The following is a 114,161-nucleotide window of genomic DNA, read 5'->3' on the forward strand; positions in this document are numbered from 1 at the left end:
CGGTCAGGCCGGTGTAGTCGCCGAGGCGGGGGTCGCCGGGGTCGGTGATCCGGACGGCGGTGCTCACCCGACGGTCACCACGTCACCCACCACCACGACGGCGGGCGGGCGGACGCCCTCCTCGGCGATCCGGGAGGCGACCGTGCCGAGCGTGGCGTCGACGCGGCGCTGCGCCGCCGTGGTGCCCTCCTGCACGACGGCGACCGGTGTCGCGGCGGGCCTGCCGTGGCGGATCAGGGCCTCGGCGATATCCGGCATGCGTTCCACCGCCATCAGCAGCACGAGCGTGCCGCGCAGCGCGGCCAGCGCCGCCCAGTCGACGAGGGAACGGGGGTCGTCGGGCGCGACGTGCCCGCTGACCACGGTGAACTCGTGCGCCACGCCCCGGTGGGTCACCGGGACGCCCACGGCGGAGGGCACGCTGATGGCGCTGGTGACGCCGGGCACCACCGTGACCGGGATGCCGGCCGCCGCCAGCGCCTCCGCCTCCTCCTTGCCGCGGCCGAACACGTAGGGGTCGCCGCCCTTGAGCCGCACCACGAACTTCCCGGCCCTGGCGTGCGCGACGAGCGCCTCGTTGATGGCCTGCTGGGCCATGCCGCGGCCGTACGGGATCTTGGCCGCGTCGATGACCTCGACATGCGGCGGGAGTTCGTCCAGCAGGTCGCGGGGGCCGAGCCGGTCGGCGATGACGACGTCCGCCTCGGCGAGCAGCCGCCGGCCGCGCACCGTGATGAGGTCCGGATCGCCGGGACCGCCGCCGACCAGGGCGACGCCCGGCGTGCGCCCGCGGTGGCGCGGCGCGGTCAGCGTGCCGTCGCGCAGCCCCTCGACCACGGCGTCGCGGACGGCTGCGGAACGGCGCGGGTCGCGGCCGGTGAGCACGGCCACCGTGACGCCGTCGCCGCGCCCGGTGGCGGGCGTCCAGGCGGTCGCCGCCCCGGCGTCGTCGCTGCGGACGCACCACACGCGCCGTTCCTCCGCCTCGGCCGAGGCCGCGGCGTTGACGCCCGGGTCGTCGGTGGCGATCAGCACGTACCAGGCGCCTTCGACGTCACCTGGCCGGTACCCCCTGGCCTCCCAGGCCAGTTCGCCCGCGTCGGCCATGGCCTGGACGGAAGGGGTGACCGCGGGCGCGACCAGCAGCACGTCGGCGCCCGCGGCGAGCAGCGCGGGCAGGCGGCGCTGCGCCACCGTTCCGCCGCCGAGCACGAGGACACGGCGGCCGGTCAGGCGCAGGCCGAGGGGATAGGCGGGGTTCTCTGGCATGGGTGGTGCGGGCTCCTCGCGCGGGCGGAACGGTGGGCCGGCCGCCTCGGGGACCGGCCGCCCTCACCCTAATTCTTGTCCGTCACCCCGGCCGAGTCGAAGGTGGCCACCTCCCGCACCGCCCGGGCCGCGCTCTGCACGACGGGCAGGGCGAGCAGGGCACCGGTGCCCTCGCCGAGCCGCAGGTCCAGGTCGACCAGCGGGCGCAGGCCGAGCGCGGTGAGCGCGGCCTGGTGCCCGGGCTCGGCGCTGCGGTGCCCCGCGATGCACACGGACACGGCCTCCGGGGCGATGGCGCGCGCGGCCAGGGCCGCCGCTCCCGCGGTGACCCCGTCGAGGATCACCGGCACCCGCAGCGAGGCGCCGCCGAGGATCAGCCCGGTGAGCGCGGCGTGTTCGAGCCCGCCGACGGCCGCCAGCACGCCGAGCGGGTCGGTGGCCTCCGGCTCGTGCCGGTGCAGGGCGCGGCGGACCACGTCGACTTTCCTGGCGTGCGTCTCGTCGTCGATGCCGGTGCCGCGGCCGGTGACCTCGGCGGGGTCGGCGTCGGTGAAGACGGCCACGAGGGCGGCGGAGACGGTGGTGTTGGCGACGCCCATCTCGCCGGTGAGCAGGGCGCGGTTGCCCGCGGCCACGAGGTCGCGGGCGGTCTCGATGCCCACCTCGACGGCGCGCAGCGCCTCTTCGCGGGTCATCGCGGGGCCCGCGGTGATGTCGCCGGTGCCCGCCCTGACCTTGCGCGGCAGCAGCCCCTGGGTGGCGGGCAGCTCGGACCTGACTCCGACGTCGATCACGCACACCTCGGCGCCGACCTGGGCGGCGAACGCGTTGCACACCGCTCCCCCGGCCAGGAAGTTGGCCACCATCTGCATGGTGACCTCCTGCGCCCAGGGAGTGACGCCCTGGGCGTGCACGCCGTGGTCCCCGGCGAACACGGCGACGGCCGCCGGCTCGGGCACCGGCGGCGGGCAGCTGCGCGAAAGCCCGCAGAGCTGGGCGGAGATGACTTCCAGGGCACCGAGGGCACCGGCGGGCTTCGTCATCCGCTTCTGCCGCTCCCACGCCTCGCCGAGGGCCTGGGCGTCCAGCGGGCGGATCTCGGCCAGGGTCTCGCTCAGCAGGTCGTGCGGCTCGGCGCCCGGCAGCGCGCGGCGGCCGTACGCCTCGTCGTGCACGACCCAGGACAGCGGGCGGCGCTGGGACCAGCCGTGCTGCGACAGCTCCGGCTCGCCGGGGAACTCGTCGACGTACCCGACGCACAGGTAGGCGACGATCTCCAGGTGCTCGGGCAGGTCGAGGGCGCGGACCAGCTCCCGTTCGTCGAAGAAGCTGACCCAGCCGACGCCAAGCCCCTCGGCGCGGGCGGCGAGCCACAGGTTCTCCACGGCGAGGGCGGAGGAGTACGGGGCCATCTGCGGCTGGCTGAACCGCCCGAGGGTGTGCCGGCCGCCGCGGGTGGGATCGGCGGTGACCACGATGTTGACCGGGGTGTCGAGGATGGCCTCGACCTTCAGCTCCTTGAACTGCTTGGCGCGGCCCTTCGGCAGGGACTTGGCGTACGCCTGCCGCTGCCGGACGGCCAGCTCCTGAACGGCCGTGCGGGTCTCGGGCGAGCGGATGATGACGAAGTCCCAGGGCTGGGACAGGCCCACGCTCGGTGCGGTGTGCGCGGCTTCCAGGACCCGCAGCAACACGTCGTGCGGGATGGGGTCGGGGCGGAACCCGTTGCGGATGTCGCGGCGCTCGCGCATCAGCCGGTGCACGGTGTCGCGCTCCGGCTCGGGGTAGCCGGGCGCGGGCGGGCGGGGCGGCTCCTGCTGTTGCGGTGCCTCCGGTGCGGCGGGGGGCGCCGCCGCCTCGGCGGCCGGTTCCTCGGCGGCCGGTTCCTCCGCGGCCGGTTCCTCCGCGGCCGCGGGACGGGGCTGCGGCTGGAGTGCGGGCGGCCCCGCGACGGCGGGCCCAGGACCCGGCGCGGTGCGGGGACCCGGCACGGCGGGCGCGGCGGGCGCGGCCGACTGCTCGGGCTGCTCCCGCGGCTGTTCCCTGGCCTCGGCCCCGGCCGGCTCCTGGGGGGCGGCGGCCTGCGGCTCTGGCACCTCGGGCCGCTCCCGCTGCTCGGGTACGGGGTCGGGCTCCGGCCGGGCCGCGGGCGCGGGCGCGGCCGGCTCCGCCTCCCGCACCGCCTCGGCCGCGGGCTCGGGGGCCGCTTCGGTGACGGGCTCGGGCTCGGCATCGTTCGCGGGCACGGCATCGTTCGCGGGCTCGGGCTCGGGCTCGGGCACGGCCTCCTGCCGGGGTTCCGGTTCCGGCTCGGGCACCGGCTCCGGCTCCGCGGCCGGCTCCGCGGCCGGGGCCTGCGGCGCGACGGCCTGTGGCGGCACCGGCTCCCAGGCACCGGGCGGCGTGGGCAGCGGCCCGGGGGCCTTGGCCCCGGGGGCGGCCTGCGGCACGGGGGCCGCGGCGGCGACGGGGTGCGGCGGCCCGGGAACGGCCTGCGGCGCCGGGGCGGGAACGGCGGCCGCGGGCACGTCCAGGTACTCCGGCTCGGTCGGGTGCGGGCCGCGCGGCGCGAGCGGCGCGGGACGGTGCGTGAGGGGCAGGGGGTGCCCCTGCTGGTCCTGCGGCTGCGCAACGCCGGCGGCGGCCTGCCGCGGCGCGACCGCGGCCTCGCCCCAGGCACCGTTCGCGCCGGGCATCAGCAGCTCCTCCTCGTCACCGTCGCCGGCCTCGTCCGGCGGGGCGGGGAACGGGTAGGCGGCAGGGACCGGCGCACCCGGCGGCACCGGCTGGTCCGGCTGCGCTCCCGCGAGCTCCGGCTGTCCCTCCTCCGGAATGCGGCCGGCGTCCGTCATGCGTCCACCTCGCCCATCGCACGTGCTCCTTCCAACCCCGGACATTGATGGACGAATCATCACGTCCAGCTGACGGCACAACGGTCAATCAGCCTACCCGGGATGACACCCGGTCCTGTTCACGGGTGCGCGAGTGGCCCCGGATGATCCGCATTTGTCACCGGAGGGCCGGCAACCGGCGGCCCACCAGCAGGAACACGACCGTGCGACCGCGTTCCGACCAGGTGCTGGTCTCCAGTTCGACGGATTGCAGCAGGGTGCATTCGACGTCATACCCCGCGCCCGCGAGGACCCGGCCCGCGGTTTCCGCCTGATCCCGCGTCATGGCGTGTGTGACGAGGCGCTGGGCCCGGCGGTCGGCGCAGGCGACGAGGGTCCGCGGGCCGCCGCCGCCGATCCGGATGACGTCGGGCTCCGGCAGGTCCTCCAGCGCCTGCGGGGCGACGCCGTGCACCGTGTGGAGTTGCACGCCGAGGCGGCGCGCGGTCGCCTCGGCCAGGGCGCACGCCCGCGCGTCGCGGTCGACGGCGATCACCGCCGAGCCGAGCCGGGCGGCCTCGACCGCGGCGAGTCCGTTCCCCGTGCCGACGTCCCACATCAGGTCGCCCACGCCGGGACCGAGGGCGGCCAGTTGCAGGGCGCGCAGCCGCCGGCCGCGGCCCGGCTCCTGTCCGGCGTCCGGGTCGGCCTCCTGCCGCCCGGGGTCGTACGCGGCGGCGGCGAGGCCGAAGCCGCGCGGCTGGTCGGCGCCGCCCGGATCGAGGCCGGCCAGCCAACTGCTGCCGCCCGGCTGGGAGGTGCTGCCGCCGCCGATCACGATGACCAGGTTGGGGTCGGTCCAGCGGTGCTGCGAGACGGTGTCGGAGGTGAGGACGGAGACGCGTTCGCGGTCGGTGCCGAGCGACTCGCAGATGACGAACGTGCGGTGCACCTGGCCGAGCAGCAGCGCGATCTCGGTGGGGCCCGCGCCGGGCGAGGTCAGCACGGCGACCTTGGGGTGGGCCCGGCACACGTTGACGGCGCGGCGCAGGGTGCGGCGGTTGGCGACGACGATGCGCGCGTCGTCCCACGGCATCCCCGCGCGGGCGAAGGCGGCGGCGACGGCCGACACGGCGGGTACGACCTCAACTTCGAGGCCGTGCTCGGGGTCGCGCAGGGCGCGGACCACGCCGAAGAAGCCGGGGTCGCCGTCGGCGAGCACGACGGCGGTGCCGCGGTGGGCCGCGATGCGGCGGGCGGCGAGCGGGACGCTGCCGAGCTGCACGCGCTCGGCGTGTGCGGGGACTTCGGGGAGGGCCAGGTGCCGCGGGGCACCGGCCACGAGGGTGGCCGCCTGGAGTGCCGCCCGGGCGGGCGGGTCCAGCGGGGAGCCGTCCCAGCCGATCACGGTGACGCGGTCGGCCATGGTCGGGGCGCTCCTGGACTCGTCGCAGGTCGGGGACGGCGGTTAGGTCGTCCTAGCCTACCCTGCGCGGTAGTCGGGTTCCGGGGCGTCCTCCAGGTCCTCGGGCAGCAGGCCCCAGACGATGAGATCGGTGCGGATGTCGGTCCAGCCGCCGTCCTCGGTTCTGGAGCGGACTATGGAGGCGTTGCGGAGGACACCCTCGCTGACGCAGCCGATCTTCTGGGCCACCTGCTGGGAGGCGGTGTTCCCCGCGGCGGTGCGCAGTTCCAGCCGTTCGAACTTCTGGTCGCGGAACAGCCACTGCGCGATGGCCAGCACGGATTCGGCGGCGTAGCCCTCCCCTCTGGCCCAGGGCGCCACGACGTAGCCGACCTCGGTGGCCAGGGTGCGCCAGTTGGTGTGCATGAGGCTGATGCTGCCGACCAGGCGGTGGGTGAGGTACTCGGTGACGGCCAGCACGATGCCCTGGCCCCCGGTGCGTTCCAGGGGCGCGCGACGGTGAATCCAGTCGCGCGCCTCCAGCGTGGTGTACGGGGCGGGAACGGAGGTCCAGGCGGCGGTGAGCTCGTCGTTCATCATGGCGGTGAGCTCGGGGATGTCCGCTTCCTCGTACGGGCGCAGCACGAGCCGGTCCGTGCTGATGGTGATGTCGGGGAAGGTGGATGTCATGCGCCGCTCCCTGCCTCAAGTCTGAGATGACAGCATGCAATACGGATGGTCCGGGCATGGCGCCGGGCCCCGGCGGACGACCGGGGCCCGGCGGTGGTGGCGCGGGTCAGGAGGCGGGCGCGCCGAAGGCGGGAACGACGGCGCCGTCGTAGGTGTCCTCGATGAACTGCTCGACCTCGTCGGAGTTGAGAAGCTCGGCCAGGGTCCTGACGCGCGGGTCGTCCTCGTTGCCCGCCTTGACCGCGAGGAAGTTGGCGTACGGGTTGTTCTCGGCCTCTTCCAGCAGGAGGGAGTCGTCGGCGGGCGAGAGGTCGGCCTCGATGGCGTAGTTGCCGTTGATGACCGCGGCGTCGAAGTCCTCCAGGGCGCGGGGCAGCGTCGCGGCCTCCAGCTCCTCGAACGACAGGCCGCGGTCGTCGGTGATGTCGCCGACGGTCGCCTCGGCACCGGCGCCCTCGGCCAGTTCGATGACGCCGTTGTCGGCCAGCAGCTTCAGGGCGCGGCCCGCGTTGGTGGCGTCGTTGGGGATGGCCACGGTGTCGCCCTCGGCGAGTGCGTCGGCGTTGTCGAGCGCGTTGGAGTACAGGCCGAGCGGTTCGAGGTGGACGTTGACGACGGGGACGATGTCGGTGCCCTGATTCTCGTTGAAGTCGTCCAGGTAGGGCCGGTGCTGGAAGTAGTTGGCGTCCACCTCGCCGCTGTCCACGGCGGTGTTGGGCAGCACGTAGTCCGTGAACTCGCGGATGTCCAGCTCCAGGCCGGCCTCCTCGGCCAGGTTCTCCTCGACGAACGTGAGAACGGCGGCGTGCGGGACGGGGCTGGCGGCGACGCTCAGCGGTCCCGTGGGCGTTTCCCGCCCTTCGCCTCCTTCGCCGTTGCCGCCGCCGTTGCCGCCGGTATCCGGGTCGGAGTCGGTGCCGCAGGCGGCCAGGGAGAGGGTGAGGGCGGCGGTGGCCGCGAGGAGGGTTCCGGTCTTCAGGGGAGTACGCACGAAAAGTGCCTTTCGTTCCGATGGTGCGAGGTGCTTCCGGTGACCCGGCCGACCGGCCGACCGGCCGGGTCCGCCAGAAGTCGGGGACGGCTCAGCCGGCGGCGCGTTCGCGGCGGCGGATCAGCCGCACGGCGAGGTCGCCGAGCAGTTGGACGGCGGTCACGATGACGATGAGCACGGCGACGGTGACGATCATGAAGGTGTCCTCGAAGCGCTGGTAGCCGTAGGTGAGGGCCAGGGTGCCGAGCCCGCCGCCGCCGACCGCGCCGGCCATCGCCGAGTAGCCGATGACGGCGATGACGGTGGTGGTGAGGCCGGCGATCAGGGACGGCAAAGCCTGGGGCAGCAGGACCTTCAGCACGACCGTCCAGGTGCCGCCGCCCATGGCCCAGGCCGCCTCGACCAGGCCGTGGTCCACCTCGCGCACGGCGGTCTCCACCAGCCGGGCGAAGAACGGGATGGCGCCGATGGCCAGCGGCACCACCGCGGCCGTCGGGCCGACGGCGGTCCCCACGACGAAGCGGGTGAACGGGATCAGCGCGACCATCATGATGATGAACGGCAGCGAACGGCCGATGTTCACGACGACGCCGAGGACCTTGTTGACGATCACGTTGGCCAACGGGCCGCCGCGGTCGGTGAGCACGAGCAGCACGCCGATGGGCAGGCCGCCGAGGATGGCGTAGAACGTCGACCATCCGACCATGTACAGCGTGTCGATCGTGCCCTGCTCCAGCAGCGGCCGCATCTCGTCCCAGGTCATCAGGCGCCCTCCTCCGTGAGTTCCCGCTCCACCGCGACCGGCCCGGGCGTTCCCCGGCCGGGCAGCTCGACGGTGAGGCCCTGCTCGCGCAGGAAGCCGATGGCCGCGTCGTTCTCCTCGGGACGGCCAGGCAGCTCGATGCGCATGCGGCCCACCTGACGGCCGCCGGCGGTGTCCATGGCGGCGCCCAGGATGGAGACGTCGACGTCGTGCGTGCGGGAGAGGCGGGAGATGACCGGGCGGTCGGCGCTCTCGCCGTGGAAGGTGATGTCGACGACCGTGCGGTCCGCGCCGGAGGCGCCGCCGCCGACGGGGAACAGCTCGCGGGCCAGCCGCGAGCCCGGGGTGGCCAGCAGGTCCGAGACGACGCCGGACTCGACGACGCGTCCCTTCTCCATCAGCGCGGCCGAGTCGCACACGGACTTGACCACGTCCATCTCGTGGGTGATCAGCAGAACGGTGAGGCCGAGCTGCCGGTTGAGGTCGCGCAGCAGCCGCAGCACCGAGCGGGTGGTCTCGGGGTCGAGGGCGGACGTCGCCTCGTCCGAGAGCAGGACCTTCGGGTCGCCCGCGAGGGCGCGGGCGATGCCGACGCGCTGCTTCTGCCCGCCGGAGAGGCGGGAGGGGTAGGCGCGGGCGTGGTCGGCGAGGCCGACGAGGTCGAGCAGGTCGAGGGCCTTGCGGGCCCGTTCGCGGCGGCCGAGGCCGAGTATCTCCAGCGGGAGTTCCACGTTGCCCTGCACGGTGCGCGAGGAGAGCAGGTTGAAGTGCTGGAAGATCATGCCGATGCCGCCGCGGGCCAGCCGCAGCGGGCGGGCGGCGCGGTTGCCGCGGCCGGCCAGGGCGGTGAGGTCCTGCCCGTCCACGGTCACGGTGCCTGAGGTGGGGCGTTCCAGCAGGTTGATACAGCGGATCAGCGTGGACTTGCCCGCGCCGCTGCGGCCGATGACGCCGTAGACCTCGCCGGGCCTGACGTGGATGCCGACGCCGTCGAGCGCCGTGACCTCGCGGCCGCGCGAGCGGTAGACCTTGGTGAGGCCCGTGGTGGTGATCACTGAGTTTCCGTCACTGTCGGGTGCCCGGCGGCGCGGGGTTGGGCGCCACCGCGGCACGGGGCACGTCCTGGTGGCGTGGCACGAACGGGTGAGGAGCGCGGCGCGCGGGCCGTCGTGGACCGCGGCTCAAGAATCGCTTCGGGGCGCGAGGCTGCTCGGGCGGGGGCCCTCAGATGTCGCGCATTCGACGGCAACAGCGACAGCCGACACCGGGCATCAGGGCTGCCTCGGTCGTCTGGGAACGGCTGCTCGTCGCGGTCATGAGCACAAGTAAAACAGATGTTCCCCAGGTGTAACGAGCTGGTCAGGCGTCGTGTGGTCAACGCCACGGCCGGCCGCGCCCCGGGGGCCACGGCGCCCGGCGGCGTGCGGCCGGTCCGGCGTGCGAGGGGGGTGCGCAAGGCGCGCGCGGGCGCCCCGTTAGAGTCGGCGCATGTTCACGCCGCTGACGGTGGCGGTCGCCGTGACCGCGTTGCTGCTGGCCGCCTGGTGCGGGTACGCGGCCCTCCGGGACCAGCCGGTCAAGGACTGGCACTACCTCGGCATGGCCGCGGTGATGCTGCTCACGGTGGCGCAGCTGGTCGTCGGCCTGGTGCAGCTCGGGGGCGGCGAGCGGCCCGCGGCCGGGGGTACCGGCACCTTCGTGTCCTACCTGTTCTCGGTCCTGCTGTGCCTGCCGGTGGTGGGCATCGTCTCGCTGAGCGAACGTTCCCGGTGGGGCTCGGCGACCGTGGCCGCGGGCGCCGTGGTGCTCGCGGCACTCCAACTGCGGCTGGCCGACGTGTGGGCGGGGGGAACCGGTGGCTGAGGACAGGGCGGACGCGCGGGCCGGGCTGCGGCAGGGCCCCGGCCGGCTGCTGGTCACGCTGTACGGGATCTTCACCGTCGGCGCGACATCGCGCTCGGTGTACCAGCTGACGACCCGCTTCGACGAGGCGCCGCTCGCCTACGTGCTGTCCGCGGTGGCCGCGCTGGTCTACGCGTTCATCACCGTCTCCCTGATCCGCGGCGGGGAGAACGCGCGCCGTGGCGCGCTGGTGGCCTGCGCGGCGGAGCTGGCCGGCGTGCTGACCGTGGGCACCTGGTCGCTCGCCGCCCCGGACGCCTTCCCCGACGCCACCGTGTGGTCCGACTACGGCCAGGGGTATCTGTACCTGCCGGTGGTCCTGCCCGTCGCCGGGCTGATTTGGCTGCGCAGGGCGCGGCGGGCGGAGAGCCCGGCCGCGCTGCCCTGAGACCGCACTCCTGGTACGGCCCGCCCCGCGCGCCGTCCGCGCGCGGGGCCCGGCCCGCCCGGGCTCAGACGCCGGCGGCGAGGGAGGCGGAGACCTCCTTCTCCAGGGTGACCAGGCTCAGATGCCGGGAGACCTCCTCGGTCGCGACGGGCGCGTAGCCGAGCCTGCGGTACAGGCGCAGGTTGCCCTCGCTGCGGTGGCCGGTGAACAGCCGGTACCTCGCGGCGTCCCGCTCGGCGGCGAGGCGCGCCTCGATCGCGACGAGCAGCCGGCCGCCGAGGCCGTGCCGCTGCATCCGGGGGTGCACGATGAGCCGGCCGATGCAGGCGGTGCCGTCGGCGTCGACCCGGCCCCTGACCGCGCCGACGACCTCCGTGCCGAGGCGGGCCACGAGGACGCAGGTCTCGGCGATTTCCGTGCGCAGGTCGGCGAGGGTCTCGGTCAGGGGCTCGATGGAGTAGTCCCCGTACAGCTCCGCCTCCGACTGGTAGCAGAGGTACTGCAACTTCAGGATCTGCTCGGCGTCCTGCGCGGTCGCCGGGTCGATCGTGACACTCATGCCCATGTGCACACGCCTCCGATGAGGTCTGGGCCGGCCGCGCGTGGGGTGAGGGTCGCGCACCGGCCGGCGGTTGCCCTGACGGCGCAGGATGTGACCTGCGCCGTCAGCATTGTGCTAAACAGCCATGGGACGGGGGAATGTGCTGGAGCCAACTGGCTTGTGAGATTTCCGACTCGGCGGTACCCGGACGGGTGGATTACGGGCGGAAATCAGCGCCGGTGATCGTCGGCGGCCAGCAGCGCGGTATCGGGGTGGTCGGCGAACACGCCGTCAATGCCGGTATCGAAGTAGGCGTTCAGGGCGCCGAAGACGTCGCCGTACGCGTGCGGGTCGTCGCCCCGGCGGAACTCGGCGGGCAGGTAACGGTTTTCGTTCCGCATCGTGTACGGGTGCACCAGCAGTCCCGCGCGGTGGGCGTCGGCGACCAGACTCGTGGGGCGGCCCAGGGAGCCGTCGGACGTGCGGGGGATGACCAGGTCGAGCGTGGGCCCCGTGCCCTGCGCGTAGCCGGCGATCTCGCGCAGCCCGCGGCGGGTGACCAGATCGGCGACGGTGCGCGGGTCGCCCGACTCCACGAAGTCCCACGGCCGGGAGTCGGCCGAGGACAGCAGCACGACGCGGGGGGTGTCCACCAGCCGGGCCATGCGTTCCATGCTGGAGGGCTCGAACGACTGGAGGATCAGCCGGGAGTTGGCGCGGTGCAGCCGGTGGCGGCGCAGGACGCGGGCCAGCGGCTCCTCAAGGCCGAGGCCGAGTGAACGGAAGTAGGTGGGGTGCTTCAGCTCGGTGTACAGCCACACCGGGCGGTCCCGCCTGCGGCCCTGCTCGGCGGCCCAGCGCAGCACCTCCTCGAAGGTGGGGACGGCCCAGCGCCCGTCGTAGAGGGTGTTGTGGGGACGCTGCTCCGGTATGCGCTCGGTCGCGCGCAGGGTCTTCAGCTCCCTGAGCGTGAAGTCCTCGGTGAACCAGCCGGTCAGCTCCTGCCCGTCCACGGTCTTGGTGGTCCTGCGGTCGGCGAACTCGGGGTGGTCGGCCACGTCGGTGGTGCCGCTGATGTCGTTCTCGTGGCGGCAGACGAGGTGGCCGTCCTTCGTGGGCACCAGGTCCTGCTCGATGATGTGGGCCCCCAGGTCGAGACCGAGCTGGTAGGCGCCGAGGGTGTGCTCGGGGCGGTAGCCGCAGGCGCCGCGGTGGGCGACGACCGTGGGTACGGGCAGCTCCGCCGCGATGTCGCGGGAGCCGGTCCTGGCGCCCGCGGCGGCGGGGGACGCGGCGCCGAACAGGGCGGCGGCGCCCGCGGCGCCCGCCGTCGCGCCGAGCACGGCCCGCCGGCCCGGATGTCTCGACTCGGCGCCTGCCGCCTGCTGAGCTGCCATGGTCACTCCGTAGGGCTCGTGGTCTTTCGGACCGCGGCTTGCTTCCGGCCCGCTGATCGCGCCCGATGGTAGGGACGCGGCGCTGTCCTGACGGGGACGGGCGAGGAAACGGCCGGCGAAGGCGCATGAAACCTGAGTATCCGCGGTGACCACCCAGTGCGCGATGTATGCCCGCGCGCGGGTATGGTCCCTAGGCATGCGGAGGCACGCATGCCCATGACCGACCGGAGGGGAAGTTGTCCCGTTTCGTGCTGCTGAAGGTGCTGCTCGGCCCGCTGCTGAAGCTGTTCTTCCGCCCGCAGGTCGAGGGGATCGGGCAGATCCCCGCCGACGGACCGGTGATCCTGGCCGGCAACCACCTCACCTTCATCGACTCGATCATCCTGCCGCTGGTCATGGAGCGGCAGGTCTTCTTCATCGGCAAGGACGAGTACGTCAAGGGCCGCTCGCCCAGGGGGCGCCTCATGGCGTGGTTCTTCACGGCCGTCGGCATGATCCCCGTGGACCGGGACGGCGGGCACGGCGGAGTCGCCGCCCTGATGACGGGCCGGCGCGTCCTGGAGGAGGGCAGGGTCTTCGGGATCTACCCCGAGGGCACCCGTTCACCCGACGGACGTCTGTACCGCGGGCGCACGGGGATCGCCCGGCTCACGCTGATGACGGGCGCCCCCGTGGTGCCGTTCGCCATGATCGGCACGGACCGGGTACAGCCGGGCGGGCGGGGGCTGCCGCGGGTCGGCCGCGGGCGGCGGATCACGGTGCGGTTCGGCCGGCCGCTGGACTTCTCGCGGTACGAGGGCATGGACCGCGACCGGTACGTTCTGCGGGCCGTCACCGACGAGGTGATGACCGAGGTGATGCGGCTGTCCGGGCAGGAGTACGTGGACATGTACGCCACCAAGGTCAAGGCGGCCTGAGCCCTCAGGCCCAGGGCAGCTCGGCGCGCTGCCGCCAGTAGGCGGCGGGCGGTTCCGCCAGTCGGGTGAGTGCGGACAGCCGCGAACCGTCCGGCTCGATCCCGGCCGCCGCGAGGTTGGTGGCCAGCTGCGCGGCCGTAGCCGCCCCGGAGAGCACGATCCCCGCCCACGGCCGGCCGAGCACGGCCGCGAGGGCCACGGCGTCCGGGCTCGTGCCGCACGCGTCGGCGATCTCGCGCAGCTCGGGCGGCGCCGCCGCCCCCGCGAGCCGGCCGTTGGCCATCGCCTCTTTGACGATCACGGTGAGGCCGGCCTCGTGCGCCTCCGCCAGCGCGGGCCCCGCGGACTGTTCGAGCACGTTGAACGTCGACTGCACCGTGCTGAACAGCGGTTCGCCGTCGACCGTGACCTCCAGGGCCGCGCGGACGGCGTCGGCCTGGCCAGGACCGCTGGTGGACAGCCCCACGCTGACCCCGTCCGCGGCCAGCCGCGCCAGCCGGCCGAGCACGGCCGGGTCGGTGAGGGCCGGGCTGTCCGGGGTGACCGAGTGGATCTGGTACAGGTCGAGCCGGTCGCCGAGCAGGTGGCGGGTCTGCGCGTACTGGCGGTCGAACGTGGCGGCGCCGTGGTCCTTCACCTCGTGCACGTCGGCGTCGGCGCGCCAGTCCGCGGTGTAGGTGTAGCCCCATTTGCTGCCGACGACGACGTCGGTGACGCCGGGCCGGGCGGCGAGCCAGTCGGCGAGGAACTCCTCGGCCCGGCCGTAGGAACGGGCCGCGTCGAGGTAGCGGACGCCGGCCGCGTAGGCGGCGTCGAGCAGCTGGTGGCTGCGCATCCGCAGCGCCTCAGGAGTGCGCTCGGCGGGCAGGTCACGGTCCCTGCCGAGGTTGATGTACCCGGGGCGGCCGACGGCGGCCAGCCCGAGTCCGATACGGGCGGCCGGAGTTGCGGAGGGGGTGTAGCGGGAGAACGCCATGCGGTCACCTTCGGGCGGATGCCGCCTCGGCGGCGGCCTCGGACGGGGGGCGGCCTTCACCGTAACCACCGGCCGGTGGCCCCGCGCGGCCGGGCGCGGCGCGGGGCGGGCCGGGTGTCGCGCGGTGTCCTCACAAGGCGGCCAGGAACTCCGCGACGGCGCCGGCGAATCCGGCCGGATCGTCGTCATGCACCCAGTGACCGCAGCCGGGGAACTCCCGCAGCGTGGTGCCGGGCCGCCGCTCGGCCATGGCTCGGGCCATCGCGGTGGGCAGCACGAAGCTGTCGGTGCCGTGGACGAGGAGCGCGGGGCAGGTCGAGCCGAGCCAGTCGGGCCACCAGTCGCCGACCAGCCGGCGCTGCGACTCCATCAGCTCGTCCAGGTCGAACAGGAAGCCCCAGCCGTCCGGGTACTCGGTGGCGCTCTCCAGGAAGTAGCTCGCGTCGGGGATGCCGCGCGACTCGACGGCCCGCCGCAGCTCGGCGAGCGAGCCGGCGCGCCGCGGCCAGTCGCTGATGTCCAGGACGGGGTGGGGGATGTCGGGCTGCCGGTTGAGCGCCCCGTGGTCCTCGACGATCAGGGCGTCGACCAGCTCGGGGTAACGGGCGGCCAGGCGGAACGCCGTGACGCCGCCCGAGGAGTGGCCGAGGACGACGGCCGGTCCGGCGTCGAGGCCGCGCAGGAACGCGGCGGCGTCCTCCAGATAGGCGTCGGGGTGGACGTTCCCGTCCCGGCCGCTGCGCCCGTGCGCGCGCTGTTCGAGCGCGATCACGCGGTGGCCGGGGGCGAGGGCGGCGGCCAGCGGCGCGAACATCCTGGCCCGCCCGAAGTGCCCGTGCAGGGCGAGCACCGGCCGGCCGCTCCCGCCGAAGTCGGCGTAGGCCAGCGGCAGACCGCGGACGTCGGTGTGCTCCAGGGTGACGGCGTTCATGATTTTCCCCATCCATGACGAAGTCCCGGCCGGGAGGGCCGGGACGCGAAGGGCCGAGAATACCCACCGCCGCCCGCCCCAAGATCACCGGGGTCGCGGCCGCCTGCGCCTCTCCCCAGCGGCCCCGATTACGATGAGCACATCTTTCAGAGCGGCTGCTGACAGCGCGTCACGGTGCCGGAACGAGGAGTGCGAATGGCGGAGCGCCCGGTGCGATGGGGAATTCTGGCGACCGGCGGCATCGCCGCCAAGCTGGCCGGTGATCTCGCGGAGGTGCCCGGCGCCTCGGTGGTGGCGGTGGCCTCCCGGGCGCCGGGTCCTGCGGCGGAGTTCGCCCGGCGTTTCGGCATCCCGCGCGCGTACGGCAGTTGGGCGGAGCTCGCCGCCGACCCCGAGGTCGACGTGGTGTACGTGGCGACCCCGCACAGCGCGCACTACGCGGCGGCGCGGCTGTGCCTGGAGGCGGGCAAGGCGGTGCTGTGCGAGAAGCCGTTCACGCTGAGCGGGGCCGAGGCGAAGGCCCTGGTGGACCTGGCCAGGGAGCGCGGCGTCTTCCTGATGGAAGCCATGTGGATGTTCTGCAACCCGGTCATCCGGCGGATGACCGAGCTGGTGGCGGACGGGGCCATCGGCGAGATCCGCGCCGTGCACGCGGACTTCGGCATCGGCGGCCCGCTCGACCCGGGACACCGGCTGCTCGACCCGGCGCTCGGCGGCGGCGCGCTGCTCGATCTGGGGGTGTACCCGGTCTCCTTCGCCCAGCTGCTGCTGGGGGAGCCGACCGAGGTGGCGGCGTGGGCCCGGCTGCGCGGCGGGGTGGACGAGAACACCGGGATGCTGCTCGGCCACGCCTCGGGGGCGGTGGCGGCGCTGACGTGCTCGCTGGTCGCGGACACCGCCAGGACGGCGGCGGTGACCGGCTCGGCGGGCCGCATCGAGTTCCCGCGGGGCTTCTTCCACCCCGAGCGGTTCGTGCTGCACCGCCAGGGTCAGGAGCCCGAGGAGTTCTCCGGTCCTGGACCCGCCGGGTCGTTCGCGCACCAGGCCGCCGAGGTGATGCGCTGCCTGCGGGCCGGTGAGACGGAGTCGCCGCTGGTGCCACTGGAGGGCAGCCTGGCCGTGATGCGCACGCTGGATGCCGTGCGCGACCGCATCGGGCTGCGCTACCCCGGCGAGTAGCGGACGGCGTACCGCGAGCCCTTCGGCACGGTGGTGCCGGCGGGCTCGCGGTGCGCCGCCTCAGGAATCGCCGGGCGGCGCGGCCCAGGCGCGCTGCCGGTCCAGGTCACCCTTGGCGTCGCGGAGCTGAACGGCCACGGCGGCGGGCGCGGTGCCGCCGCGGGCGTCGCGGGCGGCCAGGGCGCCCTCGACGGTCAGCACGGTGCGCACCTCGGGAGTGAGGTGGGGCGAGATCTTCGCGAACTGCTCGTCGGTGAGCTGGTCGAGATCGATGCCCTCCGCCTCGCAGACCTTGACGCACTCCCCCGCGACCTCGTGCGCCACGCGGAACGGCACGCCGCGCTTGACCAGCCACTCGGCGATGTCCGTGGCGAGCGAGAAGCCGGCCGGGGCCAGCTCCGCCATCCGCTCCCCGTTGACGGTGAGGGTGGCGAGCATGCCGGTGAACGCCGGGAGCAGGATTTCCAGTTGGTCGCAGGAGTCGAAGACCGGCTCCTTGTCCTCCTGGAGGTCGCGGTTGTAGGCGAGCGGCAGTGCCTTGAGGGTGGCGAGCAGCCCGGTCAGGTTGCCGATGAGGCGGCCCGACTTGCCGCGGGCCAGCTCGGCGATGTCCGGGTTCTTCTTCTGCGGCATGATCGAGCTGCCGGTGGAGAACGCGTCGTGCAGGGTCACGAAGGAGAATTCCTTGGTGTTCCACACGATGATCTCCTCGGCGATCCGGGAGACGTCCACGCCGATCATGGCGGTGATGAACGCGAACTCGGCGACGAAGTCGCGGGCGGCCGTGCCGTCGATCGAGTTGGCCGAGGAGCCGCCCTCGAAGCCGAGGTCCCGGGCGACGGCCTCCGGGTCGAGCCCGAGGGACGAGCCGGCCAGCGCGCCCGAACCGTAGGGGGAGACGGCGGTGCGCGCGTCCCACTGCCGCAGCCGCTCGGCGTCCCGGGACAGGGCCTGGACGTGGGCCAGGACGTGGTGGGCGAAGAGGACGGGCTGCGCGTGCTGGAAGTGGGTGCGGCCGGGCATCGCGACGCCCGGGTGGGCGTCGGCGAGACCGATCAGCGCCTCCTGGAGATCCGCGACCAGGCCGCCGATGATCCGCGCGTGGTCCCGCAGATACATGCGGAAGAGCGTGGCGACCTGGTCGTTGCGCGACCGGCCGGCGCGCAGCTTGCCGCCCAGGTCGGGCCCCACCCGTTCGAGCAGGCCGCGCTCCAGGGCGCTGTGCACGTCCTCGTCGGCGATGGTGCCGGTGAACGAGCCGTCCTCGACGTCGGCGGCGAGCCGGTCCAGGCCCGCGAGCATACGGTCCAGCTCATCCGCGGTGAGCAGGCCGGCCCGGTGCAGCACGCGGGCGTGCGCGCGGGAGCCCTCGATGTCGTAGGGCGCGAGCCGCCAGTCGAAGTGGACGGAGGCGCTCAGCTTCTCCAGGGCCTCGGCCGGTCCATGCGCGAACCGGCCGCCCCACAGCCTGACCTCGGGCTGTTCCCCGCTCACTGGGCGAGGTCCCGCCGGGCCGCGATCTTGCTCGACAGACCGAAGATGTCGATGAATCCCTTGGCCAGCGACTGGTCGAAGGTGTCGCCTGTGTCGTAGGTCGCCAGGCTGAAGTCGTACAGCGACTCCCCGGACCGACGGCCCGTGACGACGGCCCTGCCGCCGTGCAGCGTCATCCGGATGTCGCCGCTGACGTGCTCGTTCGCCTCGTTCACGAAGCCGTCGAGCGCGCGCTTGAGCGGGGAGAACCACTGGCCGTCGTAGACCAGCTCGGACCACCGCTGTTCGACCTGCCGTTTGTAGCGGGCCAGCTCGCGCTCGACCGTGACGCTCTCCAGCTCCTGGTGGGCGGTGATCAGCGCCATGGCGCCCGGCGCCTCGTAGACCTCGCGGGACTTGATGCCCACCAGCCGGTCCTCGACCATGTCGATGCGGCCCACGCCCTGCGCACCGGCCCGCTCGTTCAGCTCCTGAACGGCCTGGAGCACGCTGACCGACCTGCCGTCGATGGCCACGGGAACGCCGCGCTCGAAGGTGACGACCACCTCGTCGGCGTCCCTGGGGGTCGCCGGATTCTGCGTGTACTCGTAGATGTCCTCGATCGGCCCGTTCCAGATGTCCTCAAGGAAGCCGGTCTCGATGGCACGGCCGAAGACATTGGCGTCGATGGAGTACGGGGACTTCTTGGTGGTGGCGATCGGCAGGCCCTTGGCCTCGGCGAAGGCGATGGCCTTGTCCCGCGTCATCGCGTAGTCCCGGACGGGGGCGATGCACTTCAGGTCGGGGGCGAGGGAGGCGATGCCCGCCTCGAACCTCACCTGGTCGTTGCCCTTGCCGGTGCAGCCGTGCGCCACGGTGTCGGCGCCGTGCTTGCGGGCGGCGGCGACCAGGTGCTTGACGATGACGGGCCTGGACAGCGACGAGACCAGCGGGTAGCGGTCCATGTAGAGGCCGTTGGCCTTGATCGCCGGGAGGCAGTACTCCTGGGCGAACTCGTCCTTGGCGTCCACCACCTCGGCCTCGACCGCGCCGCAGGCGAGTGCGCGCTTGCGGATGACATCCAGGCTTTCGCCGCCCTGGCCGACATCGACGGCGACGGCGACGACCTCCGCCCCGGTCGCCTCGGCGATCCAGCCGATGCAGACAGAGGTGTCCAGGCCGCCGGAATAGGCGAGCACGACGCGCTGGGTCACGGTGTCTCCTTATGATGCATGCGCTGACTGGAATAAGTATGCAGGACTCCGCATGGTTCGTCAATTCGTCCGGTGCCGGCCGCCCCCGGCGGGGATACTCGCCCCATGGGTAAGTCGTACGCACGCATAGCCGGCCGCCTGAAAACGTTCATCGAGGAACAGCACATCTTCTTCACCGCGACCGCCCCACTCTCGGGCGACGGCACCGTCAACCTCTCGCCGAAGGGCCTGACCGGCTCCCTCGTGGTCCTCGACGAGCAGACCGTCGCCTACCTCGACTTCGCGGGAAGCAACGCCGAGACCATCGCCCACCTGCGGGAGAACGGCCGCATCACGCTCATGTGGTGCGCCTTCGACGGGCCGCCGAACATCGTGCGGGTGCACGGGCGCGGCGAGCCGGTCTTCCGCGACGACCCGCGCTTCCCCGCCCTGGTGGCGCGCTTCTCCGCCGTCGATCCGGCGGACCACGGACTGCGGGCCGTGGTCGTCGTCACCGCGGAGCTGATCCGGGACACCTGCGGCTACGCCGTGCCGTTCATGGCCTATGAGGGGGACCGCGGCCTGCACGCCTCCCGGTTCGCCCGCGAGACGGACGAGACGCTCGACGCGTACTTCCACAAGAAGGACCACATCGGCACGAGCATGGACGGGCTGCCGGGACTGCCCCTGCCGCTGCCCCCGACCCCACCCGCGCCCCTCGCCGACTGACCGCGCCACGCCCGGCAGCCGCGCGCCGCCCCGCTACTGTGACGTGCGTCATATCGCTGGTGAAAGGGGGCCCGCATGGCGGGCGAGGTTGCGTTCATCGAGTTCGGCGTGGCGGACACCGTCCGCGCGCGGACCTTCTACTCGGCGCTGTTCGGCTGGACCTTCACCCCCGGCCCCGCCGAGGGCGGCCTGCTGATCTCCGGGCTCGGTACCCCCGGTGGTGTCCACGGCGCCGACCCGGGCGCGGTGCCCTACGTCTTCTTCCGGGTCGAGGACATGGACGCAGCCCTGGAAAAGGTTCGCGCGCTCGGGGGTTCCGCGGAGAACATGGACGTCGAGGGCGATGCCGCGGAGCAGGCAAGATTCGGCCGGTTCGTCCTGTGCCGCGACGACCAGGGGTCCAGGTTCGGGCTGCACCAGCCGCCGCCGTCCGCGGCCGGGGACGGGTCCGCCGGGCCGTGAGACGGCGGCGCGCGGCCCGCCCGCGGGGTTCGCGGGGTCCGCGGGGTCCGCGGGGTCCGCGGGGTCCGCGGCAGCCTGCCGGTGAAGGGAACGGGGGAAGGGGTAAGAGGTGAGCGCACGACTGCGTGCCATCGCGAAGGAAACGGAACAGATCGTCGACGCCGGGTGGTATCCGGCGCCGGGCGGCGGGCGGGTGGAAATCGCCGCGGCCGTGGCGCGGGCCGCGGCGGGCACCGAGCTGTTCGGCCCCGGCCCGGCGGCCCTGCCGGACGGCGCGGCCCCGGCGGGGCCGCCCCGCGTCGAGGTGACGGGCGAGAGCAGTCTGGACGCCGCCAGGCGGCTGACCGCGGCCGGCGGCGGCCCGGTCGCCGTGCTCAACTTCGCCTCGGCCCGCAACCCGGGCGGCGGATTCCTCAACGGCGCACAGGCGCAGGAGGAGGCGCTGTGCCGTTCGTCCGCGCTGTACGCCTGTCTGCTGCGCGCCCCCGAGTTCTATGCGGCCCACCGTGCGGACCGCGACCCGTTCTACAGCGACCGCGTGATCCACTCCCCCGCCGTACCGGTCTTCCGCGACGACCGCGGAACGCTGCTCGCCGCCCCGTACGAGGTGGGCTTCCTGACCTCGGCCGCGCCCAACGCCGGGGTCGTGGCGCGGCGTTCGCCGGAGCGAACGGTCGAGCTGCCGGCGGTGCTGCACCGGCGGGCCGAACGGGTCCTCCGGGTCGCCTCCGCGGCGGGCTGCCGGCGCCTGGTGCTCGGCGCCTGGGGATGCGGCGTGTTCCGCAACGATCCGGCCCAGGTCGCCGCGGCGTTCCGCGCCCTCCTCGGGCCCGGCGGCCCGTTCGCCCGGCGGGTGGACGAGGTGGTCTTCGGCGTGCTCGACCGGCAGGACCCCTCCCCGACCAGAAACGCCTTCGCCTCGGAGTTCGCTTCCCTCTAGGGTGATCGCCTCGTCCGGCCGACGGCGGCCGTGCCGAGCGCACCGAAACGGAGGATGCGCACTGTGCTCACCACTTCCCTCGGGCCGGAAGCCGAACTGTGCCCGCTCGAACCCTGGCAGGCGGCCGAGTTCTTCGCCTACACCGACCGGGCGCGGGCGCACCTGGCGCCGTGGCTGCCCTGGACCGGGGCGGTCACGGACACCGCGTCGGCCCGGCGGTTCCTCCAGCGCTTCGCCGACAGCCAGGCGGCCGACGGCCCGCGGATCTACGGGATACGGCTGTCGGGCGAGCTGGTCGGCGGCATGATCTTCCGGCTCTTCGACGCCGCCCAGGGCTCCTGCGAACTGGGCGCCTGGCTGGCGCCCGAGGCACAGGGCCGCGGGCTCGTGACCAGGGCGGCCGCGGCCATGATCGACTGGGCGGTCGGCCCGCGTGGCCTGTCGCGGGTCGAATGGCTGGTCAGCCCGGCCAACGGGCCGAGCATCGCGGTGGCCAAGCGGCTCGGCATGACGCACGAGGGCACGCTGCGCAGCGTGTTCGAGATGGACGGCAAGCGGCACGATCTGGAGTTGTGGGCCGTGCTGGACGAGGAATGGCGGCAGCGCGCGGGCTCTCACCCACACGAGTGATTACGCCGGGGCCCCGCACAGCAGCGGGGCCTTTGGCCTGAGCGGAACTCCTGGTCAGCATGGCTGACCCACCGAAAGGAGGCGCGCGGTTGGCACAACGGGGCGTGCGGAGATTTCCCGATACGCCTTCCTGCGCTCCTCCCCACCGGCCAAGCTGACCACATGATCAGGGATCGGTACGAGGGAGGGAGCGACCGAGGCGGGCCCGTTCCCACAGGGAACCGTCAAGTCCGCTGTCGCGTTTGGGCAGTTACTCGGGCAGGGCATCGGGGACACAATCCGGATCTCCCTGCCCGTCCCGCCCGTCGAGGAGGTAAAGGTCGCCATCCAGATCCTGGAGTCCCTCGGCCCGCGGCCCCGCGGGTCCGAGATCGTCTCCCGCCCCTTGCACGTCGCCGTCACGGACCGTGTCGTCAACGGCCCTGGCCGGGCGCGGGAATCCGACCTCGGCGTCTCCTCGGGCAAGGCCGTCCCGAAGGCCCCGGCCGAGGAGGCCCAGCCCTCACCGAGCAAGCCCAAGCACCCGAGTCAGCGGAGGCCCTGCCATGACCACCGTCCCCGAGACCACGGGGGAGCACCACACCGCCCTCGGCACCCTGCGCCAAGCGCGTGAGCTGCTCGACCCGGCGCTGCGCACATGGGTGCACCGCCTGCCCGCCCCCGTCGCCCGGGTCGCGTCCTACCACTTCGGGTGGACGGACAGCTCGGGCCGGCCGGACAGCGCGCCCGCGGGCAAGGCCCTGCGGCCGGCGCTGGTGTTCGGCTGCGCCGAGGCGGTGGGCGCCCGCCCGGAGGAGGCGGTCGCGCCCGCCGTCGCCGTCGAGCTGGTGCACAATTTCTCGCTCCTGCACGACGACATCCTCGACGGCGACACCACGCGCCGTCACCGGGCCACGGCCTGGACGGTCTTCGGCAACTCGGCCGCGCTCCTGGCCGGGGACGCCCTCCTCATCCACGCGGGCCGCGTGCTGACCGAGCAGCCCGCGGGCCTGGCCACCGTCACCGGCATCCGCTGGCTCAGCGAGGCCACCACGCAGCTGATCGAGGGCGAGCACACCGACATCAGCTTCGAGGAGCGGTCCCACGTGTCGCTCGCCGAATGCCTGGCCATGACGGAGCGCAAGACGGCCGCGCTGCTGGCCTGTTCGTGCGCACTCGGCGCGCTGTGGGGCGGCGGGGCACCCGAGCGGACGGAGGCGCTGCGCCGCTTCGGCACGCACCTGGGCATGGCCTTTCAGCTCACCGACGACCTGCTCGGCATCTGGGGCGATCCGGCGGTCACCGGCAAGCCGGCCGGCGCCGACCTGGCCAGCCGGAAGAAGTCGCTGCCCGTGGTGGCCGCCCTCGATTCGGGCACCCCCGCGGCGCGGCGGCTCGCCGAGCTGTACCTGCCGGACGCCGGCGCGCCCGCGGCCGCGCGGACGGCGGGGGCCGCGGTGGAGGACCCGGAGCTGACGGCGCGCATCGCGGCCCTGGTGGAGGAGGCGGGCGGCCGGTCCTGGGCGGAGAAGGCGGCCGAGGAGGAGCTGCGCCTCGCCCTCGGCTGCCTCGACCTCGCCCGCCCGGAGGGCGGCGCGGGCGAGCGGCTCGCGGCGCTCGCCCGGCTGGCCTGCCACCGGGACCGCTGAGAGGACGGAGACACGAGGGGGAAGGCGCTCCACGCGGCGCCGCACGGCTCCGCGCCCGGATCGAGCGGGCCGCCCGGCCGGTCGAGCAGGTGCTGGACCGGCACGGGCCGCCGGTGTCCGTGCGGCGGCAGCCGCGAACGTGCCGGAGGACCCGGTCGCCGTCCCGTCCCGGCCGACACCGTCGTGCACGCGCTCTGCCCCCTGCTGGCGACGGCGGAACGGTTCGCCAGCGCGGGGTACGACACCGCGTTCGTCGGCAGGCCCGGTCGGCCGCGTTCCGTGCGTCCCCCGGACCCGGCCGGGGGCGAACCAGTGTCCCGTCCGGCCGATGCCCGTCCGCACCTCGTCGAGGACGAGCAGGCTGCCGGCGGACAAGACCACCACGACGTTCTCGCCCTGGACGGGCTCGACGATGACCAGCGCGGTCCGCTCGGTGACCGCGGCGCGCAGCGCCGCGGCGTCGTTGCCCGGCTTCCGCGGACCGCCCCCGGCCCCGTCGGCGAGGTCGCGGGGACGGCCGGGCGCGGGCTGACAGCGGTGACCGGCCCGGTCAACCCCTCGGCGCCGCCCGTTCGGAGCCGCCTCCCGCGCCGGAGCCCGGGACGCCCGGCTGAATCGACCGGGCGGCGGTGGCCGCGTCCGCCCCGGCGGCCCGCCGGGGTCAGTCCTCCGGCTGCTCCTTCTGCTTCTGTGCCAGCCGCAGCAGGTGGTCCGCCAGGGACTGGCCGCCCACCGGGTCGCGGCTGATCAGCAGCAGGGTGTCGTCCCCGGCGATCGTGCCGAGGATGTCGTGAACCTCCGCCTGGTCGATCGCCGAGGCGAGAAACTGGGCGGCGCCGGGCGGGGTCCGCAGCACGACCAGGTTGGCCGATGCCTCGGCCGAGATCAGCAGTTCCCCGGCGAGCCTGGCCATCCGTTCCTCCTTGGCCGACTCCCCCAGCGGCACGCGGGGGGTGCGGTAGCCGCCCTCGCTGGGCACGGCGTAGATCAGCTCGCCGCCGGTGTTGCGGATCTTCACCGCGCCCAGTTCGTCGAGGTCACGGCTGAGCGTCGCCTGGGTGACGGTCAGTCCGTCGTCGGCGAGCAGCTTGGCCAGCTGGCTCTGGGACCTCACCGGCTGCCGGTTGAGGATGTCGACGATGCGGCGGTGCCTGGCCGCGCGGGTCTGGGGCACGGCGGGCCCCGGCCCTGGGGCGGCGGGGGCCGCCGACGACCCCGTGATCTGCGGCTCCTGGCTCATGCGCTCTCTCCGGTGGTCATCGCTCTCCGGTTGACGTGTCCACGATGTCGAGAACGCCGGGCAGAGCCGTGAGGAACGCGTCCACCTCCGCGTCACCGATGATCAGCGGCGGCGCGAGCCGCAGTACGTCGGGAGCGACGGCGTTCACCAGGAGACCGGCGTCCTGAGCCGCCTGCTGCACCTGCGGTGCACGTGGCTCGGTGAGCACGATACCGAGGAGCAGCCCGGCCCCCCTGACGCGGTCGACCAGCGGGTGGCCGAGGCCCCAAATGCCGTCGCGCAGCCGCTCCCCCGCGTCCTTGACGCGCTGGAGCAGGTTCTCCGACTCGATGGTGTCCAGCACGGCGAGCGCCGCCGCGCAGGAGACCGGGTTGCCGCCGAAGGTGGAGCCGTGCCCGCCCGGCGCGAGCAGGTCGGCGGCCGGGCCGAACGCGAGGGTCGCGCCGATGGGCAGGCCGGCCGCGAGGCCCTTGGCGAGGGTCACCACGTCGGGCTCGACGCCCGCCGCCTGCCCGGCGAACCAGTGTCCCGTCCGGCCGATGCCCGTCTGCACCTCGTCGAGAACGAGCAGGCTGCCGGTGGCGCGGGTGATGTCGCGGACCGCGGCGAGATAGCCCTCCGGCGGGACCACCACGCCGTTCTCGCCCTGGACGGGCTCGACGATGACCAGCGCGGTCCGCTCGGTGACCGCGGCGCGCAGCGCCGCGGCGTCGCCGTAGGGCACGTGCGTGACGTCGCCGGGCAGCGGGCCGAAACCCACCTGCTTCGCGGGCTGGCCGGTCAGGGCGAGGGCGCCCATGGTCCGGCCGTGGAAGCCGCCCTCGGTGGCGACCATGTGCGGACGCCCGGTGCGGCGGCCGATCTTGAACGCGGCCTCGACGGCCTCGGCGCCCGAGTTGCAGAAGAAGGCGCGGCCCGGCCGGCCGGCGAGGCCGAGCAGCCGTTCGGCCAGGGCGACGGGCGGCTCGGCGATGTAGAGGTTGGAGACGTGCCCGAGGCGTGCGACCTGCTCGGACACGGCCCGCACGACGGCCGGGTGGCCGGTGCCGAGGGAACTGACGGCGATGCCCCCGACGAAGTCCAGGTACTCCTTGCCGTCGGCGTCCCACAGCCGGGGGCCCTCGCCGTGGGTGAGCGCGAGGCGCGGAGTCCCGTAGTTGTCCATCAGGGCACCCCGCCAGCGCGCCGCGAGCGCCGCGTTGCCCCCGGACGCTTTGCCCTCCGGTGCGTTGCTCATGCCGCCCCTCCCTTACCGGCCGCGTCGGGCACGACCATGGTCCCGATTCCCTCGTCCGTGAAGATCTCCAGCAGGATGGAGTGCTGTACCCGCCCGTCGATGACCCGCGCGGTGCGCACGCCGTTCCGCACGGCGAACAGGCAGCCCTCCATCTTCGGCACCATGCCGCTGGCCAGCTCGGGGAGCAGCTTCTCCAACTCGCTCTCGGTGAGCCGGCTGATGACCTCGTCGCTCGCGGGCCAGTCCGCGTACAGGCCCTCGACGTCGGTCAGCACCATCAGCGTCTCCGCGCCGAGCGCGGCGGCCAGCGCGGCGGCGGCGGTGTCGGCGTTGATGTTGTAGACGTGATCGTCGTCCGCGCTGCGCGCGATCGAGGAGATGACCGGGACGCGGCCGTCGTCCAGCAGCGCGCGCACGGCGCCGGTGTCCACGTGCGTGATGTCGCCGACGCGGCCGATGTCGACCCGTTCGCCGTCGATGTCGGCGAAGCGCTTGACGGCGGACATCAGGTGGGCGTCCTCGCCGGTCATGCCGACGGCCAGCGGGCCGTGCCGGTTGAGCAGGCCGACCAGCTCCCGCTGGACCTGCCCGGCCAGGACCATCCGGACCACGTCCATGGTCTCGGGGGTGGTCACGCGCAGCCCGGCACGGAACTCGGAGGTGAGGCCGAGCCGGTCGAGCTGGGCGCTGATCTGAGGGCCGCCGCCGTGCACGACGACGGGGCGGAGGCCGGCGTGCCTAAGGAAGACGACGTCCTGGGCGAACGCGGCCTTGAGCGCGTCGTCGACCATCGCGTTGCCGCCGAATTTGATGACGACCGTCTTGCCGTGGTGGCGGGTCAGCCAGGGCAGGGCCTCGATGAGGATGCGTGCCTTGGGCAGCGCGGTGTGCTTGCGGGCTGGGGCGTTGGTCATGAGGAGTAGGCGCTGTTCTCGTGGACGTAGTCGGCGGTGAGGTCGTTGGTCCAGATGACGGCGGACTCGGCCCCCGCCGCGAGATCCGCGGTGATGGTGACCTCGCGGAACCGCATGTCGACCAGCGCGCGGTCCTCCCCGAGCGCGCCCTTCTTGCATACCCACACGCCGTTGATCGCCACGTTGAGCTGGTCGGACTCAAAGGCGGCGGAGGTGGTGCCGATGGCGGAGAGCACCCGGCCCCAGTTGGGGTCCTCACCGTGAATGGCGCACTTCAGGAGGTTGTTGCGCGCGATGGAACGCCCCACCTCCAGCGCGTCGGCCTCGCTCGCCGCCCCCACGACCTCGATGCGGATGTCCTTGGACGCGCCCTCGGCATCCTTGATGAGCTGCAACGCGAGGTCGTCGCAGACCGCGCGGACGGCCTCCGCGAACACGGCCGCCTCCGGCGTGACACCCGAGGCGCCCGAGGCGAGGAGCAGCACCATGTCGTTGGTGGACATGCAGCCGTCGGAGTCGATGCGGTCGAAGGTGGTGCGGGTCGCCGCGCGCAGCGCGCGGTCCAGCGCGGGCGCCTCCAGGTCGGCGTCCGTGGTGAGCACGACGAGCATGGTCGCCAGGCCGGGCGCGAGCATGCCAGCCCCCTTGGCCATGCCGCCGACGCGCCAGCCGTCGCCGTCGACGACGGCCGTCTTGTGCACGGTGTCGGTGGTCATGATCGCGAGGGCGGCCTGCTCCCCGCCGTGGGCGGACAGCTCCTTTGCGGCGGTGCCGACCCCGGCGAGCAGCTGATCCATGGGGAGTCGCGTGCCGATCAGGCCGGTGGAGGCGACGGCCACCTCCGCGGCGCCGAGCCCGAGCACGTCGGCGGCGCGTTCCGCCGTGGCATGCGTGTCCTGGAAGCCGAGTGGGCCGGTACAGGCGTTCGCCCCGCCGGAGTTGAGCACGACGGCCGTCACGCTGCCCCCCTTGAGCACCTGCTCGGACCACTGGACCGGCGCCGCCTTGACGCGGTTGCTGGTGAAGACCCCGGCGGCGGCGGACCGCGGCCCCTGGTTGACGACGAGCGCCAGGTCAGGACCCCCGCTGTCCTTGATGCCCGCGGCCACCCCGGCCGCGGTGAATCCCTGTGCTGCGGTCACACTCACGGTGCCACTCCGATCGTCGAAAGACCCAGCTCCTCGGGGAGGCCGAGGGCGATGTTCATGCTCTGCACCGCGCCCCCCGCGGTGCCCTTCGTGAGGTTGTCCACGGCGCTGATCGCGATGACGCGGCCGGCCGCCTCGTCCAGGGCCACCTGGATCTGCACGGCGTTGGACCCGGCGACGGCCGCGGTGGTGGGCCACTGTCCCTCGGGCAGCAGCCGCACGAACGGCTCCCCCGCCAGCGCCTCGGCGTACGCCCGGCGCAGCCCCGCGGCGGTGACGCCCGGCCTGGCGCGCGCGGAACACGTGGCGAGGATGCCGCGGGGCATGGGCGCGAGCGTGGGGGTGAACGAAACGGTCACGCGCTCCCCGGCCACGGCCGACAGGTTCTGTGTGATCTCCGGCGTGTGCCGGTGCGTGCCGCCGACGCCGTACGGGCTCATGGCCCCCATGACCTCGGTGCCGAGCAGGTGCGGTTTGAGCGAACGGCCGGCACCCGAGGTGCCGCTGGCCGCGACGATCACGGCTTCTGGCTCGGTGAGACCGGCGGCGTAGGCGGGGAACAGCGCCAGGGTGACGGCCGTCGGGTAGCACCCGGGGACGGCGACGCGCGCGGAGCCCTTGAGTGCCTCGCGGGCCCCTGGCAGCTCCGGCAGCCCGTAGGGCCAGGTCCCCGCGTGCGGGGAGCCGTAGAACCGTTCCCAGTCGGCGGCGTCCGCCAGCCGGAAGTCGGCGCCGCAGTCGATGATCAGCGGGCCGTCGCCCAGCTGCTCGGCGAGCGCGCCGGACTGGCCGTGCGGCAGGGCGAGAAAGACGACGTCGTGCCCGGCCAGGGTCTCGGCCGAGGTCGGCTGGAGCACCCGGTCGGCCAGCGGCGCCAGCTGGGGCTGGAGCCCGCCGAGCGCCTGCCCGGCATTGGCATGGCCCGTCAGGGCCCCGACCTCGGCCTCGGGGTGTTGCAGCAGCAGCCGCAGGATCTCCCCTCCCGCATAACCACTCGCTCCCGCCACCGCAGCGCGCACTGCCATCGCCTCCTCCTCGGTGATGGCATGACTATACGCAGCTCAGCAGGTTTATGCAATCGGACAATCGACGGCCAGGGGCGATCGATGGCCGGCCGGCGGCCCCGCCTCGGCCGGAGCCGGGTGCGACGTTCCGGGACGGGGAGCCGTACCGGATCGCTGCCCCGGCTCAGCCCAGCGCCGCGGCGGTGCCCTGCGGGGGCCACGAGGCGATCAGTACCGGGCCCGCGTTCCAAGGACGGGCAGCAGCTGTAGTTTCTCGTGGCTCTCGCTGCCGGGAATCGCGGTGTAGACGAGCAGCGAATGGGCCTGGTCAGGGTCGACCAGCCGCTGACAGGTCAGCTCCAATGCGCCCAGCTCGGGGTGGACGAAGTGCTTCACCTCGTGCGGACGAATGCCGACCTCGTGGTCGTTCCACACTTCCCTGAACTCTTCGCTGCGGGCGAGAAGCAGGTCGGCGACGTGCGCCGCGTGGGAGCCAGGCCCCCGCAGGGTGGCCACCTCACGCAGGCCCGAGGCAAACATGCGGGTGAGGAACGGATGGTCGTCGGGAGCGTAGAGCTGCCGCGCGGCGGGGTCGGTGAACCACCGGTAGCCGATACTGCGGGCCGGGCCGCTGTAGTGGGCCGTGTCGCCGGTGAGCGCGACGCCGAGCGCGGTCTGCCGCAGGGTCTCGCCGAGCTCGGTGACGATCTCGGCGGGCGTGTCGTGCAGGCGATCGAAGATGCGCAGCAGGCCGGGGCTGATGTGTTCACTGATCGCGGCGCGTGCGGGCGGGTTGTGCCCGGCGAGCCGGAACAGGTGATCGCGTTCGTCGAGCGAGAGGTGGAGTCCCTGCGCGATGGAGGCGATCATCTGCTCGGACGGCTGAGGGCCGCGCTCCCGCTCAAGTCGCGCGTAGTAGTCGGTCGACATGTGGCAGAGCGCCGCCACCTCTTCCCGCCGCAGCCCATCGGTCCGGCGGCGGCGTCCGCGCGGGAGGCCGACGTCCTCGGGTTGCAGCGCCCCCCGGCGGCGCCGGAGGAACTCCGCCAGTCCGGTCCGATCGATCACCATGCGTTGCCTCCCTCGTTGCTGTGTCATTCCTACCGTCCGCACATCCCGGCAGCCACGGCTCACCGATCCCCCCTTCCCGGCTCCGCACGCCCGGCCGCGTGGCACGGCAGAGGGCCGGGACGGCGGCACCGGCCTTCCGTATCAGTGGATCGGGCGGCCCTGAATAACGTCGCCGTCTTCCGCGACCGTGGAGGCAACCACCCGACTGCGAGGAGTGAACACATGCCACGCGCACCCATCGACATCACCGTTCCCGACCTTTCCGGAAAGCGAGCCGTGGTGACCGGAGCCAGCGACGGTGTCGGCCTCGGGCTCGCCACGCGGCTCGCCGCGGCCGGGGCCGAGGTGCTCCTGCCCGTCCGGAATCCACGCAAGGGCGAGGCGGCGGTCGCTCACATCAGGCAGACCGTTACCCATGCGAACGTGTCGCTCCGGTCCCTCGACCTGTCCTCGCTCGACTCCGTCGCGGCCCTCGGCGAGACCCTGCGAGAGGAAGGGCATCCCATCCACGTCCTCATCAACAACGCCGGCGTGATGACGCCGCCCGACCGGCAGACGACCACCGACGGGTTCGAGCTTCAGCTCGGCACCAACCACCTCGGCCACTTCGCCCTGGTGGCCCACGTGCTGCCGCTGCTCCGCGCCGGCCACGCGCGAGTGACCTCGCAGATCAGCGTCGCGGCGAACCAGAATGCCATCAACTGGGACGACCTGAACTGGGAGCGCTCATACCACGGCAGGCGCGCCTACAGCCAGTCGAAGATCGCGTTCGGACTGTTCGGCCTCGAACTCGACCGGCGCAGTCAGGCAGGCGGCTGGGGCATCACGAGCAACCTCTCCCATCCGGGGATCGCTCCGACGAATCTGCTCGCCGCTCGCCCGGAGGTCGGCCGCGACCGAGCCACCATGGGCGGCAGAATGATCCGCGCCATGTCCGCCCGCGGCATCCTCGTCGGGAGCGTCGGTACCGCGCAACTCCCGGCCCTCTACGCCGCGACGGCCGCCGACGCCCAGGGCGCCCGGCTCTACGGGCCGAGCGGACCCGGGCACCTCAGGGGCCGTCCGGCCGAGCAGAAGCTTTACTCCCGCCTTCGCGGTGCCGAGAACGCCCAACGCGTCTGGCAGATCTCCGAAGAGCTGACCAGGACGAGGTTCCCCAGGGGACGGATTCCTGGTACAGCCGGGTCCTGATGCCTACCTGGGACCGGGCCGGGCCGGGCCGGGCCGGGCCGGGCGCTTGGTGACATGAGGTGATGTGACCTCGCCCGGCGTCGGTAAGGTGATCGGATCATGAGTGCACCCGCCGGGCCGGACGACCGGCTCATCGCTTTCGGCCGAGAATTGAGCGCCATCCACCGGTGGCTGCGCGCGGACCTGCGTCGGCTCCGCAGGGACACCGAAGCCCACCTCGACGGCAGAACCACTCGTCGGCCACGTGAACTCGCCGCCCACTGCCTGTCCTTCTGCGCGGCGCTGACCGCGCACCACGAGGGCGAGGACCGGGGCGCGTTCCCCGAACTGGCCGCGACGTTCCCCGAGTTGCGGCCCGTCATCGCCAAGCTGGTGGAGGACCACCAGATGGTGAGCGAGATCCAGGGCAATCTTGAACGGCTGCTCGGCGGGATCTCCGAACGGCCCGACGAGGCCGAGGCCCGCCGGGTGCTCGGGGAGCTCGACGGCCTGAGCTCCCTCCTGGATTCCCACTTCGCCTTCGAGGAGCGGCGCATCGCGGCCGCCCTCGACCGGCTGTCCCCTGCGGCGGGCACGGTGGAGGAACTGCTGGGGATACGCGTCGGCGACACCGGCTGACCTTCTCTCTCCCCCGCGCGACGTCGCTGGACTTCGGGCGATGGCGATGCTGCCGGGCCCCGCTCCCGATAGCGACGGGCCAGTCACCGCAAACCACGGGGCAGCCCCACGGAGCCGAGCCGAGCGTGACCCGACGAAACCACCCCGGCCCCATCGCCACACCGTGGCCGCATCTCCTTCGGACTTCAGCCAGGCGCACGCCTCAGCCGTCGGCACAAACGCGAGCCCTCCCGGAGGTGGGTGCGGTCCCGGAGGTGGTCTAACGTGACGGTCGGCGCTTCCTCCGTCGCCGCCTGTACGAAAGAGAGGCCCTCACGTGCGCATCTCGCCCCTCAGCCCCGAGGACCCCAGCGAGCTGGGCGGGTACGAGCTGCTCGGCCGGATCGGGCAGGGCGGCATGGGCCAGGTGTACCTGGGCGAGTCGCCGGGCGGTGAGCGGGCCGCCGTCAAGGTGATCAGGCCGTCCATCGTCGACTCCGGAACGCGGGAAAGGTTCGCGCAGGAGGTGGAGATCCTCAAGACGGTCTGGGGAGCGCGCATCGCCGCCCTGCTCGACGCCGACCCCGAGGCCGACCCGCCGTGGCTGGCCACCGAGTATGTCGAAGGCCTCGACCTGCGCCGGCACGCGGACAGCCACGGCCCGCTGCCCGCGGTGCTGACCGCCGCGCTGGGCGCGACACTTGCCGAGGCGCTGGCGACGGTGCACAAGCAGGGGCTGCTGCACCGGGATCTCAAACCAGGGAACGTACTCCTGGGCCCCAACGGCCCGAAGATCATCGACTTCGGGCTCGCGGTCTTCACCGAATCGAGCGTGTCCCTGACCTCACCGAACACGGTCGTCGGCACCCCTTCCTGCATGCCCCCCGAGCAGGCGAACGGCGAGAAGCCGCTGACCCGCGCGGTCGACGTGTACGCGCTTGGCGCCGTGCTGCTGTTCGCCGCCTGTGGCCACTACCCCTACCGGGCCGACCACATCCAGGCCTTGTTCCACCGGATCACCGATCCCGCGACCGCCCCGGACCTGTCCGGGGCACCGGCGGAGCTGGTGCCGCTGCTGACGGCGATGCTGGCCCACCGGGCCCCGGAACGGCCTGACCTGGGCGAGGTCGTCCGGCAGTGCCGGGCGCTGATCGAGGCGGAGGGGCTGAAGGTGGCGCAGGCACGGCGCAGGCTCACCAACTACACCGCCACGCCGGCACATCTCCTGGACGAGCTGCTCACCGTCCCCCGGAACGACGACTCTTCGACGGCACACCCGGCGCCGTCCGCTGCGGCCTCCGCCGAGGCCGAGCCGAGCCGACAGCCGAACGTCCGGCCACCGGCGTCGTCTTCACGCGCCTCCGGCGAGGCGGAGGCAGGCACGGCGGAAGGGGCGGAGCAAGGGGCGCGCGCACACGGACGGAGCGCCGCGGGGCCTCTCGCCCGCCCCGGCGGGAGCCGCGACCGCGCAGGCCGGCGTGCGCCGCTGCGCAGCGCGCAAGCGCGCATCACCGCGCAACGGCTGCGCGAGGCGTACGCCGCCCGTACGCCTTTCTGACCCGCACGCCCACCCGACCAGCGATACTGGACAGTCGACAGCCAACAGTCCGGGCCCAGGGACACCACCCCGCGTACGAACGGGCCCGCGTACGAACCAAGAGCTCCGGGAGGCCACAGGTGACCGCCGTCCACACCAGCGCGGAGCGCGGCCCCGCCACAGCATCGGACCAGGCGGTTCAGGCGCAGTACCCGGCGGGTGCGCAGGTTCTGGTACGGGACGAGGAGTGGCTGGTCAAACACGCCGTGCCGACCACGGACGACGGGACCCGGCTCGACGTCGTCGGCGTCTCCGAGTTCGTCCGCGATCAGGAGGCCGTGTTCTTCTCCGGCCTGGACCGGATCGAGTTGCTCGACCCGCGCGATACGCGCCTGGTCCCGGACGATTCACCGAACTACCGGCGTTCCCGCCTCTTCCTCGAAGCGGTGCTGCGCCGCACCGCGCTGCCCCAGTCGGAGCGCCGCCTCGCCCTGGCCGACTCCTTCCTGATGGATTCCCTGCCCTACCAGCGGCGGCCCGCCGAGCTGGCGCTGTCCGGCGCCAACCTCCGTCCGCGGCTGCTGATCGCCGATGTGGTCGGCCTGGGCAAGACCCTGGAGATCGGCCTGGTACTTGCCGAACTGATCCGCCGCGGCCGGGGCGAACGCATCCTCGTCGTCACGCCGCAGCATGTGCTGGAGCAGTTCCAGCAGGAGCTGTGGACCCGGTTCTCCATCCCGCTGGTGCGGCTCGACTCGGTCGGCATCGAGCGGATCCAGCGGGAGATCCCGGCGGGCCGCAACCCGTTCACGTCATACAAACGGGTCATCGTCTCCATCGACACCCTCAAGAACACCGACCAGTACCGGCATCACCTGGAGCGGATCCGCTGGGACGCCGTCGTCATCGACGAGTCGCACAATCTGATCAACCGCGGCTCGTTGCGAAACCAGCTCGCGCGGCTCCTCGCTCCCCGCACCGATGCCCTGATCCTGGCCTCCGCCACCCCGCACAACGGCGACGCCAAGTCGTTCGCCGAACTGATCGGTCTGCTGGACCCGGTGGCGATCCGTGACCCGGAGCACTACCGCGCCGACGACATCAGGCACCTGTTCATCCGCCGCACGAAGATCAGCCCCGAGGTCCGCGAGCAGATGAGGGGCCAGTGGGCGGCCCGCGGCCCGTCCCGCTCGGTGCGCTGCCCAGCGACTCCCGCCGAGGAAAGGATCTTCGAGGAGCTGGCGTCCGGCTGGCTGCCCCGCGACGGCCGGCCGTCGGTCAGTTCGGTTCCCCTCTTCCCCTACACCCTGCTCAAGTCGTTCCTGTCCTCCCACTCGGCGCTGCGGGCGACCGTGGCCGCCCGTGTGAAGACCCTGGAGAAGAAGAACGCCCCGCGGGAGACGGCCGCCGAACGGGCCGCCCTGCACCGGCTGTCGGAGCTGGCCGCCGATCTCACCGAGGCGGATTCGGCGAAGTTCGCCGCCCTCGTGCACCAGCTGACGGACGTGCTCGGTATCGGCCCCGGCTCGGACGCCCGGGTGGTGATCTTCTCCGAGCGCGTGCAGACCCTCACGTGGCTGGCCCGGGTCCTCCCGGCCGCCCTCGGCTTCAAGGGCGGCGCGGCCCGCGACTGCGTCCGTGTCATGCACGGCGGCCTGACGGATGAGCAGCAGATGGCGCGCGTCGAGGAGTTCGGTCTGGCCGACACGCCCGTGCGGGTGCTGCTGACCGGCGACGTGGCCTCCGAGGGCGTCAACCTGCACCGCCAGTGTCACCAGCTCGTGCACTACGACGTGCCGTGGTCGCTGATCCGGATCGAGCAGCGCAACGGCCGCATCGACCGCTACGGCCAGGCCCGTTCGCCGGAGTTCCGCGCCTTGATCCTCACCAGCGGGGTGGAAGGCGCGAAGGACGACACGGCCGTCGCCGAGCGGCTGCTGGAACGCGAGGGTCAGGCCCACCGGTCGCTGGGCACGGCGGAGGCCGTGACGGGCCTGTACCGGGCGGAGGCGGAGGAGAAGTCCCTCATTCAGGACCTGCTGCACGGCAAGTCCGTGGACGAGTCCCTCGACTCCCGCCGCCCAGGAACGGACGGCGAGGACGCGGGGATGGACGCGTTCCTCGCCGAGTTCTTCGGCCCCGTGGGCGAGGCGCCGGACGAGGCGCCGGACGAAGCGCCCGCGGAACGGGCCGGACCGACCGAACGGGCCGGACCGACCGGACCGACGGGCCCGGACACGCAGGGGCGCGGCACCGGTTCCCCCGTACTCCCCCGCCTGTTCCACTCCACCGCGCACTTCCTGGACGAGGCGCTGGGCGAGGTGTACCCCGACGCCCACGACCGGCTGCATCTGGACCGCGACCCGCAGTCCGGCCTGCTCTCCTTCCGTCCGCCCCCAGACCTCGTCCACCGGCTCAAGGCGCTGCCCCTGGACTACCTCCGCGAACAGCGCCTGCGCGAACGGCTCCTGGTCACCTTCAACCGCCGCCTCGCCGAGCACTCCCTCCAGCGGGCCCGGGAGTCGTCCGATTCGAGCTGGCCGGACGTCTCCCTGCTGACCGACCTGCACCCGGTGATCGAATGGCTCACCGACAAGGTCCTCGTCCGCCTGGGCCGCCAGGAAGCACCCATGATCACCGCGAACGTGGCGGAGCCGATCCACCTCGTCCAGGGCGTGTACTCCAACAAGCTCGGCCGTCCGACGGTCGTCAAGTGGATGGGCGTGACGCGCGCGGGGGCCGTCGACGAGGACATGGTCTCGCTGCTGCACCGCTGCGGGGTCGGCCCGACCATGGCCAACGAGCGCCATTACCGCGACGCCGAGCCGCTGCGCGAGGCGCTGCCGCACGTTCTGCGCACGGCGGAGACGTTCCTCGCCGAACGTCGCGACGCCTGGGAGGAGCCGCTGCGCGGGCCCATCGCCGAGTACAAGCGCCGGCTCGCCACCTGGCACCAGCCGGCCCTCTTCGGGGAACGCGCCAAGGAACGCCTGGCCGACCTCGCCGACTCCCTGCTGACGACCGGCCGCCCGCTGCTCCGCGTGCTGGCGGTGCTCCTTCCGGAGCCCGGTGATCCCGCCCCGGACGCGCCGCCGCCCGTTCTGCTCGGTCCCCCGCCGCTGTCCGCACCGGCCGCCTGGTGGCGCGGGCCCCGAGCCTCCGTGACCCGTTGAGAGAAGCCGAGCCATGACGTACGACTCCCTCGTCAACCGCGGCGACTACTTCTCGGCGCACTACCTGGCCGAGGTGCTGCCGAAGGACCTCAAGTCGGGCCTGCTCCAGACCTGGAAGGAACGCGAACAGGCCGCGAAGCCCCCCGCGCGGGCCGGCGGTGCCCCGGCGGCGGACGGGGCGGACGAGGCAGACGAGGCGGCGGAGCCCGGACGCGGTGAGCTGCCCGTGACGCCTCGGGCCGGACTGCGGGAGCTGCGCCGCGCGTACTTCAGGGCGCGTTCCTTCTTCGCCCTCCCCCAGGACGAGGACGGCATCATCGCCGTGCGCGACACCGACGACGACGCCCTGACGTTCCACTCCCCCGAATGGCGCGAACGGGTACGGGCCCTGAACGCGGAGGTGCTGCGGGCCCTCGGGTACGACGCGAAGCCGCGCCCGCTCACGGCGGTGCGCGCCGGGCAGACGTACGAAGTCCCGGTCGCGCACGCCGAGAACGGCCTGGTCGCGGTGGACTGCGGATGGGCCGCCGAACCGGACGCCGCCCTCGACCCCGAGGGCCGGGGCCGTCTGCTCCAGGAGGTTCCGCTCGACGGCTCGACGGCCCTGACCGCGGGCGCGAAGCTGGCCTCGTTCCTGTTCGCCTGCGAGGAGCCGCCCCGGTACGTGCTGCTGCTCGGCGGCGGCGTCCTCGTGCTCGCCGACCGCGCGGTGTGGGGCGAGGGCCGGTACCTCGCGGTCTCCCTGGACACGGCGCTGCAGCGCAACGACACCCGGGCGGGCGGCGAACTCGACACCGTGGCCGCGCTGTTCGGCGCGGACTCGCTGCGCACCCCCGAGGAGGGGGGCGAGAACCCTCTCGCCCAGCTGCTCGGGAAATCGGCCCGGCACGCGGTGGGTGTCTCCAGCGAGCTGCGGGACGGGCTGCGGACCAGCGTCGAGCTGATCGCCAACGAGGTGCTGGCCCGGCTGCGCGACCAGGGCATCCGCCCGGAGGACATCGGCGACCTGAAGGAGCTGGGCCGCCAGTTGACCCGCGAGTCGCTGCGCTACCTGTACCGCGTCCTGTTCCTGCTGTACGCCGAGGCCCGGCCCGAGCTGGGCATCCTGCCGACGGACCACCCCGAGTACCAGCAGGGGTACGGGCTCGGCCGCCTCGGCGAACTGATCGCCGACCGCGAGCCGGTCGGCGAGGAGGCACGCGCCGGCTTCTACCTGTACGAGTCGCTCGACCTGCTGTTCCGCAAGGTGCAGACCGGTTACCATTCGCGCCGCACCCACGGTCCGGCCGCCGAGCCCACGCCCGTCGGCGCGAAGACCAGCGAGGACGTCGGCCTGCGTTTCGAGCCGCTGCGCAGCAAGCTGTTCGAACCCGAGTCGATCCGCCTCATCGGCGCCGACTCCCTCCCCGACCCGCGCCACGACTCCGACGAGGCCCGCGCCCGCGGCGAGGCCGTCCGGCACCTCGACACCCGGCTGCGCAACGCCACGCTGTACCAGGTGCTGCACCGCCTCATGATCACGCGGGGGAAGAAGGGCGAACGCGGGGGGTTCATCTCCTACGCCCAGCTCGGCATCAACCAGCTGGGCGCCGTGTACGAGGGCCTGATGTCGTACGGCGGCTTCATCGCGGGCGAGGAACTGTACGAGGTCGCCAAGGGCGGCGACCCGAAGGACGGTTCGTGGCTGGTGCCCAAGTCGAAAATCGACGAGTACCCCGACTCGGTGTTCGTCCGCCGCCGCGACCGGGACACAGGCGAGGAGCTGCGGGTGCGATACGCGCCGGGCTCGTTCGTGTACCGGCTCTCGGGCCGGGACCGGCAGACCTCGGCCTCGTACTACACCCCGGAGTCGCTGACGAAGGTCACCGTGCAGCTCACGCTCGAACAGCGGCTGAACCCGGAGGGCACCGTCACCGAGGCCCGCGAGCTGCTGAACTGGCGGATCTGCGAACCGGCCCTCGGCTCCGGCGCGTTCCTCAACGAGGCGATCAACCAGGTCGCGGCCGAGTACCTGCGGCTGCGGCAGCGCGAGAAGGGGCAATCGATCGAGACGGAGCAGTACGCCATCGAACTCCAGAAGGTCAAGGCCTACATCGCGCTGCACAACTCGTACGGCGTCGACCTGAACGACACGGCCGTGGAGCTGGCCGAGGTCTCCCTGTGGCTCAACACCATGCACCCGGGCATGGAAGCCCCCTGGTTCGGCCTGCACCTGCGACGCGGCAACTCGCTGGTCGGCGGGCGGCGCGAGGTGTACGCGCCCGACCGGCTGAAGAAGGGCGGCTGGCTCGGCGCGACGCCCGAACGCATCCCGCTGGCGGGCGAACCTCTGCCGGAGGGTGCCGTGCACCACTTCCTGCTTCCGGCGAAGGAGTGGGGCGCGGTCGCGGCCGAGAAGGAGGCGAAGGCGCTCGCACCCGAGCACGCGAAGGCGCTGGGCGCCTGGCGGCGGGCGATCACCAAGTCACCAACCCCCAAGCAGACGACCCGCCTTCAGGGCCTGGCCCGGCGGGCCGAGTACCTGTGGGACCTAGTGGTGCGGCGCCTTGAGCTGTCCGAACGCGACATCTCCCGCCGGATCGACGTCTGGGGCGCGGAGGAGGACTGGCTGCGCCGGCCGGAGGTCGCGGTGCAGCGAGACGAGGTCCTGGCGGACCTGACGGCGGCGGACACCCCGTACTGGCGGCTCAAGACGCTGATGGACACGTGGTGCGCGCTGTGGTTCTGGCCGGTGCAGGAGGCCGCACTGCTGAACGGCACGGACGAACGGTACGCACGGGCCAGGGCACTGGCCGAACGAGCGGCGGAGTTCGCGTCGGACGCGGCGGCGGAACCGGCCACCGAGGACGAGGACTCCGGCGTTCTGCTCACCTGGGAAGAAGACGCCCTCCCCGGCTTCACGGCCGACCCCAGACAGCTGACCCTGACCCGCGATTCGGTATCCCGCCGCCGAGTGGGCAGGCGCCAGGCACACTTCAAAGGCCGCAACCCGGTCATCGCCCTGGCGAACCTGGACGACTGGCTCGACTTCGCGGAAGCGCTGCTGGGCACGCAAGACGTGCCGAGCGAGTCGCTGGTGTCGACATTCTCCACCCTCGACGACTTGTCGGTGTACGAGGACGAACTGCCCGAGTGGATGGGCATGGACCGCTTCCACGAACTGTCGGACCGCTTCCTGTGGACCTCGATCGCACGAGACATCGCGGAGGCGCAGGGCTTCTTCCACTGGGAACTGGAATTCGCCCAGGTCTTCACACAAGGCGGATTCGACTTGCAGGTGGGGAACCCGCCATGGGTGAGGCCGCAGTGGCAGGAAAACCTGGTTCTGGCCGAACTGGAGCCGTGGTTCGCACTGGCGGAAAGACCAAGTGCAGAGGAATGGCGCCTCCGCAAGGGCGACGCGCTGGCTACGCATGCGTCCGGCCCGGACTTCCTCCTCAATGAACTGGCCATCGTTGCAGGAGACATCACTATACTGGGCAGCCCGACTGCCTACCCACTCCTTATTGGCACCCGAGGCGATCTCTACCGTGCCTTCATGGCTCAAGTGTGGCTGCACGTCGCACCGCACGGCAAGGCAGGTCTGATTCACCCGGACACCCACTTCGGCGGTGTACGCGAAGGGGCCATCCGGGCCGCCGCGTATAAACATCTTCGAGTTCACGCCCATTTCGTGAATTCATCCAGATGGGCATTCGATGATCTGAATTGGTCCCAAGAGTTCGGCATGCACATCTACGGCACGCCGCGAGCACCTGACTTTCTGCACGTTAGCGAACTTCGCGGCGCCACCACCCTTACGAACTCACTGACTCACGATGGCCGAGGCCCCACTCCCGCAATTAAACATAATGGCTCATGGGATATCAGGCCTCACCGTGAACGCGTAGTACATGTGGACACCGCCCTACTAGTCAACTGGCAAGCTCTGACCGGCTCGACGGCCTCAGCAGGTGAGGCTCCTCTGCTTTACCCTGTCCTTCGTGGAGAACAGGAGGCCATCAAGGCGCTTGCCGAGCACCCACACAGCGTGGACGATTACGATCCACTGATCACAACAGGTTATGACGAGGGCGCTGCTAAACGAGACGGACTGATCCGCTGGGGCAACCAAAACGTCACCGACCTCACGGACGTCATTCTGCAGGGACCCCACTTCGCGGCATCTCTCCCTTTCTCGAAGCAACCGAAGGTTCCATGCCGAAGCAATAGGGACTGGGAATTGCTGGCGCCAGCGCAACTCCCCGAGGACTTCGCACCCGTGACGAACTACGTACGAGCGTCCGACGAGGCGACCTATCTGGCAGCCCAGGGGAATTGGCACGGCAAGCCGTCCACCGAATTCTACCGACTACTATGGCGGAGAATGATCCCCTTCGACAGTAGCCGTTGCCTTCACGCTGCTCTCATTCCGCCTGGACCCGCGCACATTGACAGCGTTTCATCGATGGCCTTGGCGAACAATCATCTCACGGCTCTAAGCGCTGGGTTCTGGTCCGCACTCCCATTGGACTATCTGCTGCGAATCACGGGCCGCCGTCACCTTCAGTCCAGCGAAGCACGCAAGATGCCTGCGCCTGCCCCTGAGCACCCTCTCGCCTCGGCCCTGCTGCTGCGTTCTCTTCGGCTGAATGCCCTCAGCAATCACTACGCTCCGATTTGGCAGGAACTTTTCACTCCCCAGTGGGCGATCCACGAAGACTGGGCCAACCCCCACTGGCCTTGCCTAAAACCTCTTCCAGAGGATCTAGAGCCCACTTGGCACTACGGCACTCCACTGCGCACCGAGCACGAGCGTCGGGCTGCGCAGGTCGAACTCGACGCCCTCGTTGCGGTCTGGCTCGGCATCACCGCCGACCAACTCACTGCAATCTTCAAGTCGCGTTACCCGCAGCTTTACGCCTACGAGTCGGCGTCCTACTTCGACGCCAACGGCCGGAAGATCGCTGCCGACTTCAACACATACGGCCACGGGCAGACCAAGCAGGACTATATCGACCTCCTCGCCCACCTGAAAGACCCGGAGCACACGCCGCCTCCGGCTGGCTACCAGGCCCCCTTCTACAAGGCTGACCGGGAGACCGAGATGAGGGCAGCGCACGCGCACTTCCAGGCACGCTTGGATGCGGACGTGGCCGCAGGACGCTGGACGCCTCCACCCCCAAGAGAGTCGGAAGCCTAGCCGATGCGAATTATTCCACTACTGATTGCCCCTGCTCCTGACACGTCAGGGGCAATCAGCTCAGCTTCTTGCCGCGGACTCTATTGGGCCGCGATTTGAAGGAATGCGCCCCAGGCAGCAGCCCTCACCGCAAACCCTTCTTGAGCTATGTCCTTCGAGTCCCGCACGTGGACGATATGAGCGTACGTAGCCACTTCGACGCATTGCCCCCCTTCGCCGCTGCTGTAACTACTCGCGCGCCAACGATGACCTTCATCAATACCGTTGCACCGAGCGGATGCGTGCTCATCCCAAGCCATCTCTTCGACGTTCATGCCCCTCCAAGCAATTCCTCAACAAGTGCCAACGATTCTCGCGGGGTGAGTGCCTGGGCTCGAAGGAGCCCATACTGCTCTTCAAGTTCCCGAACCGCACCCCGATCTGAGTAGAGACGGCTGTAATTATATGCCTCCACGTAGGCGCATCTCCGCGCCTCCTGCGTCTCGATCAAGGTGAAGGGCCCTGCCAAACCCGCGTGCTCTTCCCGGTTGTTGGGCATGATCTGGATCTCGACGTTTCGTCGATGCCCGTACACCAGAAGTTGCTCCAGCTGTCCACGCATCACGGACTGGCCGCCCAACGGGCGGGTCAGCACGGACTCCTCGATGACGAAGCTGATCGTAGGCATTGGTGTCCGGGCGAAGATCTTCTGTCGAGCAAGGCGGGCGGCGACTCGTTGCTCGATCGTCTCGTCGCTCAGCAAGGGGCGCCGCATCGTGAACACTGCCCGTGCGTACTCCTCAGTCTGCAACAAGCCATTGACCAGGTGTGTGTCGTACACGTGCAGCTCGACCGCGTGCGCCTCCAGCTTGGCCGCGTCGCGGAAGAACGCGGGGTACTGGGCGCGGGCGACCTCCTCCTTCATCTCCTTCAGGATGCCGCCGGCGTCCAGCAGCTCGTCGGCCTGGTCGATGAACTGGGGCGGAGGGACCCGGCGGCCCTGTTCGAAGGATGAGATGGTGGACACCGAGTAGCCCACCTGCGCGCCGAACTCCGGGCGCTGCAGGCCCGCCCGGAGGCGGAACAGCTTCAACTGCCGCCCGAAGACCCGCAGGATGCCCGAGCTGGCCTCCGGTTCCGACTCCGGCTCCTCCCGGGGACCGGCTGCCTCGTCCGCCCCGTCCGTCGGTTCGTTCATCTCGCACCACCTCCGTCGCTCAACGCGCCCCCGCGTCGGCCGTCACGCTCCGACCGGCATACACACGCCGACCGGACACGTACAGCAAGCTGCCGTGTGCGCGGCGTATCTCGTCACACTAGATCCGCGACGGAAACGTGGACCATATGAACGTCGAAACTTCCCTCTCACCAGTGGCGGCCGTCGAAACTCACACCCCGCACGCGCACCGCGAGTTCTCGATGCGCTTCACCTCCTCCGGGCGCGGTGCCCGCCTGGCCCGGCACCTGGTTTCGCGTCGGCTCGCCGAGTGGGGTCACCCGTGCGACGGCCACGCCAACGAGACGTTGACGCTGATCACCGCCGAACTGGCCGCCAACGCCGTGCACCACGGGCACGTACCGGGCCGCGACTTCCACGTCCGTCTGACCGTGGCGGGGCAGGTCCTGCGCGTCGAGGTCACCGACACCCTCACCGAGTGCGCACCGCAACTGCCTTGCCAGGAGCCGCCGGCGGATGCCGAGTCGGGCCGAGGGCTGCTCATCGTTGCCCGGCTGGCCACCCGTTGGGCGGTCCTCCCGCGGCCCGGTGCGCCCGGGAAGACCGTGTGGGCCGAGTTGCATCTCCGATGAGGGCCAGGAGGGGGCCCGCTCAGCGGCGTTGCAGGCTCCGGACGACGTGCGTCATGTGCTGGGTGTTTCCGGCACGCAGCCAGTGCTGGGGCTGCCCGGCGCCCTTACCGACCGTGACCGGGCCTCCGGCACAGTTGTGCAGCCAGGTCTCCCCGGTGCTGGCAGCCGCGCCCCTGAATTCGGGCAGATCCCGGAGGAGTCGCGCTGCCGCCCGGATGCCCGCCACTCGATCGGGTTCCAGGTTGGACACCTTGCACAGCACGAACCAGTCGTCGGTGGTGTAAGCAAGGACGCCCCAGGGCGGCCTCCCGCCGTCCGACTCGTTCGCGAGACTGCTGACGGGCTGAACGCCGTAGTCGCCGTAGACGAGTTCTGCCAGGTAGTCGCGGCCACTCATCTGCATCTCGTGCCACATACCCCAGTCGGAACGGGGCTCCTCGTGCAGCTGACCGAACCTCGGCACGTCGTCGTCTGCCAACCGCGGACACCCTCCGCCGAGCACCGCGGCAACGCGCCAGTCCGCCAGAGGCCACAGGGCGTCCAAGGCCCGCAACGCCTCCTTGCTCGCGTCGGGGCGCCCCGGAAGAACACTGCCCAGGTCCAGCAGCAGATCGACGGGCATTTCGCGTTCGACATGGACCAGAAGCCGTTGAGCGGCCTCGGCCGCACGGCTGTCCCACTCCCCCGGCACGCACACCCGCAGGCCGAGTCCGCCGCCGTGGTGGCGTGCCGTCTCCAATGCGGCGGCCTTCTGGGCCTCGCTCCGTTCGGGACCGGTCACCGGGCACGGCGGGGCAAGGAAGTCCGCATCCTTGGCGAAGATCTCCGAGAGAGCAGGGATGTGCGCTTTCTCGGCGAACGGCGCGTCGACCCAACCAGGGTGATCATGGCAGGAGCCCCACATACGATCGAGTTGCTTCTTCCAGGGCGTGGTCACGAGCTCCGCCGGAGGCAGATCGGAGCACGGCGGTACGTTCCACAGCGGGGCCATCGCCGCTTGTACACCCGACCGGACATCCTGGTAGGCCAGCCGGGCATGCTCTCGGACGGGTAGGACGGGGACGTAGAGCGGTTCGGCCAATTGCGGCTCCCCCTTGGCACTGCCCGTGCGCTTCCCTCCCCCTCAGGATCGGCGGGCGGCAACATATCGGGAAAGAGGGCCCTTTCAGCCCGTATGGCCGAAATCCGCAGGCGCCTGGTACTCGTGTGACGTGCGTTGTACTGTTCGTAGTGCTCGGTGGCCGGACGCGCCAAGTGTCCGGCTGGGGAAGAGGGCTGAGCACCGGTCACCGAAGGGGTCGTCCGCTGCCCGCCGAGCGCCGGACCAGTCCGCCGGGCCGCTGCCGTCCGGCCGTTTCACGATGGGCGAGGCGTGAACCACCGCATTTCCGGTCTGACGGTGCGCAACTTCCGCACGCTGACCGACACGAAGCTGCCCCTCGGCCCCCTGACCGTCATGGTCGGCCCCAACGCGGCAGGCAAGTCGAACGTGCTGCAGGCCATCGAGTTCCTGCGGGACGTGTCCGGCCGGGGAATCGAGCGGGCGCTCGACGCTCGGGGCGGGTTCGACGTCCTGGCCTTCCGCGGTGGCCGCAAACCCGTGTCCCGGATCACCGTCGGCATCGAGGGCGTCTGGTCCGATTTTGCTTCCGAAGCGGCACCGGACCGCTACGAGTTGAGCGTGTCGCGCGCCCGCCTGCCGGAGGGGTCCCGTGAGCGCTACTCGATGTTCCGGCGGGAGCACTTCACTGCGCACCCGGTGCGGGACACCGAGACAGCGGTGCAGCTGGGCGGCAGTTCGCTGTTGGTGCTCAGCCCGCTGGGAGACGAGGACGGGGCCGGGGGGACCGGCGTCGGGCGCATGGCTTCCGCCCTGCACCAGGAGGTGCTGCTGCCGATGCCCGAGGGCAGTCCGTCCGCCGGTGCGGTGGCGGCGTTCCGGCGGCACCTGTCCGAGATCCGGGTGTTCGACCCGGACGTGCGGGCCGCCCGGCGGCCGTCCCCGATCAGCACCTCGGGGCGTCACCTCGCCGAGGACGCCTCCAACCTCGCCGACTTCCTCAAGGCACTTCGCGACGTCAGGGACGGCGAAGGGCGCCGGGTCGTCTGGGAGGCGCTGCTGAACGATGTGCGCGAGGTGGTTCCCCAGCTCCACGACATCCACATCGTTCCCGCGCCCGGCAGACCGGACTACCTGTCGGTCGAGCTGGAGGAGACAGGGCTGCGGGGGCGTACCCGTCTCCAGGACGCCTCGTTCGGAACGGTGCGCATCCTCTGCCTGCTGGCGATCTTCCACGACCCGGACCCGCCGGTCCTCACCTGTATCGAGGAGATCGACCACGGCATCCACCCGCATGCCCTGGAACGTCTCGCCGGACGTCTGCGGGCGGCGAGCCGCCGGGCGCAGTTCCTCGTCACCACCCACTCACCGGTTTTCGTGGACGAGTTGAAGCCCGAGGAGTTCGTGGTCTGCGAGCGTCGCAGCAACGGGGCCTCCGTCATTCCGGCTCTCACGGCCGACGAGGTCCGGCAGGCCAGGGAGGCTTCCGAGGGCATGCCCCTCGGTGAGCTGTGGTTCGCGAACACCCTGGGGGGCGGTCTATGAGCGGCAAGGGCAGCACCAAGGGGAAGAGCCCGGTCATAGTCGTCGCGGGTGAGGGCGACAACGACCGGCAGGTGCTCCGGCATCTCATCCGGGCCGTCCGGCAGGACGCGAAGATCCTCAACATCAAGAAGAAGACCGCGCTGCGGCTGGCGGACAAGGAACTCACCCCGCGCGTCAACGAGATCCGCCGGCTCGCGCAGGTGGCCGCGGCCAGGTCGGAGCTGACGGGCATCGTCGTCCACGTCGATCTCGACACCGTCGACGAGGACCAGTACGTGCGGGTCCGCGCCCGTATCGGTGCGGAGCTCCGCAAGGCGTTCTCCTGCCCGTCGGCCCTCGCCCTCGCCGCGTGGGAGACCGAGGCCTGGCTCATGCAGTTCCCCGCCGCCTTCGGAAAGGTCAATGCCGGGTGGGTCCTCAAGGACAGATACCGGGGATGTGACCTTTCCAAAGTCCACGATCCGAAGAAAAGACTCAAAGAGCACTCGTGGAAGCCGCCCTATGAAGAGTCGGACGCGCCCCGCGTCATGGAGAACGCCCTCGGCAGTGACGGCAAGCTTCTGGTGCCCGACGGGAAGAACCGGTCGTTCGAGGAGTTCATGGCCGAGCTGACCCGCTGGTAGCCGCCTCGGCGCCGGCCCGTCGGCGGCGCTACGGGGCGCGCATTACGGTGGTGCCGACCGGCGGGAATCGCCGCCAAGGGAACAGGGGAAACGTCGTGAAGCCCACTCTGGCCGCCGCGCAGCTGCGCGGCAGTCTGACGCAGTACCTCACGACGACCTACGCCCTCGCCGACGAGGACACCCGGGCCGCGCTCGAACGCTTCCTCGGGGCCCCGGAGTCGGGCATCTTCCGCGGGCCCTACCTGCGGATCAGGACCCCGTTCCACCTGGCCGACGACGGCTGGCGCGAGGACGTGGAGTGGTCGGCCGGGTTTCCGGCGTATCCGCCGTGGCGGCACCAGGCGAGGGCCTGGTCGCGCCTGTCCACCCTGCGCGGGCCCGCGCGGCCGACGCTGGTGACGACCGGCACCGGTTCCGGCAAGACCGAGTCGTTCCTCGTGCCCGTTCTCGACCACTGCCGACGGCGGAAGGCCGAGGGCCACGGCGGGATCAAGGCCGTGCTGCTGTATCCGATGAACGCGCTGGCCACCGACCAGGCGGGGCGCATCGCGGACTACCTGGCGCTGCCTGAGCTGGCGCGGGTCACCGCGGGGCTCTACGTCGGTGACCGGCCCGATACGGACTTCCGGCGGGTGATGACGCGCCGGGAGGAGATGCGGGCCTCGCCGCCGGACGTGCTGATCACCAACTACAAGATGCTCGACCTGCTGTTGCAGCGCGGGGCGGACCGCAGTCTGTGGGAGGGTGCCGATCCCGCCTACGTCGTGCTGGACGAGTTCCACACGTACGACGGCGCGCAGGGCACCGACGTCGCCATGCTGCTGCGGCGGCTGGGGGCCGCCACCGGCGCGTCCAGGCCCGGCCGGCCCCTGGGTTCGATCTGTCCGGTGGCGACCTCGGCCACGCTCGGCGAGGGCGCGCCGGGCCAGGATGCCGGGGGCATTCTCGATGTGGCGGCGCGGGTGTTCGGGATGCCGTTCCCGGCCGACGCGGTCATCGGCGAGGAACGGATGACCGCCGGGGAGTTCACCGGGTCCGTGGATTACGAGCTGCCCGAACCGCCCACCCCCCAGGAGGTGGTGGCGGTGTCCGGCGGGCCGGACGTGGAGGCTCGGCCGGATCTGCTGGACCTGGACGCGCTCGCCACCAGAATGCTGGGGCGGTCAGGGCTCGACGCCTTCCGGGTCGGGCGGCTGCTGATGCGGCACGACTTCACGCACGGGGTGCTGTCGATGCTGAGCGGGGAGCCGCTGGACGAGTGGGCGCTGCGGGAGCGGCTCGCCCGCTTCGGCTACTCCTGGGGCCGCACCGCCCGGGAGAACCCGCGGCTGGTGCTGCTGGCCCTGAACCGGTTCGTGGCCCTTCTGTCGGCGGCCCGCGATCCCGCCTCGGATGAGCGCAAACCCAGACCGCTGCTGCACATCGAGGCACATCTGTGGGTGCGGCCGGTGACGCGGGTGCTGCGCGGGGTGGGTCGCGTTCCTGAGTTCCGCTGGTACGAGGACGACCGGACCGCGGCCCGCCGGGCCGCGCTGAACGCCGCCCCGCCCGGAGACGGCGAGCCGGAGGGTTCTTCGGGGAGTTGGCCGTCGTCCTCGGCCCGCAGGCCGCAGCCACTGCCCGGCTCCGACACGGCGCCACGTCCGGCCCAGGTGCACCTGCCGGCCGTGTACTGCCGCAACTGCGGGCGCTCCGGGTGGGCGGCGCTGTCCCCTGAGGCCGATCCGCAGCGGCTGGTGACGGCGCAGGACCGGGTGTGGCGCGCGGCCACGGGGCGGGACAAGCGGCGCGTGCGCTACTTCATCTCCGCGACGAGCAGTGAACGGGGGCAGGCCCTCGACGCGCTGTCCGGGGCGCGGCCTTCGGACGGCAGGTCCGACCCGCTGTCGGTGGTCGTGCTCGATGGCGGGCAGGGCACGTACCGGCTGCCGACCGCCGGCGACGACGGGGAGCTCGTCGACGCATGGTTCGCGCTGGCGCTGCTGGACAAGAGGACCGCCGACCGGGCGGCGAAGGAGGACCGCTGCCCGGCCTGCCACACCGACAACAGCATCCGCTTCCTCGGCACGGCGCAGGCGGCTCTGGCCTCGGCGACCGTGACCCAGCTGTTCATCGGCGGCGATATCGCGCTCGTTCCCGAGGAGCGCAAGACGCTGCTGTTCAACGACTCCACGCAGGACGCGGCGCACCGCGCCGGCTATGTCGCCAACGCCTCGTACAAGTTCTCGCTGCGTTCGCTGCTCGCCCACAACCTGGACGAGTCGGGTGCGCCGATCGCGCTGAACGAGCTGATCGGCCACGTGCTGGACTCCGTTGACGACCCGGACGATCCGGACGCGCTGGCCGCCGTGGTGCCCCCGGATCTGCACGACGAGCCGGGCGTCGACCGGGTGCTGTCCGGCCGTGGCACGGGTGATGCGCGCACCTGGAAACTGATCGGGGAGCGGCTGGCGTTCGCGACCGTGATGGAGTTCGGGCTGCGCAGCCGCCTGGGGCGCACGCTGGAGCTGACCAGGACGGCGGCGGCCGAGGTGGCCGTGGCCGAGCCGGAGCGCGTCGCGGACCTGGCCCGCGATCTGCACCTGGCCCTGCCGGGCCAGCTGCTGGTCGGCGAGGGGATGCCCACGCCCGAGCGCTATCTCGCGTACGTGCGGGGGCTGCTGGAACGGCTGCGGGTGCGCGGCGCGGTGCGGCACCACTGGCTCGACACCTGGATCAAGGAGGCCGGGGGGAACCGCTACCTGATCTCGGGGCGCAGACCGGACGGCATGCCCGCCTTCCCCGAGGGAGTCGCCCCGCCGCGGTTCCTGCTGGACGGGCAGAAGGACCGTTCGGAGTTCGACGCGGTCACCGGGCGCCTGGGCTGGTATCAGGACTGGACCCGCAGGTGCCTGGGGCTGGATGCCGCCGGGGCCGTCGAGTTCCTGCGCAGGCTGCTGCCCGCCCTGGCGGACGCACGCGTTCTGGCGGTGCGGACCCTCCGCGACCGGCAGACCCGGGTCTACGGGCTGCAGCCGGGGCATATCGAGGTGCGGCTGCTCGGCGACGCGGTGGTCAACCAGGCGTTCGTCAGCTGCGGGGACTGCGGCTGGCAGCAGGCCGTCGCGCCCGAGCGGCGGGCACGCTGGTACGGGCATCCGTGCCCCCGGTACCGCTGCAAGGGGAGGCTGACCGCGCCGCAGCCGGCGGACCCGCTCGGCGGCGCGGCGCAGGAGCGGGACTACACCGGCGACTACTACCGCCGTCTCTACCTGACGGGCGGCACGTTCCGGGTCGTGACCGCCGAGCACACGGGCATGCTCGGCCGCCCTCAGCGGGAGCGCGTCGAGCGCGCGTTCAAGGCGGGCACGCACTACACCGACCCCAATGTGCTCTCCTGCACGCCGACGCTGGAACTGGGCATCGACATCGGCGAGTTGTCGGCGGTGCTGCTCGGCTCCCTGCCGACCGGGCCGGCCAACTACGTGCAGCGGGCCGGGCGGGCCGGGCGGCGCACGGGCAACGCGCTGGTCGTCGCGTTCGGCGGGCGCAAGGCACGCGACCTGTACTACCTGGACGAGCCGCGGGAGATGATCGCCGGGACGATTCTCCCGCCGGGCTGCTATCTGTCCGCGGTGGAGATCCTGCGCCGCCAGTACACGGCCCGGCTGCTGGACCTCGCGGCCCGCGGCGAGCTGCGGACGTCCGACGGCGAGGTGCTCGCGCCGCTCCCCCGGCTGTCGTCCGCCCTGTTCGGGGCCGGCGGCTGGTGCCAGGACCTGGCCGACGCGGCCAGGACCCACGGGGAGCGTCTCGTCGCGGAGTTCCTGGCACTCTTCCCGGAGGACAGGGCGGGGGGGCGGGACGCCGACGGCGCCGGGGTCTCGGCGCACGCGGCGGGGGAGCTGATGTCGTTCGCGGCCGACGGGATCGTACGCGTTCTCCAGGAGGCAGAAGAGGACTGGACGGGGCGCCGCGAGGAGCTGCGGCGCAGGATCGCCGCGATCGACGAGGCCGTCGGCCACCTGGCCCGCTCGGACGAGTCGCAGGCCAGGGAGCGGCGCGAGCTGCTCGCCGAACGCCGCGGCACCGGGGACCTGCTGCGCGAGCTGAGCCAGTCGAGCGCCCACGCCACCCTGGTGGAGCTCGGGCTGCTGCCGAACTACAGCCTCGTGGACACCACCACACAGCTTGAGGCGACGCTGTACTGGAGCGAGCCGCTGAGCGGGGAGGACGAGGCGCGGGACGCGGACACCGGCCGGGGGGACACGGCCCGCAGGACGTACCGCAGCGAGACCCGGAACTACGAAAGGGCCCGCAAGTCGGCGCTCACCGAACTCGCCCCGGGGAACAGCTTCTACGTGGGCGGCTACCGGCACAGCGTGCGCGCCCTCGACGTCGGCAGCCCCGAGCGCCGCGCCTGGTCGGTGTGGCGGCTGTGCCCCGCCTGCGGATACGTGCGGACCGAGGACGCCCAGCACGACACGGCCCCGTGCCCGCGCTGCGGCGGGCGGGAGATCGCCGACGCGGGCTGTGTGCGGTACGTCATGCAGCCGAGGCGGGTGCTCTCCCGCGACAAGCGGGACGACGCCCGGGTCCGCGACGACCGCGACGAGCGGGACCGCAAACGCTACGCGGTCGTCACCACCGTGGACATCGATCCGGAGCGGCTGGCCCCGGGTTCCTGGCGGCACGAGACAGCGATCTTCGGAGTGGACTTCACCCGCCACGCGAAAATCCGGACGCTCAACCTGGGCCTCGACCGCGAGGACGGCAGCGGCACGGTGCCGCTGGCGGGGCGGGAGGTGCGGATCAACCCGTTCCACGTCTGCACCAGTTGCGGCGGGGCGACGGCCGACGGGCGGCCGGTGGTGGACGTTCCGCAGGCTGCGCTGACCGAGTCGGGCGCGGCGGGCCCTCCGGCCGCGAAGCACCACCTGCTGTGGTGCCCGCGCCGCAAGGCCGGGGCCGAGGCCGGGGCTCCCGGGGCGAAGGGGCGGGCCGGCGGGCAGGACGTGCCGCTGCTGCTCGCGCACGAGCTGACCACGGAGGCGGTGCGCATCCTGCTGCCCGCCTCGGTGGCCCGGGTCAAGGAGCGGCTCGCCTCGTTCACCGCCGCGCTGTTCGCCGGGATCACCGCGCGGTACGGGGGCGATCCGGACCATATCGACATCGCCGAGGCGACGATGCCCGACCACGCGGGCGACGCCGGGGGCGACTGGCCCAGGCGTTTCCTCGTCGTGTACGACCGGCTGCCGGGCGGCACCGGCTATCTGCACCGGCTGGCGTCCGCCGACGGCTTCCGGGAGGTTCTTCTTGAGGCGCGCGATGTCATCGAGGGCTGCGCGTGCATCGAGAAGGGCCTCGACGGCTGTCACCAATGCCTGCTGCGACGCGTTCCGGCCGCCGACTACGACAAGGTGAGCCGCACCGAGGTCCGGCAGATGCTGGAGGAGCTGCTCGGCGCGGAGGGCGAACGGTGGCGGACCGCGCCGGTCGCGACGACGCGGCACATCCCGCTGCATCGGCAGGCCGAAAGCGATCTGGAGGTGCTGTTCATCGAAACGCTCCAGGACTGGGCGCAGTTGGCCGAGTCCAGGGCCGCCGCCGACGCGTACACCACCTCGGCCGGCACGTACGCCCTCGACCTGCGGCTGACGGCGGCGGACGGCACGACCGTGAGCTGGCGCGTCTCCCAGCAGCGCGTCCTGGACGGCACCAGGCCCGACATACTCCTCGAACGGCTCGACGCGCCCGGCCCGCGCGTCGCCCTGTACCTCGACGGATACGCCTACCACGCCACCCGCGAGCACAACCGGCTCGCCGACGACGCCATGAAGCGGACCCGGCTCAGAGCCGAGGGCCTGCGGGTCTTCGGGCTGACCTTCTACGACGTCAAGGAATGGCGGCAGCGGGTCAAGGACACGGGGTACGCGCCGGCGGCGCCGGGCGAGCCGGTGTGGGAGCCGTACAGCGCGAACGGCCTCACGCGCGCCCGTGACTACTACGAGCGGGTCGGCCGCGGGCTGCCCGGCGAGCTGGCCGAGACGGTGTGGGTCAATCCGGTGCTGCTGCTCCTGGCCTATCTGCGTTCCCCGGAGCCCGAACGCTGGCGCCGACGGGCGGAGGCGGCGGCCGCGGGCATGAGCGGGGCCGGGAGCGTCCGTGCCGCCGCCCTCTCCGGTGCGGACGTGGGCGAGGGCATCCGGGAAGCGCTGCGCGGCGGCGTTCCCGCCGGGAGCGCCGGACCGGTACGGCTGCTGTCCGGTCCTGACGCGTCGGGCTGCCGCCTGGTGCTGGCGGCGGACGGCAGGCGCACCCCGCCGGTGTGGACGGGGCTCACCGTCCTGGACGACGGGGACGCGGCCCTGTCCGACGAGAAGACGCACAAACGGCGCTGGCGGGCCTGGCTGTTCTGGGGCAATGTGCTCCAGTTCCTGGAGCAGGGCGGTGGTGACAGCGCACAGTTGACGACCAGCATGCTCGACGGCTTCGCCACGGAGGTGCTCACGGTGACGGGCGGAGCTGGCTGGCTGAGCTCCACGCACGTGCCGGTACCCGCGCGGGCGGCGGAAACCGCCGCGCCGGCCGTGCCCGCCGTCGCCGCCGCCGTCGCCGCCGTCGCCGCCGTTGAGGAAGTCTCGCCCGTGCCCGGTGCGGACGATGCCGTCGCGGGCACCGCCGGGCGGCGGGATTCCGGCTGGGAGCGGGTCATCGCGTACCTGGATCCCCAGGAGCCGGGGCTCGCCGTTCTGGCGCACGTGCTGGCCGACGCCGGCGCGCCAGCCCCGCACGACGGCTTCGAGCTGGACGCGCACGGCTGGCAGGCCGAGCTGGCCTGGCCCGAAGCGCGGATCGGCGTGGTACTGGCCGCCCGTTCGGACGGCGCCGAGCCGGACCACGAGGCCGAGGACCGGGACGGGGCGTTCGCGGCGGCGGGCTGGGACGTCCGCCCGGCCGCCGCCTGGGACCGGGCGCAGCTGATCGCCCGTCTCACCGGCCGGTCGCGGAACAGCACGGTCACCAGCGAGGGGGAGACGACACGATGAACACCTCGGGCGTGACGCTGCGCCTGCTCGACAAAGCCGATAAGGAGATCCTCAAACTCCCCCGCGCGGTGAAGGGCGCGTTCTTCGACTTCCAGCACAAGTTCAAGGCCAATCCGCACACCGCGGGGCTCAAGCTGCAGCAGCTCAAGGGCGACAGCAGGCTGTGGTCGGCGCGCGTCAACGACGAGTACCGCGCCCTGCTGCTGCGACTCGCCGAGGACGACTGGCTGATCGTCTCCGTCAGGCACCGCAAGCACGTCTACGACCGGCTGTCGTACGGCGTCAACCAGGTCACCGGCGGGATCGAGTACGTGGATCTGGAGGTCGTGGAGGACAGCGTGCTGCGCCGTCTCCCTGCCCCGGCCACCTCGGTGCAGGCGCCCGGTGCCCCACCGGCTCCGGCCGGGCCGCCGGCTCCCGAGCGGCAGCCGCCACCGGCACGGACGCTGTTCGCCGAGTGGACCGGGCAGCAGCTGCTGGACCTGGGCGTCGCCGAACCTCTGCTTCCGGTCATCCGCACGCTCACCACCGAGGACCAGTTGCTCGGTCTGGTGGAGTACGCGCCGCAACTCACCGGCGAAGTGCTGCTCTCCCTGTTCGATGGGGCCTCGTACACCGATGTCCTCGACCAGGTGACCAGGCCGGTGGCCGCCACCGGGCCCGTCGATCCGGAGGACTTCGAGGCAGCCGCACGACGCCCGGCAACGGTCGTCACCACCACGGACGAAGCCCTGCGGGAAGCACTGGAGAGCGGTGATTTCGGCCGCTGGAAGCTCTTCCTCCACCCGACTCAGGCCAAGCTGGTCGAACGGCGTCACCGCGGCCCCGCCCGGGTGAGCGGCGGCCCCGGCACCGGCAAGACCATCGTGGCCCTGCACCGGGTGCAGCACCTCGTACGTCAGCTGCCGCCCGGCCGCGACACCTCCGTTCTGCTGACGACCTACAACAAGAACCTCGCCGCCGACCTGCGCTCCCGGCTGCTGGAACTGGGCGGGGAAGAACTGCTGGCCCGGGTCGAGGTGAGTCACGTCGACCAGCTGGCGCTGCGCATCGTCCGGGAGGCCGAGCCGGGCAGCGGCAAGCAGACCATCGACGACAACCAGGCGGTACGCGAGTGGCGCGCGCTTCTCGACGAGCTCGGAGAAAGCGCGTGGGAGCCGGAGTTCCTGCACGACGAGTGGACCCAGGTCATCCTCGGGCAGGCGGTCGGCGCCCGTACGGAGTACTTCCGGGCCCGGCGCGCCGGCCGGGGAACGAACATCGGCCGCGGTGAACGTGCGGAAATCTGGCAGCTCGCCGAACGTTTCACCCAGCGGCTCGACCGCCTCGGCCGGCAGACCTGGGACCAGGTGGCCGAGCGAGCCGCCCGGCTGGAGATGGGCCGCGAACAGCGCATTCTCCAGATCGCCCGGCAGCGCGAGGAAGCGGGCGGCCTCGACAACATCCACCTCATGGACAGCTCGGGAGGATGGCTGCGCTACCGATACCGGCATATCGTCGTGGACGAAGCCCAGGATCTGCGACCCGCCCACTGGAAGATGCTCCGGGCGATGACTCCGCGGACCGCGGACGATCTGTTCATCGTCGGCGATACCCACCAGCGCATCTACAAGAATCAGGTGACGCTCGGCAGTCTGGGCATCCATATCCGCGGTCGCTCCGCGAAACTGAGCCTCAGCTACCGGACGACCCGGCAGATCCTCCGGTCCGCGCTCGGCATCCTGGGCGGCACCACGTACGACGATCTCGACGGCGGCGAGGACACCCTGGCCGGCTACCGGTCGGTGCTCAGCGGCAGCCGTCCGTCCGGGCACCCGTTCCCTGACTGGGGGGCCGAACGGGAGGGAATCGCCGCGCTCATCAAGAAGTGGGACGCGAGTGAGGAGTTGAGCACCCCGCACGAGCGCATCGCGATCTGCGTGCCGACCAACCAGATGGCGGCCGAGGTGGGTTACACGCTCAGGCTGCACGGTATCCACTCGGTGGAGATCCGTGCGGACGGCCCGGACGGCAGCGGCGGAGTGCACATCGGCACCATGTTCCGGTTCAAAGGGCTCGAATACCAGCGCATGATCATCGCCGGCGTGACAGACGGTCTCGTGCCGAGGGAGGCCGTGCACGCCCTGCGCGACACGGACCCCGTCCGGTACCGGGCCGACATCCAGCGCGCGCGGTCTCTCCTGTTCGTGGCGACCACACGGGCACGCGACACCGTTGACATGTTCTGGCACGGGAAGGCCAGCCCGTTCCTCGACGGCTCCTGGACTGTGGGCGACAGCTGAGTCCGCGCCCTCGCCCCGGCCGCGGGTGTTCCGACCGGCTCCGCCCGTAACGGCGGTCGTCGGGACCGCGCAGGGGCGACACTCTCGGGCCGAGCTCGTCAGCGGTGCATGACCGGTGAACGACCGGAGTCGGCTCGCCCTGTTGTGCCTGGTCCTACGTCGCCCCGCCGACCCATGCGGCCAGGGCCGCGGCGACGTCGGCCGCGCTCCGGCCGCTGGTGGTGAACTCCCGGTCGACGACGCGTCGCAGGTCGTCCGCGTCCCGGAGCGCCTCCTCGACCGGCGCGTCGCCCCAGCCGCGGGCGGCGAGGCGGGTGCGCCGCTCCTCGTCGTCGCAGTCCAGGCGCGCCCAGGCGGCCCGCGGCAGGCCCGCGACGCCCGCCGTGGCGCGTTCCCACTCGTCCGGTGTCAGGGGGCACATGACCAGCACGGGCCCGCCGGCGCGCAGCAGCATCGCGACGATCCTCGCCCACAGCCCGTTGTACAGCGGCCACACCGCTTCGGCGTCGGGGGACGCCACCTTCAGGCCCAGCAGGCTGCCGCCGGGCTCCAGCAGTTCGTCGAAGTCGACGGCGCCGAACGGGTAGTGCGCCAGGTGCGGAAGCACCGTGGACTTTCCCGACCCCGGGGCGCCCGTCACGAGGTGAAGCGTCGGCATGCCGAGTCTCCCCCCTTCCCCCGCCGGCGCCCGGTCACCGGTCGCCACCCCGTTCCTCGGCGAGCGCGGAACCGGTGCGGTACAGCTCGATCAGCAGCGGCCGCAGGGCACGCCCGGCGGGCGTGAGGCGGTAGCGGGTGCGCACGGGGAAGCCGCGCAGCCGGTCGCGGGTCACCAGGCCGCGTTCCTCCAGGGCGCGCAGCCGCTCGGCGAGCACCTTGGGGCTGATGCGCGGCAGCGCCTCGCGCAGGTCGCCGAACGAGTGCGCACCGTGCATCAGTTCGCGCAGAACGAGCGTGGTCCAGCGGCCCGAGACGGCGGCGAGGGCCGTCTCGACCGGGCAGCCCGGCTCCGGGCCACGCGTGCGGCCCCGCGCGTCCGGCACCAGCTCGGCATCCCAGCGGCGGCGGGCGGCGCCGTGGGTTTCCGTTTGGTGAGCCTCGCCGCCGTCGCGTTCGCTGATCCCATGAGCACCGCATCGCCTTCCGGTCACCGTCATGTCCCCACTGTCCCGCCGGCCACCGAGCCGGAACAACATCCCGCGGTCTTCGCGGCCTCCTTCGGCACCGGCAGCACCGAGGCCGTGACGCGCCTGTACGAGCCGGGCGCCGTGCTCGTTCCGCGGCCGGGCGAGCCCGTCACCGGGGACGGACTGGCCCGGTCCACCGCGGACGTCCTCGGCCTCGGCCTGCCCATCGAGGTGCGCCCGCGGCACACCTACGTGTCGGGCGATATCGCGCTGCTGATCGTCGACTGGGTCATCGAGGGAACGGGCCCGGCCGGCGAGCCCGTGCACGTCGAGGGAACGGCCACCGACGTCGCCAGGCGCGGCCCCGACGGCACGTGGCGCTACGTGATCGACAACCCGTTCGGCACCGCACGCCCGGCGGCGGACCGGCCCGGGGCGCACGGGCGGGCCTTTATCGGATGATCGAGACAATGTCCAGCACCGCCCCGGTCAGAGCCTCGTCCCCACGCAGCCGGGCACGCGTACGCGCCACAGCGGGCTCGATACCGCGCGACGCGAGGCGCCAGAGGGTGTCCGCGGCCAGCTCCACCTCGGCGGCGGCCCGCCCGCCGTCCGGAACGGCGGGGGCCAGGCCCCAGCGTTCCGCGCCGCGCACCGCCGTCCACCGCCCGCCCGCGGGTCCTGGCACCGTGACGGTGACCGCCGTGCCCGGCGCGGCGGCGGCGTCGCGGAGGGTGTGCGGCAGGGCGCGCAGGAAGGCGTCGATCACCGGCCGGAGCAACCGCGGCCCGTCCGCGCCCGGCCGCCCGACCGCGTCGCGGATCTGCTGCTGGTGTACCCAGTACTCCGTGTACTCACGGGCCACGTCGAGCCACGTCGGCGCGGGCGCGCCCGGGTCGGCCCAGGAGACGTCGAGCCCGGCCGGGGCGTGGAGGTCCCGGCCGGCCCACATCGCGTCGAGCTCCTGTCCCAGGCGGTCGAGCAGGCCGACGAGGAGCCGCGGGCTGAGCTGCCGGGCCGTCCGCACGAAGTCCTCGTTCGTCCTGGCGAGATAGCCGGGCAGCGCCTCGCCCGGCTCGAACGCGGGGCCCGGGTGCCCGTCCCTGTCCGCGGACAGGCGGCGCACCTGGTCGTGCAGCACGTGGCCGGCGATGTCCCGCACCGCCCAGCCGGGGCAGACCGTCGCCCGCTCCCAGTCCTCGGCGGTGAGGGTGTTGAGCAGGTCGAGGAACGCGCCGCGCTCGACGGGGAACAGCGGCCGCACGTCCATGGGCGGGCCGAGCCAGGACCAGTTCATGCCCGCAGTGCACCACGTCCCGGCGACGAGCTGCCAGGCAATTTGCCGCGGAACGGGGGCCGCCCGCCGCGGCCGCCGGTGTCCTGCCCGTCGCGGACGTGCGCAGCGGACGTGCGCAGCGCTCCGGGCTTCCACCGTTCCGACTGCCGCAAGGCCGCCCTCGCCGCCGCGGCCCCCGGGCGGGGTGACGCTGTCAGTCCCGGGGCTCGCCGGGGTGGCGGCGGGCGGGGACGGCGCAGGCCGGGGTGCCGCCGGGCATGCGGCGGCGGTTGGCGGCCACCAGCCGGTAGACGCCGTGTGCGGCCCACCGCTGCGGCGGCAGCCGCAGCAGCGCGCCCAGCACGGCCCAGGCGCCCCCGGCGCTCATCAGCAGCTTCGCGACGGCGTGCGCGCCGCCGTAGACCGCGCCCGTGGGCGTGACCCACAGCACCTCGTGCTCCGCCCGTTCACGGGTGACACCGAGCGCCGCCAGATCGGCGAACTGCCACGGCGTGGCCTCGCAGCGCGGCCGGACCCGGCGCCGGGCGAACTGCATCGAACTGGTGCAGAATCCGCAGTCGCCGTCGTAGACGAGCACTGGCGATGTGTTCATGCCCCCATCCTCCTCCTCCCGCGCGCCGCCCGTCGCCGCGGGCCCGCCGACCGTGCACGGGGCCCGCGTCCTCACCCCAGGCGCAGGCTCCAGCGGCCGGGCCGCCCGCTGAGGCTGACCACCGACAGCGGGTTGACCTCGGTGCGCCAGTACGACTGCGGCGGAGCCTTCAGGGCGTAGAGCATCGCGGCCCGGATCACCGAGGGCTCGGTGACGGCGACGACGCGGCCGTCCCCCTCGATCGGCCGGGTGTCGAGCCAGCCGCCGACGCGCGAGACGAACGACAGCAGCGGCTCGCCGCCGTGCGGCGCGGACCGCGGATCGGCGAGCCAGGTGCCGACCGCGGCGGGCTCGCGGGCGGTCACCTCCTGGAGGGTCAGCCCGTGCCACCGCCCCATGTCGCAGTCACGCAACGCCGGTTGGGCCATCGGGGAGAGCCCGAGCGCGTCACCGGTCTGCCTGCTGCACGGGGTCGGGGAACAGTAGCGGAGCTCGGCGGCGGCCAGCGGCAGCAGCACGGGCATGGCCCGCTCCAGCGCCTGCCAGCCGGCCACGTCGAGCGGACGGTCATCACCGAAACGGATGTCGAGGACAGCGGAACTGCGGGCAGCGGCAACCAGCGTGACCAGCATGGCGCGATCGTACGAGCAGTCGAATTAGCGCACCACCAGGGAAACATAAATATGACAACGGAATCTTCCAGCTGTCCCCCAAAACCACCGACCGAGGTGAATTCCCCGGCAATACGGGATGCTTCCGGACGTGATTCCCGACGTCAGAGGCTTCCCTCCAGCACCTCCTCGCACGCCAGCCGCAGCCGGTGCACCCCCTCGGCGATCTCCGCCACTCCGGCGGCCGGCGCGAAGCTGAGCCGGATGTGCGGGGCGGGCCGTTCGGCCGCGAAGTACGGCCGCCCGGCGGCAACCGCGACCCCGGCCCGCAGCGCGGCGGCGGACAGCGCGGCCTCGTCGGCACCCGGCGGCAGCCCGAGCCACAGGTGATAGCCGCCGCGCGGCACCCGGCCGGCGGAAAGCCAGGGCAGCCCGGCGAGGACGGCCGACGTCATGGCCTCCCTGCGGACCCGCAATTCCCCGGCCACGGTCCGCAGATGACGCTGCCAGGCCGGACTCCCGACCAATTCCAGGGCGGCTTCCTGGAGCGGACGCGGCACGAAGAAACTGTCGACGATCTGAATGGCCCGCAGGCGTTCCGCGACGGGCCCGCGGGCCGCGAGCGCACCGACCCGCAGGCTCGGCGAGGTGACCTTGGTGAGCGAACAGACGTGGATCACGTGGCCGTCCGCGTCCTCGGCGGCGAGGGTGGGCGGCAGCGGGCCCGCGTCCTCGTGCGCGAGCCTGCGCGCGAAGTCGTCCTCGACGACGAACGCGCCCGCCTCGCGGGCGACGGCCAGCACCTCGCGGCGCCTGGCGGCGCCGAGCACGGCGCCCGTCGGGTTCTGGAACAGCGGCTGGCACACGAACACCCGGGCGCCGCTGGCCGCGAAGGCACGGCTCAGCAGTTCCGTCCTGACCCCGTCGGCGTCCACCGGCACCGGCACCGGACGCAGCCCCGCGGCCCGCGCGACGGCCAGCATCCCCGGGTACGTCGGGGACTCGACGAGGACGGCGGCGCCCGGGGGCGCCAGGGCGCGCAGCGCGGCGCTGAGCCCACTCTGCCCGCCCGCCGTGATCGTGATGTCCGAGGCGGCCAGCGCCCCGGAACCGCCGTCGATCGTGCGGGCGAACCAGGCGCGCAGCTCACCGAGCCCGTCCATCGGCGGCCGGTCCCACGCGCCCGGCCGCCGCCCCGCGCGGGCGAGCGCCGCGGCCAGGGCACGGTCCGGACGGAGCGCGGGCGCGAGGTACCCACCGTTGAACTCGATGACTCCCGGCGCCGGCGCGGCCAGCGTGGCCAGCACGCCCTGCGCGTCGACGGTACGCGGCACCTGGTCCGCCGCAGGGGCGGCGGTCAGCGTGACCTCCTGCCAGCTCAGATCGCCGCGGACCGGCCGCGGCGAACACGGCTCGGCACGGAACGCGCCCGCCCCCGGCCTGGTGACGACGAGCCCTTCGGCGGCGAGCACGGCCAGCGCCCTTGACACGGTGACGGGGCTGACACGGTAGCGCGAAACCAGCTCCCTGCTGGCCGGAAGCCGCTGCCCGGGAGAGTAGCGCTTCAGCTCCTCCCGCAGAGAGGTGGCCAATTCCGCGACGCTGCTACCGTGATGCATGACAGCACAGAATAGCGCTACTGCCCAGGCGGCAGTAGCGGTCCCCGTCCGCGGGCCGACCGCCCGCCGCGGGCTCCTCTTGGCCGCCCTCGGGGTCACGGCGTTCTCCCTCACCTTCCCCGCGACCGCCTGGGCGCTCGAAGGGCTCGGCCCGTGGACCGTGACGTGCGCCCGCACCGTCCTCGCCGCTCTCATCGCCGGCTGCTGCCTCCTCGCCGTCCGCGCGTCCCCGCCGCCCCGCCGTCACCTGCCCGGGCTCGCGCTGGTGGCCGGCGGCTGCGTACTCGGGTTCCCCCTGCTGACCACCCTGGCCCTGACGACCTCGGGCACCGCCCACAGCGCCGTCGTCGTCGGCCTGCTGCCGCTGACCACCGCCGGCTACGCCGCGGCCCGCACCGGCAGCCGCCCGCCGCGCGCCTTCTGGGCGGCGGCGGTGGCCGGGGCCGCGGTGGTGATCACGTTCGCGATACACGAGAGCGACGGCGCCCTCGCCACCGGCGACCTCTACCTCTTCGCCGCGCTCCTGATCTGCGCGGCCGGCTACGGCGAGGGCGGGCGGCTGGCCGGTCTGATGCCCGGCTGGCACGTCATCTCCTGGGCCCTGGTCGGCAGCCTGCCGCTCGCGCTGCCAGGACTCGCGCTCGCCCTCGCGGCCGAGCCCGCCCGCCTCACGGGCCACGCCGTGGCCGGGGTCCTCTGGCTCGCGGCGGGCTCCAGCTTCTTCGGCCTGGTGGTGTGGTACCGCGGCCTCGCCCTCGCCGGCGTCGCCAGGGCCAGCCAACTTCAGCTCGCCCAACCGCTGCTGACCCTCGTCTGGTCCGTCGCACTTCTCGACGAACGCCTCGGTCCCGCCGCCGTGGCCGCGGCGGCGGGCGTGCTGATCTGCGTCGCCGCCACCCAACGAGCGGCCCGCCGCACCGGTCCGGGTCGGCGCTCGGGCCACGACCGGACAACCCGTTCCTCCGCCGCGGCCGGTGTCCCGTGAGACTGGTGGGCTCCCGCGTGGTGGGCTCCCGCGTGGTGGGCCACGGTGGCGTGGGGCTGCCGGGAACCGCTCGGCCGCTCGGTGCAGCGGCCATCGGCCGCCACGACGCACTGGGCCGGACCCGGTCCCGGTCCCGGTCCGTCGGAGTCAGCGGGCCGTGCGGTGGGACACGCGCCCCCCGAGTACCGATGGCGATGCGCGATCCGCACCGGCCCCGGACCAAGGTGCCGCGAGCGGCACACCTGGGTCCGGCCCTGTCGGTCCTGCCGGATCAGCCCGCGGCTCCCCCGGTTTCCGTCCGGGAAGTGGCCGGGGATGCGGTGCCCCTGGCGCCCTCGGTGCACCCGGGGGCCGGGGTGATCGACCGCCCGCGAGGTCTCCGGCCGCCGGGGCGACGACCGGGCATCAACCGGTCGGGGCCCGACCGCCGGCGAGCCGGGCGCTCGGCGCCCGTGCGGACCCGACGGGCCGACCGCGTCGCCGCCGCGTGCCCGGAACACCGCGAGGACCGCCGGCACCGCCGGAGTCGCCAGGTCCGCGGCCGGGCGGCCTCACGTGCGGTAGTGGTCCTCGTGGACGCGGCGCATCGCACCGATCGGATCGCCGACGACCTGCGAGGCCGAGTAGAAGACATTGCCCCCGACCGGCGCGTGGTCCGCGCACAGCGTCAGGTGCCTGGACAGCTCCGCCGGGTCCTGCCACGCCTCCGGCTGCCCGGGGTCGCCCGCCTTGTACATGGCCTCACCGATGTACAGGTCCACGCCCGTGCCCTCGGCGACGTCCGACCACCACTGCACGAGCGTCCCGTAGTCCGCCGCCTCGTGCCCGATGTGCCAGTAGACCTGCGGCACGACGTAGTCCAGCAGACCGTCCTTGACCCAAGCGCGGACATCCGCGTACAGGTCGTCGTACGTCTGGACGCCGCCGCGCGTGTCCGAGCCGAGCGGGTCCGTCGACCGGTTGCGCCAGATGGCGAACGGGCTGACGCCGAACGGCACTTCCGGCTTGGCCGCGTGCACGCGGTCCCGCATCTCCCGCACCAGCAGGTCGATGTTGTGCCGCCGCCAGTCGCCGCGGTCGGCGAAGTCGCCGCCGTGCTCGCGGAAGGCCGCGTCGTCGTCGAACTCCTCGCCCGCCACCGGGTACGGGTAGAAGTAGTCGTCCCAGTGCACCCCGTCGACGTCGTACGACTCGACCGCGTGCATCATCGCCTCCTGCACGAAGGCACGTACCTCGGGAAGCCCCGGATCGTAGTACAGCCGCCCGCCGTAGGTCACCGCCCAGTCCGGGTGCTCGCGGACCGGATGCCCCTGCGCGAGCCGGTCCTTGTCGCTGTGCATGGCCACCCGGTAGGGATTGAACCAGGCGTGCAGCGCAAGGCCACGCGCGTGCGCCTCCGCCACCGCGTAGCCGAGCGGGTCCCAGCCGGGGTCGCGCCCCTGCTCCCCGGTGAGCCACTGCGACCACGGCTCGTGCGGCGAGGGCCACAGCGCGTCCGCGGTCGGGCGGACCTGGAAGAACACCGTGTTCAGCCCCCAGTCGGCGGCCGTGTCCAGCAGGCCGGTCAGCTCTCCTTTCGCCTCGTCGGCCGAAAGCCCCTGGGCGCTCGGCCAGTCGATCTGATTGACGGTCGCGATCCACATGCCGCGCATGCCCGCGGCGCGCGCGGCCGAGCGCCCGTCGCCGCCGCGCGGCGCGCCCGAGGCGGCCTGATGCAGCGTCAGTGCCCCGGCCAGCGTGCCGAACGCGGCGGCGGCGAGACCCCTTCGGCTGATGCGTCCCATGTCGTGCCCCCTGTCATCTCTCCACGTTATGTCTACCCCGCACAGGGTGACGAAGCCCGCTTCGTCATGCCCCTGTGACACACCCTTATGGGAACAACATTCGACAGTTAACATCAGCGGCACGCACCATCTGGGAGCGCTCCCACCCGCATGTCCACCCCCCAACCGCCGCCCCGCGCGGTGGAGTACGGAGAGGAGCGCCACCGTGCGCAGAGGGAGACCGGTCACGGCGTTGCTGGCCGGCATGGCACTCACCGGCGGGCTGCTCACCGCCGGAACCGCCACGGGTGCCCCGGCCGATGCCGACACCGGAACCGCCGGGACCGCCGGGACCGCCGCCGCGAGCTACACCTGGCAGAACGCGCAGATCGGCGGCGGCGGGTTCGTGCCCGGCATCGTCTTCAACCGCTCGGAGCCGGACCTCGCCTACGCCAGGACGGACATCGGCGGCGCCTACCGCTGGAACGAGGCGGGCCAGGAGTGGATTCCGCTGCTCGACCACGTCGGCTGGGACGAGTGGGGCTACTCCGGCGTCGCCTCGATCGCCACCGACGCGGTGGACCCGGACCGGGTATACGCCGCCGTCGGCACCTACACCAACGACTGGGACCCCAACAACGGCGCCATCCTGCGTTCGTCGGACCGGGGCGAGACGTGGGAGACCAGCGAACTGCCGTTCAAGCTCGGCGGCAACATGCCGGGCCGCGGCATGGGCGAGCGGCTCGTGGTCGACCCCAACGACAACGACGTGCTGTACCTGGGGGCGCCCAGCGGCCACGGGCTGTGGCGCAGCACGGACGCGGGCGTGACCTGGGATGAGGTGGACTCGTTCCCCAACCCCGGCGACTACGTGCTCAATCCGGACGATCCGTGGGGTCTGGAGAACGACATCATCGGCGTCACCTGGGTGACGTTCGACCCGGCGTCCGGCAGCCCCGGCAGCCCGACCGGGACGATCTACGTGGGTGTGGCCGATCTGGCGGAGAGCGTCTACCGCTCCACCGACGGCGGTGCCACGTGGGAGGCGATCCCGGGGCAGCCGACCGGCTACCTGCCGCACAAGGGCGTGCTGGACGAGGAGACCGGGGACCTGTTCGTCGCCACCAGCGACAATCCCGGCCCGTACGCGGGCGAGGACGGCGAGGTCTGGCGCCTCGACACGGCGGACGGCACGTGGACCGACGTGTCGCCCGTACCGGCGGGCGGCGATCGCTGGTTCGGCTTCAGCGGTCTGACCGTGGACCGGCAGAACCCGGGCACCGTGATGGTGACGGGGTACAGCTCGTGGTGGCCGGACACGCAGATCTTCCGCTCCACCGACAGCGGTGAGTCCTGGACCCAGGCGTGGTCGTGGGGCGCCTATCCGGAACGCACCAAGCGGTACGAGATGGACGTGTCCGAGGTGCCGTGGCTGACGTTCGGCTCCACGCCGCAGCCGCCGGAGGAGACCCCGAAGCTCGGCTGGATGACCGAGGGCATGGAGATCGACCCGTTCGATCCCGACCGGCTGATGTACGGCACCGGCGCGACGGTGTACGGCACGACGGAGCTGACCAACTGGGACAGCGACCAGACCTTCACGGTCCGGCCGATGGTGAAGGGCCTGGAGGAGACGTCGGTGCAGGATCTGGCCGCGCCGCCCGGCGCGACGGAGGTCCTCAGCGGGCTCGGTGACATCGGCGGCTTCCGGCACACCGACGTCGAGCAGGTGCCGGCGGCGATGTTCCCGGCGTTCGGGACCACCACGAGCCTGGACTTCGCCGAACTGTCCCCCGGCACCGTGGTCCGCGTCGGCAACCACGTCGGCGAGGGCACGGCGCCCCTGGTCGGGTTCTCCACCGACGGCGGGGCGAACTGGTTCCAGGGCACCGCTCCTTCCGGCGCCGTGGGCGGCACGGTCGCGGCGGCGGCGGACGGCAGCCGGTTCGTGTGGAGCCCGGCGGAAGGCGCGGCCCCGCACTTCTCGGTGGGCTTCGGCACCAGTTGGACCGCGTCCCAGGGACTGCCGCAGGGCGCCAGGGTCGAGGCCGACCGGGTCGACCCCGACGTCTTCTACGGCGTCGCCGAGGGCACGTTCTACGTGAGCACCGACGGCGGCGCGACGTTCACCGCCTCGTCCGCCACGGGCCTGCCGGCCGGCGACGTACGCTTCGCGGCCGTTCCGGGCGTGAGCGGCGACGTGTGGCTCGCGGGTGGCGGACTGTGGCACTCCACGGACGCCGGTGCGACGTTCACCGAGGTCACGGGCGTGGCGGCGGACAACATCGGCTTCGGTAAGGCGGCCGAGGGCGCCGACTACCACGCGCTGTACAGCAGCGGTGTCGTCGACGGCGTGCGCGGTATCTTCCGGTCCGTCGACGCCGGCGCGACGTGGGTGCGGATCAACGACGACGACCACCAGTGGGCCTGGACCGGCTCCGCCATCGCCGGCGACCCGGACGTGTACGGGCGCGTGTACGTCGGGACGAACGGGCGCGGCGTCATCTACGGCGACACCTCGGAGCCCGGCGGCGGGGACCCGGGACCCGGCCCCGGGCCCGACCCCGAGGAGCCGCCCGCGGATGCCGACTGCACGGTCGGCTACCGGGTCGCGGGCCAGTGGGACGGCGGTTTCCAGGGTGAGGTCACGGTGACCAACACCGGGACGCGGCCGCTGTCCGACTGGCGGCTGTCATGGACGTTCCCCTCGGGGCAGCGCGTCGGCCAGATGTGGAACGGCAGCTTCACTCAGAGCGGCGGCGAGGTCACCGCCACTCCCGCGGCGTGGAACGCGACGCTACCGCCCGGCTCGGCCGCGACCCTGGGCTTCATCGGCAGCTGGACGGGCAGCAACGAGGCACCGCGTGCCTTCGCCGTGAACGGCACCGCCTGCGCAGGCGGCTGACGGCCACGGGCCCCGCACGGGTGGCGGACCGGCAGGGGCCGGTCCGCCCCCCGCACGCCACCCGGTAACGTCGGGGCGAGCGGAGTGGACCGGCGAAGGGGCTGGGTGTGACCGATATCGATCGTGTCGGAGTAGTGGGCTGCGGCCAGATGGGCTCGGGCATCGCCGAGGTGTGTGCGCGGTCAGGACTGGACGTCCGGGTCGCCGAGACCACGGGCGAGGCCCTGGAGCTGGGCCGCACCCGGCTGGTCAACTCGCTGGAGAAGGCGGCGGAGCGCGGCAAGATCAGCGAGGCGGAGCGGGACGCGGCGCTGGAGCGCATCACGTTCACGACGGACCTCGGCGAGTTCGCCGACCGCGATCTGGTGATCGAAGCGGTCGTGGAGAACGAGCAGGTGAAGACGGAGATCTTCCAGGTCCTCGACCAGGTCGTGACCCGGCAGGACGCGATCCTGGCCTCCAACACCTCCGCCATCCCCCTGGTGAACCTGGCGGTGGCCACCACCCGGCCGGCACAGGTGCTGGGCATCCACTTCTTCAACCCGGCGCAGGTGCAGCGCCTCGTGGAGCTGATCCCGGCGCTGACGACGTCGGAGGAGACGATCAAGCGGGCGGAGGCGCTGGTCGCCCGGGTGCTCGGCAAGCACCCGATCCGGGCGCAGGACCGTTCGGGCTTCGTGGTCAACGCGCTGCTCATCCCGTATGTGCTGGCCGCGGTCCGGATGTTCGAGTCGGGGGCGGCGACCAGGGAGGACATCGACAGCGGAATGGAGCTGGGCTGCGCGCACCCGCTCGGCCCGCTGAAGATCGCGGACCTGATCGGCCTCGACACGGTGACCTCGATCGCCGAGTCGATGTACACGGAGCTGAAGGAGCCGCTGTACGCGCCGCCGCCGCTCCTGCTGCGGATGGTCGCCGCGGGACAGCTGGGCCGGAAGGCGGGTGCGGGCTTCTACTCGTACGGCGGCTGAACGGGCTCCCGGCGGGGGCCGGGCCGGCTCCCGGAGGCACGTTCAGGAGGCGCGTTTGCGCCCGGCGGTCTTCTTCGCGGGTGTCTTCTTCGCCGCGGACTTCTTCGCGGCGCCCTTCCCGCCCGCCGCCTTCCCGGCCTCCGTCTGCCCGGCCGCCGCCTTCCCGGCCTCCGTCTTCTCTGCCGCCGCCTTCTTCGACTGGGTCTTCCGCGCGGTCTTCTTGGCCGGCGTCTTCTTCGCGGTCCGCTTCTCCGCGGACTTCTTGATCGGGTGGACGGTGGCCTCCCGGCCCTCCTCGTCCTCCGCTGTCTCGCCGCGGGACTCCCTGGCGCTGCGCACGCTGTCCTCCAGGGCGGACATCAGGTCGACGACCTTGCCGCCCTCGGGGGCGCCGACCGCGCTCAGGTCGGGGGCGGTGCCGGCGAGCTTGGCGCTGACCAGTGCCTCGACGGCCTCCCGGTACTCGTCGTGCAGCTCCGTCATGTCCACGGCGCCGAGGGTGTCCATCAGCGTGTAGGCCAGGTCGAGCTCGGCGTCCCGGACGGAGACCTGCTCGGTCGGGGCCAGGCCCGCGGCCGACCTGATCTCGTCCGGCCACAGCAGGGTGTGCATGCCCAGCACGTCCTCGTCGTCCAGGGCCCGGACGAGCGCCAGGTTCTCCCGGCCGCGCATCGCCAGCTTGGCGATGGCCCCGCGGCCGGCGCGCCGCAGCGCCTCGCGCAGGAGCACGTAGGGCTTGGCCGCACCCGCGTCGGCCGTCAGGTAGTAGGAGCGGTCCAGCTGGTACGGGTCGATGCTGTCGACGGGGACGAAGCCGAGGATCTCGACGGTCCGCGCCGTGGGCAGCGGCAGGGCGGCCAGGTCGTCGTCGGTGAGCTGGACGAGGGAACCGTCGCCCGTCTCGTACGCCTTGCCGATCTGGTCGCCGGACACCTCCTCGCCGTCGATCTCGCACACCTTGCGGTAACGGATCTTGCCCTCGTCCGCGGTGTGGATCTGGCGGAAGGAGACCGAATGGTTCTCCGTCGCGCTGACGACCTTGACCGGAATGGTGACCAGGCCAAATGATATGGAGCCCTTCCATATGGTTCGCATCATCTGCCCCTTTCATGCACTCTCAGGGTATGCCTGTCGTCACCGTGGAGGGGCGCCGTCTGCCGCTGTCCAACCTGGACAAGGTCATCTACCCGGACGGCACGACCAAGGGCGAGCTGCTCCACTACTACGCGGTCCACGGGAACGTGCTGCTGCCCCACCTCGTGCACCGCCCGCTGAGCCTGCTGCGCTACCCGGACGGGCCGGACGGCGAGACGTTCTTCACCAAGAACGTGCCGCCCGGCACGCCCGACTGGGTGAACACCGCGGACGTGCCGCGCTCCGGTGGCGGCACACTGCGGCAGGTGGTCGTGGCCGACCTGGCCGCGCTGGTGTGGGCGGCGAACCTCGTGGTCGAGTTCCACACGCCGCAGTGGCGCGCGGACGAGCCGGGGCTGGCGGACCGGCTGGTGTTCGACCTGGACCCGGGGGCCCCGGCCACCGTCGTCGAATGCTGCGAGGTGGCGCGCTGGCTGCGGGAGCGGCTGGCGGCCGACGGACTGACCGCCTACGCGAAGACGTCGGGCTCGAAGGGCCTGCACCTGCTGTGCCCCCTGCGGCCCGCCGCACCCTCGGCCAGGACCTCCGCCTACGCCAAGGGCCTGGCGGCCGAGGCCGCCGCGGCGCTGCCGGGGCTCGCCATCGCCACCATGGCGCGGCGGCTGCGGCCGGGCCGCGTGTTCATCGACCACAGCCAGAACGCGGCGCGCAAGACCACGGCGACGCCGTACACGCTGCGCGCCAGGGCCGCGCCGTTCGTCTCGGCACCGGTCACCTGGGACGAGATCGAGTCCTGCGCCGATCCTGACCGGCTGGTCTTCACCCTGCACGACCTGTCCGGCCGGCTGAGCCGGCACGGCGACCTGATGAGCGGCCTGGCCGATCCGCGCCGCGCGGGGCCGCTGCCGGCGGACGGCTGAGGCACCGCCTCCGCCCCGTGCCCGCCGGGGCGGCACACGGGGCGGCAAGGAACGGTGCTACGCGCCGCGCTGAGCCGCGCCGGTGCGCTCGACGGCGGCGGCGACCGCCGACTCGCGGGCCGCGGTGGCCTCCTCGGCGGTCAGCGTGCGGTCGGCGGCGCGGAACTTGAGCGCGTAGGCGAGGGACTTGCGGCCCGCGCCCAGCTGTTCACCGGTGAACACGTCGAACAGCCGCAGGGACTCCAGCAGGTCGCCCGCACCGGCCCGCAGCGCGGCCTCGACGTCCGCGGCGGGCACCGAGGCGTCCACCACCAGCGCGACGTCCTGCGTCGCGGGCGGGAACGACGAGACGGGCGGCGCGGTCGGCACACCGGAGGCGGCCTCCTCGATCAGGTCGAGGTCGGCCTCCATCGCGCACGCCCGCGCGGGCAGGCCCAGCGCCTTGATGACGCGCGGGTGCAGCTCCCCCGCGTGGCCGACGAGGGTCTTCTCCCCCGCCACCTCCGCGTACAGCGCGGCGCACCGGCCGGGGTGCCACGGCGCGTGCTGGTCGTTCTCCACGCTCAGCTCCACGCCCGCCTCCCGCGCGACGGTGCGCGCCGCCTCGATGGCGTCGGCCCAGTCCGCGGGGCGCCCGGCGCCCCACCAGCCGGCCCGTTCGCGGGCACCGGCGAGCACGGCGGCGACCCGCCGCGGCTGCCGCGGCAGCGCCGCGTCCAGGGCCGCGATCTCCTCGTCCGCGGGGCGGGCGGTGACGGGCAGCCGGACGGCGGTGCCCTCGTGCCCCGTGGGCCGGAACACCAGACCGGTCTCGAACAGGGCCAGCTCGTGACTGCCGCGGCCGTCGTTGCGGCGCAACGCGTCGAGCAGTCCTGGCAGCAGCGTGGTGCGCAGCGAGGGTGCCTCGTCGGAGAGCGGGTTGACCAGCCGGACGGTGGTGCGCCGGGCATCGCCCTCGGGCAGTCCGAGGGCGTCGAGCGCACCCGGGCCGAGGAACGGGTAGTTCAGCGCCTCGACATAGCCCGCGCCCGCCAGGGCCCGGCCGACCCGACGGTGCAGCCGCTGGCGCGCGTTCAGGCCGCGCCCGGCGGGCGGGCGGGGCAGCGTGGATGGCAGCGCCTCGTACCCCTCCAGCCGGATGACCTCTTCCGCCAGGTCGTTCGGATCGGTCAGGTCGGGGCGCCAGCTCGGCGGGGTGACGGTCAGCTCGTCGGTGCCGGCGACGTCGCAGCCGATCTCCTGGAGCCTGCGCACCACGGTCTCACGGCCGTAGGCGACGCCCGCCACCCGGTCCGGGTGGTCCGCGCCGATGACGATGCCGCGCGCGGCGGCGGGCGCGGCGACCTCGGTGACGCCGGGGTCCGCGGTGCCGCCGGCCAGCAGGACCAGCAGGTCGACGGCGCGCTGTCCGGCCGCCGCCGCGGCCCGCGGGTCGACGCCGCGCTCGAAGCGCCGGGCCGCCTCGCTCGACAGCTTGTGGCGGCGGGCCGTGCGGGCCACGGACACCGGGTCGAAGTGGGCGATCTCCAGAACGATCTCGGTGGTGCCCTCGGCCTGCCCGACCAGCGGCTCCTCCGTGGCGTCGGCGATCTCCGTGTCGGCGCCGCCCATCACCCCGGCCAGACCGACGGGACCGGAATTGTCGGTGATCACCAGGTCCTCGGGGTCGAGGGCGCGGGCGGCACCGTCCAGCGTCGTCAGCTTCTCCCCGGCCCTCGCCCTGCGCACCCCGATGGGCCCGCTCAGCCTGGCCCGGTCGTAGGCGTGCAGCGGCTGGCCCATTTCGAGCATCACGTAGTTGGTGACGTCGACGGCGAGCGAGATCGGCCGCATCCCGGCCTTCTGGAGGCGGCGTTGCAGCCACAGCGGCGCGTGCGCCTCGGGCCGCAGCCCGGAGACGGTGCGCACCACAAGACGGTCGCAGGCGGTCCGGTCCTCGACGTGCGCCGGGTAGCCGGCGTCGTTGGGCTCCGGCACGTCGAGCAGGGCCGGGTCGCGCAGCGGCAGGCCGAAGGCGGTCGCGGTCTCGCGGGCCAGGCCGCGCATGGACAGGCAGTAGCCGCGGTCCGGGTTCACCGAGATGTCGAGCACCTCGTCGACCAGCTCCAGCAGCTCGATCGCGTCGGTGCCGGGCTCGTGCTCGGGCGGGAGCACGAGGATGCCGTCGTGGTCGTCGCCGATGCCCAGCTCGCGGACCGAGCAGATCATGCCCTCGGAGACCTTGCCGTACGTCTTGCGGGCGGTGATCTCGAACCCGCCGGGCAGCACGCCGCCGGGCAGGATGACGGCGACCTTGTCGCCCTCCCGGAAGTTACGCGCGCCGCAGATGATGCTCTGCGGCTCGCCCGTTCCGTTGGCCGTGCCGACGTCCACCCGGCAGTAGCGGATGGGCTTCTTGAACTCGGTCAACTCCTCGATGGCCAGCACCTGGCCGACGACGAGCGGCCCGGTGAGGTCGGAGCCGAGCCGCTCCACGGTCTCGACCTCAAGACCGGCGGCGATCAGCCGCTCGGCCACGTCGCGGCCGGTCACGGCGGCGGGCAGGTCGACGTACTCCCGCAGCCAGGAAAGCGGGGCGCGCATCAGATCTCCATCCCGAACGGGCGGGTGAACCGCACGTCCCCCTCGATCATGTCCCGCATGTCCGCGACGTTGTGCCGGAACATCAGCATCCGCTCGATGCCGAAGCCGAACGCGAAACCGCTGTAGACCTCCGGGTCGATGCCGCAGGCGACCAGCACCCGCGGGTTGACCACGCCGCAGCCGCCCAGCTCGATCCAGCCCTCGCTCGAACACGTACGGCAGGGCCGGTCCGGATTGCCGACGGACTCGCCGCGGCAGCGGAAGCAGACCATGTCCATCTCCGCGGACGGCTCGGTGAAGGGGAAGTAGTCGGGCCGCAGCCGGGTGCTCATGCCCTCGCCGAACAGTGCCTGCACCATGTGGTCGAGGGTGCCCTTCAGGTCGGCCATGGTCAGGCCCTTGTCGATGGCGAGCAGCTCGACCTGGTGGAAGACGGGGGTGTGGGTCGCGTCCAGCTCGTCGGTCCTGAAGACCCGGCCGGGACAGATCACGTAGACGGGCGGCTCACGGTCCAGCATGGACCGGATCTGCACCGGGGAGGTCTGCGTCCGCAGCACCAGCCCTGACTCCTCGCCCGGCTTGCCGCCCTCGACGAAGAAGGTGTCGTGGGTGGAACGGGTGGGGTGGTCGGGCCCGATGTTGAGGGCGTCGAAGTTGAACCACTCGGCCTCGACCTCGGGGCCCTCGGCCACCTCGTAGCCCATGGCCACGAAGATGTCCTCGATGCGCTCCGCGAGCGTCGTCAGGGGGTGCCTGGCGCCTGCGGGGGCCCGGTCGTGGGGCAGCGTGACGTCCACCGCCTCCTCGACGAGGACGCGCTCGTCGCGCTCGGCCTCCAGCTCCTCGCGGCGGACGGCGAGCGCCTTGTTCACCGCGCCCCTGGACTGGCCGACGAGCTTGCCCGCCGCCGCCTTGGCGTGCGGCGGCAGGGCCCCGATCTCCCGGTTGGCGAGTGCGAGCGGCGAACGGTCGCCGGCGTGGGCGACCTTGACCTCGTTCAGCGCGTCGAGGCTGTCCGCGGCCGCGATGGCCGCGAGCGCCTCGTTGCGCACCCGCTCGACCACGTCCGGTTTCAGTGCCTCGACCTCGACAGGGTCGTACGACTTGTTGGGTGCCGACATCTCTTCCCGTGCTTCCGTGTGGCTTGGCCCCCGCCGCGCCCCCGGGGGTGTCCAGGGACCGAGTCTAAAGGGGCGCGTGCGACGTTGCGTACGCGGTGGAGCCCGCGGGAGCGGCCGGTGCGGATCGGAGTGATCAGGCGAGGAAGGCCGGGGTGCCCGCGGGCAGGATAAATCGGAAGCGGGCGCCGCCGCCCGAGGAGCGGCCGACGGTGACCGTGCCGCCGTGGGCCTCGACGATGCCCTTGACGATGTAGAGCCCGAGGCCGGTGCCGCCGCGGTCGCTGCCCCGCCAGAAGCGCGTGAAGACCCGGTGCATCGCCTCCTCGGGGATACCGGGTCCTTCGTCGCTCACGGTGACGGCCATGCCTTCCTGACGGGTCCTGGTGGGCGGTACACGGTCCATCTCGATGGTGACAGTTCCCCCGCCGTGCCGCACCGCGTTTTCCAGCAGGTTGACCAGTACCTGGTCGATCTTGTCCGGATCGGCCCACAGGCCCGGCAGCGGCTCGGGAATGCGCAGGGCGAAACGTTCCACGGGGCAGCCGCCGTTGACCATGGTCTTCACGTGTCGGCGGACCGCCTCGTCCAGCCGGACGGGCTGCCTGCGGATCTCCAGCCGGCCGGAGTCGATCCGGGAGACGTCGAGCAGCTCCGTGATGAGACGCGTGACGCGGTCGGCGTCGCCGTCCACGGTCTGGAGCATCAGTCGCTTCTGCTCGTCGGTGAACCGGTCCCACTTGTCGAGCATCGTCGCCGTGAAGCCCTTCACCGAGGTGAGCGGGGAACGCAACTCGTGGGCGACGGTGGCGATCAGCTCGGCGTTGCTGCGCTCGGTCCGCTTCCTGGCGTCGGTGCCGCGCAGCGCGACGACGAGCCGCCGCACCGGTCCCGAGGGGCGGGCACGGACATAGCGGGCGGTGACCAGGACTTCCCGGCCGCCGGGCAGCAGCAGATTCCGCTCGGGCTGTCCCGAGCGGGTGGCGAGACCGCGGTAGGGATCGGTCAGCCGCCACCACGGGCGGCCGTCGGGGTCCTCCAGAGGCAGCACCCGCTCGACGGGGCGCCCCAGGGCCTCATCGGAACGGTGCCCGGTGAGCCGCGCCGCCTCGGCGTTGAAGCAGATGACCTGTCCGAGCCGGTTGGCGACCACGAGACCGTCGGGAAGATCGTCGGGCCGCAGATCCAGCTGCCCGGCACCGGGTGCGGTGTCCATCCCCGTTCGCCCCTCTCCCGTGGGGGTACCCTCCCAGGCCGTCGGGGGCCGCGGGGAGGGTGTCAGCCTACTAGGGGCCCTGGGGCCCGCAGGAAGCATGCCTCATCCGTTGAACGCGCAATCACCGCGCGGGGGTCCGGCAGCCGCCGGGCGCGCGCTGGGCGCGTGCGGAGGCGTAGAGGCACACGGCCGCCGCCGTGGCGAGGTTGAGACTCTCGGCGTGGCCGTGGATGGGAACGCGGACCACCGCGTCGGCCAGCGCGCGGGTGCCCTCGGGCAGGCCCCACGCCTCGTTGCCGAAGATCCAGGCGGTCGGGCCGCCCATGGCGTCGGCGTCCAGTTCCGCGTCCAGGTCGCGGTCGCCGCCGCCGTCGGCGGCCAGCAGTCGCACACCCGCCGCGGCGAGCCCGCGCACGGCCTCCTCGACCGGCACGCCGACCGCCACGGGCAGGTGGAAGAGGCTGCCGACCGAAGCGCGCACCGCCTTCGGGTTGTACAGGTCGACCGAGGCGTCGGTGAGCACGACGGCGTCCGCGCCCGCGGCATCCGCACAGCGCAGCACCGTTCCGGCGTTGCCCGGGTCGCGGACGTGGGCGAGCACGGCGACCAGCCGCGGTCGGGCCGCCACGATCTCGGACAGGGGGCGGTCGAGGAACCGGCAGACGCCGACGAGACCCTGCGGGGTCACGGTCTGCGAAATGCCCGCGACCGCCTCGGGGGTGGCCAGGTGTATCCGCGCGCCGGCCGCCCGCGCGGCGTCGAGGAGGTCGGCGTGCCGCTCGGCGGCCTCCGGCGTCGCGAACAGCTCGACCAGCGTGCTCGCGCCGTCGGTCCGGTGCGCGACGGCCTCGCGCACCGCCTGCGGCCCCTCGGCGAGGAACCTGCGTTCCCGGCCGCGCAGGCTGCGCCGGGCCAGCCGCCGGGCGGCGGCCACCCGCGGGGCGCGCGGGGAGAACGGCTCGGCGGCAGGACCCATGGCAGGCGGCTCGATTCTGGGGCGGTGGGGAACGCGGGGGAAAACGAGGGACCCGCAGGCAGGGCCTGCGGGTCCGGTCACGCCGGGACGGGATGCGCGCGGCCCTCCCGGGGGCCGCGGGTCCGTCGCGTCAGGCGGCCTTGGGGGCGTTGACGTCGCTGGGAAGGGCCTTCTGGGCCGTCTCGACCAGCACGGAGAACGCGTTCGGGTCGTTGACCGCGAGGTCGGCGAGCATCTTGCGGTCCACCTCGATCTCCGCGGCCTTCAGGCCCTGGATGAACCGGTTGTAGGTGACGCCGTTGGCGCGGGCGGCGGCGTTGATCCGCTGGATCCACAGCTGCCGGAAGTCGCCCTTGCGCTTCTTGCGGTCGTTGTAGTTGTAGACGAGGGAGTGGGTGACCTGCTCCTTCGCCTTGCGGTACAGGCGGGAGCGCTGGCCGCGGTAGCCGCTGGCCTGCTCCAGAATCGCCCGGCGCTTCTTGTGGGCGTTGACTGCCCGCTTGACGCGTGCCACGTGAATACTCCTTGTAGCGGGGCCGCGGGATGGTCACGCGGCCCGGAAACGGATGGGGTCCGGCCTTCTCCTCGGGCGCCGCCGCCGGGGACCGGCGGGCGCGCCCGGCTCACCTGCCGAGAAGCTTCTTGATCCTCTTGGCGTCGGCCGGGGCCGTCTCCGTGGTGCCGGCGAGGCGACGGGTCAGCGTCGACGGCTTGTGCTCCAGGTAGTGACGGCGACCGGCGCGCTGGCGCATCACCTTGCCGGAACCAGTGACCTTGAAGCGCTTGCCGGTACCGGTGTGCGTCTTGTTCTTCGGCATGTCGCCGTACTCTCCTCGTCGTCTTGGTGCTGTGCCGCGGGGCGGCGTCCGGCTCAGGCGGACGCCTTCCCCTGCTGGCGCTCGGCCTTGCGGGCGGCCTGGGCCTCCCTGGCCTCGGCCATGGCCTCGGTCTTCTTCTTGTGCGGACCGAGAACCATGATCATGTTCCGGCCGTCCTGCTTCGGATTGGACTCAACGAAGCCCAGGTCCTGGACGTCCTCGGCGAGCCGCTGCAACAGCCGGTAGCCCAGCTCCGGGCGGGACTGCTCACGACCGCGGAACATGATCGTGATCTTGACCTTGTCCCCCTGCTTCAGGAACCGGACGACGTGACCCTTCTTGGTGTCATAGTCGTGCGGGTCGATCTTCGGCCGGAGCTTCATCTCCTTGATGACCGTGTGCGCCTGGTTCTTGCGCGCTTCACGGGCCTTCATGGCCGACTCGTACTTGAACTTTCCGTAGTCCATGAGCTTGCAGACCGGCGGGCGGGCGTTCGCCGCCACCTCGACCAGGTCCAGGTCGTACTCCTGGGCAAGCTCCAGGGCCTTGGCAAGCGGCACAATGCCGACCTGCTCGCCGCTGGGACCGACGAGTCGCACCTCGGGGACGCGAATCCGGTCGTTGATACGGGGCTCGGCGCTGATGGGGCCTCCTCGGTTGCGCCGCACGGATGTCTGGCGGACAGCCGTGCCGGAATAGATTGTGTGGACCGCCGCACGACGGCGTCAAAAAACGCCCCGAACGGCTCGCAGGCGGGGCTCCACAGACCGGGAGCACCACCGCGGCTCATCGCGGGGCGCAGCCTGACCAATGACCTGCCGACCCGGAGGGCCGATCAGGTGGGAGCGCGGAGCCTCCACTTGCGGGCCGGGCACATGGGTGTCCGGCCGGTCACTCACCATGTTACAGCACCCTTGCAAGGGATCGCACAGACTGCTAGCCCTGGGCCGCGGAGGGCACGCGGGGCGCTTAGGGTGGTCGGCATGAGCGACCCCAGTGGCCCCGAAGGTGACAGCATCGGTGGCATCGGTGGCATGGCCCGCGACATCGCGGAGGTGCCCGCCGTGGAGCTGATCACCACGGTCGCGGTGCACCTGATGAGCTCCGCCGCGGTCACCCTGGGCCTCGCCGAGGACGGCGAGGAGCACAAGGACCTCGACGAGGCCCGCAAGCTGATCACCGCGCTGGCCGGTCTGGTCACGGCAAGCGCGCCCGAGGTCGGCTCCTACCACGCCGCACCTCTGCGGGACGGCCTGAAATCCCTCCAGCTCGCCTTCCGTGAGGCGTCCGCGGTTCCGGACGAGCCGGGGGCGGGTCCAGGGGAGCAGTTCACCGGTCCCGTTCTCCCTTAGCGCGCCTGGCCTTCAGATCCGTCAGCCACTCGTCGCCCTGCGGGTGGACGATACGGTGCACGATCACCCCGAGGGCCGCGCCCACCAGCGGGGCGAGGATGAACAGCCACAGCTGCACCAGTGCGTCCCCGCCCGCGAACAGCGCGGGGCCGAGGCTGCGCGCCGGGTTGACCGAGGTGCCGGTCAGCGGAATGCCGATCAGGTGCACGACCCCGAGCGTGAGGCCGAGGGGCACCCCGTCGAAGCCCTTCAGCAGGACCCCGCGGGTGACCGAGAGCCACACGAAGACCAGCAGGAACGTCAGCATCGCCTCGACGACGAACGCGCCGCCGATGGACAGGCCGACCGCCGACCGGTCGCCGTAGCCGTTCGTGCCGAACGCCTCGCTCGTCTCCAGGCCGGGGACCTGGTGGGCGACCAGGAAGAGGAGTGCGGCGCCGACGATGGCGCCGAGGAACTGGGCCACCCAGTACCGGATCGCGGTCCGCAGGTCCATACGGCCGGACAGCAGCACGCCGAGCGTCACCGCCGGATTGAGGTGGCTGCCCGATACGGGGCCGAGCGCGTAGACGAGCCCCAGCAGTGCGAAGCCGAAGGCCAGGGCTATGCCCAGGGTGCCTATGTACTCTCCGGCCAGGACCGCGGAGCCGACCGCGAAGAAGACCAGGGCCAGTGTTCCCACGAATTCTGCCGCGAGCGGCTGCGGTTCGGTCTCGGCGGACATGCGCGCCCTCCTGTGCCTGACGTCGTCTCTGTCGCAGTCTGTGGCGGACGGGCGGCGGACGCACCCCCGGCCCCGCCATGCGGGTGGCGGGCCGCCCGGGTCAGCGGTGGTAGGCGGGCCCGCCGGGCAGTGCGCTGCCGGGGGGCAGCACGGCGATCTTCAGGCCGCGGACCAGGTGCGTGCGCAGTACCTCGTCGGCGGCGAGTGCCCGGGCGAGCCTGCCGACGGTTTCCGCGGCGGGGGCCCGTTCCGCCAGGACCAGGGCGAGTGTGCCGTCGGCTTCGTCGCCGGGGCCGCCGGGCACCAGGCGGGCGGCGTCCACCGCGGGCTCGGCCCGCAGCACCTCGTGGACGGCCCGTTCGACGGCGGGCCCCGCGGCGGGGGTGCCGGCCGCGGCCACCGTGCGCAGCGCGGGACCGGCCAGGGTGTAGGCGACCGGCCCCGCGACATCGAGCACGAGGGCGCCCGCGCCCTCCTGGACGGCGGCGGACAGGGCCTGTCGCACGGTGACGGCGACGGGTCTCGCGTCGCCGCGCCAGCGCGCCAGGGTGTCCGTGGCGGTGAAGACGGGCAGGGCGCGGCGGCCGTCGGGAACGGCGAGGGTGAGGACGGCCATGTCGCTGCTCTTCTCCCGGCGGAGCCCGTCGGGGCCGGTCTCGGCCTCGCCGAGCACCGCGACCACGGGGACCAGCAGTCTCGCCCCGCGGAGTGCGGCGAGGAGCGCGGGCTCGGCCGCCGGGTCGGCCGACCAGTCGGCGAGGGCCTGCCGCAGGGCCGGGTCGGCCGTTCCGTCGTCGTCGGCGAAGGCCGGCCTGGGGATGTTCTTGGGCGCCACCCGACGAGGGTATGCGAGGCCGTGCGCCGTCCCGCACGCGGTCGCCCCCGGCGGGCAGGGCGACCACTGTTACGCGTTCTTCATGCGGGAGGCGATGACTCGTGCACATGTGCGGGATAACGTGCCGCCATGAGTCTGTCGCGGCGGTTCCGCCCTGCCCTGGTGGTGCACACCGCGCTCGCCACCACGCTGCTGGCCGCGACCGCCGCCGGGGACTCCGGTTCGCTGCCGGGGCAGGCCGAGGGCGTTCAGCGGCCGGACGACTCCGCCGACTGGGCCGGGGCGGGCACCGATGACCGGGCCGTGGCGCCCGACCGGCTCTCCTCCGGCACCTCCCCCAGCCTGCTCACGCCCGGCGCCGCTCCGGACGCGCTGCTGGCCGAGGCCGTGGACCCGCTCCTGGTCGGCATGGCCCGGGTGTCCGTCTCGGTGCAGCCGCTCGACGGCGGGGAGGGCGCCGCGTTCGGCGGGGAGCTGTTCGACACCGCGAGCATCGTCAAGGTCGACATCCTCGCCGCGCTGCTGCTCCAGGCGCAGGACGCCGGGCGGACGCTGACGTCCGTGGAGCGGGCGCGGGCCGAGGTGATGATCGAGCAGAGCGACAACGACGCGACCGACGCGCTGTGGCTGTCCATAGGCGGCGCGGACGGGCTCGACGCGGCCAACCGGCGCCTCGGGCTCACCGCGACGACGGCGGGCGGCGGCGGCCACTGGGGGCTGACGCAGACGACGAGCAAGGACCAGATGACGCTGCTGCGCGCCATATACGGCGAGCGTTCCGTGCTCAGCACGGAGGCGAGGGCTTACCTTAGGGAGCTGATGGGCGGGGTCGTCGAGGGGCAGCGCTGGGGGATATCGGCCGCCGCCGACGGCGGGGCCTTCGAGCTGAAGAACGGCTGGCTGCCGCGCACCGGCACCGAACGGTGGGACGTCAACAGCATCGGCCGGGTCACCGCGGGCGGGCGGGAGTACCTGGTGGCCGTGGTGTCCGACGGCCACGTCTCGCTGGAGGCCGGGATCTCGGTGGTGGAGGCCGCCGCTCGGGCGGCCGTGGCCTCGGTCAGCGAAGAGGCGGGCCGGGCTCGGCAGCCGGGCGCCTGATCCGTTCCCGCCACCGGGCGATGCGCCCGGTCATCAGCGCCACCGACGCGCCGAGCAGCAGCACGCCGAGACCGCCGGAGACCGGCGCGAGCCACGCCGTGCCGTCCGGGCCCGCGTCCTCGCCGCGCGGTCCCGGGCCGAAGTACTCGGCGCCGTGCGGCTCCGCGGCGGGTTCGAGCGGCCGCGGGGCCAGCCCGGCCGCCGCCTCGATGGCCGCGGCGGGGTCGACGGTGCCGCTGCCGAGGGCGTCGTTCCGGCCCTCCTGCGGCGAGTTCCGCGCGGTGCTCGCGAGCAGGGTGCGCACCTGGGCGGGGGTCAGGTCGGGGTGGGCGGCCAGCAGCAGCGCGGCCGAGCCGGAGACGAACGCGGCCGCCGCGGACGTTCCCCAGCCGGTGTAGTACTCGCGGTCGGGGTCGGCGACGATCACGTCCTTGCCCGGGGCGCAGACGGTGGCGTACCAGCGGCGCGTGGAGAACTCGGCGGGGCTGCCGCTGCGATCCACCGCGGCGACCGCGATGACGCCCGGATACCCGGCGGGGTAGGAGACCGGGTCGCCGCTCTCGCCGCCGTTGCCCGCGGAGGCGACGACGACCGCGCCCCTGGCCAGGGCGTAGCGGACGGCGGCGTCCTCCTCCGGGTCGGGGTGGGCGGACTCGCTGTCGTCGCCCAGCGAGAGGTTGATGACGTCGGCGCCCTGGTCGGCGGCCCAGCGGATGCCCTCGGCGAGTGCGCCGGAACGCGTCTCGCGGGCCTCGTCGCGCTGCGGGTCGTCGTCTTCGAGCAGAACGCGGACGGGCAGGATGGTCGCCTCGGGGGCCACGCCGATGATGCCCGAGTCCCGGCCCGCACCGTGTCCGCGGCCCGCGATGATCCCGGCCATGGCCGTGCCGTGCGCGGCCCACTGCGGGTCGCCGGGCGAGGCCCCCATGTCGACGAAGTCCGCGCCGCTGCGCACGCCGCCGACGAGGTCGGGGTGGGTGGCGTCGACGCCGGTGTCGAGCACGGCGACGGTGACGCCCGCACCGCGGGTCGTCGCCCAGGCCGCGGGCGCGTTGACGGCGTCGAGGGCCCACTGCTGCTGGTCGCGTATGGAGTCGGCGCGGGCGGGCGCGGCGCCGGGCAGCGTTCCCGCGGCCAGGGCGGCGGCCACGGCGAGGGCCGCGGCGGCCCGGCGGGCGCGGAGTGCTGTCATTCCGGCTCCCTGGTGTACGTGTCGGCAGCGGCGCGCAGGCCCCGCTCGACGTGCCCGGCCAGCGCTTCCGCGTCGTGGCCGAGGCCGGCGCGGGCGGCGGTGGTGTCCCGGCCCTCCGCCGTGGCCTCGGCGACGGGCTGGGGGGCGGCGAAGGGGCGGCCGTCGGCGAACCCGGTGACCGACCAGACCACGACGGGCAGGTCGGGCACCACGCCGATGCGCCAGCTGGCCCGTTGGTCGGCGCCGAAGTCCTCGGCCGGGGTGCCGGGGGCCGCGTAGGGCAGGGGCAGCAGGTCGGTCCTCGTGTCCAGGCCCTCGTCGGTGAAGCGCGCGTCGAGCGCCGCCATGTCGTCGGTGTCGGCCTCGGTGAACAGCAGGCCGACCGTGGTGACGGTGGTCTCGGTCTCGTCCGCGTAGGTGGCGCGCAGCAGCCGGTGACAGCCGACGGCGGACAGCACCTCGGTGAGCAGCGGGTCGAAGGCGCCTTCGCAGGTGCTGTCGGGGGCGACGGCGACCCGCACCCACCGCCGGTCGGCGCCGCCGGGGCCGGCCTCCTCGCCCGTGATCTCCGGCGGGAACAGCCGGTCGACGGGTACCTCGCGCCACAGGCCGCGGCGTTCGTCGAACTCGGCCTGCACGGAGGTGCGGTCGTCGCCGTCCGCGAGCCAGGTGCCCGCGGCGGCGCCGCCGAGCAGGCCGGTGCCGAGTACGCCGCAGATGAGGGCGGTGGCCAGGCGGGTGGAGGGGCGGGCGGTGACGGCGTGCACGAAGGCCGCGGCCGGGTTGCGGCGGCGGGCGGGCGGACCGCCGGGGTCGGCGGACGGACTGTGGGTCACCACCGGCAGCTCCACGGGCAGCGGGGGCGCGGAGGGGCGCGGCGGCCCCGGGGGACGCGGCGGGGCGGCGGGGCGCGGCGGGCCGGCCGGTCTGGGCGGGGCGGCGGGGGCCGACGGTGTCAGGGGCGGCAGCGGTGAAGACCGCGGTCCCTGCTCGGTGTTCATCCCCGCCCTCCCAGGACGCCCGGCATTCCGCTGGTCGCGCTCGACTCGGTCACTCTACGGGCGTCGGCTCAGGCTTCGGTACCTGGCCCGGTGGCGGCGGCCTGCGCGCCCGTGACGATACGGTCGATGTCCTCGACCGGAGGGGCGTCGTCCGCGATGTCGATGGCGCTTCTGATGACGACGAGGGCCCCGCTGTCGTCCGCGGCGGGGAAGGCCACGGACTCCACGTGGCCGCTCGTCCCCGAGGCGGTCTCGATCCGGGTGCGGACGCGGAAGCCGTCCTGTCCCGCGACTTCGACCGGCTCGGCGAGCACTTCCTCCCGGTCGGTGACGGCGCCGAAGCTGCCCTCGCTGTAGGCGTCGCTCTCGTTCGCTCCGATGTCCGCCCTGGCGTACTCCTCGGGGGACACGTCCGCCGCGCCGGGGATGACGCTGAGGAAGACGCCGCCGTGCACGCAGCCGGCCGCGCTCTGGCCGGGGCAGTCGTAGCGGCCCGAGGTGAGGGCGATGCCACCGCTGTAGTCGCCCTCCTCCCAGCCGTCGAGCACGGGCAGGACGACGCCGCCGCTCTCGGCGTTGGTGTAGGGGCCCGCGTCGCCGCGCGGGTCGTCGGGCTCCTCCTGGCCGAACGGTCCCTCGGCGTCCTCCTCCGCGTCCCCCTCGGAGCCGCCGTCCGGGGCTTGTTCGGCCGGGGCACTGGACTCGCCGAACGGCCGCCCCGCCTCGGAGTCCTCGTCATCGCCCCCGGTGAGCGCCACCGCGCCGACGACGACCAGTGCCGCGGCGAGCACGATCCCGCCGGCGATGACCGCGAGCCGCCGCCCGTCGCGGGCGGGCGGCGGCGGGCCGCCGAAGGTCGACCCCGGCACCGGCTGCCCCGGGTACGGCTGGGGCGGGTACGACTGCCCCTGGTACGGCTGGGCGGGGAACGGCGGCGGGGCCGCGGGCGGCGGGCCGCCGAGAGGCGCGTTGCCGGGGAGGGTCGGCGGCTGCGAGAGGGGCGCCTGCGCCGCCCGGGTCTGCGCGGTCCACGCGGAGCCGTCCCACCAGCGTTCGGGTGCCTGGCCGTGGCCCGCGTGGCCGGGATCGGGGTACCAGCCGGGCGGAGTCGTCATGCTCACAGAGGGAAACTTCTCACACCCCGGCCGTCACGGCCACCTCCCGGCGGGCTACATCGGCGTGACATACGCGCCCGAAATACCGCCGTCCACAAGGAATTCGGCGGCATTGACGAATGACGAGTCGTCACTGGCGAGGAAGGCGACGGCCGCGGCGATCTCCTCCGGCTCGGCGAAGCGTCCCATCGGCACGTGGACGATGCGGCGGGCGGCCTGCTCCGGGTTCTTGGCGAACAGCTCCTTCAGCAGCGGGGTGTTGACGGGCCCGGGACACAGCGCGTTGACGCGGACGCCCTCGCGGGCGAACTGGACGCCGAGTTCGCGTGACATCGCCAGCACGCCGCCCTTGGAGGCGGTGTAGCTGATCTGGGAGGTGGCCGCGCCCATGACCGCGACGAAGGACGCGGTGTTGATGACGGAGCCGCGGCCCTGGCGGCGCATGTAGGGGATCGCGGCCTTGCAGCACAGGTAGACGGAGGTGAGGTTCGCCTGCTGGACGCGCTGCCAGGCGTCGAGCCCCGTGGTGAGGATGGAGTCGTCCTCGGGCGGCGAGATTCCGGCGTTGTTGAAGGCGATGTCGATCGAACCGTAGGTGTCGTCCGCGGTCTTGAAGAGGGCGTCGACCTGCCGGGGGTCGGTCACGTCGGCCCGCACGAACAGGCCGCGCGTCTCCGCGGCGGCGGCCTCGCCGCGTTCGGCGTCGATGTCGGCGCACACCACGTGGGCGCCCTCGGCGGCGAGCCGGCGCGCGCTCGCCAGGCCGATGCCGCTGCCCGCGCCGGTGACGACGGCCGTGCGGCCGGTGAGGCGGCGGGGCACTGCGGTGGCTTCGGTCACGGTGTCTCCTGTTCGCCGTCGGTGCTTCTCGTCGGTCGTTCTCGTCGGTCGTTCTCGTCAGTCGTGCTGGGTGCTGAAGAACACGTTCTTGGTCTCGGTGAAGGCGCGCAGCGCGTCGGGGCCGAGTTCGCGGCCGAGCCCCGACTGCTTGTAGCCGCCGAAGGGAGTGGCGTAGCGAACGCTGCTGTGGGAGTTGACGGAGAGGTTGCCCGCGGCGACGGCGCGGGAGACGCGGATGGCGCGGGCGGCGTCGGTTGTCCAGATGGAGCCGGCCAGGCCGTAGTCGGTGGCGTTGGCGAGCCGTACCGCCTCCTCTTCGTCGTCGAAGGGCGTGACGACGGCGACCGGGCCGAAGATCTCCTCGGCGGCGGCGCGTCCGTCCGCGTGGTGCGCTTCGAGCACGGTCGCCGGGTACCAGTAGCCCCGGCCCGCGGGAACGGTGCCGCGGATGGCGGCGGGTGCGTCCTCGGGCACGTAGCCGCGCACGCGGGCCAGCTGGGCCGCGGAGATCAGCGGGCCCATCGCGGTCGCGGGGTCGGCGGGGTCGCCGACGGTGACGGCGTGGACGGCGGGTTCGAGGAGCGCGAGGAAGTGGTCGTAGACGGTGCGCTGGACCAGGACGCGGCTGCGCGCACAGCAGTCCTGGCCCGCGTTGTCCAGGAACGAGGCGGGCGCGGTGGCCGCGGCGCGCGCCAGGTCGGCGTCGGCGAAGACGATGTTGGGGCTCTTGCCGCCGAGTTCGAGGGTGACGCGCTTCACCGTGGCCGCGCAGCGGGCCATGATGGCGCGGCCGACGGCGGTGGAGCCGGTGAACGCGATCTTGGCCACCTGCGGGTGGTCGACGAGTGCGGTGCCGGTGACGGGGCCCGCGCCCGGCAGCACCTGGAACAGGCCCTCGGGCAGCCCGGCGTCCAGGGCGAGGGCGGCCAGCCGCAGCGCGGTGAGCGGGGTGGTCTCCGCGGGCTTGAGCAGCACGGCGTTCCCGGCGGCGAGGGCGGGCGCGGTGCCCCAGGCGGCGATGGGCATGGGGAAGTTCCACGGGGCGATGACGGCGACGACGCCGAGCGGCTCGTGGAAGGTGACGTCGAGGCCGCCGTCGACCGGGATCTGCCGGCCCGTCAGGCGTTCGACGCCGCCCGCGGCGTAGTCGAGGAGGTCGCGGACGTTGCCCGCCTCCCAGGCGGCCTGGCCGAGCGGGTGTCCGGCCTCGGCGACTTCGAGCCGGGCCAGCTCCTGGCCCGCGGCGTCGACGGCCGCGGCGAACCGTCGCAGGAGCCGCGCCCGGTCGGCGGGGGCGAGCGCGGCCCAGCGGTGCTGGGCCGCGGCCGCGCGGCGGACGGCCGCGTCGACCTCGGCGGGGGCGGTGGCGGGAACGGTGGCGATGACCTCCTCGGTCGCCGGGTTGATCACCCGGTGCTCGTCCGCAGGTTCCGGTGTCGGGCTCGGCACGGTGCGCACGGTGCTCACGGTCCTCACAGGCGCTCGAAGGAGCGGTACCGCTCCCAGTCGGTGACGGCGGTGTCGTGTGCTTCCTGCTCGACGCGGGCCATGTTGGCGTAGTGGTCGACGACTTCTTCGCCGAACGCGTCCCGCGCCAGCGTGCTCGCGCGCCACAGCGCGGCGGCGTCGCGCAGTGCGGCGGGCACGTGTTCCGCGTCGCCGGTGTAGGCGTTCCCCGTGCAGGGCTCGGGCAGTTCGAGCCGCCGCTCGATGCCGTGCAGTCCGGCCGCGACCATGCCGGCGACGGCGAGGTAGGGATTGACGTCGCCGCCGGGCAGCCGGTTCTCCAGGCGCAGCGAGGCGCCGTGGCCGACGACGCGCAGCGCGCAGGTGCGGTTGTCCGGGCCCCAGGCGACGGCGGTGGGGGCGAAGGAGCCGGGCCTGAAGCGCTTGTAGGAGTTGATGTTCGGGGCGTACAGCAGGCTGAGTTCGCGCAGCGCGGCGAGCTGGCCGGCGAGGAAGTGGCGCATGGTCGCGGACATGCCGTGCGGCGCGGCGGGGTCGGCGAAGACGGGCCGGCCCGCGGCGTCGCGCAGCGAGAGGTGGACGTGGCAGGAATTGCCCTCGCGCTCGTCGTACTTGGCCATGAAGGTGAGCGCCACGCCCTCCTGGGCGGCGATTTCCTTGGCGCCGGTCTTGTAGATGGCGTGCTGGTCGCAGGTGGTGAGCGCGTCGGCGTAGCGGAACGCGATCTCGTGCTGGCCGAAGTTGCACTCCCCCTTGGCCGATTCCACGGTCAGGCCCGCGCCGCCCATCTCGTTGCGTATGCGGCGCAGCAGCGGCTCGACGCGGCCGGTGCCGAGCACGGAGTAGTCCACGTTGTACTGGTTGGCCGGGGTCAGGTCGCGGTATCCGGCCCGCCATGCCTGCTCGTAGGTGTCGCGGAAGATCATGAATTCGAGTTCCGTGCCGACCTGGGCGGTCCAGCCGTGCCCGGCGAGCCGGTCGAGCTGGCGGCGCAGGATCTGCCGCGGGGAGGCCGCCACCGGTGCGCCGTCGTGCCAGGCGAGGTCCGCGGTGGCCATGGCGGTGCCGGGGTGCCAGGGGACGCGGCGCGTCGTGGCGGGGTCGGCGTGCAGGGCGAAGTCGCCGTAGCCGCGTTCCCAGGACGACATGGCGTAGCCGCCGACGGTGTTCATGTCGGTGTCCACGGCGAGGAGGTAGTTGCAGCCCTCGGTGCCGTTGCGCAGGACCTCGTCGAGGAAGAAGCGGGCGGCGAACCGCTTTCCCGTCAGGCGGCCCTGCATATCGGTGAACGCCAGGACGACGGTGTCGAGTTCACCGAGGTCGACGAGGGCCCTCAGCTCCTCGATGGGGAGCGGGGGTGTGCGCATCGCCACGTCAGGGGCCTCCTGTCGCTCCAGCCGGAGGCCATAAGGTAGCGGCGCAGACCATTGATTGGGAAGTGGGTCCGATGGACGACGGCGGGGACGCGGCGACGCGGAACCGGCTGGCGGGCGTGCTGCGGCCGGTGCGCGCGGGGAACGGGTTCGAGGAGGCGCTCGCACAGGTGCTCCAGGTGCTGCGGCTCGGCCTGGTGCCGGACGGCGGGCGGCTGCCCGCGGAGCGGGAGCTGGCCGGGCTGCTGGGGGTGAGCCGGGTGACGCTGCGCGAGGTGCTTCGGGTGCTCCAGGACGAGGGGCTGGTGGAGAGCAGGCGCGGCCGGTACGGCGGCACGTTCGTGCGCCCGCGCCCCGCGCCGGCGCGCGACGGCGCGGCCGCGGAGCTGCGGCGGCGGATCGCGGCCGTGGACGTGGAGGACGTGCTGCGGCTGCGGGAAGTACTCGACGTGGGGGCCGCGGGCCTGTGCGCGGAGAGCAAGCTCGGCCCGGCCGCGGCGCGGCGGCTGCACGCGGCGCTCACCGGGACGGGCGAGGCGCCGCCGGCGGAGTACCGGCGGGCGGACACGCTGCTGCACCTGACGCTGGCCGAGCTGTCGGGCTCCCCCTCGCTCGCCGCGCAGTACGCGGCGGTCAGGGCCACGGTGAACGACCTGCTCGACGGCATTCCGCTGCTCGTGCGCAATCTGGCGCACTCGCAGGCGCAGCACGCCGCGCTGGTGGCGGCGGTGCTCGGCGGCGACGCGCAAGGGGCGCGCGAGGTGATGCGCGAGCACTGCGCGGGCACCGCGGCGCTGCTGCGCGGCTTCCTGTCCTGAGGCCCGCGCCGCGCCATCCGCAACGACCGCTCGGCGCAGGGGGTCTTGCGCCGCCTCCCGGCAGCCGCAAAGGTATGCGCCCATACCTTTCTGATCCTCCGCGGCACCAGGCGGGAGCGGCCCATGACCGAAGGCAGCGAGTCGAGGCCCGTACACGGCGGAGCCCCCGGACCGCCGCCCGGCGGCGGGCACGACTCCGCGGACGCGGCCTATCTGAGACGGCGCGCGCTGCGCGCCGGAAGCGCGGGACCGCTGCTGCTGACCGGGCTCGGCGTCGCCTACGTCGTCTCCGGCGACTACGCGGGCTGGAACTTCGGCCTGGCGGAAGGCGGTTTCGGCGGTCTCGCGGTCGCCGCCGTGCTGATGGGCCTGATGTACACCTGCATGGTCTTCGCGCTGGCCGAACTCGCCTCCGTCCTGCCGACGGCGGGCGGCGGCTACGGGTTCGCCCGGCGCGCCCTCGGCCCGTGGGGCGGATTCCTCACCGGAACGGCCATCCTCATCGAGTTCGTGCTCGCTCCGGCGGCCATCTCCATCTTCATCGGCGACTACGTCGAATCACTCGACCTGTTCGGCCTGACCTCCGGCTGGCCGGTCTACCTGGGCTGCTTCGTCATCTTCCTGGCCATCCACCTGTGGGGCGTCGGCGAGGCGCTGCGGTTCAGCCTGGTCGTGACCGCCGTCGCGGTGGTGGCGCTGCTGGTGTTCGCGGTGGGCGCGTTCGCCGAGTTCGACGCGAGTGGGCTCGACGACATCCCCGTAGACGAGGACGCGTTCGGCTCCGGCTCCTGGCTGCCGTTCGGGCTCATGGGCATCTGGGCCGCGTTCCCCTTCGGCATGTGGTTCTTCCTCGGGGTCGAGGGCGTGCCGCTGGCCGCGGAGGAGACGAAGGACCCGGCGCGCACCCTGCCCAGGGCCATGGCCTGGGCGATCCTCGTGCTGCTCGTGCTCGCCGTGCTGACATTCCTGGCCGCGGCGGGGGCGCGCGGCTCGGCGGCGGTGCAGTCCGCGGGCAATCCCCTGGTCGCCGCGCTCGAACCGGACGGCGAGACCACGGCGTTGAGCCGCTTCATCAACTACGCGGGGCTCGCGGGTCTCGTGGCCTCGTTCTTCTCCCTGGTCTACGCGGGCTCGCGGCAGCTGTTCGCCCTCTCCCGCGCGGGCTATCTGCCGCGCTTCCTGTCCCTGACCAGCCGCCGCAAGGCGCCGTACCTGGGCCTGCTGCTGCCGGGCGCGCTGGGCTTCGGCCTGGCCGCGGCGACCGGCGACGGCGCGCGCATGCTGAACGTCGCGGTCTTCGGCGCCACCATTTCGTACGCGCTGATGACGCTGTCCCACATCGTGCTGCGCCGCCGCGAGCCGGACCTGCCGCGCCCGTACCGCACCCCCGGCGGCATCGTGACGTCCGGCGTCGCGTTCACGCTGGCGCTGGCCGCGCTGGTCGCGACGTTCCTCGTGGACCGCGAGGCCGCGTTCATCGCGCTCGGCGTGTACGTGGTGGCGCTCGGCTACTTCGCCTTCTACAGTCGGCACCGCCTGGTGGCCGCCGCGCCCGAGGAGGAGTTCGCGGCGCTGGCCGCGGCGGAGGCCGAACTCACCCGCGACTGAGGGAGTATCCGATGCCACGGCCGCTCATCGGCGTCAGCACCTACCTGGTGGAGTCGGCGCGTTGGGACGCGTGGCGGCAGCCCGCGGCGCTGCTCCCGGCCGCCTACCACCTGATGGTGCAGCGCGCCGGCGGCCTGGCGGCCCTGCTGCCGCCGGACGCGGAACCGGCCGCGGCACGCGGCGCGGTGGCCCGGCTCGACGGCCTGGTGATCGCGGGCGGCCCCGATGTGGACCCGGCGCGCTACGGCGCGCCCCGCGACCCGCGCACCGGGCCGCCCGCGCCGGAGCGCGACGCGTGGGAACTGGCGCTGATCGAGGCCGCGCTCGCCTCCGGGGTGCCGCTGCTCGGCGTGTGCCGCGGTATGCAGCTGCTGAACGTGGCCCTCGGCGGCACACTGCACCAGCATCTGGACGGCCACGCCGGGCCGCCCGGGACCTTCGCGGAACACGAGGTGCGCCCCGTTCCCCGAACCCTGCTCGCCACGGTGCTGCCCGGCCCGGCGCGCGTGCCCACGTACCACCACCAGGCCGTGGACGCGCTCGGCCGCGGCCTGGTCCCCGCGGCCGTGGCGGCGGACGGCACCGTGGAGGCCGTCGAGCTGCCGGGCGCGGACGGCTTCGTCCTCGCGGTGCAGTGGCACCCCGAGGCGGGCGGCGACCTGTCGGTGATGCGCGCCCTGATCGCGGCGGCCTGTCGGTGATGCGCGCCCGGATCGCGCTGACGCGTCAGGGCGCCGGCGGCCGCGCGGCCGCCAGGGCGGCGGACAGCACGGCCGGTGCCTCGATCAGCGACGGGCCGTACCAGGTCAGGTGACGGCCGCTGACCAGGGCCGCGGGCAGGCCTGGGAACGCCTCGGGTCCGTCGTCGGCCGCGAACGCGTACGGCTCGTCGGGCAGGACGACCAGGTCGGCACGGCCAGGGGCGGCCAGCTCGGCGAGCGGAACGCGCGGATAGCGCTCGGCGTGCCCCGCGTACAGGTGGTGCACGCCGAGCCGCCGCAGCACGTCGCCCGCGAAGGTGTCCCGGCCCAGCACCATCCACGGACGCCGCCACACCGGCACCACGGCCGTGCGCGGCGGGTGCGCGGGCCGGACGGCCCGCCAGGCCGCCTCCGCCTCCGCCAGCCACGCGGGCCGCGGCAGGCCGCACGCGGCGAGCACGCGCGTCAGCTCGGGGAACGCGTCCTGGAGCGTCCGCACCCGGGTGACGAGAACGGTCAGGCCGGCCGCGCGCAGCGCCCGGAGGTCGGGCGCGCGGTTCTCCTCCTCGTTCGCGATCACCAGGCCGGGCCGCAGCGCCGCGATGCGCGCCACGTCGGGATTCTTGGTGCCGCCGACGCGGGTGACCGCCAGGTCGGCCGGGTGGCTGCACCAGTCGGTCGCCCCGGCCAGCAGGCCGGGGGCGGTCGCGGCGACGGTCTCCGTCAGCGACGGCACCAGGGAGACGACCCGCTCGGGACGCCGCCCCCGGCCGGTCGCGGGCCCGGTCACCGCGCCGCGGGCTCCGGCTCCGCCGCCTCTTCCTGCTGCTGCTCGGCGGCGGCCTTGCCGCCGGGCAGCACGCGGGCCAGCCAGTGCGAGCGGCCGGCGACCAGCGGGGCGACCACGGCCAGGATGAGCACGTAGCCGGCGATGAACGGGGACAGCCGCGGATCGAGCCCGGCCGCCGCCGCCATCGTGGCGAGAATCAGCGCGAACTCGCCGCGGGCCAGCAGCGTGGTGGCCACGTTCGCCGTCGGTCCCGGGCCGAAGCCGTAGATCCGCGCGGTGAACAGACCCGCGAGCAGGTTCATCGTGAGAGTGACGACGACGGCGGCGAGCACCGGCCAGATCACGCTCGGCAGGTCGCCGGGGTCGATCGACAGGCCGAAGCCGAAGAAGAAGATGGCGGCGAACGCGTCCCTCAGTGGATGCACCAGGTGGAGGATGCGCCCGCGGGAGCCGGTGTTGCCCAGGATCAGGCCGACCATGAACGCGGCGATGGCGTCGGCGACCCCGAACTTCTCGGCGATCCCGGCCACGAGCACGGCCGCACCGAGGAAGGAGATCACCAGCAGTTCGTTGTCCTTGGTGTCGAACAGCCGGCCGACGATGCCGGTCCCCCAGCGGGCCGCCACGGCGAGCAGCAGGAGGAAGCCGAAGGCCTTGCCGATGTCGGCGAGCATCGCGCCCACATCGTCGGCGCCGGAGATCACCGGCTGGAGGGCCGCCAGGTAGAGGGCCAGGAAGATGTCCTCCACCACGATGATGCCCAGGATCGGCTTGGTCTCCGGATTCCCGATGCGTTTGAGGTCGACGAGCACCTTGGTGACGATCGCCGATGAGGAGATGCCGAGGACACCGGCCAGGACGAGCGCCTCCGAGGTGCCCCAGCCCAGGGCGAAACCGAACGCCAGGCCCGCTCCCACGTTCAGCGCGAGGTAGGCGGAGCCGGCCACCACCATTTTGCGGCCGCCGGTCTTGAGGTCGTCCATGTGGAATTCGAGACCGAGGTAGAACAGCAGCAGCACCAGGCCGAGGGCCGAGAGCATCTCCAGGTCGTGCGGGTCCTCCAGGAGCACGAAGCCCGGGGTGTTGGGGCCGAGGAGTATCCCGGCGAGGATGAACAGCGGGATGGTGGGCAGCCCTATGCGCCCGCCGAGGCGGGCGAGGATGGCGGCGGCGACGAAGGCGCCGCCCATGGCGACGAGCGTGTCAGCGTGTCCCATGACTCTCACCCCTCACAGGCGGTAGCAGGAATCGGGCGGGGGCCGGGTCGGGCGGGCGTCGGAAAGCGGATGGCTCCTCCTTGGCGTCCGGACGGCTCGGTCAGGTGAGCGTCAAGAAAGCGTTAATACTTAGCTTACCAAACGATTTTTTCGGCCCCCAGGGCGCCGTACCCCCCGGCCCCCGTACGGCATGATCCGGTGTGTGACCCGACGACTCATGCTGCTCGACACCGCGTCCCTCTACTTCCGGGCCTACTTCGGCGTTCCGGAGTCCGTCCGGGCTCCCGACGGCACTCCCGTCAACGCTGTGCGGGGCCTGCTTGATTTCATCGCCCGGCTGGTGACCGATCACCAGCCCGACGACCTCGTCGCCTGCCTGGACGAGGACTGGCGCCCGGCCTGGCGGGTGGAGCTCATCCCCTCCTACAAGGCCCACCGCGTGGCCGAGGAGACCCCCGAGGGCCCGGACACCGAGGCCGTGCCCGACACCCTCACCCCGCAGGTGCCCGTCATCCTCGACGTGCTCGACGCGGTCGGCGTCGCCGCGCTCGGCGCCCAGGACTACGAGGCCGACGACGTCATCGGCACCCTCGCCCACCGCGCCACCGGGCCGGTCGACATCGTCACCGGCGACCGCGACCTCTTCCAGCTCATCGACGACGCGCGCGGCGTGCGCGTTCTCTACCCCGTCAAGGGCATGGGCACCCTCGCCGCCTTCGACGAGGCCGCGCTCCGCGACAAGTACGGCGTCGACGGCCCGGGCTACGCCGACCTGGCCGTGCTGCGCGGCGACCCCAGCGACGGCCTGCCCGGCGTCCCCGGCATCGGCGAGAAGACCGCGGCCCGCCTCCTGGACCGCCACGGCGACCTGGCCGGCATCCTCGCCGCCCTGCGCGCGCAGGACCCCGCCTTCACCCCGGCCCAGCGCACCCGGCTCACCGCGGCCGGGCCCTACCTGGACGTGGCCCCGCGCGTCGTCCGCGTGGCCACCGACGTGCCGCTCGCCGCGCACGAGGCGACCCTGCCGACCGCCCCGCGCGACGCACGGGCGCTGGACGATCTGGCCGCCCGCTGGGGACTCGGCGGCTCCCTCACGCGGCTGCTGGCCGCGCTCGACCGGTGAACGGCCGGGCGGCGCGGCCCCCGTTCAGCCGACCGAGGTGTACGCCACCACCCCGCGCAGCATCTTGTCGACGGCCTTCCGCGCGTTCCCCGGCACCGTGCTGCCCTCGGGCGCCGCGGCGGCGACCTGGCCCAGCACGTCGATGACCTGCTTGCACCAGCGCACGAAGTCACCGGCGGGCATGTCCGCGTCGCGCAGCACCTCGTCGAGCCCGTGGCCCTGCGCCCAGCGGAACGCCGGCCAGGCGAAGCCGAGGTCCGGCTCCCGCTGCCCCACACCCGTCGCGTCGCTGATGCGGTGCTGCTCCTCCAGCGCGTCCAGCCGGCCCCAGATCCTGACCATGTCGCCCAGCGCCTGCCGCGTCCGGCCGCCCGGCACCTCCGGCGCGGGGGCGTCGTCGGCCGAACGCGCCTCGTACACCAGCGCCGAGGCGCAGGCCGCGAGCTCGGCGGGCCCGAGCCCCTCCCACACCCCGTCGCGCAGGCACTCGCTCGCCAGCAGGTCGAGCTCGCCGTAGAGCCGGGCGAGCCGGCGGCCGTCCGGCGTGACCTCGTCGCCGTGCAGGTAGCCCAGCTCCGTCAGCAGCGCCGCGACCTCGTCGAAGGTGCGCGCGATGGTGTTGGTCCTGCCCTCGATGCGCCGCTCCAGCTGCCGCGTGTCCCGCCGCAGCCGCTCGTACCGCTCGGCCCACCGGGCGTGGTCCTCGCGCTCGTCGCAGCCGTGGCACGGGTGGGCCCTGATCTCCGTCCGCAGTCGCGCGATCTCTTGGTCGTCGGCCGCCGCGGACCGCTCCTTGCGGTGGCGCCGCGGCACGACGTGCCCGGCCTTGGTCCGCAGCGCCGAGGCCAGGTCGCGCCGCGACTGCGGGCTGCGCGGATTGAACGTCCTGGGAATGCGCATCCGGTCCAGCGGCTCGACCGGCACCGGGAAGTCCATCGAGGCCAGCCGCTTCACCTGCCGCTGCTCGGTCAGCACCAGCGGGCGCGGCCCCTCGTGGTGGTCCATGCCCCGGTGCCCCGCACTGCGCCCGCCGGCCACGCCGGGGTCGAGCACCAGCGCGAGACCGGCGAACTTGCCTGTCGGCACGTGGATGATGTCGCCGGGACGCAGCTGCTCAAGCGAGGTGTGCGCCGCGGCGCGGCGCTGCGCCACGCCCTGCTTGGCCAGCTCGGTCTCGCGGTCCTTCAGCCGGCGGCGCAGCCGCGAGTACTCGGTGAAGTCCCCGAGGTGGCAGGTCATCGCCTCCCGGTAGCCGCGCAGCCCGTTCTCGTTGCGCTGCACCTGCCGCGAGATGCCCACGACCGAGCGGTCCGCCTGGAACTGCGCGAACGACGTCTCCAGCAGATCGCGCGACCGCTGCCGCCCGAACTGCGCCACCAGATTGACCGCCATGTTGTAGGAGGGCCGGAACGAGGACCGCAGCGGGTACGTCCGCGTCCCGGCGAGCCCGGCGACGGCCGCCGGGTCCATACCGCGCTGCCACAGCACCACGGCGTGTCCCTCGATGTCGATACCGCGCCGCCCGGCCCGGCCCGTCAGCTGCGTGTACTCCCCCGGCGTGATGTCGGCGTGCTGCTCGCCGTTCCACTTGACCAGCTTCTCCAGCACCACCGAGCGGGCGGGCATGTTGATGCCGAGCGCCAGCGTCTCGGTCGCGAACACCGCCTTGACGAGACCGAGGACGAACAGCTCCTCGACGACCTCCTTGAACGTGGGCAGCATCCCGGCGTGATGCGCCGCGATACCGCGTTCCAGGCCCTCCAGCCACTCGAAGTACCCCAGGACGTGCAGGTCCTCGTCCGGGATCGAGGCGGTGCGCCGCTCCACGATCTCCCGCACCCGGCCGCGGGCCGCCGTGTCGTTCAGCCGGAGACCCGCGTGCAGGCACTGCTGGACGGCCGCCTGACACCCCGCCCTGCTGAAGATGAACGTGATGGCCGGCAGCAGCCCCTCGGCGTCGAGCCGGTCGATGACCTCCACCCGGCTCGGCGTGTACGTCCTGGCCCGCTGGCGCCGCTCCCGCTCCCGGTCCGCGGCCCGCTTGCGGTCGCGCCCGTTGCGGTAGCGGTCGCGGGCGGTCCACGGGCGGCTGTTCTCCATGCGGGCCATGCGCAGCAGGTCCGGGTTGACCTCGCGCTTCTCGTCGGACTCCTCGAACAGGTCGTACAGCCGCCGGCCGGCCAGCACGTGCTGCCACAGCGGCACCGGACGGTGCTCGGAGACGATCACCTGGGTATCGCCGCGCACCGTGTCCAGCCAGTCGCCGAACTCCTCCGCGTTCGACACGGTCGCGGAGAGGGACACCAGCGTGACGGACTCGGGGAGGTGGATGATCACCTCCTCCCAGACGGCGCCGCGGAAGCGATCGGAGAGGTAGTGCACCTCGTCCATCACGACGTAGCCGAGGCCGCGCAGCGACTGGGAACCGGCATACAGCATGTTCCGCAGGACCTCGGTGGTCATCACGACCACCGGCGCCCCTGAGTTGACACTGTTGTCACCGGTGAGCAGCCCCACCCGCTCGGCGCCGTAGCGCTTGACCAGATCGGTGAACTTCTGGTTCGACAGAGCCTTGATCGGCGTCGTGTAGAAACACTTGCGGCCCTGCGCCAGGGCCAGGTGGACGGCGAACTCCCCGACGATCGTCTTGCCCGAGCCGGTGGGGGCCGCGACGAGCACGCCCTTGCCGGCTTCGAGTGCCTGGCACGCCTCGATCTGGAACGCGTCGAGACCGAAGTCGTACAGCTCACGGAACGGGGCGAGCGCGGTGGCCTCCTCGGCGGCGCGCCGACGAGCAGCGGAGTAGCGCTCAGCAGGGGACATGTGGTCGGTCATTGTGCCTACGAGCCTACCGGCCCAGGCCGCGACCGACCCGTGGACTTTTTCCGCACCGTCCCCCGCTGACGCCCGCACCCGCTGACGCCCGGACCCGCCCCTACCCGGCCGGGCGCGCGCCGGAGGGCTGCCGCGTCTCGGGCGCCAGCAGCCGCAGGGCGCCCGGCACGCAGCGCGCGGTCAGCGGCAGCGGGCCCAGCGGCTCGCCGTCCGCGTACCCGGTCACGCCCGGCGCGTCGAGGACCACCTCGGCGGCCCGGTGGACCGAAACCGCCGGATGGCCGAGGTGGGTGCCGCGGTAGACGCGCGGAAAGACCCGCAGCAGCGTCCGCCGGTCGACCTCGCCCACCACGGTGATGTCGAAGAGCCCGTCGTCGAGCCTCGCCCCGGCGCACATGCGCATGCCGCCGCCGTAGCTCGGCCCGTTGCCCACGGCGACCAGCGTGGCGTCGAACTCCCGCCACGGCCCGCCGTCGAGCCGCATGCGGTACGGGATGCCGCGCAGCCGCCCCAGCTCGGCGACCATGGCGATGTCGTAACGGAGCCTGCCGCGCGGCCGGCGCATCCGGTTCCCGCGGTCGTTGACCCGCGAATCGAACCCGGAGGCCAGCACGCCGCCGAACCAGGCGTCGCCCACACGTCCGAGGTCGAGCTGCCGGTGCGTGCCCGCCTTGCAGGCGGCGGCGATCACGCGCGCGGCCGCGCCCGGGTCACCGAGCGGCAGCCCGCAGGCGCGGGCCATGTCGTTGCCGGTACCGGCCGGGACGATCCCCAGCGGTGTGGCGGTCCCGGCGATGGCGCGCAGCGCCAGGGAGACCATGCCGTCCCCGCCGACGGCCACCAGGGCGCCGGTGCCCTGGGCGACCGCGGCACGGGCCCGGTCGACGGCGTCGTCCGCGTCCGCGCCGACGAGGCCACGGACCAGAAAACCGGCGTCCCGCAGCACGCGCCCCGCGCGCAGGGCGGCGCGCGCGCCGCCGCCCTCGCCCGCGGCCGGGTTGATCAGCAGAGTGATGTCACCGCTCACGCGCCGCGCCGGGTCACGTCGCGTCGTCGAAGCCGTTGAGCCTGGTCGAACCGTCGGTGCCGGACCCGGCGCCTTCGCCGCCCGAGGCGGCGACCCGCTCGGCCGGCTCGATCGTGGACGGCGTGAGGTCGAGGTCGGATGCCTCGTCGTCGCTCAGCTCGGCGTCCGGATTGCCCTTGCGCCGCCGCCGGTCGTTGAGGAGGGCGATGCCGCAGGCGAGGAAGTAGAGCCCGGTGACCGGCACCTGGAGGGCGATCATCGACATCAGGTCGGTGGGGGTGATCGCCGCGGCGAAGACCGCGATACCGACGACCATCCACCGCCACCAGCTGACCATCCGCTTGCCGGAGACGACGCCGCCCAGATTGAGCAGGACGAGCAGCAGCGGCAGCTCGAAGGCGAGCCCGAAGGCGAGGGCCATGCGGACGGTGATGTCCAGCAGCTCCTCGACGGTCACCAGGTTGTCCACGCCGGGGATGCTGAAGCCCAGCAGCACCGGGATTGCGCGAGGCAGCAGCCAGTAGGCGAAGTAGGCGCCGATCAGGAACAGCGGCACACCGACGGCGACGACGCTGCGCGCGTACTTCTTCTCGGTCCGGTGGAGGCCCGGGGCGATGAACGCCCACGCCTGGTAGAGCCACACCGGGGAGGCGGCGATCAGCCCGCACAGGAGCGATACCCGGAGATAAGTGGCGAACGGGGAGGTGAGACCCTGCTGCGTCAGGTTCGCACAGCGCTCCGCGGCGTCCGCCGTTTCGTTGATCTCGTCGCACTCGGGAAGCGGATCGGTGAGCAGCTCCTGGAGGTCCTTGGCGAAGAACAGCGCGACGATGGTGATCACGAGGACCGCGGCCACCGACACCCCGAGCCTGTTGCGCAGCTCGCGCAAATGCTCGGTGAGAGGCATACGCCCCTCGGGGTCTTTCTCCTGCTTGCGCGTGGCCCTGGGCACCCCACGTCCTCGTCTCGAGGGGCGACCGGATCAGTCCCGGCCGCCCGGCCTCACTCCATGTACCGGCGGAGGGCTCAGCCCTGCGACGTCCGCTTCGGCTCGTCGACCGGCCGGGACGTCTCGGTGTCCCCGGGGGCGGCCTGGATGGTGCGCTGGGAGGTGGTCGTGTCCGGCGGGGCCTGGCCGTCCTTCCCCGAGCTGTCCCCCTCCTTCTTCATGGCCGCCGTCTCGCTCTTGAGGATGCGCATCGACTTGCCCAGGGAACGGGCGGTGTCCGGCAGCCGCTTGGCGCCGAAGATGAGGAGGACGAGCAGCCCAACGAGAAGGATCTGCCACGGTCCGATCTGACCCATATCTCTGTCTTCTCTCTCGTCGGGGAATGACCTTCGGTCCGTCCGGCACGGACCGTCCTGACCGCCCCGTACGAACAGCAATCCTAACGCGCAAGGGTGAACACAGGGCAATGCCTGAACGGCCGCCTATTCTTCCGCATTATTTCCTGCGTTCGACCGCTGCACCAGACCACTCCGCGCGACCAGCGGCGCCGCGGAGCGTTCCAGCTCCTCCTTCGCCCTGCTGATCCGCTCGGCACTGTCGCCTACCGCCCGGGAGAAACGGCGCACCTCGATACCGACGCGCACCGCGAGCACGCCGAGCACGGCCACCCCGCAGAAGGCGAGAACGAGCTGGAACATCGGCCAGAACATGCTCAAGCCAACTCCTCGTACTGATCGAGCGCGGCACGGGCCGCCTCGCGAGCGCTCTCCGCCAGCTCGGGCGGCGAAACGATGCGCCCGTCCCCGCCCAGACGCAGCGCCAGCCGGCGCAGCGTCGCCGGGTCGGGGGTGCGCAGCGTCACCCGCAGCCCGCCGTCGGGCAGCTCCTCGGCCGCGTCGTGCGGATAGTACTCCGCGACCCAGCGCCCGCCGGGGCCCGTCTCGATCACCACCTCGGGATCGGTGGGGGCGGGCTGCACCAGGCCCTCGCTGAGGTCCCGCGGCTCCACCGCGGGCGGGTCCGCCGGGGTGTCGAGCAGCTCGATGCCGGCCACCCGGTCGAGACGGAACGTGCGCCGCGCCTCGGACCTGCGGCACCACGCCTCGACGTAGGTGTGCCCGACCGCGAACAGCCGGATCGGGTCGATCTCCCGGTCGGTCAGCTCGTCGCGGCCCGGGGAGTAGTAGCGGATGCGCAGCCTGCGGCGCTCCGTGATGGCACGGTCCACATCCGCGAAGACCCCGCCCTCGGACTCGAAGGTCACCGAGACGCGCGAACTGGCCCCGGCGCTCTCCCCCGCCGCGGTCTCCAGCTTCGCCGTCGCGCGCAGCAGCGCGTCCTTGTCCCCGTCGCGCAGCCCCGGCAGCGTGGCCACGGCGCGCGCGGCGACCAGCAGCGCGGTGGCCTCGTCCGCGGCCAGCCGCAGCGGCTGTCCCGTGCCCGAGCCCACGGCATCGGCGTTGTACCACCAGATGTGCTCGCCGTCGGTGTCGATGTCGAGCAGATCACCGCCGCGGAAGCTGGTGCCGCACATCGGCAGCACGTTGAGGTCGGAGATCAGCTCGTCCTCCGAGATCCCGAACGCCCGCGCCACCTCGTCCACCCGGGCCCCCGGCCGCTCCCTCAGGTAGGTGACCAGCGACAGCATCCGCCGCGTCCTGTCGATGGCGGTGGTCGCCATGTCAGCCTCTCTCCTCAGCCCTTGGCGACCGCGCGCAGCCGGTCGACCACGTCCGCTCGCAGCTCGGCGGGCTCCAGCACGACCACGTCCGGGCCGAACTCCGCGAGCCACGCGCCCAGTCCGTGCCCGTAGGGGATCTCCAGCTCGTCCCACTCGCCGTCCCGGCCGCTGGTCACCGTGGCCCGGGCGCGCAGCGGATAGCCGGCGCCGGTGCGCAGCAGAATCCTGGCCTGCCCGGTGGCGTGCTCCCCGGCCCACCTGGCCACGCTCTCGCGGACCGCGACGTGCCCTGGCACCTCGGCCGTGAACGTACCGGCGCGCGACTTGACGCGCCCCACGATGCGCGAGAGCCGGAAGACCCGCACGGCGCCGCGCTCGCGGTCGAACCCGGCCAGGTACCAGTGACCGCGCCAGCACTCCAGCGCCCACGGCTCGACCTGCCGCGTCCCGGGGCGTGCGGCGTTGGACTTGCGGTAGTCGAATGTGACGGGGCGCCGGTCACGGCACGCGATCATCAGCGGCTCGAACGCCGACTCCCCGGCGGGTACCCGCGGCTCGAGCGCGCTGTACGCCTCGCGCTCCTCCTCGGCCAGCGGCATCCCGGCGGCGCGCAGCTTCTGGAGCGCGCCGCTCGCGGCACCGGCCAGCCGGGCCTGCTGCCACACCTTGGCGGCGAGGCCGAGCGCGGCGGCCTCCTCGGCGTCCAGGGTGACGGGCGGCAGCTGATTGCGGTCGCGGCGGGCGACATAGCCGACATCGCCGTCGAGGCTCTCGACCGTCTCGATCACCATGCCCAGCTCGCGCAGGTCGTCCTTGTCACGCTCGAACATCCGGTTGAAGGCGTCCTCGGAACCGACCTCGATGTATGCCTCGATGGAGGTACGCAGCTCGCGCTTGCTCAGGGCACGGCTCGTCCCGAGCAGGCACAGGGCAAGGTTCATCAGCCGCTCGGCCTTGGCAATCGCCATCGACGCGCCGCCCTCCTCCTCAACGCAGCAGGCCCATCCCCGCGAAGGGATGGGCCCACCGTACCGCCTGAACGGATCAGGCCGAGACCAGATCGCAGACGAAGATCAGCGTCTCCCCCGGCGCGATCCGGCCGCCGCCCGCCCCGGCGTCACCGTACGCGAGGTGCGGCGGGATGATCAGCTGCCGCCGGCCGCCGACGCGCATGCCCTGCACGCCTCGGTCCCAGCCCGGGATGACCTGGCCGCCGCCGAGCTGGAAGCGCAGCGGCGTGCCCCGGTTCCAGCTGGCGTCGAACTCCTCACCGGTGCTGAACGAGACTCCCACGTAGTGCACGGCGACCTCGGTACCGGCCTGGGCGACGGGTCCTTCGCCCTCCCAGAGGTCCTTGATCTCCAGGTCGGCGGGCGGCTCGCCGCCGGGGAAGTCGACCTCGGGCTTGTCGGTGCTCACAAAAATCCACTCCTACGAACGAAAATGCGTCAGGGCTTGCGAATGCGGTCCCTCAGACCACACCGATGATGTCGATCACGAACACCAGCGTCGAATCGGGCGGGATCGCGCCGTTGCCGGTCTCCTGGTCGCCGTAGCCGAGGTCGGGCGGGATCACCAGGAGTACCCGGTCGCCCACACGGTTGTCCGCGAGTCCCTGGTCCCAGCCGGCGACGACCGACTGGGTACCGATCTGGAAGCCGGAGGCGGCACCGCGCTCCCAGGAGGAGTCGAACGTCGCGCCGTCGGCCCAGGTGACGCCGATGTACTGGGCGATGACGCCCTGCCCCTCGGCGACCTCCTGGCCGTCACCCTCGATCAGCACCTGCTCCTGGAGCTCGCCGGGCGGGTCCTGGCCCTCGGGAATGGTGATCACCGGTGCCTCGTCGCCCTCGGTGGCGACCTCGGGCAGGCCCTCCTCCACCGCCGCCTGCTCGCCCTCGGCGTGGGCGGTGGCGTCGACCGTCACGGTCTCGGCGATGTCGAAGACCCACAGCACGCCGTCGTCCTCGGCGAAGCCCGCCTCGGTGGCTCCCGGGCCCAGCATCTCGGTGACCGGGCCCTCGACCTGGACGCGACTGCCCGTCTTCGTCCCGGCCAGCGGCGTGGTCGCGGGGGCCGGCAGGCTGGACTCGGCACCGACCTGGACGACGAACTGCCGCCGCGGAGTCTCGCCGCCCCCGGCCTCCTCGCCGCCCTCTGCCTGCTCGCCGCCCTCTGCCTGCTCGGTGTTGGCCCAGGTGTTCAGCAGCTCCATATCGGCGCCCATGACCTGGCCGACGACGTCCACCCGGATGAAGTCCCCCTCCTTCACCTCCGCACCGTCACCCTCATTGACGACTTCGACTACCGTCTCGTCGCTGACCTGGGCGTCTCCGTCGACGGAGATCTCCGGCGGGGAGTCGGGCTCGCCCGAAACGGTGGCCACGGGCTCCGCTGCGGGGGACGAGTCGTCGGATGAGCCGGAATCCTCGGAGCCGCAGGCGGTGAGGAACAGTGCGGGAACGGCCAGCACCGCGACGACGCGGCGCGCACGTTTGGTGGGGATCATCTGTCCAACTTGGGCTAGGCACGGCCGGGGCGGGACCCCGCTGGTCCCGCCCACCCTACGACCTCTTCCCGTGCTTCCCCCTGCCCGCCGCAGCGGGGGGTCACATGCCCGCGATCAGCTTCTCGACCCGCTCGTCCACGGAACGGAAGGGGTCCTTGCACAGCACCGTGCGCTGTGCCTGGTCGTTGAGCTTCAGGTGCACCCAGTCCACCGTGAAGTCCCTGCGCTGCTCCTGGGCCCTGCGGATGAAGTCGCCGCGCAGCCGGGCCCTGGTGGTCTGCGGCGGCACGGACTTGCCCTGGAAGATCTTCAGGTCATTGCAGATGCGCTGCGCCTGCCCCTTGCGCTCCAGCAGGTAGTACAGGCCGCGCCTGCGGTGGATGTCGTGGTAGGCGAGATCTATCTGCGCCACGCGCGGGTGGGACATCGTGAGGTTGTGCTTGGCCCGGTACCGCTCGATGAGCTGGTACTTCATGACCCAGTCGATCTCGGTGTTGATCTTGTCCAGGTCCTGGCCGCGGATCGAGTCGAGGGCGCGGCCCCACAGCTCGAGCACCTGCTCGGTCAGACCGGTGCGCATCCCGCGGCGCTCGCAGAAGTCCAGCGCCTTTTCGTAGTACTCCTGCTGGATCTCCAGCGCCGACGCCTCGCGCCCGGTGGCGAGCCGCACCTTGCGCTGGCCGGTGATGTCGTGGCTGACCTCGCGGATGGCCCGGATCGGGTTCTCCAGGGTGAGGTCGCGCATGACGGTGCCGGCCTCGATCATGCGCAGCACGAGGTCGGTGGCCCCGACCTTCAGCAGCATGGTCGTCTCCGACATGTTGGAGTCGCCGACGATGACGTGCAGCCTGCGGTAGCGCTCGGCGTCGGCGTGCGGCTCGTCCCTGGTGTTGATGATGGGCCTCGAACGCGTCGTCGCCGAGCTGACCCCCTCCCAGATGTGCTCGGCGCGCTGGCTGACGCAGAACACCGCACCACGCGGCGTCTGGAGCACCTTTCCGGCCCCGCAGATCAGCTGGCGGGTGACGAGGAAGGGGATGAGCACGTCCGCGAGGCGCGAGAACTCACCGTGCCTGGCCACCAGGTAGTTCTCGTGGCAGCCGTAGGAATTGCCCGCGGAGTCGGTGTTGTTCTTGAACAGGTAGACGTCGCCGGCGATGCCCTCCTCGTGGAGCCGCCGCTCGGCGTCGACCAGCAGCCCCTCCAGAATGCGCTCGCCCGCCTTGTCGTGCGTGATCAGCTCGGTGACGTTGTCGCACTCCGGTGTGGCGTACTCGGGGTGCGAACCGACGTCCAGGTACAGCCGTGCGCCGTTCCGCAGGAACACGTTGCTGCTGCGTCCCCAGGACACGACTCGGCGGAAGAGATACCGCGCCACTTCGTCCGGGGACAGACGCCGCTGCCCGCGGAACGTACAGGTGACGCCGTACTCGTTCTCCAGCCCGAAGATTCGGCGATCCATGAGTGAACATTACGCCCGATGCTCGCTTCTGAAACCGGGTTCGCGTGCGGCGTTTCGATCATTTTCCGATTCCGGCGGCACCCCGGACACACCGCCAGGAACTGCGAGAACACTCCGGGTGGCGAGAAGCACGAGGAACGCCAGAATGCCGCCCGCGCCGGCCAGGGCGAACCCCGCCGCGTCCCCGCCCGACTCGATGACCGGCCCGACCACGGCCGTGCCCACGGCCGTGCCGACGCCGAACGTGGTGACCAGCCAGGAGAACGCCTCCGTCACGGTGCCGACCGGGGCGTGCCGGTCGATGACGACGAACGCGCAGGCCAGGCCAGGCGCCAGGAACACGCCGGCTAGCGCGGCGAGCCCGGTCATCGCGGCAACCTGCTCCGGTACCAGTGCCAGCGGCACATAGCAGACGGCCAACGCCGCGGTCAGCGCCCGCAGCCGCCGCTCCGGCTCCCCCGCCCACGAGCGCGCGCCGTACCACAGACCGCCGATCAGGGCGCCCGCGCCGAGCCCCGACAGCAGGTAGCTGGCCACCAGTTCGTCCCCCCGCTCGTCGGCGTAGGCCACGGCGGCGACCGAGATGGCCCCCAGGGCGATGCCGACGAAGAAGAAGCACCCGAGCAACGCCAGCAACCCCTGGGAGCGCAGGGCGCCCAGCCAGTGCGCCTCGCGCGGCGCGCCGCGCCAGCGCCTCGAGGGCGCGGACACCACGACGGACAGCGCGCCCAGCACGCCGACCGCGTTGATCACCAGCAGGGCGGCGGCCTCGGACCAGAAGGCGACAAGGAGCATCACCACCATCGGGCCCCCGGCGAACATCACCTCCTGCGCCACCGCGTCCAGGGCGTAGGCGCGGTGCACGAGGTCGCCACGGCCCAGCACGCTCGGCCACAGCGCGCGCAGCCCGCCCTCCAGGGGCGGGGTGGTCAGACCGGCGACCAGGACGGCGGCGCAGGCGAGCGCGAACGGCTCGGTCCCGGCCACGGCGAACAGCCCCATCGCCAGTGCGGAGACCACGGCGGCGGGGAGCATCACGCGGAACTGCCCGTACAGGTCGACGAGCCGGCCGAGGAGCGGCTGGCCGACGGCGGTGGCGAGACCGTGCACCGCGGCGAACACCCCGGCCAGTGAATACCCGCCGCCCTCGGCCCGGGTGAACAGCACGATGGCCAGTGCGGCGGTGCCGTGCGGCAGCCGCCCGATCAGCGTGCCGGTGAGCAGCCGCAGCACATGCCCCGCCCGCAGCAGCTCCAGATAGCCCGTGGCCATGACCGCACCCTCCAGAAGTGTTACGTATAACTTCCGTGATTCTACGTACGATGTCCGGGTTCCGGGAGACGACGGGAGCGCAGACGGTGAGTGAAGAACGCGTGCGCCGGGGAGCGCGGTGAGGGGCGCCCTGCCGCCCCGGCCCACCAGTCGGGATGTCGCGGAGCGGGCCGGGGTCTCGCAGGCCACGGTTTCTCTCGTGCTCCGCGACCGGTGGCACGGCCGCGTCTCCCCCGCCAGGGCGGAGGCGGTGCGCGCCGCCGCCCGCGAGCTGGGCTACCGGCCCAACGTGGCGGCCCGTACCCTGCGGCTCGGCCGGTCGCGCACCGCGCTGGTGGTCGTGCCCGCACTGACCAACGAGTTCTTCGCGCGGGTGCACGCCGGCGCGGTACGGGTGGCGGCCGGGGACGACGTCGGCGTCGTGCTCTACACCTCCCCGCTCGAAACGGGCCCGGCCCGCGACCCGTTCGCCTCGGCCGGCGCGACGCTGGACGGCGTGCTGGCCTCGTCGATGGCCGCCGAGGCCCTCGCGGTGCTCAGCGGGGAGGGGCTGCCGCTGGTCATGCTGGACAGCGAGCCCGGCGCCGGGGCGGCGGCGACCGTGAACCCGGACATCGCCGCGGGCATGCGGCTGGTCGCGCGGCACCTGCTGTCGCTCGGCCACCGGCGCTTCGCGCATGTGGCGGCCGACGTGGACTCCTGGACGTTCCGCGAACGGGCGCGGGTCCTGGCCGCGGAGCTGGCCGCGGTGCGCGGCGCCCGCCTGGTCGGCACCCGGCGGGCCCCGATCGGAGTGGCGGACGGGGTGCTGGCCGCGGAACGTGCCCTGACCGCGGCGGAGCGGCCCACGGCGCTCGTGTGCGACGACGACATGCTGGCCGTGGGCGCGTACAAGGCCGCCCGGCGTCTCGGACTGCGGGTGCCGGACGACGTCTCGGTCACTGGATTCGACGATCTGACGGTGGCGACCGCCGTCGAGCCGGAGCTGACGACGGTGCGGCTGCCGGGCGAGGAGCTGGGCGCGGCGGGGATGCGCGCCCTGCTGGCCGCCCTGCGCGGGGAGAGCCCTGGGACCACTGTCCTCCCCGTGGAGCTGGTGCGCCGCGGCTCCACGGCCGTGCCCCCGGGGCCGGCGGCTCCGGGGACACGGGAGTGAGGATCAGTCCTCGGAGCCGGACTCGGGCGCGGACTCCGTGCCCTCCTCCTGCTCCTCTGTCTCGGCCGCCGGGGGCGCCGCCTCGGTCTCCAGCAGCCGGGCGAGCTGCTGGCCGAGCACGCGCTTGAACTTACGCTGCTGCGGCCGGTTCCTGTCGAGCAGCGCGACCTCAAGCTGGTCCGCCGTCAACTCCCGGTCGCTGCCGCCGGGATCGCGGCCGAGCGACTCGACCGCCAGCCGCAGCGCCTCGCCCAGGCCCATGTCGTCCCGGTGCCGCTGGTCGAGGTAACTGCCGATCTGGTCCGAATTGCCCCCGACCGCGACCGAACCGTGCTCATCGATGATCGAACCGTCGTGCGGCAGCCGGTAGATCTCATCATCCGCCGGTGTCTCGCCGACCTCGGCTACCAGCAGCTCCACCTCGTAGGGCTTCTCCGCGCCGCTGGAAAAAATGTTCCCCAGGGTCTGGGCGTACAGATTGGCCAGCCCCCTCGCCTTCACGTCCTGGCGGTCGAAGGTGTAGCCGCGCAGGTCGGCGTAGCGCGTGCCGCCGATCCGCAGATTCTCGTACTCGTTGTACTTGCCGGTCGCGGCGAAGGCGATCCGGTCGTAGATCTCGCTGACCTTGTGCAACGCGCGCGAGGGATTCTCCGCGACGAACACGATGCCGTCGGCATACTGGAGCACGACCAGGCTGCGCCCGCGCGCGATGCCCTTGCGCGCATACTCCGCGCGGTCCGCCATGGCCTGCTGGGGTGAGACATAGAACGGCGTCGACACCGGCTATTCGTCCCTTCCTGTCCGTCGGAAAGTGTTACCGGGCGGGGAATCTACAGAACCGGCGCCTGCGGCCCGTTCGGCAGCTGCAGCCGGGCCTCGTGCACCGCCCTGGCGATCTCGGAGACCTCCGCCTCGGCGAGCCTGCGGAACCCATCCTCGGTGATCACCGTGACGATGGGGAAGATCCGCCGGGCCAGGTCGGGGCCGCCCGTCGCGGAGTCCTCGTCCGCCGCGTCGTAGAGCGCCTGCACCACGGCCGTGGTGGTCTCCTGCTCACCGAGGTCCTCGCGGTGCAGCTTCTTCAGCGAGCCGCGGGCGAAGACCGAGCCGGAGCCGACGGCGGCAAAGCCCAGCTCCTCGGAACGGCCGCCGGTCACGTCGTAGGAGAAGATCCGGCCCCGCCGTCGGTCCAGGTCGTAGCCGGCGAACATCGGCACGACGGCCAGGCCCTGCATGGCCATGCCGAGATTGCCGCGGATCATGGTGGACAGCCGGTTGGCCTTGCCCTCGAGGGAGAGCACGTGGCCCTCGACCTTCTCGAAGTGCTCCAGCTCCAGCTGGAACAGCCGCACCATCTCGACCGCGAGCCCGGCCGTGCCGGCGATGCCGACCGCGGAGAACTCGTCGGTGGGGAAGACCTTTTCCACATCGCGCTGGGCGATCATATTGCCCATGGTGGCCCTGCGGTCACCGGCGAGGACCACGCCGCCGGCGAACACGGCCGCCACGATCGTGGTGCCGTGCACCGTCTCCACCGGGCCCTCCACGGGGGGCAGCGCCCGGCCGCCGGGCAGACGCTCGGGCGCGTAGTCGGAGAGGAAGTCGAAAAAGGAGGAGGACCCCGGCCGCAGGAAGGCCGCCGGGAGTCGCCCCTGGTCGTGGGAGTTGGCCGCCACAGGTTTCCTTCCAGGAGTTGAGCAGGCAGAGAAACGGTTCGCTGCCCCGATCCGGCAGTGCGGCCGGGACCTCGGGCAGCGCATGGCAGGGACCCTACCCGTCACATGCTGAAGATCCACCCGGGTCGTGCGACCGCCGGACGGCCAGTGTCACTGGCCGCCCTTCTGCACGAAGCTGCGCACGAAGTCCTCGGCATTGGACTCGAGCACCTCATCGATCTCGTCCAGCACCGAGTCCACGTCGTCCGTCAGAGCCTCCTGGCGCTCCTTGAGGTCCTCTGAGACCTCCGCGTCCTGAGTCTGCTCCTCGGCCTCTTCACTGGTGCGCGACGCCCTCTGCTGGCCGCCGCCCGTGTCCTTCGTCGCCATTTCCCTCACCCCATGCTCTGCTCGAAGTATCAAGATCAGACCCTACTAGCCGGGGCTGACATCGGCCCTTCTTTGCTACAACGTCCGGGAACCACCTCCATGATTCCCGGATCGGCGGCATGTCAGCCTCCCGAGAGCGCACGAACAAGATCCTCGGCCGTCGCGCAGCGGTCCAGCAGGTCCTTGACGTGCTCCCGTGTCCCGCGCAGCGGGTCCATGGTGGGCACGCGCTGGAGGGAGTCGCGCCCCGGCAGATCGAAGATCACGGAGTCCCACGAGGCGGCGGCGACGTCATCGGCGTACTGCTCAAGGCAGCGGCCCCTGAAGTAGGCCCTGGTGTCCTCGGGCGGGCTGCTCTGGGCACGCAGGATGTCCTCGTCCGACAGCAGCCGGGTCATCCGGCCGCGGGCCGCCAGACGGTTGTACAGGCCCTTGTCTGGGCGGACGTCGGCGTACTGGAGATCCACCAGGTGCAGCCTGGCCGCCTCCCAGCCGAGGCCGTCCCGCCGGCGGTAGCCCTCCATCAGCTCCCGCTTGGCGACCCAGTCCAGCTGGCCGGCCAGGCTCATCGGGTCCCGCTCCAGGCGCCCGAGCACTTCCTCCCAGCGGTCGAGCACGTCGGTGGTCTGCGGGTCCGCGTCGGCACCCCAGCGCTGGTCGACATACTTGCGGGCCAGCTCGCAGTACTCCATCTGGAGCTGCACGGCGGTCAGCGACCGCCCGCTGCGCAGGGTGACCTGCTCGCGCAGCGACGGATCGTGACTGACCCGGTGCAGGGTGCGAACCGGCTGGTCGACGGCGAGGTCGACGGCGATGAAGCCGTCCTCGATCATCGAAAGCACCAGCGCGGTGGTGCCTAGCTTGAGATAGGTGGAGACCTCGGAGAGGTTGGCGTCGCCGATGATCACGTGCAGCCTGCGGTAGCGCTCCGCGTCGGCGTGCGGCTCGTCCCTGGTGTTGATGATGGGCCGCTTCAGCGTCGTCTCCAGGCCCACTTCGACCTCGAAGTAGTCGGCGCGCTGGCTGAGCTGGAACCCATGCTCGCCGCCGTCCTGCCCGACGCCCACCCGGCCCGCGCCGCAGACGACCTGCCGCGAGACGAAGAACGGCGTCAGGTGCCGCACGATGTCGGAGAACGGCGTCTCCCGCTTCATCAGGTAATTCTCGTGGGTGCCGTACGAGGCGCCCTTGTTGTCCGTGTTGTTCTTGTAGAGGTGGATCGGCTGGGCGCCCGGCACCTCCGCGGCACGGCGCGCGGCCTCCGCCATGATCCGCTCGCCCGCCTTGTCCCACAGCAGCGCGTCCATCGGGCTGGTGGTCTCCGGGGCGCTGTACTCGGGGTGCGCGTGGTCGACGTACAGCCGCGCCCCGTTGGTCAGGATGACGTTGGCCAGGCCGATGTCCTCGTCGGTCAGCTGGCTGGCGTCCGCGTTGTCCCGGGCCAGGTCGAAGCCCCGCGCGTCCCGCAGCGGGTTCTCCTCCTCGAAGTCCCAGCGCGCCCGCCGTGCGCGGTGCATGGCCGCCGCGTAGGCGTTCACGACCTGGGACGAGGTGAGCATGGCATTGGCGTTCGGGTGGCCGGGCACGGAGACGCCGTACTCGGTCTCGATGCCCATCACTCGCCGTACAGTCATGCGGCCCTCCTTGCCCGGCGGCGGCTCCTCACCGTCCCGCTGCTGGGTACGAGCGTAGGCGACACGGGGTGCGGTGAGGAGATCACTGCGGGTTTCCTTCAGGACTGTCTGGGAAACGTGCTCGGCTGCGGGGCCCGCCCTCGCGTGCCCCGCAGCCGAATGCTTGTCGCACTACAGGTATTGTCCGGTGTTCGCCACCGTGTCGATGGACCGGCCGGTGTCGCCGCCCTGCTTGCCGGTGACGAGCGTGCGGATGAAGACGATCCGCTCGCCCTTCTTTCCGGAGATGCGGGCCCAGTCGTCCGGGTTGGTGGTGTTGGGCAGGTCCTCGTTCTCCTTGAACTCGTCCACGCAGGCGGACAGCAGGTGGGAGACCCGCAGACCCTTCTGATCGTGGTCGAGGAAGTCCTTGATGGCCATCTTCTTCGCCCGGTCCACGATGTTTTCGATCATGGCGCCGGAGTTGAAGTCCTTGAAGTACAGGACCTCCTTGTCACCGTTGGCGTAGGTGACCTCCAGGAAACGGTTCTCCTCGGTCTCGGCGTACATCTGCTCCACGACCGTCTGGATCATGCCGGCCACGGTCGCCTCGGCACTGCCGCGGTGCTCGGAGACGTCCTCGGCGTGCAGCGGCAGCCGCGGCGTGAGGTACTTCGAGAAGATGTCCCGCGCGGCCTCGGCGTCCGGGCGCTCGATCTTGATCTTGACGTCGAGCCGTCCCGGGCGCAGGATCGCCGGGTCGATCATGTCCTCGCGGTTGGAGGCGCCGATGACGATGACGTTCTCCAGGCCCTCCACCCCGTCGATCTCCGAGAGCAGCTGCGGAACGATCGTGTTCTCCACGTCCGAGCTGACACCGGAGCCGCGGGTACGGAAGAGGGAGTCCATCTCGTCGAAGAAGACGATGACGGGCGTGCCCTCGCTGGCCTTTTCACGGGCCCGCTGGAAGACCAGGCGGATGTGCCGCTCGGTCTCGCCGACGTACTTGTTCAGCAGCTCCGGACCCTTGATGTTGAGGAAGAAACTCTTGCCCGCGGGCTGCCCCGTGACCTCGGCGACCTTCTTGGCCAGCGAGTTGGCGACGGCCTTGGCGATGAGCGTCTTGCCACAGCCGGGCGGGCCGTAGAGCAGCACGCCCTTGGGCGGGCGCAGCTCGTGCTCCCGGAAGAGGTCGGGGTACAGGTAGGGCAGCTCGACGGCGTCCCGGATCAGCTCGATCTGGCCGCCGAGGCCGCCGATCTTCGTGTAGTCGATGTCCGGGACCTCTTCGAGGACCAGCTCCTCGACCTCGCTCTTGGGCACGACCTCGAAGACGTAGCCGGAACGCGGCTCCAGCAGCAGCGCGTCGCCGGCCCGCAGCGTGAGGTCCATCAGCGGATCGGCGAGCTTGACCACCCGTTCCTCGTCGGTGTGGCCGACGACCAGGGCGCGCTCACCGTCCTCAAGGACCTCCTTGAGCGTGACGATGTCCCCGGCGCTCTCGAACTCCATGGCGGACACGACGTTGAGCGCCTCGTTCAGCATGACCTCCTGGCCACGCCTGAGGTCGGCGAGCTCCAGGCCCGGGCTGACGTTGACCCGGAGCTTGCGGCCACCGGTGAAGATGTCGGCGGTCTCGTCGTCGTTGGCGCACAGGAAAACACCGAAGCCGGAGGGCGGCTGGGCGAGCCGGTCGACTTCTTCCTTGAGGGCGACGATCTGGTCGCGCGCCTCGCGGAGCGTGCTCGCCAGTCGTTCGTTCTGCGCCGATACGCCGGCCAGGTTGGTCTGAAGCTCGACGATCCGCTCCTCGAGAATCCGAGTGTGCCGCGGAGAGTCGGCCAGCTTTCGGCGCAGGACGGTGATCTCCTGCTCAAGGTCGGCAATCTGTCCGGTCGAGTCGTCTGACCCTCGACCGGGCCGGATGCCGCGGTTGCTGTCGTCGTTCTGGGATACCACGGTCCTCACCTCCTCCAAGGGGAGCTGGACGCTTCCAGACCCTACCTGGACCGGTGCAGTTCGAAACCCCTAGATCACAAAGACGGTCGGGGTGTGTCCGATCTTCACCCTTGCGCACTCCCTCACGCCAGGGAAATACCCACCCTGCCTCGGGGGAAAGCTGCCCGCTGTATGGTCGTAAGCGGTCAACACCCGTCAGGGACGGCTCCCTTTGATGCACACCCACGAGGAACGGCAGGCCAATGACCGTGCAGAACGATGCGGCCGAGGAGCTTGAGGTCTGGATCGATCAGGACCTCTGCACGGGGGACGGGATCTGTGCCCAGTACGCCCCCGAGGTGTTCGAGCTGGACATCGACGGCCTCGCCTATGTGAAGCCGCCGGTCCCGGCGGGCGAGGAGGCCGATCTGCTGACCGAGCCCGGCGCGGCCGCCCGCGTGCCGCTGCCGCTCCTGCGCGACGTGACCGAGTCCGTCAAGGACTGCCCCGGTCAGTGCATCCACGTGCGCCGCGTCGCGGACCGCACCGAGGTGTACGGCCCGGACGCCGACTAGAACGGGACCCGGCCTTCCGACCGCCGACGGTTCAGACGCTGTTGGGGGCGGGCGCCACCGTCAGTTCGAGCCGCCCGTCCTGCCAGGCCCAGCTGACGTCGCGGCGCATATCCGGGCAGCACCTGGGTACCTCGGGTGCGGAGTAGCCGAGCAACCGCGCCGAGATCGTTCCCCCGTCGATGCCCAGCCCGTCCACCGTCATGCGCTCCCCCGGGTCCACCAGGGTCTCCGCGACACGCGGCGCCCCGTCCTCCTCGGTGGGGTGCGCCAGGACGTACACGCCGTGCGGCGGCGTGCCGGAGCCGGCGTCGCAGTGGACGACGGCCACCGTCTCGGCTCTGCCGTCCGCGTCGAGGTCGGCCTCGACGCGGTCCGCGACCACGACGCCGAGCGGGCCGCAGTCCACCGGGTAGGAGGCGCGGGCCGGGTCGGGACCGCCGCTGGGGCCCTCCTGGGTGGCGGTGGCGCCCGAGGGCTGGACAAGGGCGGCGGCGGCCGTCACGGCCGCCAGCGCGAGCGCGGTGATCAGCCAGTGCCGTGCGCCGGACCGGGTGTGCGGAAGGTCGGAGGTGCCGTGGCCTGCCGGGAGCTGCACGTGGGGGACTCCAAAGGACAGCGGAGGAGGAACGGAACGGTGCCGGGACCCGCCCGTCGGCAGGCTCCGGCATCGTGCCATATCTCACACCCGCGCCCGACGGCGGGGTCCCCCACGCGCCGCGCGGGTCAGTCCGAGCCGCTGCCCGAGCCGGGCCCGGTGTAGTCAGAGCCGTAGGCGCCTGGCGCGGGACGGCGGCGGCGCAGGGGCGGCGTGACGCCGTCGGCGAGGCGCCGGGCGGTCAGCAGGAAGCCGGTGTGGCCGATCATGCGGTGGTCGGGGCGCACGGCAAGGCCCTCGACGTGCCAGGTGCGGACCATGGTCTCCCAGGCCCGCGGCTCGTTGAACGTGCCGTGCTCGCGGATGCTCTCGACCGTACGCGCCAGTTGCGTGGTGGTGGCGACGTAGGCGCACACGATGCCGCCGGGCACCAGGGCCTTGGAGACGGCGTCCAGGCACTCCCAGGGCGCAAGCATGTCGAGGATGACGCGGTCGACGTCCGTGTCGGACAGATGGTCCTGGAGGTCACCGACCGTCAGCTGCCAGGCCGGGTGCGGCTCGCCGAAGTAGCGGGCGACATTGTCCTGCGCGATCTGGGCGAAGTCGGCCCGCCGCTCGTAGGAGTGCAGCATGCCCTGGTCCCCGATGGCCCGCAGCAGGAACGTGCTGAGGGAGCCGGAGCCGACGCCCGCCTCCACGACGCGGGCGCCCGCGAAGATGTCGGCCATGGCGAGGATCTGCCCCGCGTCCTTGGGGTAGACCACGGCGGCGCCGCGCGGCATGGACAGGACGTAGT

At 72.6% G+C, this 114,161-nt stretch carries 99 protein-coding genes and 1 pseudogene (2 of these 100 running past the window's edge); 34 read left to right on the plus strand and 66 right to left on the minus strand.

The genetic code is table 11. From position 1 onward, the window contains the following. The 8 genes from RM779_RS09500 to RM779_RS09535 all read right to left on the minus strand — a co-directional run. Positions 1-67 carry the start of a TrmH family RNA methyltransferase gene (locus tag RM779_RS09500; protein ID WP_311617223.1) on the minus strand. The gene continues 743 nt to the left of window position 1, outside the view, so 67 of the gene's 810 nt are visible here — the first part of the coding sequence; the start codon lies at positions 65-67; its stop codon lies off the left edge, out of view. Next, positions 64-1,269 (minus strand): uroporphyrinogen-III C-methyltransferase, encoded by a 1,206-nt coding sequence (gene cobA / locus RM779_RS09505; RefSeq protein WP_311617224.1) that lies wholly within the window; start codon positions 1,267-1,269, stop codon positions 64-66. The genes RM779_RS09500 and cobA overlap by 4 nt, the downstream gene beginning before the upstream one ends. Before the next feature lie 68 nt (positions 1,270-1,337). Beyond that, on the minus strand, positions 1,338-4,121 hold the full coding sequence (cobT, locus tag RM779_RS09510; protein ID WP_311617225.1) for a nicotinate-nucleotide--dimethylbenzimidazole phosphoribosyltransferase: 2,784 nt from the start codon (positions 4,119-4,121) through the stop codon (positions 1,338-1,340). Positions 4,122-4,278: 157 nt separating this feature from the next. Further along, complete coding sequence (gene cbiE / locus RM779_RS09515; protein ID WP_311617226.1) at positions 4,279-5,526, minus strand: precorrin-6y C5,15-methyltransferase (decarboxylating) subunit CbiE; 1,248 nt, start codon at positions 5,524-5,526, stop codon at positions 4,279-4,281. A gap of 57 nt (positions 5,527-5,583) precedes the next feature. Next, positions 5,584-6,195 (minus strand): GNAT family N-acetyltransferase, encoded by a 612-nt coding sequence (locus RM779_RS09520; RefSeq protein ID WP_311617227.1) that lies wholly within the window; start codon positions 6,193-6,195, stop codon positions 5,584-5,586. A gap of 106 nt (positions 6,196-6,301) precedes the next feature. Next, positions 6,302-7,186: a MetQ/NlpA family ABC transporter substrate-binding protein gene (locus RM779_RS09525; RefSeq protein WP_311617228.1), complete on the minus strand. Its 885-nt coding sequence runs from the start codon at positions 7,184-7,186 to the stop codon at positions 6,302-6,304. A 91-nt stretch (positions 7,187-7,277) separates the two neighbouring features. After that, positions 7,278-7,949: a methionine ABC transporter permease gene (locus RM779_RS09530; RefSeq protein WP_311617229.1), complete on the minus strand. Its 672-nt coding sequence runs from the start codon at positions 7,947-7,949 to the stop codon at positions 7,278-7,280. Then, positions 7,949-9,004 (minus strand): methionine ABC transporter ATP-binding protein, encoded by a 1,056-nt coding sequence (locus tag RM779_RS09535; protein ID WP_311617230.1) that lies wholly within the window; start codon positions 9,002-9,004, stop codon positions 7,949-7,951. The genes RM779_RS09530 and RM779_RS09535 overlap by 1 nt, the downstream gene beginning before the upstream one ends. Before the next feature lie 433 nt (positions 9,005-9,437). On the opposite strand from RM779_RS09535, the gene RM779_RS09540 reads away from it, so the two are divergent. Together RM779_RS09540 and RM779_RS09545 are read left to right on the plus strand one after the other, a co-directional pair. Next, positions 9,438-9,812 carry a hypothetical protein gene (locus tag RM779_RS09540; protein WP_311617231.1) on the plus strand — a complete coding sequence of 125 codons (375 nt, stop codon included), beginning with the start codon at positions 9,438-9,440 and terminating at the stop codon, positions 9,810-9,812. Beyond that, the gene (locus RM779_RS09545) at positions 9,805-10,239 is read left to right on the plus strand and encodes a hypothetical protein (protein WP_311617232.1); all 435 of its coding nucleotides are present in this window, start codon (positions 9,805-9,807) and stop codon (positions 10,237-10,239) included. The genes RM779_RS09540 and RM779_RS09545 overlap by 8 nt, the downstream gene beginning before the upstream one ends. A 64-nt stretch (positions 10,240-10,303) precedes the next feature. Here the strand turns inward: RM779_RS09545 and RM779_RS09550 are convergent, their stop codons facing one another. Further along, positions 10,304-10,804, minus strand: a complete 501-nt coding sequence (locus RM779_RS09550; RefSeq protein WP_311617233.1) for a GNAT family N-acetyltransferase — start codon at positions 10,802-10,804, stop codon at positions 10,304-10,306. Between the two features lie 206 nt (positions 10,805-11,010). Continuing rightward, positions 11,011-12,177, minus strand: a complete 1,167-nt coding sequence (locus RM779_RS09555; protein ID WP_311617234.1) for a glycerophosphodiester phosphodiesterase — start codon at positions 12,175-12,177, stop codon at positions 11,011-11,013. Between the two features lie 236 nt (positions 12,178-12,413). On the opposite strand from RM779_RS09555, the gene RM779_RS09560 reads away from it, so the two are divergent. Beyond that, on the plus strand, positions 12,414-13,094 hold the full coding sequence (locus tag RM779_RS09560) for a lysophospholipid acyltransferase family protein (RefSeq protein WP_311617235.1): 681 nt from the start codon (positions 12,414-12,416) through the stop codon (positions 13,092-13,094). 4 nt (positions 13,095-13,098) lie between these two features. On the opposite strand, the gene RM779_RS09565 is transcribed toward RM779_RS09560, so the two are convergent. Next, positions 13,099-14,070, minus strand: a complete 972-nt coding sequence (locus RM779_RS09565) for an aldo/keto reductase (protein ID WP_311617236.1) — start codon at positions 14,068-14,070, stop codon at positions 13,099-13,101. A gap of 130 nt (positions 14,071-14,200) precedes the next feature. After that, complete coding sequence (locus RM779_RS09570; RefSeq protein ID WP_311617237.1) at positions 14,201-15,001, minus strand: alpha/beta fold hydrolase; 801 nt, start codon at positions 14,999-15,001, stop codon at positions 14,201-14,203. Positions 15,002-15,196: 195 nt separating this feature from the next. Between RM779_RS09570 and RM779_RS09575 the strand changes: the two genes are divergently transcribed. After that, complete coding sequence (locus RM779_RS09575) at positions 15,197-16,180, plus strand: Gfo/Idh/MocA family protein (RefSeq protein ID WP_311617238.1); 984 nt, start codon at positions 15,197-15,199, stop codon at positions 16,178-16,180. 60 nt (positions 16,181-16,240) lie between these two features. Here the strand turns inward: RM779_RS09575 and argH are convergent, their stop codons facing one another. Both argH and RM779_RS09585 read right to left on the minus strand, forming a co-directional pair. Continuing rightward, positions 16,241-17,674, minus strand: coding sequence for an argininosuccinate lyase (gene argH / locus RM779_RS09580; protein WP_311617239.1), 1,434 nt, complete (start codon positions 17,672-17,674; stop codon positions 16,241-16,243). Beyond that, entirely contained in the window at positions 17,671-18,867 is a 1,197-nt protein-coding gene (locus RM779_RS09585) for an argininosuccinate synthase (RefSeq protein ID WP_311617240.1), read from the minus strand. The genes argH and RM779_RS09585 overlap by 4 nt, the downstream gene beginning before the upstream one ends. A 105-nt stretch (positions 18,868-18,972) precedes the next feature. On the opposite strand from RM779_RS09585, the gene RM779_RS09590 reads away from it, so the two are divergent. The 7 genes and pseudogenes from RM779_RS09590 (at position 18,973) to RM779_RS33665 (ending at position 23,767) form a co-directional block, all read left to right on the plus strand. After that, positions 18,973-19,575: a pyridoxamine 5'-phosphate oxidase family protein gene (locus RM779_RS09590; RefSeq protein WP_311617241.1), complete on the plus strand. Its 603-nt coding sequence runs from the start codon at positions 18,973-18,975 to the stop codon at positions 19,573-19,575. A 75-nt stretch (positions 19,576-19,650) separates the two neighbouring features. Further along, positions 19,651-20,037, plus strand: a complete 387-nt coding sequence (locus tag RM779_RS09595; RefSeq protein ID WP_311617242.1) for a VOC family protein — start codon at positions 19,651-19,653, stop codon at positions 20,035-20,037. A gap of 109 nt (positions 20,038-20,146) precedes the next feature. Next, positions 20,147-20,977: a TIGR02452 family protein gene (locus tag RM779_RS09600; protein WP_311617243.1), complete on the plus strand. Its 831-nt coding sequence runs from the start codon at positions 20,147-20,149 to the stop codon at positions 20,975-20,977. 63 nt (positions 20,978-21,040) lie between these two features. After that, on the plus strand, positions 21,041-21,607 hold the full coding sequence (locus RM779_RS09605; RefSeq protein ID WP_311617244.1) for a GNAT family N-acetyltransferase: 567 nt from the start codon (positions 21,041-21,043) through the stop codon (positions 21,605-21,607). A 187-nt stretch (positions 21,608-21,794) separates the two neighbouring features. Continuing rightward, a pseudogene (locus RM779_RS09610) lies at positions 21,795-22,070 on the plus strand (flavodoxin-dependent (E)-4-hydroxy-3-methylbut-2-enyl-diphosphate synthase); the annotation flags it as partial. An 82-nt stretch (positions 22,071-22,152) separates the two neighbouring features. Next, positions 22,153-23,235 (plus strand): polyprenyl synthetase family protein, encoded by a 1,083-nt coding sequence (locus RM779_RS09615; protein WP_311617245.1) that lies wholly within the window; start codon positions 22,153-22,155, stop codon positions 23,233-23,235. Between the two features lie 328 nt (positions 23,236-23,563). Then, a complete protein-coding gene (locus RM779_RS33665; protein WP_394813257.1) occupies positions 23,564-23,767 on the plus strand; it encodes a hypothetical protein in 204 nt (67 codons plus the stop codon). Positions 23,768-23,896: 129 nt separating this feature from the next. Here the strand turns inward: RM779_RS33665 and RM779_RS09625 are convergent, their stop codons facing one another. The 6 genes from RM779_RS09625 to RM779_RS09650 all read right to left on the minus strand — a co-directional run bounded on the left by RM779_RS09625 (position 23,897) and on the right by RM779_RS09650 (position 29,849). Then, the gene (locus RM779_RS09625) at positions 23,897-24,475 is read right to left on the minus strand and encodes an arginine repressor (RefSeq protein WP_311617246.1); all 579 of its coding nucleotides are present in this window, start codon (positions 24,473-24,475) and stop codon (positions 23,897-23,899) included. A gap of 16 nt (positions 24,476-24,491) precedes the next feature. Continuing rightward, on the minus strand, positions 24,492-25,712 hold the full coding sequence (locus RM779_RS09630; protein ID WP_311617247.1) for an acetylornithine transaminase: 1,221 nt from the start codon (positions 25,710-25,712) through the stop codon (positions 24,492-24,494). Next, on the minus strand, positions 25,709-26,626 hold the full coding sequence (gene argB, locus RM779_RS09635; protein WP_077062501.1) for an acetylglutamate kinase: 918 nt from the start codon (positions 26,624-26,626) through the stop codon (positions 25,709-25,711). Before argB ends, RM779_RS09630 begins: the two co-directional genes overlap by 4 nt. After that, the gene (argJ, locus tag RM779_RS09640) at positions 26,623-27,774 is read right to left on the minus strand and encodes a bifunctional glutamate N-acetyltransferase/amino-acid acetyltransferase ArgJ (RefSeq protein WP_311617248.1); all 1,152 of its coding nucleotides are present in this window, start codon (positions 27,772-27,774) and stop codon (positions 26,623-26,625) included. The genes argB and argJ overlap by 4 nt, the downstream gene beginning before the upstream one ends. Further along, positions 27,771-28,799 (minus strand): N-acetyl-gamma-glutamyl-phosphate reductase, encoded by a 1,029-nt coding sequence (gene argC / locus RM779_RS09645; protein ID WP_311617249.1) that lies wholly within the window; start codon positions 28,797-28,799, stop codon positions 27,771-27,773. The genes argJ and argC overlap by 4 nt, the downstream gene beginning before the upstream one ends. Positions 28,800-29,006: 207 nt before the next feature. Continuing rightward, positions 29,007-29,849 (minus strand): helix-turn-helix transcriptional regulator, encoded by an 843-nt coding sequence (locus RM779_RS09650; RefSeq protein ID WP_311617250.1) that lies wholly within the window; start codon positions 29,847-29,849, stop codon positions 29,007-29,009. A gap of 222 nt (positions 29,850-30,071) precedes the next feature. On the opposite strand from RM779_RS09650, the gene RM779_RS09655 reads away from it, so the two are divergent. The 5 genes from RM779_RS09655 (at position 30,072) to RM779_RS09675 (ending at position 41,529) form a co-directional block, all read left to right on the plus strand. Continuing rightward, on the plus strand, positions 30,072-31,040 hold the full coding sequence (locus RM779_RS09655; protein WP_311617251.1) for an SDR family oxidoreductase: 969 nt from the start codon (positions 30,072-30,074) through the stop codon (positions 31,038-31,040). Between the two features lie 99 nt (positions 31,041-31,139). Continuing rightward, entirely contained in the window at positions 31,140-31,658 is a 519-nt protein-coding gene (locus tag RM779_RS09660; RefSeq protein ID WP_311617252.1) for a hemerythrin domain-containing protein, read from the plus strand. Between the two features lie 316 nt (positions 31,659-31,974). Next, entirely contained in the window at positions 31,975-33,195 is a 1,221-nt protein-coding gene (locus RM779_RS09665; RefSeq protein WP_311617253.1) for a serine/threonine-protein kinase, read from the plus strand. 119 nt (positions 33,196-33,314) lie between these two features. After that, positions 33,315-36,347 (plus strand): DEAD/DEAH box helicase, encoded by a 3,033-nt coding sequence (locus RM779_RS09670; protein ID WP_311617254.1) that lies wholly within the window; start codon positions 33,315-33,317, stop codon positions 36,345-36,347. Between the two features lie 13 nt (positions 36,348-36,360). Beyond that, the gene (locus RM779_RS09675) at positions 36,361-41,529 is read left to right on the plus strand and encodes an Eco57I restriction-modification methylase domain-containing protein (RefSeq protein WP_311617255.1); all 5,169 of its coding nucleotides are present in this window, start codon (positions 36,361-36,363) and stop codon (positions 41,527-41,529) included. Between the two features lie 80 nt (positions 41,530-41,609). Here the strand turns inward: RM779_RS09675 and RM779_RS09680 are convergent, their stop codons facing one another. Together RM779_RS09680 and RM779_RS09685 are read right to left on the minus strand one after the other, a co-directional pair. Beyond that, a complete protein-coding gene (locus tag RM779_RS09680) occupies positions 41,610-41,843 on the minus strand; it encodes a DUF397 domain-containing protein (protein ID WP_311617256.1) in 234 nt (77 codons plus the stop codon). Next, positions 41,840-42,706, minus strand: coding sequence for a helix-turn-helix domain-containing protein (locus RM779_RS09685; protein ID WP_311617257.1), 867 nt, complete (start codon positions 42,704-42,706; stop codon positions 41,840-41,842). Before RM779_RS09685 ends, RM779_RS09680 begins: the two co-directional genes overlap by 4 nt. Positions 42,707-42,852: 146 nt before the next feature. On the opposite strand from RM779_RS09685, the gene RM779_RS09690 reads away from it, so the two are divergent. Next, entirely contained in the window at positions 42,853-43,317 is a 465-nt protein-coding gene (locus RM779_RS09690; RefSeq protein ID WP_311617258.1) for an ATP-binding protein, read from the plus strand. Positions 43,318-43,336: 19 nt separating this feature from the next. Here the strand turns inward: RM779_RS09690 and RM779_RS09695 are convergent, their stop codons facing one another. Continuing rightward, positions 43,337-44,398, minus strand: a complete 1,062-nt coding sequence (locus tag RM779_RS09695) for a beta family protein (RefSeq protein WP_311617259.1) — start codon at positions 44,396-44,398, stop codon at positions 43,337-43,339. 291 nt (positions 44,399-44,689) lie between these two features. On the opposite strand from RM779_RS09695, the gene RM779_RS09700 reads away from it, so the two are divergent. The 4 genes from RM779_RS09700 to RM779_RS09715 all read left to right on the plus strand — a co-directional run bounded on the left by RM779_RS09700 (position 44,690) and on the right by RM779_RS09715 (position 55,855). Beyond that, positions 44,690-45,922 carry an AAA family ATPase gene (locus RM779_RS09700; RefSeq protein ID WP_311617260.1) on the plus strand — a complete coding sequence of 411 codons (1,233 nt, stop codon included), beginning with the start codon at positions 44,690-44,692 and terminating at the stop codon, positions 45,920-45,922. Then, the gene (locus RM779_RS09705) at positions 45,919-46,545 is read left to right on the plus strand and encodes a hypothetical protein (RefSeq protein WP_311617261.1); all 627 of its coding nucleotides are present in this window, start codon (positions 45,919-45,921) and stop codon (positions 46,543-46,545) included. Before RM779_RS09700 ends, RM779_RS09705 begins: the two co-directional genes overlap by 4 nt. A gap of 95 nt (positions 46,546-46,640) precedes the next feature. After that, positions 46,641-53,573, plus strand: coding sequence for a DEAD/DEAH box helicase (locus RM779_RS09710; RefSeq protein ID WP_311617262.1), 6,933 nt, complete (start codon positions 46,641-46,643; stop codon positions 53,571-53,573). Beyond that, positions 53,570-55,855, plus strand: coding sequence for a UvrD-helicase domain-containing protein (locus tag RM779_RS09715; protein WP_311617263.1), 2,286 nt, complete (start codon positions 53,570-53,572; stop codon positions 55,853-55,855). Before RM779_RS09710 ends, RM779_RS09715 begins: the two co-directional genes overlap by 4 nt. 154 nt (positions 55,856-56,009) lie before the next feature. Here RM779_RS09715 and RM779_RS09720 read toward each other — a convergent pair whose 3' ends face one another. Further along, positions 56,010-56,513: an AAA family ATPase gene (locus tag RM779_RS09720; protein ID WP_311617264.1), complete on the minus strand. Its 504-nt coding sequence runs from the start codon at positions 56,511-56,513 to the stop codon at positions 56,010-56,012. Positions 56,514-56,547: 34 nt separating this feature from the next. Beyond that, the gene (locus tag RM779_RS09725) at positions 56,548-57,012 is read right to left on the minus strand and encodes a winged helix-turn-helix transcriptional regulator (protein WP_394813258.1); all 465 of its coding nucleotides are present in this window, start codon (positions 57,010-57,012) and stop codon (positions 56,548-56,550) included. Here RM779_RS09725 and RM779_RS09730 point away from each other — a divergent pair. Continuing rightward, positions 56,980-57,444, plus strand: coding sequence for a YybH family protein (locus tag RM779_RS09730; RefSeq protein WP_311617266.1), 465 nt, complete (start codon positions 56,980-56,982; stop codon positions 57,442-57,444). The genes RM779_RS09725 and RM779_RS09730 overlap by 33 nt on opposite strands. On the opposite strand, the gene RM779_RS09735 is transcribed toward RM779_RS09730, so the two are convergent. The 4 genes from RM779_RS09735 to RM779_RS09750 form a co-directional block, all read right to left on the minus strand. Then, entirely contained in the window at positions 57,434-58,279 is an 846-nt protein-coding gene (locus tag RM779_RS09735) for a maleylpyruvate isomerase family mycothiol-dependent enzyme (RefSeq protein WP_311617267.1), read from the minus strand. The two genes, RM779_RS09730 and RM779_RS09735, sit on opposite strands and share 11 nt — an antisense overlap. A gap of 193 nt (positions 58,280-58,472) precedes the next feature. Next, positions 58,473-58,871 carry a thiol-disulfide oxidoreductase DCC family protein gene (locus tag RM779_RS09740; RefSeq protein WP_311617268.1) on the minus strand — a complete coding sequence of 133 codons (399 nt, stop codon included), beginning with the start codon at positions 58,869-58,871 and terminating at the stop codon, positions 58,473-58,475. Positions 58,872-58,942: 71 nt separating this feature from the next. Further along, positions 58,943-59,503: a histidine phosphatase family protein gene (locus RM779_RS09745; RefSeq protein ID WP_077062492.1), complete on the minus strand. Its 561-nt coding sequence runs from the start codon at positions 59,501-59,503 to the stop codon at positions 58,943-58,945. A 143-nt stretch (positions 59,504-59,646) separates the two neighbouring features. Then, entirely contained in the window at positions 59,647-61,101 is a 1,455-nt protein-coding gene (locus tag RM779_RS09750) for an aminotransferase-like domain-containing protein (RefSeq protein WP_311617269.1), read from the minus strand. On the opposite strand from RM779_RS09750, the gene RM779_RS09755 reads away from it, so the two are divergent. Beyond that, complete coding sequence (locus tag RM779_RS09755) at positions 61,100-62,086, plus strand: DMT family transporter (RefSeq protein WP_311617270.1); 987 nt, start codon at positions 61,100-61,102, stop codon at positions 62,084-62,086. The genes RM779_RS09750 and RM779_RS09755 overlap by 2 nt on opposite strands. Before the next feature lie 551 nt (positions 62,087-62,637). Here the strand turns inward: RM779_RS09755 and RM779_RS09760 are convergent. Then, a complete protein-coding gene (locus RM779_RS09760; RefSeq protein ID WP_311617271.1) occupies positions 62,638-63,870 on the minus strand; it encodes a glycoside hydrolase family 10 protein in 1,233 nt (410 codons plus the stop codon). Positions 63,871-64,075: 205 nt separating this feature from the next. On the opposite strand from RM779_RS09760, the gene RM779_RS09765 reads away from it, so the two are divergent. Next, on the plus strand, positions 64,076-66,754 hold the full coding sequence (locus RM779_RS09765) for a cellulose binding domain-containing protein (RefSeq protein ID WP_394813259.1): 2,679 nt from the start codon (positions 64,076-64,078) through the stop codon (positions 66,752-66,754). A 107-nt stretch (positions 66,755-66,861) separates the two neighbouring features. Next, a complete protein-coding gene (locus RM779_RS09770; RefSeq protein ID WP_311617272.1) occupies positions 66,862-67,725 on the plus strand; it encodes a 3-hydroxybutyryl-CoA dehydrogenase in 864 nt (287 codons plus the stop codon). Between the two features lie 42 nt (positions 67,726-67,767). Here RM779_RS09770 and ku read toward each other — a convergent pair whose 3' ends face one another. Further along, the gene (ku, locus tag RM779_RS09775) at positions 67,768-68,820 is read right to left on the minus strand and encodes a non-homologous end joining protein Ku (RefSeq protein ID WP_311617273.1); all 1,053 of its coding nucleotides are present in this window, start codon (positions 68,818-68,820) and stop codon (positions 67,768-67,770) included. 29 nt (positions 68,821-68,849) lie between these two features. Here ku and ligD point away from each other — a divergent pair, with 29 nt between their 5' ends. Further along, a complete protein-coding gene (gene ligD, locus RM779_RS09780) occupies positions 68,850-69,740 on the plus strand; it encodes a non-homologous end-joining DNA ligase (protein WP_311617274.1) in 891 nt (296 codons plus the stop codon). Positions 69,741-69,797: 57 nt separating this feature from the next. Here ligD and pheT read toward each other — a convergent pair whose 3' ends face one another. The 7 genes from pheT to infC all read right to left on the minus strand — a co-directional run bounded on the left by pheT (position 69,798) and on the right by infC (position 77,119). After that, positions 69,798-72,323 (minus strand): phenylalanine--tRNA ligase subunit beta, encoded by a 2,526-nt coding sequence (gene pheT, locus RM779_RS09785; RefSeq protein ID WP_311617275.1) that lies wholly within the window; start codon positions 72,321-72,323, stop codon positions 69,798-69,800. Continuing rightward, positions 72,323-73,444 carry a phenylalanine--tRNA ligase subunit alpha gene (pheS, locus tag RM779_RS09790; protein ID WP_311617276.1) on the minus strand — a complete coding sequence of 374 codons (1,122 nt, stop codon included), beginning with the start codon at positions 73,442-73,444 and terminating at the stop codon, positions 72,323-72,325. The genes pheT and pheS overlap by 1 nt, the downstream gene beginning before the upstream one ends. A gap of 133 nt (positions 73,445-73,577) precedes the next feature. Then, entirely contained in the window at positions 73,578-74,657 is a 1,080-nt protein-coding gene (locus RM779_RS09795) for a sensor histidine kinase (protein ID WP_311617277.1), read from the minus strand. Between the two features lie 121 nt (positions 74,658-74,778). Next, entirely contained in the window at positions 74,779-75,633 is an 855-nt protein-coding gene (locus tag RM779_RS09800; protein WP_311617278.1) for a TrmH family RNA methyltransferase, read from the minus strand. 130 nt (positions 75,634-75,763) lie between these two features. Continuing rightward, positions 75,764-76,147, minus strand: coding sequence for a 50S ribosomal protein L20 (gene rplT, locus RM779_RS09805; protein WP_077062482.1), 384 nt, complete (start codon positions 76,145-76,147; stop codon positions 75,764-75,766). Positions 76,148-76,256: 109 nt separating this feature from the next. Next, positions 76,257-76,451 (minus strand): 50S ribosomal protein L35, encoded by a 195-nt coding sequence (gene rpmI, locus RM779_RS09810; protein ID WP_077062481.1) that lies wholly within the window; start codon positions 76,449-76,451, stop codon positions 76,257-76,259. A gap of 53 nt (positions 76,452-76,504) precedes the next feature. Next, a complete protein-coding gene (infC, locus tag RM779_RS09815) occupies positions 76,505-77,119 on the minus strand; it encodes a translation initiation factor IF-3 (RefSeq protein ID WP_107485146.1) in 615 nt (204 codons plus the stop codon). A gap of 315 nt (positions 77,120-77,434) precedes the next feature. On the opposite strand from infC, the gene RM779_RS09820 reads away from it, so the two are divergent. Beyond that, positions 77,435-77,803 carry a DUF1844 domain-containing protein gene (locus RM779_RS09820; RefSeq protein WP_077063750.1) on the plus strand — a complete coding sequence of 123 codons (369 nt, stop codon included), beginning with the start codon at positions 77,435-77,437 and terminating at the stop codon, positions 77,801-77,803. On the opposite strand, the gene RM779_RS09825 is transcribed toward RM779_RS09820, so the two are convergent. Both RM779_RS09825 and RM779_RS09830 read right to left on the minus strand, forming a co-directional pair. Beyond that, complete coding sequence (locus RM779_RS09825; RefSeq protein ID WP_311617279.1) at positions 77,781-78,527, minus strand: aquaporin; 747 nt, start codon at positions 78,525-78,527, stop codon at positions 77,781-77,783. The genes RM779_RS09820 and RM779_RS09825 overlap by 23 nt on opposite strands. A gap of 100 nt (positions 78,528-78,627) precedes the next feature. Beyond that, a complete protein-coding gene (locus RM779_RS09830; protein WP_311617280.1) occupies positions 78,628-79,362 on the minus strand; it encodes an SseB family protein in 735 nt (244 codons plus the stop codon). 129 nt (positions 79,363-79,491) lie between these two features. Here RM779_RS09830 and RM779_RS09835 point away from each other — a divergent pair, with 129 nt between their 5' ends. Continuing rightward, positions 79,492-80,463, plus strand: coding sequence for a serine hydrolase (locus tag RM779_RS09835; protein WP_311617281.1), 972 nt, complete (start codon positions 79,492-79,494; stop codon positions 80,461-80,463). Here RM779_RS09835 and mycP read toward each other — a convergent pair. The 6 genes from mycP to RM779_RS09865 all read right to left on the minus strand — a co-directional run bounded on the left by mycP (position 80,423) and on the right by RM779_RS09865 (position 87,451). Next, on the minus strand, positions 80,423-81,655 hold the full coding sequence (gene mycP, locus RM779_RS09840; RefSeq protein WP_311617282.1) for a type VII secretion-associated serine protease mycosin: 1,233 nt from the start codon (positions 81,653-81,655) through the stop codon (positions 80,423-80,425). The genes RM779_RS09835 and mycP overlap by 41 nt on opposite strands. Next, positions 81,652-82,494 (minus strand): hypothetical protein, encoded by an 843-nt coding sequence (locus RM779_RS09845; RefSeq protein WP_311617283.1) that lies wholly within the window; start codon positions 82,492-82,494, stop codon positions 81,652-81,654. The genes mycP and RM779_RS09845 overlap by 4 nt, the downstream gene beginning before the upstream one ends. Before the next feature lie 230 nt (positions 82,495-82,724). After that, entirely contained in the window at positions 82,725-83,771 is a 1,047-nt protein-coding gene (locus RM779_RS09850; protein WP_311617284.1) for a DUF2510 domain-containing protein, read from the minus strand. Positions 83,772-83,825: 54 nt separating this feature from the next. Continuing rightward, a complete protein-coding gene (locus RM779_RS09855) occupies positions 83,826-84,611 on the minus strand; it encodes a 3-oxoacyl-ACP reductase (RefSeq protein ID WP_311617285.1) in 786 nt (261 codons plus the stop codon). Positions 84,612-84,668: 57 nt separating this feature from the next. After that, on the minus strand, positions 84,669-86,060 hold the full coding sequence (locus tag RM779_RS09860) for an aldehyde dehydrogenase family protein (protein ID WP_394813260.1): 1,392 nt from the start codon (positions 86,058-86,060) through the stop codon (positions 84,669-84,671). Between the two features lie 23 nt (positions 86,061-86,083). Continuing rightward, positions 86,084-87,451, minus strand: coding sequence for a glutamine synthetase family protein (locus tag RM779_RS09865; RefSeq protein WP_311617286.1), 1,368 nt, complete (start codon positions 87,449-87,451; stop codon positions 86,084-86,086). Between the two features lie 74 nt (positions 87,452-87,525). On the opposite strand from RM779_RS09865, the gene RM779_RS09870 reads away from it, so the two are divergent. The 3 genes from RM779_RS09870 (at position 87,526) to RM779_RS09880 (ending at position 90,578) form a co-directional block, all read left to right on the plus strand. Further along, positions 87,526-88,269: a FadR/GntR family transcriptional regulator gene (locus RM779_RS09870; RefSeq protein WP_311617287.1), complete on the plus strand. Its 744-nt coding sequence runs from the start codon at positions 87,526-87,528 to the stop codon at positions 88,267-88,269. A gap of 123 nt (positions 88,270-88,392) precedes the next feature. Then, on the plus strand, positions 88,393-89,877 hold the full coding sequence (eat, locus tag RM779_RS09875; RefSeq protein WP_311617288.1) for an ethanolamine permease: 1,485 nt from the start codon (positions 88,393-88,395) through the stop codon (positions 89,875-89,877). Between the two features lie 11 nt (positions 89,878-89,888). Further along, the gene (locus tag RM779_RS09880) at positions 89,889-90,578 is read left to right on the plus strand and encodes a gamma-glutamyl-gamma-aminobutyrate hydrolase family protein (protein WP_311617289.1); all 690 of its coding nucleotides are present in this window, start codon (positions 89,889-89,891) and stop codon (positions 90,576-90,578) included. A gap of 25 nt (positions 90,579-90,603) precedes the next feature. On the opposite strand, the gene RM779_RS09885 is transcribed toward RM779_RS09880, so the two are convergent. Together RM779_RS09885 and RM779_RS09890 are read right to left on the minus strand one after the other, a co-directional pair. After that, positions 90,604-91,368, minus strand: a complete 765-nt coding sequence (locus RM779_RS09885; RefSeq protein ID WP_311617290.1) for a helical backbone metal receptor — start codon at positions 91,366-91,368, stop codon at positions 90,604-90,606. After that, positions 91,365-92,558, minus strand: a complete 1,194-nt coding sequence (locus tag RM779_RS09890; RefSeq protein ID WP_311617346.1) for a cation:proton antiporter — start codon at positions 92,556-92,558, stop codon at positions 91,365-91,367. The genes RM779_RS09885 and RM779_RS09890 overlap by 4 nt, the downstream gene beginning before the upstream one ends. A 244-nt stretch (positions 92,559-92,802) precedes the next feature. On the opposite strand from RM779_RS09890, the gene RM779_RS09895 reads away from it, so the two are divergent. Beyond that, positions 92,803-93,708 carry a 5'-3' exonuclease gene (locus RM779_RS09895; protein ID WP_311617347.1) on the plus strand — a complete coding sequence of 302 codons (906 nt, stop codon included), beginning with the start codon at positions 92,803-92,805 and terminating at the stop codon, positions 93,706-93,708. Positions 93,709-93,732: 24 nt separating this feature from the next. On the opposite strand, the gene RM779_RS09900 is transcribed toward RM779_RS09895, so the two are convergent. The 11 genes from RM779_RS09900 to RM779_RS09950 form a co-directional block, all read right to left on the minus strand. Beyond that, complete coding sequence (locus tag RM779_RS09900; protein WP_311617291.1) at positions 93,733-96,543, minus strand: DEAD/DEAH box helicase; 2,811 nt, start codon at positions 96,541-96,543, stop codon at positions 93,733-93,735. Positions 96,544-96,643: 100 nt separating this feature from the next. Next, entirely contained in the window at positions 96,644-97,570 is a 927-nt protein-coding gene (locus RM779_RS09905; RefSeq protein ID WP_311617292.1) for a diacylglycerol kinase, read from the minus strand. Positions 97,571-97,583: 13 nt separating this feature from the next. Next, complete coding sequence (tatC, locus tag RM779_RS09910) at positions 97,584-98,522, minus strand: twin-arginine translocase subunit TatC (protein WP_311617293.1); 939 nt, start codon at positions 98,520-98,522, stop codon at positions 97,584-97,586. A 74-nt stretch (positions 98,523-98,596) separates the two neighbouring features. Further along, positions 98,597-98,875, minus strand: coding sequence for a Sec-independent protein translocase subunit TatA (gene tatA / locus RM779_RS09915; protein WP_311617294.1), 279 nt, complete (start codon positions 98,873-98,875; stop codon positions 98,597-98,599). Positions 98,876-99,001: 126 nt separating this feature from the next. Next, a complete protein-coding gene (locus tag RM779_RS09920; protein WP_311617348.1) occupies positions 99,002-99,229 on the minus strand; it encodes a hypothetical protein in 228 nt (75 codons plus the stop codon). 2 nt (positions 99,230-99,231) lie between these two features. Continuing rightward, a complete protein-coding gene (locus tag RM779_RS09925) occupies positions 99,232-100,200 on the minus strand; it encodes a helix-turn-helix transcriptional regulator (protein WP_077062460.1) in 969 nt (322 codons plus the stop codon). 14 nt (positions 100,201-100,214) lie between these two features. Then, the gene (locus RM779_RS09930; RefSeq protein ID WP_311617295.1) at positions 100,215-101,168 is read right to left on the minus strand and encodes a helix-turn-helix transcriptional regulator; all 954 of its coding nucleotides are present in this window, start codon (positions 101,166-101,168) and stop codon (positions 100,215-100,217) included. Between the two features lie 76 nt (positions 101,169-101,244). Further along, on the minus strand, positions 101,245-101,619 hold the full coding sequence (locus tag RM779_RS09935) for an FKBP-type peptidyl-prolyl cis-trans isomerase (protein ID WP_077062458.1): 375 nt from the start codon (positions 101,617-101,619) through the stop codon (positions 101,245-101,247). A 52-nt stretch (positions 101,620-101,671) separates the two neighbouring features. After that, the gene (locus tag RM779_RS09940) at positions 101,672-102,709 is read right to left on the minus strand and encodes an FKBP-type peptidyl-prolyl cis-trans isomerase (protein WP_311617296.1); all 1,038 of its coding nucleotides are present in this window, start codon (positions 102,707-102,709) and stop codon (positions 101,672-101,674) included. 100 nt (positions 102,710-102,809) lie between these two features. Beyond that, entirely contained in the window at positions 102,810-104,171 is a 1,362-nt protein-coding gene (pafA, locus tag RM779_RS09945) for a Pup--protein ligase (RefSeq protein WP_077062456.1), read from the minus strand. A gap of 9 nt (positions 104,172-104,180) precedes the next feature. Continuing rightward, positions 104,181-105,443: an MFS transporter gene (locus RM779_RS09950; protein ID WP_311617297.1), complete on the minus strand. Its 1,263-nt coding sequence runs from the start codon at positions 105,441-105,443 to the stop codon at positions 104,181-104,183. 118 nt (positions 105,444-105,561) lie between these two features. Here RM779_RS09950 and RM779_RS09955 point away from each other — a divergent pair, with 118 nt between their 5' ends. Further along, positions 105,562-106,599, plus strand: coding sequence for a LacI family DNA-binding transcriptional regulator (locus RM779_RS09955; protein ID WP_311617298.1), 1,038 nt, complete (start codon positions 105,562-105,564; stop codon positions 106,597-106,599). 3 nt (positions 106,600-106,602) lie between these two features. Here RM779_RS09955 and prcA read toward each other — a convergent pair whose 3' ends face one another. The 5 genes from prcA to arc form a co-directional block, all read right to left on the minus strand. Beyond that, positions 106,603-107,379: a proteasome subunit alpha gene (prcA, locus tag RM779_RS09960; protein WP_311617299.1), complete on the minus strand. Its 777-nt coding sequence runs from the start codon at positions 107,377-107,379 to the stop codon at positions 106,603-106,605. Positions 107,380-107,429: 50 nt separating this feature from the next. Further along, complete coding sequence (gene prcB, locus RM779_RS09965; RefSeq protein ID WP_077062452.1) at positions 107,430-108,275, minus strand: proteasome subunit beta; 846 nt, start codon at positions 108,273-108,275, stop codon at positions 107,430-107,432. Between the two features lie 150 nt (positions 108,276-108,425). Beyond that, positions 108,426-108,644 carry a ubiquitin-like protein Pup gene (locus RM779_RS09970; protein ID WP_077062451.1) on the minus strand — a complete coding sequence of 73 codons (219 nt, stop codon included), beginning with the start codon at positions 108,642-108,644 and terminating at the stop codon, positions 108,426-108,428. Between the two features lie 122 nt (positions 108,645-108,766). Then, positions 108,767-110,278 carry a depupylase/deamidase Dop gene (dop, locus tag RM779_RS09975; protein WP_311617300.1) on the minus strand — a complete coding sequence of 504 codons (1,512 nt, stop codon included), beginning with the start codon at positions 110,276-110,278 and terminating at the stop codon, positions 108,767-108,769. Between the two features lie 171 nt (positions 110,279-110,449). Next, a complete protein-coding gene (gene arc / locus RM779_RS09980) occupies positions 110,450-112,234 on the minus strand; it encodes a proteasome ATPase (RefSeq protein ID WP_394813261.1) in 1,785 nt (594 codons plus the stop codon). 224 nt (positions 112,235-112,458) lie between these two features. On the opposite strand from arc, the gene RM779_RS09985 reads away from it, so the two are divergent. After that, positions 112,459-112,770 carry a ferredoxin gene (locus RM779_RS09985; protein WP_311617301.1) on the plus strand — a complete coding sequence of 104 codons (312 nt, stop codon included), beginning with the start codon at positions 112,459-112,461 and terminating at the stop codon, positions 112,768-112,770. A gap of 31 nt (positions 112,771-112,801) precedes the next feature. On the opposite strand, the gene RM779_RS09990 is transcribed toward RM779_RS09985, so the two are convergent. Beyond that, positions 112,802-113,365 carry a hypothetical protein gene (locus RM779_RS09990; RefSeq protein ID WP_311617302.1) on the minus strand — a complete coding sequence of 188 codons (564 nt, stop codon included), beginning with the start codon at positions 113,363-113,365 and terminating at the stop codon, positions 112,802-112,804. Positions 113,366-113,493: 128 nt separating this feature from the next. After that, positions 113,494-114,161, minus strand: the 3' portion of a protein-coding gene (locus RM779_RS09995; RefSeq protein WP_077062446.1) for a tRNA (adenine-N1)-methyltransferase. Its footprint extends 232 nt past the window's final position; the window shows 668 of its 900 coding nt (coding positions 233-900); its start codon lies off the right edge, out of view — the gene reads right to left on this strand; the stop codon is at positions 113,494-113,496.

Origin of the sequence: Streptomyces johnsoniae (genome assembly GCF_031845565.1) — a bacterium.
In the GTDB taxonomy this organism is placed as follows: Bacteria; Actinomycetota; Actinomycetes; order Streptomycetales; family Streptomycetaceae; genus Streptomyces; species Streptomyces johnsoniae.

Excerpts from the sequence above, each read along its gene's own strand:
- cobA (WP_311617224.1), bottom strand. The coding sequence starts at position 1,269 with ATGCCAGAGAACCCCGCCTATCCCCTCGGCCTGCGCCTGACCGGCCGC.
- cobT (WP_311617225.1), bottom strand. The coding sequence starts at position 4,121 with ATGACGGACGCCGGCCGCATTCCGGAGGAGGGACAGCCGGAGCTCGCG.
- cbiE (WP_311617226.1), bottom strand. The coding sequence starts at position 5,526 with ATGGCCGACCGCGTCACCGTGATCGGCTGGGACGGCTCCCCGCTGGAC.
- RM779_RS09520 (WP_311617227.1), bottom strand. The coding sequence starts at position 6,195 with ATGACATCCACCTTCCCCGACATCACCATCAGCACGGACCGGCTCGTG.
- RM779_RS09530 (WP_311617229.1), bottom strand. The coding sequence starts at position 7,949 with ATGACCTGGGACGAGATGCGGCCGCTGCTGGAGCAGGGCACGATCGAC.
- RM779_RS09540 (WP_311617231.1), top strand. The coding sequence starts at position 9,438 with ATGTTCACGCCGCTGACGGTGGCGGTCGCCGTGACCGCGTTGCTGCTG.
- RM779_RS09550 (WP_311617233.1), bottom strand. The coding sequence starts at position 10,804 with ATGGGCATGAGTGTCACGATCGACCCGGCGACCGCGCAGGACGCCGAG.
- RM779_RS09555 (WP_311617234.1), bottom strand. The coding sequence starts at position 12,177 with ATGGCAGCTCAGCAGGCGGCAGGCGCCGAGTCGAGACATCCGGGCCGG.
- RM779_RS09565 (WP_311617236.1), bottom strand. The coding sequence starts at position 14,070 with ATGGCGTTCTCCCGCTACACCCCCTCCGCAACTCCGGCCGCCCGTATC.
- RM779_RS09570 (WP_311617237.1), bottom strand. The coding sequence starts at position 15,001 with ATGAACGCCGTCACCCTGGAGCACACCGACGTCCGCGGTCTGCCGCTG.
- RM779_RS09575 (WP_311617238.1), top strand. The coding sequence starts at position 15,197 with ATGGCGGAGCGCCCGGTGCGATGGGGAATTCTGGCGACCGGCGGCATC.
- RM779_RS09590 (WP_311617241.1), top strand. The coding sequence starts at position 18,973 with ATGGGTAAGTCGTACGCACGCATAGCCGGCCGCCTGAAAACGTTCATC.
- RM779_RS09595 (WP_311617242.1), top strand. The coding sequence starts at position 19,651 with ATGGCGGGCGAGGTTGCGTTCATCGAGTTCGGCGTGGCGGACACCGTC.
- RM779_RS09615 (WP_311617245.1), top strand. The coding sequence starts at position 22,153 with ATGACCACCGTCCCCGAGACCACGGGGGAGCACCACACCGCCCTCGGC.
- RM779_RS33665 (WP_394813257.1), top strand. The coding sequence starts at position 23,564 with ATGCCCGTCCGCACCTCGTCGAGGACGAGCAGGCTGCCGGCGGACAAG.
- RM779_RS09625 (WP_311617246.1), bottom strand. The coding sequence starts at position 24,475 with ATGAGCCAGGAGCCGCAGATCACGGGGTCGTCGGCGGCCCCCGCCGCC.
- RM779_RS09630 (WP_311617247.1), bottom strand. The coding sequence starts at position 25,712 with ATGAGCAACGCACCGGAGGGCAAAGCGTCCGGGGGCAACGCGGCGCTC.
- argB (WP_077062501.1), bottom strand. The coding sequence starts at position 26,626 with ATGACCAACGCCCCAGCCCGCAAGCACACCGCGCTGCCCAAGGCACGC.
- argC (WP_311617249.1), bottom strand. The coding sequence starts at position 28,799 with ATGGCAGTGCGCGCTGCGGTGGCGGGAGCGAGTGGTTATGCGGGAGGG.
- RM779_RS09650 (WP_311617250.1), bottom strand. The coding sequence starts at position 29,849 with ATGGTGATCGATCGGACCGGACTGGCGGAGTTCCTCCGGCGCCGCCGG.
- RM779_RS09655 (WP_311617251.1), top strand. The coding sequence starts at position 30,072 with ATGCCACGCGCACCCATCGACATCACCGTTCCCGACCTTTCCGGAAAG.
- RM779_RS09660 (WP_311617252.1), top strand. The coding sequence starts at position 31,140 with ATGAGTGCACCCGCCGGGCCGGACGACCGGCTCATCGCTTTCGGCCGA.
- RM779_RS09675 (WP_311617255.1), top strand. The coding sequence starts at position 36,361 with ATGACGTACGACTCCCTCGTCAACCGCGGCGACTACTTCTCGGCGCAC.
- RM779_RS09680 (WP_311617256.1), bottom strand. The coding sequence starts at position 41,843 with ATGAACGTCGAAGAGATGGCTTGGGATGAGCACGCATCCGCTCGGTGC.
- RM779_RS09685 (WP_311617257.1), bottom strand. The coding sequence starts at position 42,706 with ATGAACGAACCGACGGACGGGGCGGACGAGGCAGCCGGTCCCCGGGAG.
- RM779_RS09690 (WP_311617258.1), top strand. The coding sequence starts at position 42,853 with ATGAACGTCGAAACTTCCCTCTCACCAGTGGCGGCCGTCGAAACTCAC.
- RM779_RS09705 (WP_311617261.1), top strand. The coding sequence starts at position 45,919 with ATGAGCGGCAAGGGCAGCACCAAGGGGAAGAGCCCGGTCATAGTCGTC.
- RM779_RS09715 (WP_311617263.1), top strand. The coding sequence starts at position 53,570 with ATGAACACCTCGGGCGTGACGCTGCGCCTGCTCGACAAAGCCGATAAG.
- RM779_RS09720 (WP_311617264.1), bottom strand. The coding sequence starts at position 56,513 with ATGCCGACGCTTCACCTCGTGACGGGCGCCCCGGGGTCGGGAAAGTCC.
- RM779_RS09730 (WP_311617266.1), top strand. The coding sequence starts at position 56,980 with ATGAGCACCGCATCGCCTTCCGGTCACCGTCATGTCCCCACTGTCCCG.
- RM779_RS09725 (WP_394813258.1), bottom strand. The coding sequence starts at position 57,012 with ATGACGGTGACCGGAAGGCGATGCGGTGCTCATGGGATCAGCGAACGC.
- RM779_RS09735 (WP_311617267.1), bottom strand. The coding sequence starts at position 58,279 with ATGAACTGGTCCTGGCTCGGCCCGCCCATGGACGTGCGGCCGCTGTTC.
- RM779_RS09740 (WP_311617268.1), bottom strand. The coding sequence starts at position 58,871 with ATGAACACATCGCCAGTGCTCGTCTACGACGGCGACTGCGGATTCTGC.
- RM779_RS09745 (WP_077062492.1), bottom strand. The coding sequence starts at position 59,503 with ATGCTGGTCACGCTGGTTGCCGCTGCCCGCAGTTCCGCTGTCCTCGAC.
- RM779_RS09755 (WP_311617270.1), top strand. The coding sequence starts at position 61,100 with ATGACAGCACAGAATAGCGCTACTGCCCAGGCGGCAGTAGCGGTCCCC.
- RM779_RS09750 (WP_311617269.1), bottom strand. The coding sequence starts at position 61,101 with ATGCATCACGGTAGCAGCGTCGCGGAATTGGCCACCTCTCTGCGGGAG.
- RM779_RS09760 (WP_311617271.1), bottom strand. The coding sequence starts at position 63,870 with ATGGGACGCATCAGCCGAAGGGGTCTCGCCGCCGCCGCGTTCGGCACG.
- ku (WP_311617273.1), bottom strand. The coding sequence starts at position 68,820 with ATGCGAACCATATGGAAGGGCTCCATATCATTTGGCCTGGTCACCATT.
- ligD (WP_311617274.1), top strand. The coding sequence starts at position 68,850 with ATGCCTGTCGTCACCGTGGAGGGGCGCCGTCTGCCGCTGTCCAACCTG.
- pheT (WP_311617275.1), bottom strand. The coding sequence starts at position 72,323 with ATGCGCGCCCCGCTTTCCTGGCTGCGGGAGTACGTCGACCTGCCCGCC.
- pheS (WP_311617276.1), bottom strand. The coding sequence starts at position 73,444 with ATGTCGGCACCCAACAAGTCGTACGACCCTGTCGAGGTCGAGGCACTG.
- RM779_RS09795 (WP_311617277.1), bottom strand. The coding sequence starts at position 74,657 with ATGGACACCGCACCCGGTGCCGGGCAGCTGGATCTGCGGCCCGACGAT.
- RM779_RS09800 (WP_311617278.1), bottom strand. The coding sequence starts at position 75,633 with ATGGGTCCTGCCGCCGAGCCGTTCTCCCCGCGCGCCCCGCGGGTGGCC.
- rpmI (WP_077062481.1), bottom strand. The coding sequence starts at position 76,451 with ATGCCGAAGAACAAGACGCACACCGGTACCGGCAAGCGCTTCAAGGTC.
- RM779_RS09820 (WP_077063750.1), top strand. The coding sequence starts at position 77,435 with ATGAGCGACCCCAGTGGCCCCGAAGGTGACAGCATCGGTGGCATCGGT.
- RM779_RS09825 (WP_311617279.1), bottom strand. The coding sequence starts at position 78,527 with ATGTCCGCCGAGACCGAACCGCAGCCGCTCGCGGCAGAATTCGTGGGA.
- RM779_RS09835 (WP_311617281.1), top strand. The coding sequence starts at position 79,492 with ATGAGTCTGTCGCGGCGGTTCCGCCCTGCCCTGGTGGTGCACACCGCG.
- mycP (WP_311617282.1), bottom strand. The coding sequence starts at position 81,655 with ATGACAGCACTCCGCGCCCGCCGGGCCGCCGCGGCCCTCGCCGTGGCC.
- RM779_RS09850 (WP_311617284.1), bottom strand. The coding sequence starts at position 83,771 with ATGACGACTCCGCCCGGCTGGTACCCCGATCCCGGCCACGCGGGCCAC.
- RM779_RS09870 (WP_311617287.1), top strand. The coding sequence starts at position 87,526 with ATGGACGACGGCGGGGACGCGGCGACGCGGAACCGGCTGGCGGGCGTG.
- eat (WP_311617288.1), top strand. The coding sequence starts at position 88,393 with ATGACCGAAGGCAGCGAGTCGAGGCCCGTACACGGCGGAGCCCCCGGA.
- RM779_RS09880 (WP_311617289.1), top strand. The coding sequence starts at position 89,889 with ATGCCACGGCCGCTCATCGGCGTCAGCACCTACCTGGTGGAGTCGGCG.
- RM779_RS09890 (WP_311617346.1), bottom strand. The coding sequence starts at position 92,558 with ATGGGCGGCGCCTTCGTCGCCGCCGCCATCCTCGCCCGCCTCGGCGGG.
- RM779_RS09895 (WP_311617347.1), top strand. The coding sequence starts at position 92,803 with ATGCTGCTCGACACCGCGTCCCTCTACTTCCGGGCCTACTTCGGCGTT.
- RM779_RS09900 (WP_311617291.1), bottom strand. The coding sequence starts at position 96,543 with ATGACCGACCACATGTCCCCTGCTGAGCGCTACTCCGCTGCTCGTCGG.
- tatA (WP_311617294.1), bottom strand. The coding sequence starts at position 98,875 with ATGGGTCAGATCGGACCGTGGCAGATCCTTCTCGTTGGGCTGCTCGTC.
- RM779_RS09920 (WP_311617348.1), bottom strand. The coding sequence starts at position 99,229 with ATGTTCTGGCCGATGTTCCAGCTCGTTCTCGCCTTCTGCGGGGTGGCC.
- RM779_RS09925 (WP_077062460.1), bottom strand. The coding sequence starts at position 100,200 with ATGGCGACCACCGCCATCGACAGGACGCGGCGGATGCTGTCGCTGGTC.
- RM779_RS09930 (WP_311617295.1), bottom strand. The coding sequence starts at position 101,168 with ATGGCGATTGCCAAGGCCGAGCGGCTGATGAACCTTGCCCTGTGCCTG.
- RM779_RS09940 (WP_311617296.1), bottom strand. The coding sequence starts at position 102,709 with ATGATCCCCACCAAACGTGCGCGCCGCGTCGTCGCGGTGCTGGCCGTT.
- pafA (WP_077062456.1), bottom strand. The coding sequence starts at position 104,171 with ATGGATCGCCGAATCTTCGGGCTGGAGAACGAGTACGGCGTCACCTGT.
- RM779_RS09950 (WP_311617297.1), bottom strand. The coding sequence starts at position 105,443 with ATGGCCACGGGCTATCTGGAGCTGCTGCGGGCGGGGCATGTGCTGCGG.
- RM779_RS09970 (WP_077062451.1), bottom strand. The coding sequence starts at position 108,644 with ATGGCGACGAAGGACACGGGCGGCGGCCAGCAGAGGGCGTCGCGCACC.
- dop (WP_311617300.1), bottom strand. The coding sequence starts at position 110,278 with ATGACTGTACGGCGAGTGATGGGCATCGAGACCGAGTACGGCGTCTCC.
- RM779_RS09985 (WP_311617301.1), top strand. The coding sequence starts at position 112,459 with ATGACCGTGCAGAACGATGCGGCCGAGGAGCTTGAGGTCTGGATCGAT.